This is a genomic window from Rahnella sp. CJA17(1/100) (assembly GCF_963881615.1).
In the GTDB taxonomy this organism is placed as follows: domain Bacteria; phylum Pseudomonadota; class Gammaproteobacteria; order Enterobacterales; family Enterobacteriaceae; genus Rahnella; species Rahnella aceris.
Window position 1 is genome coordinate 1 of sequence record NZ_CAWOJA010000007.1, and the last position, 115,343, is coordinate 115,343.

Consider the following 115,343-nt stretch of genomic DNA (forward strand, 5'->3'; position numbering starts at 1 on the left):
TCGCAAGGAATCTTATGCGGCGCGGGAGGCGTATATTACGTTTTCCCGCTGAAGAGTCAAGAGATTATTCATTCGAACATTCTTCTTTTTCTCTTCCCGTCCGGGCGACTTGTCAGTCGTTGTTCCCGGTCAGTGGAGGCGCATTATAGGGAGTTCTCAGAAGGCCGCAACCCCTAAAATACAAATAATTTACCGACCGCTGAATCTTTCATCAAATGATGTTTAAAGCGGCAATTCCTGGATACTTCTGAAGCCATATGCCTGTAAAACAGGCAGCAAACTTTGTGCCTCTGCAGTCATCGCCATGCAGTAGGCGACACACTCGATTTCCACATCGGCTTTTTTTTCAGGAATTGGCACATGAGAAGTTTCAATTAACCAATGCGCGCGCCTCGCAATCGCAGAACCCGAGTCGATCATACGCGTACCATCAGGCAAAACCTGTGACAGCTCTTGCGAAAGCAACGGGAAATGCGTGCAACCTAAGACCACCGTGTCTGGTGGTTCCCGTAAACGCAGCCACGGGTGCAAGATTTTCTTCAATGCAGCCAGTGAAACCTCTTCGCCATGCAGCTTCGCTTCTGCCAGTTCCACCAGCTCTGCGGAACCCAGCATCAGAATCTGACAATCCGTCGCAAAGCGTGCGACCAGATCATGCGTATAAGGACGCTGAACTGTCGCACGGGTCGCCAGCAATCCGACCACACCATTACGCGTTAATTTAGCTGCAGGTTTGATTGCCGGGACAACCCCGACAACAGGACAACTGAATTTGGCGCGTAATGCGGGGAGAGAAACGGTGCTCGCAGTGTTGCAGGCGATGACAATAATAGAAAGGGGATGGCGTTTCGCAACAGCGCTGACAATCTCAACCACACGCTCAACAATAAACTCTTCGGATTTCTCGCCGTAGGGGAAAGCCACATTGTCGAAGGCATATATATAGTGCAGGTCCGGCAACATCTGCCGGACCTCATCATAAACCGACAACCCGCCGACGCCGGAATCGAAAACCAGCACCGTCGGGCGGTCAGGAACTTGTGTTGTATCAGAAGGTATAGCTTCCAGTAAGGTTGTACTCACGTCCTGGTGTTTCGTAGCCATAAACCGTCTCGTAATCTTTATCAAAGAGGTTGGCAATTCTACCACGAACCGTCAGATGTGACGTTACCGGATATGACACAGCAAGATCCCAAAGACTCACACCACCCAGGCGTACATTTTCATTGGTGTTGTAATTCTTATCGTATCGTTCACCCAAATACTGATAACTGAGCGACCAGTCAAAATCAGCCACAGTCCAGTCGAGCTGATATTTCGCCTGTTGTTTAGCACGGCGTAATAAAATCTCGTTGGTCTCAGCATTGCGGGGATCTAAATATTCCAATGTGACCTGATGCCTGAACGGACCCGTATCGAAAGACCCGGTCCATTCAACACCCTTAATTGTTGCCTTATCGATATTGTAATAACCGAATTGCTGATTGTCGTAACTGATCATCTGATCGATGTCATTACGATAAGCAGACAAGCGCCAGTTCAATGGTCCGGTCAGGCCTTCCAGCCCACCTTCCCATTCTTTACTTTCTTCAGGCTTAAGATCGGCATTACCGCCAAAACTGCCATATAACTGTCCCAGATTAGGCGCTTTAAACGCTGTTCCGTAAGACGCAATCAAACGGTAGCCGTCAATAAACTCCCAGGCAGCACTACTTTGCCAGGTGCCATGCGAACCAAACTGTGAATTATCGTCATTACGCACTGCGCCTTCAAAAGTGAAATCGCTCACTTTTTGCTGAGCTGTCGCGTACACACCCGTGTTTCGTTGGGTATAGCCATCGGTAATATAGTTGGTGCCTGGCTGAGTACTGAGTTTCTGCCAGTCAGCGCCAGCGCTGAGAGTTCCCTGCCCTACCTGGAAGGTGTTTCCCCATTGCAGGTTGTATTGATCTGAATCGTCCAGCGTTGCAGAAGCGGAATAAGGACCGTATTTCGGGTCATAATTGTAGTCTTTAGTATTGCTATAGCTTCCGCTGATTTGCGTCGAATAGATCCCTTGCTGGAAGCGCAACCCGGTATCGTAAGTCCGGCTGTACAACTGGCGTGTGTCAGGCAGCGCATCACTGTGTGTCGGATCTGCGTAACTGTATGTTCCGTCATAGGCCGTGCGGTTATCAAAACCGTATGCGCGGGCAAAACCGCTGAACTGGTCGTTGAACTGATGCTCAAGACCTGCCCAGAGCGTCTTACTCATGAAGCCATCACGATCAGGTTGACGCGGATCACCGTAATTATCCGGCAGATTCGCCACCACATCGGTACCTTTTGTATAGGTATAGTTCCCCGCTACCGTCAGAACAGTATTCTCACCGAGTTTCTGCTGCGTTGAGCCGTCATAAGCCTGATAGCCGTTTGAACCGATACCGGCTGTCAATGTCGTGCCTAATTTATCACGCGTGGTAATGATGTTAACCACACCCCCAATGGCATCGGAGCCATAAACTGCCGAGCGTGGGCCACGAATAAACTCAATACGCTGAACCAGAGAAATGGGAATCTGGCTGATATCCACCGCGCCGGAAATACCTGCCTGGTTAAGACGCACACCATCCATCAGCACCAATGTGTGGCTGGCATTCGTTCCGCGAACAAATAATGAGGTCTGCTGGCCCATTCCACCGTTCTGGGCAATATCCACGCCCGGTAAACGACGCAAAACATCAGCCACAGATTTTGACTGCCACCGGTCGATATCTGCGCGCGTGACGATATCCGTCGGCGCGAGTACTGAGGAAACGGGCTGTGGAAAACGGTTCGCGGTAACAACCAGGTCATCACCACTGTTTGTGGAAGTGCTGTCTTGCGCCCACCCTGAAAAAGCCGTGACAGATAATGCCGTCAGCAGCACATGCTTTTTAATTGTCATGAATCGAGCATCCAAACTTAATTGGCGGATGCCGCAGAGGATCACCGACGGTATTTCGCGACGACGATGATTAATGCGACGTAACATCGGCAGGTCTTCGGACTTAGGATTTGCAGGCTAATTAATTACGTCGTAATTAATTAAAAAATACCCGCACCGGGCGATGACTTCCCATCTCCTCTTCTCTCTTGTCTTTATATAAAGAGGGAAAGAGAAAGAAGAAACAGTGTCTGCATAATAAAGAATGCTATCGCCGTGATTTCCCCATACCGCTGCGCGCCAGTTCCGGATTCACACCGGATTCCCTTTTAACTCAGTCAATGAGGCCGAAGCGCAATCCTACGATCAACCCATTTGGAAATCCAGACATCCGTAACGTCAGGTATGTTTTACTGGAAGAAATGCAACAAAGGTGGACATAGGAGTGACTTTCCCTACAATCCCCCGCAAAGTTTGTTCATTTACTTCCTGTTAGACGAGATAACCGATGACGCCTGAAAACCTGCCCATTGAACACTATGACGACCAGTTGGCGGAAAAGACCGCACGTCTCACGGCGATGATGTCGCCTTATAATGCGCCGCAGCCTGACGTTTTCCGTTCTCCTGTCAGCCATTATCGTATGCGCGCCGAATTCCGCGTCTGGCACGATGAAGGCGACCTGTACCACATCATGTTTGATCAGCAGACCAAAGCCCGTGTGCGTGTGGACCAGTTCCCGACCGCCAGCGAACTGATTAACCGCCTGATGCCTAAGCTTATTGCGGCCATCAAACAAGATCCGGCATTGCGCCGCAAGATCTTCCAGATCGACTATCTGTCGACCCGCAGTGGCAAAATCATTGCCTCGCTGCTTTACCATCGTAAGCTTGATGACGAATGGCAGCAGGCTGCTACCGCCTTGCGCGACCAGTTGCGCGCTGACGGGTTTGACATCCAGCTGATTGGCCGTGCAGCCAAAACTAAAATCATGCTCGACCAGGATTATGTCGACGAAGTCCTTCCGGTGGCGGGCCGCGATATGATTTACCGTCAGGTGGAAAACAGTTTCACCCAGCCAAACGCTGAGATGAACATTCAGATGCTGGAATGGGCGCTGAAGGCCACGGAAAACTCGACCGGCGATTTGCTGGAACTTTACTGTGGTAACGGCAACTTCTCGCTGGCTCTGGCACGCAACTTCCGCCGCGTTCTGGCGACAGAAATCGCCAAACCTTCCGTCGCAGCCGCGCAATTCAACATTGCGGCGAACCATATTGATAACGTGCAGATTATCCGCATGGCGGCCGAAGATTTCACACAGGCGCTGAATGGCGTACGCGAATTCCGCCGTTTGCAGGATATTGATTTAAGCGGGTATGAATGCAACACCATTTTTGTCGACCCGCCGCGCAGCGGACTGGATGACGAAACAGTGAAGATGGTGGCAGGCTACGACCGTATTCTTTATATCTCCTGCAATCCGGAAACACTGTGCGCGAATCTGGAAACACTGAGCAAGACGCACCGCGTGACACGTCTGGCGTTGTTTGATCAGTTCCCGTATACGCACCATATGGAATCTGGCGTACTGCTGGAAAAAATCTGACAGCGGATGAAAAAAAACGGGCACCTTTTGAGTGCCCGTTTTTATTTCAGTCCGTTATCCACGATACTACAAATAGACCCGCAGATATTCTGACAGACACAGGATCGCCATTGCCTGTCCGTAAGGCATCGAGGTCAGCGCGATTTCACGATAGAAATCGAGATCATTCCCCATCGCCGTTCCGAATGACGTTTGCGTCAGCTCCCCTGCCGGGTTGATGTGTTTGATCACCCCCTGAATGGCTTTCTCCGCCACCGGCGCATAAGACGCTTTGATATAGCGTTTACGCACGGCTTTCAAAATGCCATAGGCGAAACCGGCGGTCGCTGAGCTTTCAAGATAAGATTGCGGGTCATCAAGCAGCGTATGCCATAGACCGCTGTCATCCTGACATTTCGCCAGCGCACTGACCTGGCTTTCCAGCACCTGCAATAAATAACGGCGGGTTGCGTTGTTTTCCGGCAAATCCACCAGCTCGAGGAATTCCGGAATAGCAATCGTCAGCCAGCTGTTGCCGCGCGCCCAACGGGCCTGGGCAAAGTTATGATGGCCGTCAAATGTCCAGCCGTGGAACCACAGACCGGTCTCGCGATCCATCAGATATTGCACGTGCATCAGGAACTGATACGTCGCTTCTTCGACAAACTCCGGACGATCCAGCAATTTGCCGATTTTCGCCAGCGGCAGCACGCTCATCATCAGCGTGTCGTCCCACATTTGCTGATGATTTTCGTTGTTATAAACGATGTGCTGCATCGCACCTTTATCAGTGCGCGGCATTTCATACATTACCCATTCCGCCCAGCGCTCCAGATAAGGACGCCATGCCGCATTGCCGGTTTCCTCATAACGATAAGCCAGCGTCAGGAACGGGCTCATGGTATTGACGTTTTTGGTCGGCGTGCCTTCGGCCAGACGCGCGGTAAACCAGTCGTCGATCACCGCACGCATTTTTTCGTCACCAGTCTGCTGATAATACTGATAGATACCGTAAAGCCCGATGCCGTGCGTCCACTCCCAGCCAGCCCAGCCTTTGGTGTCAATCACGCGGCCATCGTCGAGGCGTAACAAGAATTCACCGGTTTTATCTTCGATATTCACCAGATTGTTGGTCACGTTGTGGATCAGCGATTTCAGTTCCCCGCGAGAAATGAAATGTTCCGGCTGTCGCAGCAAGGCACTGTGTTTAACTTCAAAAACTTTCATGGCGTTCTCCTGTGAATTCAAAATTTATAAACGTCCCTGGACCGGCATTTCAGCGGTATTTTCACGGGTCAGCTTTTCGGGAGGCGGGTTATTGCGATGCAGATAACCGATGTTGTTATTGCCCCACAGAGATTCGTATTTCATTCCTGTCAGCATTTCGACCGTAGCCCGGTCTTCCGGCGTAATTTGCTCCGGTACGATACGGTTAGCATCACGCATTTTCTGCGTTTCGCGGGTCAGCACACCGTGCGTTTTCTGATTAAGACGGAAGAACAGGGAGATGGTGAAACCGATACTGAGCATCAGTAATGACCCGATCACCAGTACACCAAGAATGGTATGACCGACTGCCGGAACCTGCTGACTTTGCCCGGAAACGAACCCGGCAAGTTGCAAGATAATCCCTACCAGCATCACCGCACCGGCCTGTGATGCTTTGCGGGTCAGCGTCATCACGCCGGCGAAAATCCCTTCGCGGCGCTGACCGGTAATGGTTTCATCAACGTCAGCGATATAGGTGTAGATATTCCACGGCACGTAGTTGATCCCGCCACGGCCAAGACCGGCCAGCGCGGAAATCAGCAGCAGTAATGACATCGAATCATTCATACCGGTGTAATACAGCACGCCGTACGAGATAGCGGCCAGCCCGAACAGGGAAACAGCCAGGCGATAGGATGGCGCAGGACCAAAGCGGATACACAGCGGGATCATGCCAATTACCGCCACGAATTGCAGGATGGCCATCATGCCCATCAGGTTGGAGGCAATTGCAGCACTTTGCATCAGCACGAACACGACGTAATAGGTGAAGACGGCATTAAACACGTCCTGCGCGATATACCCGCCAAGGTATAACCCCAGATGTTGACGGAATATCTTGATGCGCAGCGTCGAGGATAATTCCACTTTCAGACGTTTCAGGCTCTGCGCCAGCGTCAGTTGCTGACGTTCGCGCTCAATTTTCTTCGTGGCTTCAGATTTGAGCTCTTCCGGTCTTTCCCAGGTAAAGAAATACACCAGTGTCAGAACGAATGCGCAAATTACCGCAAAGACCAGGCTCGAATAGAAGAAGGAAATGGCATTATCTTTGCCGAAATGCTGCAACAGAATCCCCGGCAGGAAGGCCGCCAGAATCGCTGACAACTGTGCCAGAGCGATACGGGCGCCGGAAAATTTAGTTTTCTGTTTGAAATCATCGGTCATTTCCGGCACCAGTGTTTCATACGGCACCAGAATCATGGTGTAGACGATATCGAACAGCAGATAGGTCAGCAGATAATAGACATATCCCATGTCTCCCACCCACATGAAGCTGTAGCTGAACACACAAGGAATACCGAGCAGGATGAAGAACTTGCGGCGGCCAAAACGCTTGCCGAGCCAGGTGTTGCCGAAGTTATCAGTGAGATACCCCATCAGCGGGCTCAGCACCGCATCGGCTACGCGCGCGGTGGCAAAAATAAAGGTCGCTTCAATGGGCGAAAGACCGCAAAACGTGGTGTAAAAATAGAGTAGCCACGCCGCAGTCAGAGCTGTCGTACCCGCCCCGAGAAAATCGCCTGACCCGTAAGCGATGTAATTAAAGAATCCGATTTTACGTGTTTTCATTGCCGTGTTGCCTCTGTTAAATCACCTATAGGCGTAGGCTGAATGCGAACGAAAATACTTCGTCCGGCCATGATTCAAATTAACGAGGAGCAGGAATGAAAACCTTTTGGTTTTTGCCACTCAAACGGACTTTATGGCAAAGAAATGAAGAAGTGGGCGATCAATATCTAAATATTGAACATAGGTTTGATATTAATGAAATGACAGTTCATTAAATGGACTGGATATAAAAAAAGGCAATCCGCAGATTGCCTCTTTTACTTATGAGGAAGGACTACTGAGCGGAAGACTTACGTTTTTTCAGCTTCAGACCTATCCAGAAGATCAGTGCCACACAAATCAGCGACGGCAGGAAGTTCGAGCCCAGTTCGGGGTATTCCGCTCGCACGATGGTGCTGTACAGTAACAGACCCAGCAGGAAGCAGGCTGCAGCCAGAACCGGTAACCCTTTCGGCATTTCACCGCGGTGGTAACGAACGTGCAGGCAATACACCGCTAACACCAGAGAAATGATCGGGAAGATCGAAAACGTTACGACAGAACTGAATAACGCATCGAAAGTGCCATTAATTGACAGCCCGGCAATCAAAGCCAAAACCAGAGTGCCATTATCCTGGTTCGGTTGTTCGGTCATCTTCTTTACCTCGGGTCATATTAGTGAGGGGGGTCACAGCCGTCCGTTCCTGCTGACGGCGATACCAGTAATATGCGCCTTTGGAAATCATCCGCAGCTGCAACACCAGGCGTTCCTCCAGCTGGCGACGCTGTGCAATATCCACATCCAGCGCTTCCGCCCCGGCGTTGAAAACGATGATCACCATGGCCTCAGCCTGCGCTTCAGTAAAACTGCGCGGCATATGGTTTTCGAGTTGCAGATAGTCGGCAAGTTCCGCAATAAAATGCTGAATTTCACGGGCGACGGCGGCACGAAACGCCGATGACGTACCGGAGCGTTCACGTAACAACAGGCGGAATGCGTTGGGATTGTTACCGATGAATTCCATAAACGTGGAGACGGATGTGCGGATCACGCTGCCCCCTTTCGCAATGCGCTGGCGTGCCTGGCGCATCAGCTGACGCAGCATCAGACCACTTTCATCAACCATTGTCAGACCCAGTTCATCCACATCGCGAAAGTGCCGGTAAAAGGAGGTTGGCGCAATGCCTGCCTCGCGGGAAACCTCACGCAGACTCAGACTGGCAAAGCTACGCTCGGCACTAAGCTGGCTAAAAGCCGCCTCAATCAGTGAGCGGCGCGTGCGCTCTTTTTGTTGTGCTCTTACGCCCATAACCTTCATCCGGATAGTATTCTTCTTTTTGATTATTCGCCCGATATCGCTTCACTATACCAAAAATTTTAACGGTCGGAGCCAAAGATACAACAGCATAAAGTGGGTCAGAATGTTGCTGCATTACCATTAAATGACAACTGCATGTGGGGTAAATAGGTGTAATATGTTACTTTCTCGTTGTGATTTTGTATAAAAATAGGTTTCGAACCATGCCACAGCACTCACATTTTGATGCCATCATCATTGGCTCAGGCCCTGGCGGAGAAGGCGCCGCGATGGGACTGGTTAAACAAGGCGCCCGGGTTGCTGTCATCGAACGCTATAACAACGTCGGTGGCGGATGTACTCACTGGGGAACCATCCCTTCCAAAGCATTACGCCACGCCGTCAGCAGAATCATCGAATTTAACCAAAACCCGCTCTACAGTGATAACTCCCGCACTATGAGTTCGAGTTTCCCGGACATCCTGCGTCACGCCGATTCGGTTATTAATCAGCAAACACGTATGCGCCAGGGTTTCTATGAGAGAAACCAATGCCAGCTGTTTTCCGGAGATGCCAGTTTTGTGGATGCCAACACCATCAGCATCCGCTATGCCGATAACACACACGAACAAATTACCGCTGATAACATCGTGATTGCCTGCGGTTCGCGTCCTTACCGCCCTGCCAATGTCGATTTTGGTCATCCGCGCATTTACGACAGCGACCTGATCCTCGAACTGAGCCATGAGCCACGCCACGTGATTATCTACGGAGCGGGTGTAATCGGCTGCGAATATGCGTCGATCTTCCGCGGTCTTAACGTCAAAGTGGACTTAATCAACACCCGTGACCGCTTGCTGTCTTTCCTCGATCAGGAAATGTCAGACGCCCTGTCCTATCACTTCTGGAATAACGGTGTGGTTATCCGCCACAACGAAGAGTTCGAGATGATCGAAGGCGTGGAAGACGGTGTGATCATGCATCTTAAATCCGGTAAAAAAGTGAAAGCTGATGCACTGCTGTATGCCAACGGGCGCACAGGTAACACCGATAAACTGGGTCTGGAGAACATTGGTCTGGAAGCTGACAGCCGCGGGCTGCTGAAAGTGAACAGCATGTATCAGACTGCGCTGTCACATATTTATGCGGTCGGTGACGTCATTGGCTATCCAAGCCTGGCATCAGCGGCTTACGATCAGGGACGTATCGCCGCGCAGGCCATGATTCAGGGCGAAGCGAAAGTCCACCTTATAGAAAACATTCCGACGGGTATTTACACCATTCCTGAAATCAGTTCCGTGGGTAAAACCGAACAGGAACTGACAGCGATGAAAGTGCCCTACGAAGTGGGCCGCGCACAGTTTAAACATCTGGCACGCGCACAAATTGCAGGCATGAACGTGGGTAGTCTGAAGCTTCTGTTCCACCGTGAGACCAAAGAAATTCTGGGAATTCACTGCTTTGGTGAACGCGCCGCCGAGATTATTCACATCGGTCAGGCCATCATGGAACAGAAAGGTGAAGGGAATACTATCGAGTATTTCGTTAATACCACCTTCAACTATCCGACCATGGCAGAGGCCTATCGCGTTGCGGCACTGAACGGCTTAAACCGCCTGTTTTAAGACTGCGGTTCGGTCCATGTAAGGCTGCATGTGCTCTTTGATGGCTTCCGCCAGCTGCTCGTAACGCCCGCGCAGTGGCGAACCGGGACGATATACCAGCGCGATGGTGCGTCGTGGTTCCGGTTTGTCACACATCAGATACGTCACGCCGTCACGGCTGCGCTCATTGGGCACAGCCAGTGATGGCAGCAAGGTAATCCCGCTTCCCGCCGCCACCATATTGCGCAGCGTTTCCAGACTGGTTGCCCGGAAATGGGTATCTTCATCCGCGCCTGCCTGGAAGCAGAAACCGAGCGCCTGATCACGCAGGCAGTGCCCGTCTTCCAGCATCAGCAGTTTTTCACCGGCCAGATCGGCCATCGCCACACGATCGCGAGATGCCCATGGATGATCGTCGTAGATCGCCAGCCTCATCGGCTCATCAAACAGCGGCACTTCAATAAACGCTTCGCTCTCTTTCACCAGCGCCAGAATGGCACAGTCGAGTTTTCCGCTGTCCAGCTGAGCCAGTAACTGATGGGTTTGCGCTTCGTGCAGATACATTTCCAGCTTCGGGAAGGTTTTGTGCAGCGAAGGAATAATCTGGGGCAGCAAATAAGGCCCGACGGTCGGGATCAGCCCGATATGCATCGGCCCGGACATCGCTTCACCCTGTTGGCTCGCCATCTCTTTCAGAACTTTCACTTCACGTAACACCGTGCGCGCCTGATCCACCAGCAACAAACCGGCTTGTGTAAACAACACTTTGCGGCTGGTTCTTTCAAGCAACATAACGCCAAGTTCATCTTCCAGTTTACGAATCTGACCGCTTAACGTCGGCTGACTGACATGGCATGAATCTGCTGCGCGGCGAAAGTGACGGAACTCCGCCAGCGCCACCAGATACTCTAGATCGCGAATGTTCATTTTTCCTCCAGTCCCTAAAAGGCAATGAGATAGCTGTTAACGATAGATAAGATAGCAATCAACGATTATATCTATCAACCATTATTGTGAATAATGCCTCCCAGCGAAACGGCAATGCCGAAAATATTTTGTATTTTATTGATTAATTAAGAGGTTATTCATGTTTGCAAGCCAGGAAGGGAAACACGTACCGTACGTTACTTTTCACACCCGACAGGGCGACCAGTGGGTAGATCTCAGCAGCGAGCAGCTGTTTAAAAATAAAACAGTGATTGTGTTTTCATTACCGGGAGCCTTCACCCCGACCTGCTCTTCAAGCCATCTTCCACGTTACAACGAACTGGCTCCGGTCTTTAAAAACCACGGCGTCGACAGCATTCTGTGCGTTTCCGTGAATGACACCTTCGTGATGAACGCCTGGAAAGCCGAACAAAACGCGTCCAACATCACTTTCATTCCGGACGGTAACGGTGAATTCACCAAAGGCATGGACATGCTGGTTGAGAAAGCGGATTTAGGCTTCGGCCCGCGTTCATGGCGTTATTCCATGCTGGTGCGCAATGGTGTAGTCGAGAAAATGTTCGTTGAGCCAAACAAACCGGGCGACCCGTTTGAAGTGTCTGATGCAGACACCATGCTCAAATATCTGGCACCAGAATTTAAAGTACAAGAATCCGTGTCCGTATTCACCAAACCGGGCTGTCCGTTCTGTGCGAAAGCCAAACAAATGTTGCAGGAACGCGGCATTCAGTACGAAGAAATTGTATTAGGTAAAGACGCGACCACCGTCAGTCTGCGCGCCGTGACAGGGCGGGCGACAGTGCCGCAAGTCTTTATCGGTGGACGCCACATTGGGGGAAGTGACGACCTGGAGGTTTACCTCCATTCAGAAACAGAAGCGTTGTGCGAAGTCGCACAATAAGCGTCGGGAAACCAAACAGTAAAATCAGGCGGACTTCGGTCCGCCTTTTTTATTTTACGCTAAACGCGCTTTCGCATCGGCAATCGCCTGCGCGACCTGCTGCGGAGAAACGCCACCTTTGGCGGCACGTTTGTCGAGACAGGATTGCAGTTCAAGGATCGCGTAAACGTCATCGCCAATCACATTGCTGAATTTCTGCAAATCAGCCAGCGGCAATTCTTCCAGCGCCTTCCCCTGATTAATCGCTTCGACCACCGCTTCACCCACAATATGGTGTGCTTCGCGGAACGGCACGCCTTTGGCAACCAGATAGTCTGCCAGTTCGGTGGAATTGGCGTAGCCTTGCTGTGCAGCTTCTTTCGCACGCGGGCGTTTCACCTGAATGCCGTCCAGCACCAGCGACGCCATATTCAGGCAATCCATCCAGGTGTCGAGCGCATCGAACAGCCCTTCTTTGTCTTCCTGCATGTCTTTGTTGTACGCCAGCGGCAGGCCCTTCATGGTCATCATCATGCCAGTCAGTGCGCCTTGTACGCGGCCACATTTGCCGCGGATCAGCTCCAGCGCATCCGGGTTTTTCTTCTGCGGCATCAGGGAGGAACCTGACGTCACGCGATCGGACAAATCAATAAACGCCGCTTCGCCGGTGTTAAAGAAGATCAGGTCTTCGGCAAAACGGGAAAGGTGAACCATACTGATGGCCGCGTTGGACAGCAGTTCAAGAACATGGTCACGGTCAGAAACGCTGTCGAGGCTGTTACGGGTCGCAGAAGCAAAACCTAACCAGCCCGCCAGCTGTTCGCGATCCATCGGATATGCCGTACCGGCCAGTGCGCCACAGCCCAGCGGGCTGACGTCCAGACGGGTCAGGGTATCTTTCAGACGGCTTTCGTCACGCGCCAGCATTTCAACATACGCCATGCACCAGTGCGCAAAGGTCACCGGCTGAGCGCGTTGCAGATGGGTGTAACCCGGCATCACCGCGTCCTGATTGGCTTCGGCGGTGGCGACCAGCGCCTGCTGTAAATGATGCAATGCATCGCCCAGTTCAACCACCTGCGCTTTACACCACAGTTTGATGTCGGTCGCGACCTGATCGTTACGGCTGCGGCCGGTATGCAGTTTCTTGCCAAGATTACCGACTTTGTCGATCAGTTTACCTTCGACCCAGCTATGAATATCTTCGGCGTCGCTGGCTAAAATAGCGCGGGGATTGGCACGGACTTCTTCCAGCAGCACGGTCAGCGCCTCTTCCAGCTGGATTTGCTCGTCAGCGGTTAATACGTTGACGGTCACCAGCGCTTTGGACCAGGCTACTGAGCCCACGATGTCCTGCTCTGCCAGCCGGTAATCGAAACGCAGTGAGTCATTGAGTTCTTTAAACCGCTGATCCGCTGCCTGAGTAAAACGTCCGCCCCAAAGTGCCATTTTCCTGCTCCTGAATTTTTTATGCAAAAGGGCGCACTATGCTGCGCCCTTGAAAAGGGTATACCGAATGCGCCGCCGGTGCGTTACGCCAGAATACGTGTGCCGATGGCGACGCCGTTAAACAGTGCCGGTAATTGTTCGGCATGACGCCAGCTGGCAATATCAACCGGACGTCCCAGAGAACGGGCGGCGTCCAGCGCAGCGTGAACTTTGACGATCATGCCATCGGTGATAATACCCTGCGCGATAAGCTGCTCGGCTTTCTCTGCGCTCATTTCCGGGATACGCTGACCTTTGCCGTCAAGAATGCCACTGACATCAGACAGCAGGATCAGATCCGCGCCCAGCGTGGCCGCCAGTGCGGTCGCAGCCTGATCAGCGTTAACGTTCATCAGCTCGCCGTTTGCGGTGATGCCGATAGAACTGACAATCGGCAGGTAGCCTGCGCCGTGCAGCGTGTTAATCAGCGCCGGGTTACCCGCTTCGGCTTTACCGACGAAGCCCAGTGATTCATCCAGTTGTGTAACGCTGACAGTACCGCCGTCTGCCAGAGACAGGCCAACGGCGTTGATATGATTTTTAACCGCCCACGCCAGCAGGGTTTTGTTAGCGCTGCCAGCAAGTGCGCCGGTGATAATGTCAATCTGATCAGCCGGAGTCACACGCAGACCGGCTTTTTTCACCACCGGCAGATTCAGCTTTTTCATCAGCTCGTCAACCAGGCAGCCGCCACCGTGAACAATAACCAGCGGGCGGTGATATTCCTGACGATAAGCCACTACCGCCATGAACAGGCGCTCGAGCGCTTCTTCATTGTCCAGCAACACACCACCTAATTTTATGACTAACGGATTCATAGCTGTTCGCGCCCCGACCGGTTGAGAATGTTAATTAATAACAATACATTTAATTTAATCTAACACCCCTGCACGTCTGAATAAACGCTCAGGGGCGGTTGTTTTCTGTTTGCTGACAATCTGACGAAGTGTTAAAGCAGTGATTGTGTTTCCGGGAAGCCGAAACGGATATTCATGCACTGAACCGCCTGCGCGGACGCGCCTTTAAGCACATTATCCTCCGTCGCCACCACAATCAGATGTTCGCCTTTCACCGCAAAACCGATATCGCAAAACGGCAGGCCAACCACGTCTTTCAGCGCCGGAACGCCTTTGGTGTACAAACGCACCAGCGGTTTATCGTGATAAGCATTATGGAAGGCTTCCGCCACGTCCTGCTCCGTGACACCCGCGTTCAGACGGCAGGTGATAGTCGCCAGGATACCGCGCGGGAAGTTGCCCAGATGCGGTGTGAAAATCACCGGCACGCCAAGATGCTCGGCAATTTCTGGCTGATGACGGTGGCTGAAGAGCTTGTATGGCTGAAGGCTGACTTCGCAGAAGCTGTTGCCGAGCGTGGCTTTACGGCCTGCACCACTAACACCGCTGGTGGCGTTGATCACCGGCCACTGGCTGTCATTGAGCAAACCATTTTCGATAAGGGGTTTAAGCGCCAGCTGCGAAGCGGTCGGGTAACAGCCCGGAACGGCGATCAGCTGTGCATCTTTTAATTTGTCAGCCTGCCATTCGGCCAGGCCGTACACAGCTTGGTCGAGCAGGTCGAGATGCTGATGCTCAAAACCGTAGAATTCGGTATAAAACTCAGGTTTGCTGACGCGAAAAGCACCGGATAGATCAAACACTACGCAGCCCGCCGCCAGAAACTGTGGTGCTAAATCGTGGCTGACTTCATGCGCGGTCGCCAGAAATACCACATCGACACCTTTCGCGGCTTCCGCCACGTCAGTCAGTGGCGAAACAGGCAAATCGACGATGCCTTTTAATTGAGGATGCAAATCAGAAAGTAATTTTCCTGCATCTGCACTTTGCGCTGAAACCGTTAAACCGGTTATGTTCATATGTGGGTGGCGATTCAGGTAAGCAGCGAGTTCGGCTCCGGCATAACCTGTGGCACCAACAATCAGCGTATTTAACATAGGGCTTGTTCACCTTCTCAATTTTTGGGTAGGGGCCGGATGAATTTTTTTCCGGTTTCCTTACGCGCTGGCTTATTGTATTTTTATTCACAATTATTGCATGAATATGAATACTACCCTAACTAAAGGCTGTCAACAGTGAAGATGAAATTACCTCCTTTTATTGAGCTCTACCGGGCGTTAATCGCCACCCCTTCCATCAGCGCCACAGACGCTGCACTGGACCAGAGCAATGAGACGTTAATCAATCTACTGGCAGGCTGGTTCGGTGATTTAGGCTTCAAAGTCGAAGTGCAACCCGTGCCAGGAACACGCCATAAATTCAATATGTTAGCCAGTACCGGTGACGGTGCAGGCGGGTTGCTGCTGGCGGGTCATACCGATACCGTTCCGTTCGATGACGGCCGCTGGACACGTGATCCTTTCACCCTGACCGAGCATGAAAATAAGCTCTATGGTTTAGGGACTGCCGACATGAAAGGTTTCTTCGCGTTCATCCTCGATTCATTGCGTGATGTCGATCTGACCAAACTGACTAAACCGCTGTATATTTTGGCGACCGCCGATGAAGAAACCACGATGGCCGGTGCCAGCTATTTCTCTAAAAATGCCAAAATTCGCCCTGATTGCGCGATCATCGGTGAACCCACTTCGCTCAAGCCGGTTCGTGCGCATAAGGGGCATCTGTCGAATGCAATCCGCATCACCGGTCAGTCCGGCCATTCCAGTGATCCGTCCCGCGGCGTGAACGCTATTGAACTGATGCACGAATCGATTACCCATTTAATGACGCTGCGCAATACGCTGAAAAGCCGTTACAACCACAGTGGTTTCGTGATCCCGTACCCGACCATGAACTTTGGTTATATCAACGGCGGCGACGCACCAAACCGTATTTGTGCCTGTTGTGAAATGCACATGGATATCCGCCCGCTGCCGGGTCTGACGCTGACCGACATTGATGGTCTGTTGAACGAGGCACTGGCCCCCGTCAGCGAACGCTGGCCGGGACGTATTGTGATTGAAGAACTGCATCCACCGATCCCGGGCTATGAATGTCCGCCGGATCACCCGCTGGTGCAGGTGGTCGAGAAATTACTGGGCGTGGAAACGGAAATCGTTAACTACTGCACCGAAGCGCCGTTTATTCAGGAACTGTGCCCGACGCTGGTGCTCGGACCTGGTTCTATCGATCAGGCGCATCAGCCAGATGAATATATTGATACTGCGTTCATTAAACCGACTCGTGAGCTGATTTCTCAGGTTGTTCATCATTTCTGTTATCACTGATACTGAATGAAGGATTGATGAAGAAACAATCAGGGCGCTCACGGGCGCCCTTTGATACTGTACAAAAGGTGGATTAGCCAAACTGATATCGCCGCTGTTGTAATTAAATTTCAGCGACATCGCCAAAAAGACCATTTTTCACGTGAGTGTTCAGGGGTTTTTGGGTTAAAACATGTGCTGCATTTAAAAAGTATGGCCAGGTTGGCAGGGTGAACGGGGCAAGAATGCCTGACGGGTGAAAGTTATTTACAGAATATAAAAATTAAACGAGAGAACGGGTCAGAGGTAATATGAACGAACAATATTCCGCAATGCGAAGTAATGTCAGTACTTTAGGTAAATTGCTGGGCGACACGATCAAAGATACGTTGGGAGAGCATATCCTGGATCGTGTTGAGAAAATCCGTAAGCTGTCGAAATCCTCCCGTGCCGGAAATGACGCGGATCGACAGGAGTTACTGTCAACGTTGCAAAACCTCTCAAACGATGAGCTGTTGCCTGTTGCCCGTGCTTTTAGCCAGTTTCTGAATTTAGCCAACGTGGCTGAACAATATCACAGCATTTCGCCGCACGGCGAAGCGGCCAGCAATCCTGAAGCGCTGGCGCAATTGTTCGATCGTCTGAAATCCAAAAACCTCTCTGAGCAGCAGTTACGGGATGCCGTTGACCAGCTTTCTATCGAACTGGTGCTGACCGCGCACCCGACAGAAATCGCCCGTCGTACGTTGATCCACAAACTGGTGGAAGTGAATAACTGCCTCAAGCAGCTCGACCATAACGATCTGGCCGATTACGAGCGCAAACAAATCATGCGCCGCCTGCGTCAGTTAATCGCGCAATCATGGCATACCGATGAAATCCGCAAAAACCGCCCTTCTCCGGTGGATGAAGCCAAATGGGGTTTTGCGGTAGTCGAAAACAGCCTGTGGGAAGGCGTGCCGGCTTTTCTGCGCGAACTGAACGAACAGCTGGAAACCTCACTGGATTACAAAATGCCAGTGGAAGCCGTGCCGGTTCGCTTCACCTCCTGGATGGGTGGCGACCGCGACGGTAACCCGAACGTAACCGCCGATATCACCCGTCACGTGCTGTTGCTGAGCCGCTGGAAAGCGACTGATCTGTTCCTGCGTGATATCGCGGTGCTGGTGTCAGAACTGTCGATGACCGAATGCACACCGGAACTGCGTGAACTGGCTGGCGGTGCGGACATCATCGAACCTTACCGCGAAATCATGAAACAGCTCCGTTCGCAGCTGACCAATACTCAGGTGTATCTGGAAGCCCGTCTGAAAGGCGAGCGTGTTGCACGTCCTCACGATTTGCTGGTGAAAAATGACCAGCTGTGGGCGCCGCTTTACGCCTGCTACCAGTCATTGCAGGCCTGCAACATGGGCATTATTGCCAACGGCCAGTTGCTGGATACACTGCGCCGCGTGCGCTGCTTCGGCGTGCCGCTGGTGCGTATCGACGTGCGTCAGGAAAGCACCCGCCACACCGACGCTATCGCCGAAATTACCCGTTATCTGGGGCTTGGCGATTACGAAAGCTGGTCAGAATCCGACAAACAGGCTTTCCTGATCCGCGAACTGAACTCAAAACGTCCGCTGGTGCCACGTCACTGGGAACCGAGCGCCAACACCAAAGAAGTGCTCGATACCTGTCAGGTGATTGCCGAAGCGCCGGAAGGCTCGATTGCAGCGTATGTCATCTCGATGGCGCGCACGCCGTCTGATGTGCTGGCCGTACACCTGCTGCTCAAAGAAGCCGGTTGTCCGTTCCCGATGCCCGTTGCGCCGCTGTTCGAAACGCTCGACGACCTGAACAATGCCGACGATGTCATGAAGCAATTGCTGAGCATCGACTGGTATCGCGGTTTCATTCAGGGCAAACAGATGGTGATGATTGGCTATTCCGACTCCGCAAAAGACGCGGGCGTGATGGCCGCATCGTGGGCGCAATATCGTGCGCAGGATGCTCTGATCAAAACCTGCGAGAAAGCCGGAATTGCCCTGACACTGTTCCACGGACGTGGCGGTTCTATCGGCCGTGGCGGCGCACCGGCACAGGCAGCGTTATTGTCTCAGCCTCCGGGCAGCCTGAAAGGTGGCCTGCGCGTTACCGAACAAGGCGAGATGATCCGCTTCAAGTTCGGTCTGCCGGAAGTCACTATCAGCAGTCTGGCGCTGTACACCTCTGCAATTCTGGAAGCCAACCTGCTGCCACCGCCTGAGCCGAAACAAGCCTGGGTGGATATCATGGAACAACTGTCTGACGTGTCCTGCAAAATGTACCGTGGCTACGTTCGCGAAAATAAAGACTTCGTGCCTTACTTCCGCGCCGCAACGCCGGAACAGGAACTGGCCAAACTGCCTCTGGGTTCACGCCCGGCGAAACGTAAAGCCAGTGGTGGCGTCGAAAGCCTTCGTGCCATCCCGTGGATTTTCGCCTGGACGCAAAACCGCCTGATGCTGCCAGCCTGGCTGGGTGCCGGTGCCGGTTTGCAGGCTGTGGTTGATGACGGAAAACGCGACGAGCTGGAAACCATGTGCCGCGACTGGCCGTTCTTCTCCACGCGAATCGGTATGCTGGAGATGGTGTTTGCGAAAGCTGACCTGTGGCTGGCGGAATACTACGATCATCGTCTGGTTGGGAAAGAATTGTGGCCGCTCGGTCAGCAGTTGCGCGATCAGCTGGCAAGCGACATCAAAGTCATTCTGGCGATTTCTAACGACGATCATCTGATGGAAGATTTGCCGTGGATTGCAGAATCCATCGCACTGCGAAACGTCTACACTGACCCGCTGAACGTCTTGCAGGCTGAATTGCTGCACCGTTCCCGCGAGCTGGAAAAAGACGGCAAGCAGGATGCCAACGTCGAACAGGCGCTGATGGTGACGATTGCCGGTGTGGCAGCGGGTATGCGTAATACCGGCTAGTTTTCGCTGACATCAGCCCAAGAAAAACCCGCGAATTCGCGGGTTTTTTGTATTCAGTGTCGGGCAAAAAGATTAAGCGCGAACCGGCACGGCGATGTCTGGACGCACACCCAGCGTGTGGCAAATCGCGTAACTCATTTCTGCACGGTTCAGGGTGTAGAAATGGAAGTCCTTCACGCCTTCGCGGCTGAGGATTTTCACCATGTCCATCGCGATATTGGCACCGACCATTTTGCGGGTTTCGGCGTCGTCATCCAGCCCTTCAAACTGACTGTTCATCCAGTGCGGTACACGCACATTGGTCATCGTCGCAAAGCGGGTCAGCTGTTTGAAGTTAGACACCGGCAGGATGCCAGGCACGATTTCCACGTCAATCCCCTGACCGGCGCAGCGGTCGCGGAAACGCAGGTAACTTTCCACATCAAAGAAGAACTGCGTGATGGCGCGGTTCGCACCGGCATCGATTTTACGTTTCAGGTTAATCAGATCTGACTGCGCGCTTTTGGCCTCAGGATGCACTTCCGGATAGGCCGCGACGGAAATATCAAAGTCGCCCACTTCTTTCAGCAGATGCACCAAATCGGTGGCGTACATTTCCGGCTTGCCGCCGCCAGCCGGCAAATCGCCACGCAGAGCCACAATGTGGCGGATGCCACTGTCCCAGTAATCCCGTGCGATCTGACGCAGTTCATCGCGGCTGGCATCGATACAGGTCAGGTGAGGTGCCGCTTCCAGACCGGTACGTTCTTTAATGCCTTTGATGATGCTGTGCGTACGATCACGCTCGCCGGAGTTCGCGCCGTAAGTCACTGAGACAAACTTAGGCTTGAGGCTGCTGAGACGATCAATAGAGCTCCACAACGTATCTTCCATCTCGCTGGTACGAGGCGGGAAAAATTCGAAAGAAACGTTAATCTGACCCTGTAATTCAGCCAGATTCTGATTCAGCGCTTCGCGCTGGTTTGCGTGGAAAAAGCTCATAAACACTACCTCATGGATCACTGCGTTTTGATTATGGTTCGTTATAATGGACGTTTGGACGTCTAAACGTATAGATAGAAAATGACGGAAAGAGAACAAAGTGTCAACGTTAAAATGATGGCAGGGGATGATTAATCTTCACGCAAACTGAAAGAATTTCACGTTGCGAAAATGAGGCTGAGGGGAAGCTGAGGAAAGTTAGAGGTTTTTTACGCCTTCCCCTCATGGGAGAGGAAGGCGTAAGGAATTACAGAAGTTGCGTCAGACGATTAAGATCAGATTGCAACGCACCTGCGGTCACGTCACGCCCTGCACCCGGCCCGCGGATCACCAGCGGATTATCACGATACCAGCGACTTTCGATAGCGAACACGTTATCGCACGGCAGTAATGCGGCCAGAGGATGGTCGTCACGCACCGCTTCAACACCCACACGGGCTTTGCCATTGGCATCGAAACGGGCCACGTAGCGCAGCACCAGGCCCATTTCACGGGCGGCTTCCAGACGTTGCAGCATTTGCTGGTTCAGCGCCTCACCGTCTTCAAAAAACTGATCTACGGAACCGTTCGCGCAACTTTCCGGCACCAGCGATTCCACGCGAACCTGGGTCGGTTCGATGTCATAACCCGCTTCGCGCGCCAGGATCACCAGCTTGCGCATGACGTCCTGACCGGATAAATCATCGCGCGGATCCGGCTCAGTCAGCCCCTGCTGCCAGGCTAAATCCACCAGTTCGGTGAACGGCAGCGTGCCGTCAAATTGCAGGAACAGCCAGGACAATGTTCCCGAGAAAATGCCGCTGATGGCCAGAATGCTGTCGCCGCTGTCGCGTAAATCACGCACCGTATGATTAACCGGCAAACCAGCGCCGACAGTGGCGTTATACAACCAGTGGCTGTCAGTTTTGGAAAATGCATCGCGGATCTGACGGTATTTATTCGTGTCCGACGCGCCTGCCTGTTTGTTGGCACTGATGACATGGAAACCGTAGCTGGCGAAATCCAGATACTGATCGGCCAGTTCAGCGCTGGCGGTGACATCCAGAACCACTAAATCGTCATAAGGATGCGCGCGCATCCACAGGAACAGCGATTCTTCGTCATGCGCCTGCGATTCATCATCAAAGAAGGCCAGCGCACGGCTGGCATCCAGCCCTTCATAATTAAGCAGACTGCGCTTGCTGTCGACCACACCGGCCAGCACAAACTCGAAACCGCTGCGGGCAGAAATATTCTTTTGTTCACGGGCGAACAGTTCCAGCCAGCGTGAACCGATATTGCCTTTACCAAACAGCATCAGACCGATTTGCTTTTCAGCACGGAACAACGTTTTGTGCAGCCCCTGAATCAGGTGCGCGGTCGGGCCGATACGCAGTACAGCCACCAGACTGATACCGTCTTCGGCCTGCCAGATAAACTCCACTGGCTGATCTTTCATTTCCTGATAAAAACGGTGGCTGTGCAGCGGATTCTTGCACACGCCCGCCCCGACCAGCGCCACCAGCGCCAGCCCTTCACGCAGGGTCAGACGCGCCGGAAGGGCCGCCTCTTCGAGAATCTGCAACGCACTGCCCGCCACTTCAGAGGTGTAACAAAGTTGCAGCAGATTACGGTCAGGATGAATGCCGGTACACAGCGGTTTGATCTGCGCACGTTTAAGCAGCAGCTCAACATCTTTTTGTGCCAGACCAAAATCGTGGCCGGAAGGAATGACCATTTCGATCAGACAAATATCATCATGGCTGGTGACAATTTTCGCGCCGGTACCGGAAGCCAGCACGCGTTCAATACGCGTTGAGCCCTGCTCCGGCTGGTAACTGCAACGCAGTTGCAAATCAATATCGCTGCCGGAAACCGGCTGAAGGGTTCGGGTGTGCAGAACCGGTGCCGCCAGACGCGCCAGTTCACTGGCTTCATCGAGACGCAATAACGGCAGCAGGCAGGCATCTTTCACTTTGCGCGGGTCGGCGCTGTAGACACCGGCCACATCACTCCAGATGGTCACACGGCTGGCATTAGCCAGTGCGCCAATCTGGGTGGCGGAATAGTCACTGCCGTTACGGCCAAGCAGTACGGTTTCACCCGCGTCACTGCGGGCGATAAAGCCGGTCACCACCAGATATTGCTGAGGATGCTGCGCGAGAAGTTGTTGCAGCAGCGGATACGAACGGCCTTCATCAACCTGAGGTTGCGCAGCGCGTTCAGCCCGCAGGAATTCACGGGCATCCAGCCAGGCGGCCGGTAATTCCAGCTTACACAGCACTGCAGACATCAGACGTGCAGACCAGACTTCGCCGTGCCCGACGACTTCAGCATAAATTGCATCGGTCATTTTGCCGTCAAGCAAAACAGCCAGACGTTCGAGATCATGAATAAAAGAAGCAATAAGCGGTTCGGCCATTTCCGGCGGCAACAGACCAGTTATCAAATCACTCTGATAACGGCGCAAAGCCTGCTGAACCTGATGCGCAGAAATTCTGTCTGTCTGGCTGAGCTTCAGCCAGCTGATCAGCTGGTTGGTTGTGCTGCCAGCCGCCGACACCACCATCATGTCACCCGGCTTCGCATACTCGGCCATAATGCCAGCGACACGCAGATAACACTTCACGTCGGCCAGACTGCTACCACCAAATTTGTGCAACTGACGACTTCCCGCCGGCGCTGCAACCGCTATTGCATTCATACTTACCTCGTTGCCACTGACTGGAATGCATTTTCCAGATCAGCAATCAAATCTTCGCTGTCTTCAAGACCTACAGAAATACGGAGCAAGCTGTCAGAAATCCCGGCGGCTTTGCGCGCTTCCGGCGCCATGCCAGCATGTGTCATGGTCGCGGTATGAGAAATCAGGCTTTCGACGCCTCCCAGTGATTCTGCGAGGGTAAATAACTTCAATTCTTTCAGGAAATGGCGCAACTGAGCTTCATCTCCGTTAAATTCAAAACTGATCATGGCACCAAAGCCACGTTGCTGGCGGCAGGCAATTTCATGTCCCTGGTTTTCCGGCAGCGACGGATGATACAGCTTTTTGACCTGCAATTGTTTTTGTAAATAAGCAACAATTGCCAGTGCATTTTCCTGTTGCTGTTTCACGCGAACCGTTAACGTGCGCAAACCGCGCAATAACAGATAGCTGTCAAAGGCCGCAGCGGTAACGCCAATGTTGTTCGCCCACCAGGCGAGTTCTGTCGCATGTTCTGCGGTCTTAGATATTACCGTACCGGCGACCACATCAGAATGCCCGTTCAGATATTTAGTACATGAATGGACGACTAAATCCGCACCAAGCTGCAATGGATTTTGCAACGCCGGACTCAGGAAGGTGTTGTCCACCACTGTCAGGGCACCGGCGGCGCGGGACGCGTCGCAAATCGCCTGAATATCCACCACACGCAGCAAAGGATTGCTCGGCGTTTCAATCAGCACCAGCTTCGGTTTTTCTTTCAGCGCATCGGCCAGCGCCTGTGGATCACCCTGATCCACAAACAGCACGCGATACGCGCCACGTTTGCTCAGGCTGTCGAACAAACGGTAACTGCCGCCGTAGCAGTCGTGCGGCGCAACCAGTAAATCGCCAGGTTTCAGAAAGACCGTACACACCAGATGAATGGCTGACATACCGCTGCTGGTCAGAACCGCACCGGCGCCGCCTTCCAGATCAGCCAGCGCACGCTGGACAACATCCCGTGACGGATTGCCGCGACGTGAATAGTCATGGGCTCTTGGCTGGTTGAAATCTTCAAAGTTATAGGTACTGGAAAGGTAGATTGGCGGAACTACACAACCATATTGCTGATCATTGTTCAGGCCACTGCCCACGGCAATGGTGGCTTGCTTGTGCGTCATAATCGTTTCTTCCTGACGAATTGCGAAGGATGAGGATATAAAGAGTAACGTCCGGATTTATAGACGTCAATACATCTGGACATCTAAACTTCTTTGCGTATAGATTGAGCAACAGCGCAATACCCGCTAAAATTATGGCGTTAATGAAGATGTCAGGCAGATCTGTCGTGCCGGGAGACGTAAGCTCAAGGTAACAAAATGAACAGTGCCGCAGGGAAAAACGTGAAATGTCCCTGTTAAATTCCGACATTTACTTAGTGAGAACAGTGAAAATCGGGCATAATCACGCGGTTTTCAGAATTTTATTTTTTGATAAATTTAAGGTGTCCCATGGCTGAGTGGAACGGCGAATATGTCAGCCCTTACGCTGAACACGGTAAGAAAAGCGAACAAGTTAAGAAAATCACGGTATCCATTCCGCTGAAAGTCCTCAAAATTCTCACCGATGAACGCACCCGTCGCCAGGTAAACAACCTGCGTCACGCGACCAACAGTGAATTATTGTGTGAGGCTTTTCTGCACGCCTTCACCGGTCAGCCTTTGCCGAATGACGAAGACCTGCGTAAAGAACGCAGTGACGAAATACCGGAAGCGGCGAAGATCCTGATGCGTGAACTGGGTGTGGATCCTGATACCTGGGAATACTGATCGCAGCATCGCAAACAAAGATGTGCTGAAAGACCGTGCGGCTCCCGTCGCGCGTTTTTTCAGTATCTGCGCGAAGAAAGAGAGTGCGGGAACGGGCATTTTATCTGGCGGGACGTCAAACGACAGGTAACAAAAAAGGCGCCAAAGGCGCCTTTTTTTGCTCTCAAGCGAAGCTTATTTGCTGCTTGGAACGCTGAAACGCTTGTTGAAGCGGTCAACGCGACCACCGGTAGCCACTTCACGTTGCTTACCAGTGTAGAACGGGTGGCATTCGCCACAAACGTCCAGGTTCAGATCGTGACCCACAGTTGAGTGAGTTTTGATAACGTTACCGCATGAGCAAGTTGCAGTAACTTCTACATATTTAGGGTGAATACCTTGTTTCATGGAAAACCTCTTCTTAAGGCCGCGTCGCTATCCAACCCTGTTCTGTCAGACACCACGCGTAGTGGATGATAGGCTTTGAGTACGAAATGCACCAAAGGCGGCGAATCATACAGAATCTCTGACAACCGCGCAATCATGTTCATGCATTTCGAAGGACACAGTGTACACTATCTCGTCATTTTTTTATAGTCTGGACCCCCAATGCCTGTTGCCCACGTTGCTTTACCCGTCCCGCTCGCCCGTACTTTCGACTATCTGTTGCCGCCTGATATGCAGGTTTCAAAGGGTTGCCGGGTCAGTGTGCCTTTCGGAAAACGCGACGCCATTGGCATCGTCACTCAGGTCAGCGACTTCAGCGAATTTGGCCTGGAGAAACTGAAACCGGTGCGGGAAGTCCTCGACAGCTCCAGCCTGTTTACCCCTGATCTGTGGCGCATCCTGTTTTGGGCCGCCGACTATTACCATTACCCGATCGGCGAAGTGCTGTTCCATGCGCTGCCGGTGTTGTTACGTCAGGGGAAAGCCGCTGAGCTTACACCGCTGTGGCAATGGTTCGCCACCGAGGAGGGGCGCGCTACGCCGCTCGACAGTCTCAAACGTGCGCCAAAACAACAGCAGGCGATGGCAGCACTGATGCAAAAACCGTTGTATCGTCATCAGGTTGCCGATCTTGATCTTACCGATACGGCCCTGCAGGCATTACGAGCCAAAGGGCTGACGGATTTACGCAGTATTGCGCCCGCCACGCACGACTGGCGCCAGGATTTCTCGGTGATCGGCGAACGTTTACGACTCAATACCGAGCAGGCCACCGCCGTCGGCGCGATCCGCAGTGAAGATCAGCAATTTTCCGCCTGGTTGCTGGCCGGTGTAACCGGCTCAGGTAAAACCGAAGTGTATCTGAGCGTGCTGGAAAACATTCTGGCGCAGGGTCGGCAGGCGCTGGTGATGGTGCCGGAAATCGGCCTGACGCCGCAAACCATCGCACGTTTTCGCGAACGTTTCAGTGCGCCGGTGGATGTGCTGCACTCCGGCCTGAACGACAGCGAACGCCTCGCCGTCTGGCTGCGGGCGCGCAATGGCGAAGCGGGCATCGTCATTGGCACCCGTTCATCGCTGTTTACACCGTTTGCGCGCCTCGGCGTCATTATCATTGATGAAGAACACGACAGTTCTTATAAGCAGCAGGAAGGCTGGCGCTATCACGCCCGCGATCTGGCGGTGTACCGCGCTCACGCTGAAAATATCCCGATTATTATGGGCTCGGCAACCCCGGCGCTGGAAACGCTGCACAATGTTGAACTGGGGAAATATCGTCAGCTCAAACTGACCAAACGTGCCGGAAATGCCAAACTCGCCCGTCAGAATTTGCTGGATTTAAAAGGGTTGCAGCTGAAAGTCGGGCTGTCTCAACCGCTGATCCAGAAAATGCAGGAACATCTGAAAGCCGATAATCAGGTCATGCTGTTCCTCAACCGCCGCGGCTATGCGCCTGCCCTGCTTTGCCATGAGTGTGGCTGGATAGCCGAATGTCAGCGCTGTGACCACTATTACACTCTGCACCAGAATCAGCGTCAGTTACGCTGCCACCATTGTGACAGTCAGCGCGCCGTGCCGCATCAGTGTCCGCATTGCGGCTCAACACAACTGGTCTCGGTCGGCGTCGGTACAGAACAGCTGGAAAACGAACTGGCGCCGTTGTTCCCGGATACGCCAATCACGCGCATTGACCGCGATACCACCAGCCGGAAAGGTTCGCTGGAACAGCATCTGAATGAAGTCCATCGTGGCGGCGCACGTATTCTTATCGGCACACAAATGCTGGCAAAAGGGCACCACTTCCCTGACGTTACGCTGGTGTCATTGCTGGATGTCGACGGCGCGCTGTTCTCGGCAGATTTCCGTTCTGCCGAGCGCTTTGCCCAGCTTTATACGCAGGTTTCAGGCCGCGCCGGACGTGCAGGCAAACAGGGTGAAGTCGTATTGCAAACTCACCATCCCGAACATCCGCTATTACAGGTGCTGTTGCAGCAGGGCTACGACGAGTTCGCCAGACAGACCCTGGCGGAGCGCAAAAGCGTCTTCCTTCCTCCTTATACCAGCCACATTATGATCCGCTCGGAAGACCACGATAATCAGCAATCTGCGCTGTTCCTTCAGCAGTTACGTAATCTGCTCGAATCCAGTCCGCTGAAAGATGATTCGCTGTGGATCCTGGGGCCGGTTCCTGCCTTACAAGCCAAACGCAGCGGACGTTTCCGCTGGCAGCTTTTATTGCAGCATCCTTCACGACGCGTTTTGCAGCATCTGATCAAAAGCTCTCAGCCGCTGATTTCAAGTCTGCCGCAAGCCAAAAAAGTGAAATGGACACTGGATGTCGATCCGATTGACAGCTGATTCCAAAAGCGAATTTGCGTGAATAGTCAGGTTTTTTGCGTGATGCATCGAAAAAAGCATCTGGGTCACACTTTTAATGCAAATTAGGTAACAAATCCTACTCACATTCTGTTTAGAATGTGATGAGCTACACATCATGCGTAGCCAGGTGAGGAATGTTGATGTTGTTGTCTCAGTTTGATGCTGTTGCAAGGAGAGAGACGTTGGAGCACAAGAAAGAATTACCCGCCGCAACAATGAAAGATGTGGCTGAACAGGCAGGCGTTTCAACAGCAACCGTATCCCGTGCATTAATGAATCCGGAGAAAGTCTCCGCCGCGACTCGCCAGAAAGTTGATCAGGCCGTCATGGCCGTCGGTTATTCTCCTCATGCCCTGGCCCGCAACCTGAAGCGTAATGAATCACGCACTATTTTGGTGATCGTCCCCGACATCTGCGATCCGTTTTTCGCCGATCTGATCCAGGGGATCGAGCGCACGGCCGCCGAAAGCGGTTATCTGGTGTTGATCGGTGATTGTGCTCAGCAAAATCAGCAAGAGAAAACCTTTATCAATCTGATCATTACCAAGCAAATTGACGGAATGCTGCTGCTCGGCTCTGATTTACCTTTCGATGCCAGCAAAGAAGAACAACGCAATCTGCCGCCGATGGTGATGGCTAATGAATTTGCGCCGGAACTTGAACTGCCGACGGTCCACATTGATAACCTGACGGCCGCGTTCGAAGCTGTGCATTATCTTCTCAAGCTGGGGCATCAGCGTATTGCCTGCATCGCCGGGCCAAAGCATATGCCATTGTGCCAGTACCGTTCACAAGGTTATGTGCAGGCGCTGCGCCGCAACGGACTGAGCGTCGAGAGCAAGCTGACCATTCATGGTGATTTCAGCTATGAATCGGGGGCGCAAGCCGTCACCGAGTTGATGGCCCTGCCCGTGCCGCCGACGGCGATTTTCTGCCACAACGATGTGATGGCGATTGGTGCCATGTTTCAGGCCAAAAAAATGGGTCTGCGCATTCCGCAGGATTTGTCGGTTGTCGGCTTCGATGACATCAAGGCCAGCCAGTATACCGATCCTCCGCTGACGACCGTTGCGCAGCCGAGATTCCAGCTTGGCCGTCAGGCCATGTTATTATTACTTGAGCAGTTACAGGGAAATCCGGTACAAAACGGTTCGCTGCTGCTTGATAGCGAGCTGGTGGTGCGGGAAAGCACTGCGGCCCCAAAAGCGTGAGTCCGATTTTATGCTGTTCAACAGTTTTAATTTCAGTAAATGTTCAGGGTTGAGTAACATGACGCACTTCTTCATTCATCACGACACAGCGAAACGATAGTGGCACAAAGAGACTATGTAAGCCGTGGGCGCTCAGGAGCGCGGCGGAAAAGTACCAGCCGGAGTAAAAAACGCAGTTCCACAACGATCTCCAAAACCATGGTGGTGTTAGCCGTTGCGGTACTGGTGGTGTTTGTCGGTGGCCTCTATTTTATTGCGCACAATAAACATGAAGAAGCGACAGTGTTGCCGACGCACGCTGTCCGTCCGGGTAATGGATTGCCACCTAAGCCAGAAGAACGCTGGCGCTACATTAAAGAACTGGAAAACCGCCAGATGGGCGTCACCACGCCGACAGAACCGACGGCGGGCGGACAGGTCGAATCCAAAACACAACTGACGCCTGAACAGCGCCAGCTTCTCGAACAGATGCAGGCCGATATGCGCCAGACACCAACACAGTTGTCTGAAGTGCCGTATAACGACCCGAATCAGGCCACGCAGGCACCGGCGCATACTCAGCGTCAGGTTCAGCAACAGCAGCCGACGTACGCGCAGCAGCAACCGGTAACTCAGCCGCGCCAGGTTCAGCCACAGCCAACGTATACGCCGCAAACGCAGCCGGTACGTGCGCCTCAGGCCCAGGTGCAAACGCAACCCGTTCAGCCAAAACCGAAGCCGCAAGTGAAAGAGCCGGTGAAAGAAGCACCGAAACCGCAACAGCCAGCCACCATTACCCAGGCTGAGCCGGAAAAACCGAAAGCACAGGAAAAAACCCAGCGCTTTGTGGTTCAGTGCGGTTCGTTCAAAGGATCTGAGCAGGCGGAATCCCAGCGCGCCAAACTGGCATTCGAAGGTTTTGAAGGCCGGATCACTACCGGCGGTGGCTGGAGTCGCGTCGTCATCGGCCCGTACAACAGCCGTTCTGGTGCTGACAGCACACTATCGCGCCTCAAAGGCGCTGGCATCTCCGGTTGCATTCCCGTCGCAACCGGGGGTTGAAAACCCGTAATCCTTCCCCAATCTATACTTTCAATATGCCCCGTAAGTTTGTGAGACACGTTCAGTGTCCCGCAAACCTGCGGGGATCTTTTCCGTCTGCAACGAGGAACCGCTCGTGACAACAATTGTAAGTGTACGCCGCAACGGCAAGGTCGTTATCGGTGGTGATGGCCAGGCCACATTGGGAAATACCGTCATGAAGGGCAACGTCAAAAAAGTACGTCGCCTGTATAACGACAAAGTGATCGCGGGCTTTGCTGGCGGCACGGCTGATGCCTTCACGCTGTTTGAGCTGTTCGAACGCAAACTGGAAATGCACCAGGGTCATCTGGTGAAAGCCGCCGTTGAACTGGCAAAAGACTGGCGTACCGACCGTATGTTACGCCGTCTGGAAGCCCTTCTGGCCGTGGCCGATGAAAATGCCTCGCTTATCATCAGCGGTAACGGTGACGTTATCCAGCCTGAAAACGATCTGATTGCCATTGGTTCCGGTGGCCCGTATGCCCAGGCCGCTGCACGCGCATTGCTGGAAAACTCCGAGCTTGAAGCGCGTGACATCGTCGAGAAATCGCTGAGCATCGCCGGTGACATCTGCATCTACACCAACCAATTCCACACTATCGAAGAATTGTCTTCTAAAGCGTAAGGATCGAAAATTATGTCTGAGATGACCCCGCGCGAGATCGTCAGCGAGTTAGACAGTTACATCATTGGCCAGGATAAAGCGAAACGCGCCGTGGCTATTGCTTTGCGTAACCGCTGGCGCCGGATGCAGCTTGATGAAGCGCTGCGCCACGAAGTCACCCCGAAAAATATTCTGATGATCGGTCCGACCGGTGTCGGTAAAACCGAAATTGCCCGCCGTCTGGCGAAGCTGGCTAACGCGCCGTTCATCAAAGTAGAAGCGACTAAATTCACGGAAGTCGGTTACGTCGGTAAAGAAGTGGATTCCATTATCCGCGACCTGACCGATTCCGCCGTAAAAATGGTGCGCCTGCAATCTATTGAGAAAAACCGTTATCGTGCTGAAGAACTGGCCGAAGAACGTATTCTGGATGTGTTGATCCCGCCAGCGAAAAACAACTGGGGACAACCTGACGAAGCGCAGGAACCTTCTGCTGCACGCCAGAACTTCCGCAAAAAACTGCGTGAAGGCCAGCTCGACGACAAAGAGATTGAAATCAGCCTGGCATCCGGCCCGATGGGCGTGGAAATCATGTCCCCTCCGGGTATGGAAGAAATGACCAATCAGTTGCAGTCGATGTTCCAGAGCATGGGTGCTCAGAAACAGAAACCGCGCAAACTGAAAATCAAAGAAGCGCTGAAGCTGCTGATCGAAGAAGAAGCCGCGAAACTGGTGAACCCGGAAGATCTGAAAGAACAGGCGATCGAGGCCGTTGAGCAACACGGCATCGTGTTTATCGATGAGATCGACAAAATCTGTAAACGTGGCGGCCAGAGTTCAGGCCCGGACGTCTCCCGCGAAGGTGTTCAGCGTGACCTGCTGCCTCTGGTGGAAGGCTGTACGGTGTCTACCAAGCACGGCATGGTGAAAACCGATCACATTCTGTTTATCGCTTCCGGCGCATTCCAGACGGCCAGCCCGTCAGACCTGATCCCTGAGTTGCAGGGTCGTCTGCCTATTCGTGTGGAACTGCAGGCGCTGTCGACTGAAGACTTCGAACGCATACTGACCGAGCCAAGTGCTTCGCTGACTCATCAGTACAAAGCATTGATGGCGACCGAAGGCGTAACCATTGATTTCACCGCTGACGGTATCCGCCGTATTGCGGAAGCCGCATGGCAGGTGAACGAAACCACCGAGAACATAGGTGCGCGTCGTCTGCATACCGTTCTGGAGCGTCTGATGGAAGATATCTCTTACGATGCCAGCGAAAGCAACGGTATCTCCATAAACATTGATGCAGATTATGTTAGAAGCCACCTTGACCAGCTGGTAGCTGATGAAGATCTGAGCCGTTTTATCTTATAATTTGCTCATACGTTCCGAAAGTGATCTTCAGGGAGGCGTTTGCCTCCCTGATTTTTTTAGATTTCGGACTGATTCTTCACCTGAGAAATCACCTATGAGCACAATCACGCCTTTCACTCCGACAACACCCGCCCGCGCCTGGCTCGAAAGCCTGCGCCCGAAAACCTTGCCACTGGCGTTTGCTTCTATCGTTATGGGTTCTGCCATTGCCAGCCTGCAAGGCGTTTTCCATCCGCTCATTGCGCTACTGGCGCTGCTGACTGCGGGCTGTTTGCAAATTTTGTCAAATCTGGCGAATGACTATGGCGATGCAGAGAAAGGCAGTGACACGCCGGAACGCGTCGGGCCCTTACGCGGCATGCAAAAGGGCCTGATTACCGCCGGGCAGATGAAGCGCGCGATTATCCTGACCATCGCGCTGACCATTATCTGCGGTACTGCGCTTATTGCCGTGGCCTGTCATAAGCCCAGTGACGTGGTCGGGTTTCTGATCCTCGGCTTGCTGTCGATTGGCGCCGCCATTACCTATACCGTCGGCACACGGCCTTATGGCTACATGGGGCTTGGCGATATTTCCGTGCTGATCTTCTTCGGCTGGATCAGTGTCGCAGGGACGTTTTATTTACAGGCAGGCTATTTCGACTGGATCGTAATGCTTCCGGCGACAGCGACAGGTTTGCTGTCCACCGCGGTACTCAATATCAATAATTTGCGCGATATCGAAACCGACAGCGCCAACGGCAAGAATACCCTGGCGGTTCGCCTCGGGCCGGTTAACGCACGCCGCTATCACGCCATCATTCTGACCGCCGCCGTGCTGTGTCTGGTGATTTTCTCCGCCCTGCACCTGCCTCACTGGACCGGCTGGCTGTTTATCCTGGCGCTCCCAATGCTGGCAAAACATCTGATGCGGGTGATGAAATCGACAACATCCACTGAAGTCCGCCCGTTGCTGGAACATATGGTAAAAACCGCGTTGCTGACTAACGTCTTGTTTGCAGTGGGTCTGTTGCTCAATTGAGTAAAGTTGGCCTGATGTGCGTTTATCAGGTCACTTTTCACATTTAACAATTGATGATTTTGCCAACATCCGCCGGAAAGGGATATACTGAACACTCATGCAGCAACCAGATGAAATCCTATGAAATACGATACTTCCGAACTTTGCGACATCTACCATGAAGAAGTGAATGTCGTTGAACCCTTGTTCTCCAACTTTGGCGGCCGTACTTCATTTGGCGGGCAAATCACCACCGTGAAATGCTTCGAAGATAATGGCTTGCTTTATGACCTGCTGGAAGAAAATGGCCGTGGCCGTGTATTAGTGATCGATGGTGGCGGTTCTGTTCGTCGCGCACTGCTGGATGCCGGACTGGCACGCCTTGCATTGCAAAACGAATGGGAAGGCATCGTGATTTACGGTGCTGTCCGTCAGGTTGATGATCTCGAAGAGCTGGATCTGGGTATCCAGGCGATGGCGGCTATCCCGGCTGGCGCAGGCAGTGAAGGGATTGGCGAAAGCGACATTCGTGTCAATTTCGGCGGCGTCACCTTCTTCTCCGGCGACCATCTTTATGCCGATAATACCGGTATCGTGCTGTCCGAAGACCCGCTCGATATTGAGTGATTTCCTTCTGAGCACAACAAAAAAGGACGCCTTGGCGTCCTTTTTTATTTGGAATATGAAGTAATTAAACTTCTTCCATTTTTCCTAACAATGCACGCAGACGATCCTGCCATACGTGTTGTTCTTCTTTCAGCTGCGCATTTTCACGCACCAGAGACTCATGGTTGCCGCTGGCCTGCTGAACTTCCTGAGACAGGGTGTTGTTCTGCTCTTTCAGTTCTTCGATTTCCATCTGCAACAGAGTAATGGTATCAATCGCTTGCTGAACTTTAGCTTCTAATTTCTCAAATACTTCAAATGACATTTTTCGGTCCCCTTATGTTCGCAAGGCGCACATCTTATGTTCTGCCGCATCGTCCGGACACGGCTCAAAAATTCCTGCACTCCGTCGATTTTTATAACGAATTCATCAGAGAATTGCGCAAAACCAGCGTGTGTCTTAACGGGTGATTGTATGTAGCCAGCTTTGTTCTGTCTACCCGCAACCCCTTTATCCACGCAGTCTGTTGCAATTTAACAGCGCCGGGTATCAGGAAATGCTTAAAAAGCAGCGTCACACACCAGAAATACTGTTTAATGCCGAATAACCTTAGCCGCTGCGCGGGAAGGCATGTTGATGTTCGTTTGTCACAAATGGCGGCTGAAAATGTTAAATCATGGACTTTTTGCGCTGCATCAAGTTCCAGCAATACGCGAAATCGCTCATTTTTATGACGCGACACACAAAATTTGATTTCGCTATTTCTCGTTTATGCTCGTTAACGATAAATTCACATTACGTTCTCATTTAATGATGAACGCCCAAATCCGATTACGTTCACAAACGACATAACAGAAAAATTATAACTAACCATTAACATCATCCTTAGCAGGATCAAACTATGAGCCAAACCATGAGTTCCACATTAAAAGGTCAGTGCATCGCTGAGTTTCTGGGTACCGGGCTTATCATTTTCTTTGGTGCGGGCTGTGTCGCAGCAATGAAACTTGCCGGGGCAACCTTTGGCCAGTGGGAAATCAGTATTATCTGGGGTCTGGGTGTGGCAATGGCCATCTACCTGACTGCCGCCATCTCCGGCGCACACCTGAATCCGGCCGTGACCGTCGCACTTTGTTTGTTTGCAAACTTTGAAGGACGCAAAGTTCTGCCTTACATCATTGCGCAGGTCGCGGGAGCTTTCTGCGCCGCCGCACTGGTCTACGGCCTTTACTACAACCTGTTCTTCGATTTTGAGCAAAGCCACAACATGGTGCGCGGCAGCGTCGAAAGTCTGGATCTGGCCGGTATTTTCTCTACCTATCCAAACCCGCACATCAGCGTATTGCAGGCGTTTCTGGTAGAAACGGTGATTACGGCCATTCTGATGGCGCTGATCCTCGGCCTGACCGATGACGGCAACGGCATTCCACGTGGTCCGCTGGCGCCATTGCTGATCGGTATCCTGATCGCGGTTATCGGTGCCTCCATGGGGCCACTGACCGGATTCGCCCTGAACCCGGCACGTGACTTTGGTCCGAAAGTCTTCGCCTACTTCGCTGGCTGGGGCAAGGTTGCCTTCACCGGCGCGCGCGATATTCCTTATTTCCTGGTGCCGATTTTTGGCCCGCTGCTCGGTGCTTCTCTGGGTGCCATCGCGTATAAAGCGCTGATCGGCCGCCATTTGCCAAATCAGATTAATGAGCCGGCAGAAGAAAAAGCACCTCAGCCATCCAAACAGCGTAAGGCCTGATCGGCTAAACTGTTCCACAGCTTACTCATTCGCAGGATGAATATTATGTCAGCAGATACGACTCACGAAAAAAAATACATTGTTGCACTCGACCAGGGTACAACCAGTTCACGCGCGGTAGTGCTGGATCACGATGCCAATATCGTCAGCGTGTCACAACGCGAATTCACCCAGATCTACCCTAAGTCAGGCTGGGTTGAGCACGACCCGATGGAAATCTGGTCTTCGCAAAGCTCGGTGCTGGTGGAAGTGCTGGCGAAAGCCGACATTAACTCCGATCAGATTGCCGGTATCGGTATCACCAACCAGCGCGAAACCACCATCGTGTGGGAAAAAGAAACTGGCAAGCCAATCTATAACGCGATTGTCTGGCAATGTCGCCGAACTGCTGACATCTGCGAAAAACTGAAAAAAGACGGTCTGGAAGAATACATTCGCCATAACACCGGCCTGGTTATCGACCCTTACTTCTCCGGCACCAAACTGAAGTGGATCCTCGACAACGTTGAAGGCTCTCGCGAACGCGCTAAACGCGGCGAACTGCTGTTCGGCACCGTCGACACCTGGTTGGTCTGGAAAATGACGCAGGGACGTGTTCACGTGACGGATTACACCAACGCTTCGCGTACCATGCTGTTCAACATCCATGATCTGCAATGGGATGAGCGCATGCTGGAAGTGCTGGATATTCCACGTGAAATGCTGCCGGAAGTTCGCTCTTCTTCTGAGATTTACGGCCAGACCAACATTGGTGGTAAAGGCGGTACGCGTATTCCTATCGCTGGCATCGCAGGTGACCAGCAGGCGGCACTCTATGGTCAGCTGTGTGTACAACCTGGTATGGCGAAAAACACCTACGGCACTGGCTGCTTCCTGCTGATGAATACCGGTACTGAAGCGGTCGCCTCTAAAAATGGCCTGCTGACCACCATCGCCTGCGGCCCGCGCGGCGAAGTGAACTACGCACTGGAAGGGGCCGTATTTGTCGGCGGTGCGTCCATTCAGTGGCTGCGTGATGAACTGAAGCTGATCAGCGACGCAACTGACTCCGAATATTTCGCCATGAAAGTGAAAGACACGAACGGCGTTTACGTAGTGCCTGCCTTTACCGGCCTCGGCGCCCCTTACTGGGATCCGTATGCCCGCGGCGCAATCTTCGGTCTGAGCCGTGGTGCGAACAGCAACCACATCATCCGCGCGACGCTGGAATCTATCGCTTACCAGACCCGCGACGTACTGGATGCCATGCAGGCCGACTCGGGCGCTCGTCTGCAGGCACTGCGTGTGGACGGCGGTGCGGTGGCCAACAACTTCCTGATGCAATTCCAGTCAGACATTCTTGGCACCCGCGTTGAGCGCCCTGAAGTGCTGGAAGTCACCGCGCTGGGTTCTGCTTTCCTGGCAGGTCTGGCCGTCGGCTTCTGGAACGACCTGGAAGAAGTGCGCAGCAAAGCGACCATCGAACGTGAATTCCGCCCAAGCATTGAAACGACGGAACGTAATGTCCGCTATAAAGGCTGGCAAAAAGCGGTGGCACGCGTTCGTTCGTGGGAAGATCACGACGAGTAATCGCCAGATATTATCGCCAACACCCCTTTCTGAAACTCCCCATCCGGGGAGTTTTTTTATGCACCTTTCCCGTTGTGCTAAAATCTGCGCCACAGATGAGCCTCGCCTCACCGACCTCTTTTTTTCTTTCTACAGGCTTTCCAATGAAACGTGAATTAGCAATCGAGTTCTCCCGCGTGACCGAAGCTGCCGCGCTCGCCGGTTACAAATGGCTGGGTCGTGGCGATAAAAACCTTGCCGATAACGCTGCCGTTCAGTCCATGCGCATTATGCTCAATAAAGTCGATATCGACGGTACTATCGTGATTGGCGAAGGGGAAATTGATGAAGCGCCGATGCTGTATATCGGTGAAAAAGTCGGTACCGGCAACGGCGACGCGGTGGATATCGCGGTCGATCCCATTGAAGGTACACGCATGACCGCCATGGGCCAGTCCAATGCGCTGGCTGTGCTGGCAGTTGGCGACAAAGGTTCGTTCCTCAATGCACCCGACATGTACATGGAAAAGATCGCCGTCGGGCCGGGCGCCAAAGGCGCGATTAATCTCGAACTGACGCTGGCAGAGAATCTGGCCAATATTGCTAAAGCGCTGGATAAACCGCTGACCGAACTGACCGTCGCTGTTCTGGCAAAACCCCGTCACGACGACGCCATCCGCGAAATGCTGGCGTCAGGCGTGCGTGTGTTCGCATTCCCGGACGGCGATGTGGCGGCGACAATCCTGACCTGCATGCCGGAAAGTGAAGTGGATGTGCTGTATGGCATCGGCGGTGCGCCGGAAGGCGTGATTTCCGCTGCGGTGATCCGTGCGCTGGATGGCGATATGCAGGGCCGTTTGCTGGCGCGTCATGATGTGAAAGGCGATACACCGGAAAACCGTCGTATCGGCGAAGAAGAGCTGGCGCGCTGTAAAGCGATGGGGATCGAGGCCGGTAAAGTGCTGCTGCTGGATGATATGGCGCGTAACGATAACGTGATTTTCTCCGCGACCGGTATTACCAAAGGCGACCTGCTGGAAGGCATCAGCCGTCAGGGAAACATGGCGACCACCGAGACGCTGCTGATCCGCGGAAAATCCCGCACCATCCGCCGTATCCGCTCGACCCATTACCTCGACCGAAAAGACGCTGCGCTGCACGAATTTATTATCTGATCAACTTCCTTCCGGTCATCAAAAAGCAGGGCCATCAGCGCCCTGCTTTTGCACCATCAGGCAGTATGTCCTTCATGCTGGCTACGGTTCGACATCGGCCACCAGCACAGTAAAATCAGCAATGCCATCGCAAACATCAGTAACCCGAGGCTGAACTGACCGGTTTGCGGCAACATCGCCGACATCCATGCTACCAGCCCTGACCCCATATTCTGCAATCCGCCAACCAGCGCACCGGCCGCGCCCGCCAGATACGGGAAAGGCTCCATTGCACCGGTGGTCGCCAGCGGGAACAACATCCCAGCGCCAAAGAAAAACAGCGAAGCTGGCACTATCAGCGTCCAGATATTCATGATACCCAGCCAGCCCGGGATCCACATCGCCAGACCGGCCAGCAGACAACTGATGACCGAATGCCACATCAGTTGCTGGAAACTTTTCTCCGCCCGCCCGGCATACCAGGCACCAAAGAAGGCAGCAGGGATCGGCAGGATAAACAGTACGCTGACCATCACACCGCTCAGCCCGAGGACGCCGCCCATCAGCACACCGCAACTGGCTTCAAACACCGCCACACCGGCCAGTGCACCGACCAGCATCACCAGATAACGGCTGAAATTGGCGTCGGCCAGTAATAAACGCAGGCTACCCAGCATGTTGCGCGGCGGATGGTCGGCAGTGAATTCCGGACGAGTTTCCGGCAACCAGCGGTACATCGAAAACGCCACACCGGCGCACAGAATCAGCAGGAAACCAAAACTGGCCCGCCAGCCTAACCACGCTGACAGTGCGCCACCAATCACCGGCGCCAGCAGCGGGCTGATCAGAATGCCCATGTTCAGCAGGCTGTTGGCATGGCGTAACGCACCGCCACTGTAGAGATCACGCGGCATGGTTCGCGCCATTACGCCCGCCACACCGGTGCCCAGTCCCTGAATGGCCGCAAAGGCAATCAGCATCGTCAGACTGGTGGACATCATGGCGCCCGCCGCACCTATCAGGAAAATCATCAGGCCGGTCAGGATCACCGGTTTACGGCCAATATTATCGGAAAGCGGGCCGTAAACCAGCTGTGAGCCGCCGTATGTCAGCAGATAGGCTGCCATCACCCGCTGTACCGCGCCCGGTTTCACGGCCAGACTGGTAGCCATGTCCGCGATATTCGGCACATAAATGGTTTGTGCCATTTGCCCGACAGCCACCAGCAAAATGAGCATGATAAGCAGGTGGATATTTTCCAGATTTTTCATTTTTCAGTTCATTATCAAATAAGATTGGAAAAGTGCAGAACAAATAACCAGTAAATTCAGCCAGACTACAGCGGCGCATAAGTTAACAAATTAATATGAATAAGCGAGTGTTGTAGGAAACTCTTCTCAACCTGCACTGGCAGCAGCGGGAACCACATGTGTAACGCAAGGTGTACGAAAATCGATATTGGCTAACGGGTGATGAACAGGCTGATAACATTTAACCGATACGGGATTCGGAAAATTTGAAATAAAATCAGGACATAATTTTGCAATTCATATTTCGCACGACATGAAGAAATCAGAAACCACGGGAGTTTTTTATGGCTGATTGGGTGACAGGAAAAGTCAAAAAAGTTGAGCACTGGACAGACAATTTGTTCAGCATCACGGTCAATGCGCCCATCGATCCTTTTACCGCTGGCCAGTTCGCCAAACTTTCGCTGGATATTGACGGCGAGCGGGTGCAGCGCGCGTATTCCTATGTAAACCCACCCTCCAGCGGCGAACTGGAGTTTTATCTGGTGAATGTGCCGGAAGGAAAACTCAGCCCGCGGCTTCACGTGATGCAGCCCGGTGACGAAATCAACATCACCAAAGAAGCCGCCGGATTTTTCGTCATTGAAGAAGTGCCGGAGTGTGACACGTTGTGGATGCTGGCAACCGGTACCGCTATCGGGCCGTATCTGTCGATTTTGCAGGAAGGCATCGGACTGGAGCGGTTCAAGAATATTGTTCTGGTTCACGCGGCACGCTTTGCAGCAGATCTCAGCTATCTGCCATTAATGCAGCAACTGCAACGCCGTTATGAGGGCAAACTCCATATCCAGACCGTGGTCAGTCGCGAGGAGATTTCCGGTTCGCTGACCGGTCGCGTGCCTGCGTTGATTGAAAGCGGCGCACTGGAAGCGGCTGTCGGCCTTAAGATGCTGGCAGAGGACAGCCACGTGATGTTGTGCGGCAATCCACAGATGGTTCGCGATACCCAGCAAGTACTGAAAGACACGCGGGGTATGCGCAAACATCTCAAACGCAAGCCGGGCCATATGACCAGCGAGCATTACTGGTAAATCTGTTAGCGCAAAACTAGCGGAATTTAACGTCGTCCGGTTCCGGGCCAAAGCGATTTGCGCCCGGTGTGCCGGTAAAAGCGCCGCAGTCGATCAGCAACATAATGAAAATCACCGATGGCGCGAGCCGGCCCAGAGCCCAGCTCCACGTCTGCGGCATCGCCGCTGCCCAGTTACCCGCTACCAGCATCCACGCCAGCACAAACAGCAGCGCCCACCAGGCCGATTTATTGCGGTCATGCAATCTTTTCACCAACACTGCGGCAGTCGGCCACAGTAAAACCACCAGCGCGAATCCGGCGGACTGATAGGTAATCCATTCCTGTGCGGCAAAAAAGAAATCAACCACCATCAGAATCAACCAGCTAACCATCCAGAGCCAGAAATCGCGGCGGCCCAGGCGGCCGTTAAAAGAAAACAGTGCATGCTGTAACGTCATTGGCAGTCCGTTCCGTAAAGTACAAGGGGAGTAAAATATTAAAACAGGCGGAGTGTAACTCACGGGCAGCGATGACGAGAATCTTTACGCACTCCTTTTGACATTACCCCCCGTTCCCCGCTTTAATCGGACTGTTGAAACAAAATAAGAAACGCCCTATGACTGTTGCTCAATCCTTATTACGACTGGCGCTGCCCGCGCTGCTTATGCTCGCTTGCCAGAATAGTGCACTCGCCGATCCGCCGGTCGATCACTCTGGCGCAGAGGAGATGCCAAAAGCCCCTTACCTGCTTGCTGGCGCACCCACCTTTGAAACGACGCTGATCAATTTTCGCGCCAAATACAATGAAGCCAATCCGACCCAGCAGATTGGCGAGTTCCGGTCGATCAGTGATAAATCTCCAAACAGTTCCCTGACCCGAGCCGCCAGCAAGATTAATGAAAACCTGTATGCCTCGACCGCACTGGAAAAAGGCACCGGTAAAATCAAAACACTGCAAATCACCTATCTGCCGATTCAGGGGGCTGAAGAAAAGGCCGCACGCACGCTGGCGATAAGCTATATGGCTAATCTGATGCGTCAGTTCGACGCCACATTATCCACCGAGCAAAGCGTGGCGAGAGTCGCTTCTCTGATCGAAAAAGGAAAAGGTCAGCAGTTTTATAAGCAGGAGGTAGGCGCGGTGCGTTTTGTCATTTCAGACAATGGCGAAAAAGGACTGACATTCGCCGTTGAGCCGGTCAAGCTGGCGCTTGCTGAGCCGTGAGATGACGGTTTTTAATGACAAAAAGCAAAGCCTTTATGACCAATGATCTCTATACTGTTGCACAGGTAATCTGCTTATTTGGCAGAAATTTTAATCGACACTCGCGTCCCCTTTTGGAGGAAAAAACATGCGACATCCATTAGTGATGGGTAACTGGAAGCTTAACGGCAGCACCCACATGGTTAACGAACTGATTGCTGCTCTGCGTACTGAACTGAGCACAGTTGTAGGTTGTGGCGTTGCAATTGCTCCACCAGAAGTTTACCTGTCACAGGCTAAACACGCTCTGGCTGGCAGCCGTATTGCGCTGGGTGCTCAGAACGTTGATGCTAACCTGTCTGGCGCATTCACCGGTGAAATCTCTGCCGACATGCTGAAAGACATCGGTGCGCAATACATCATCATCGGTCACTCAGAACGCCGCACTTACCACAAAGAAAGCGATGAGTTCATCGCGAAAAAATTCGGCGTGCTGAAAGAAGCGGGCCTGACTCCTGTTCTGTGCATCGGTGAAACCGAAGCAGAAAACGAAGCTGGCAAAACTGAAGCCGTTTGCGCTAAACAACTGGACGCGGTTCTGAGCACTCTGGGTGCGAAAGCATTCGAAGGCGCAGTCATCGCTTACGAACCTGTTTGGGCGATCGGTACCGGCAAATCTGCCACCCCGGCTCAGGCTCAGGCTGTTCACAAATTCATCCGTGACCACATTGCGAAACAAGATGCTGCGGTTGCTGAACAAGTTATCATCCAGTACGGCGGTTCTGTTAACGCTGCAAATGCTGCTGAACTGTTCACCCAGCCAGACATCGATGGCGCACTGGTTGGCGGCGCATCACTGAAAGCAGACGCTTTCGCTGTGATCGTGAAAGCCGCTGCTGAAGCTAAACAAGCGTAAGCCTGTTTCTTCTGCGCATAAAAAAACCCCGGCATGCCGGGGTTTTTTATTGCCTGTAACATGGCGATTAACGCCTGGAGATTTGGTCGAAAATTCCGTCTGTCGCAAAATGGTCTTTCTGCGCCTGAGCCCAGGTACCTGCAACCTGATCAATGGTGAACAGTTTCAGTTTCGGGAATTCAGCCGCGAATTTCTTCTCCACTTCCGGATCACGCGGACGGTAATAATTTTCTGCCGCGATAGTCTGGCCTTCCGGCGAGTACAGGTATTTCAGGTAAGCATCCGCCACTGTACGGGTATCACGCTTATCCACGACTTTATCAACCACAGAAACCGTTGGCTCCGCCAGAATCGATTCGCTTGGCGTGACGATTTCGAACTTATCTTTGCCGACTTCTTTTGTTGCCAGCAACGCTTCGTTTTCCCAGGCAATCAGCACATCACCGATACCACGTTCAACGAAAGTATTAGTTGCGCCACGTGCACCGGAGTCCAACACTTCGACGTTTTTATACAATGCTTTCACGAAATCCTGAGCCTTCGCTTTGTCATTGTTGTTGTGATGCAACGCGTAACCCCAGGCTGCCAGATAGTTCCAGCGTGCGCCGCCAGACGTTTTAGGGTTCGGCGTAATTACCGATACACCCGGTTTGATCAAATCATTCCAGTCATGAATTTGTTTCGGGTTGCCTTTGCGCACCAGGAACACAATGGTGGACGTGTAAGGCGCAGAGTTGTCCGGCAGGCGGGTGATCCAGTTTTTATCGATACGGCCGCGTTCTGCAATAGCATCAACGTCATAAGCCAGCGCCAGTGTTACCACATCGGCTTCAATGCCATTAATTACTGACGTAGCCTGTTTGCCTGAGCCACCATGCGACTGGCGTACGGTGACGGTATCACCGGTTTTGCCCTGCCAGTATTTACTGAATGCCTTGTTATATTGTTCATAGAATTCGCGGGTTGGATCGTATGACACGTTCAGAATCTGAATATCTTTGGCAATTGCTCCGGTTGCCACCAACAGCAATCCCAAACCTGCAGCCCATTTACGCATCGTACTCTCCCGAAATAGTTTCTATGGATTTCATTTATTTGTTCGTTAAAGAGAGCGTGCCAGATAAAAACGAAACACATAAAGAATAAAAGGTTTTTTTCTATTACTTTATGGAATAAACAAAAAGAGTGGCGAAAAAAAACCTCCCGCAAAGGAGGTTCGTTTAAACACGCAATAAGCTGAATCAGAAAAGTTTTTTCGCCGTGTCGTACCAGTCTTCTTTAAATTTGCTTTTCTTGTTCTCTGGCGCGATACAAATCGAGATGAGTTCGTGAACCATTTTCTCGTTTTCAACACCCACGCAGAAACCGCCCTGAGAATAGTCACGATCTTCTTCCAGCAACAGGTCAACAGCATACGCACCCATGCGGGAAGCCAGGATGCGGTCATAAGCGACAGGTGCGCCGCCACGCTGAATATGACCTAATACCGTGCCACGCGTTTCACGACAGGTTTCTTTCTCGATGTATTTAGCCAGTTCTTCAATGTCATCTAACTTCTCGGTGATGGCAACGATGGCATGTTTTTTGCCTTTCGCGATACCGGCTTTGATTTCAGCAACCAGATCATCACGTTTGAATTCAACTTCAGGGATAGCGATAAATTCGCAACCCCCGGCAATCGCTGCTGCTAAGGTCAAATCACCGCAATAACGGCCCATCACCTCAACAATAGAGATACGCTGGTGTGAAGAGGAGGTATCACGTAAACGGTCAATGGCTTCAACCACTGTACCCAGCGCCGTGAAGAAACCGATAGTGTAGTCAGTGCCCGCAACGTCGTTATCGATTGTGCCTGGCAGGCCGATGCAACGGATGCCACCTTCTTTGGTCAGCAGGTCTGCACCGGCATATGAACCGTCACCGCCGATAACCACAAGGCCATCGATACCACGGTCTTTCATATTCTGCAGCGCAACTTTACGCATTTCTGGATCACGGAATTCCGGGAAACGTGCTGAACCCAGGAAAGTACCGCCACGGTTGATCATATCGGAGACGCTGTAGCGATCCAGTTTGCGCATGCGGTTTTCATACATGCCGAGGTAGCCATCTTCAATACCGTAGACTTCCAAATCTGCAGATAAAGCGGCGCGGACAACGCCACGGATCGCAGCATTCATGCCTGGGGCATCGCCACCACTTGTCAGTACACCAATTTTTTTGATCATGACTACCTCTGAACTTGTAGATGCAATTTCTTAAGAATCTTGAGCCAGCCTGTTGGGCGAATTTTTTTATGCAGCCAAAAGGGCTTATTAGCGTTTGAGCCTATAGTATAACAAAACACCGGTGCTGAATTGATTCAAGTCAGCAAGAATACGCATACACCGCTCGGTACATCGCAATTTACTGATTCATACGGCTTTTACAAGATATTTCCAGTTCGTTACGGTCACATTTCCACCTTGTTAATTTCCTGTTCTGCAAATCCAACCCAAATTGAGGACAAAAAAAACCCCACCTTTCGATGGGGGAAGACAGGGATGGTGTCTATGGCAAGGAAAAACAGGGATCTTACTCGGTCGTGCTGGTACTACTCGTCTTCTGGGCAGAAGAGGGCTGTAATCCAGATAACTGCAATTGCATCTGTTTCATGCGCTGCTCATGTTTCTGGTTCAATACATCTTTTTGCTCAGGGGTCAGCAGATTAAACATCTGGTTGCGGATGCGGGCCATTTCGACCTGACGATCCACCTGCTCCTGAGCCATTAATTCAGCTTGTGCTCGCACGGCGGCCTGATCAAACTTTTCGGCGGTAACCAGCCTGTGCATCGTTTCTATCTGTTCTACATTTACATGGGGTAGATCTTTACGAGCCTGGTGCATCAGGTCACGCATTTGCTGGCGCTGTTGCTCAGTAAGATTTACACCATCAAACATGGTGTTGCGTTCCTGAGGCTTATCCAACATCGTGCTATCATGTTCTGCTGGCATCGCCGACACTGGTTTCGCACCATCTGCTAAAACGACACCTGAACTCAGCGTCAGAAGCGTGGCCAAACCGAATGAAGCTGCCTTAAACATCACATACTCCTAAAGTCTTTATCGCTTCATCGCGAATCATTGAAAAGCAGTCTAAACCTGCTGCTGCAAACAAGCGTCAGTGCTTGTAAAAGTACGTAAAGTCATGGAATAGCGGCAATTGATGACGTATTTTGCGTCTAGAGGTAAATACAATGAATAAAATTTTGTTAGTTGATGACGACCGTGAACTGACTTCACTTTTGAAAGAATTGCTCGAAATGGAAGGCTTTAATGTTGTAGTGGCTTACGACGGTGAGCAGGCATTAGAGAAAATCGATAATACCATCGATCTTCTGTTACTTGACGTGATGATGCCGAAGAAAAACGGCATTGAAACCCTTAAAGAATTACGCCAGCGCCATCAGACGCCAGTGATTATGTTAACTGCGCGTGGCAGTGAATTAGACCGTGTCCTCGGCCTCGAACTGGGTGCCGATGACTATCTGCCAAAACCGTTTAACGACCGCGAGCTCGTGGCACGTATCCGGGCCATGTTGCGTCGTTCTAACTGGAGCGAACAGCAGCAAACCAATGAGAACAACGGTTCACCGACGCTTGAAGTCGATGGCTTACAACTGAACCCCGGCCGTCAGGAAGCCAGCTTTAACGGTGAAGCGCTGGATTTAACCGGCACTGAATTCACCCTGTTGTACTTACTGGCAAAACATCTCGGACAGGTCGTTTCCCGCGAACATCTGAGTCAGGAAGTGCTGGGTAAACGTCTGACGCCGTTTGACCGTGCTATTGATATGCACATCTCCAATTTACGCCGTAAATTACCCGATCGTCAGGACGGACATCCATGGTTTAAAACCCTGCGTGGGCGCGGTTATCTGATGGTTTCTGCTTCATGATAAACAGTCTTACGGCACGTATTTTTGCCATTTTCTGGTTCACATTAGCCTTAGTGCTGATGCTGGTATTAATGGTGCCGAAACTCGATTCACGCCAGATTACGCCGTTGCTTGATAACGAGCAGCGGCAAGGCCTGATGATTGAACAACACGTTGAAGCTGAACTGGCGACCGATCCTGCCAATGACCTGATGTGGTGGCGCCGGTTGTTCCGTGCCATCGACAAATGGGCACCGCCGGGTCAACGCTTGTTGCTGGTGACCAGCGAAGGGCGCGTTATTGGCGCTCAGCGCAATGAAATGCAGATCGTACGTAACTTTATCGGCCAGTCGGATAACTCAGATCGTCCAAAGAAGAAAAAATATGGTCGCGTCGAAATGGTGGGGCCTTTCTCCGTTCGTGATGGCGAAGACAACTACCAGCTTTACCTGATGCGCCCCGCCAGCAGTTCTCAGTCTGATTTTATCAACCTGATGTTCGACCGTCCGCTATTGCTGCTAATCGTCACCATGCTGATCAGCGCCCCGCTGTTGCTCTGGCTGGCGTGGAGCCTGGCAAAACCTGCACGTAAGCTGAAAAACGCCGCAGACGACGTTGCACGCGGCAATCTCAAGCAGCATCCGGAACTCGAAGCCGGACCACAGGAATTCCTTGCGACAGGTGCCAGTTTCAACCAGATGGTCAGCGCACTCGAACGAATGGTAACAGCACAGCAACGGCTGATTTCGGATATCTCACACGAGCTACGTACCCCACTGACGCGCCTGCAACTGGCCACCGCGTTGATGAGACGTCGTCATGGTGAGGGTAAAGAGCTGCAACGTATCGAAAATGAGGCTCAGCGCCTTGATGGCATGATCAATGACCTGCTGGTGTTATCACGCAGCCAGCACAAAAATGAATTATCGCGCGAAACCCTGAAGGCCAGCGAATTGTGGGCGGGTGTGATTGACGATGCACAGTTTGAAGCCGAACAGATGGGTAAAACCCTTGAGGTCACGTCGCCACCTGGCCCGTGGAAACTGATCGGTAATGCTGCGGCTCTCGACAGTGCGCTGGAAAACATCGTCCGTAACGCCCTGCGTTATTCGCATCATCACATTGTCCTGAACTTCGCCCACGACAGTGAAGGGATCACTATCACCGTTGATGACGATGGCCCTGGTGTGAGTGAAGAAGATCGTGAACAGATTTTCCGTCCGTTCTACCGCACTGATGAAGCGCGTGATCGGGAATCCGGCGGCACCGGCCTTGGGCTGGCGATCGTGGATACCGCGGTTCAGCAACACAGAGGCAAGGTAAAAGCCGAAGACAGCCCGCTGGGCGGCCTTCGTTTGATTATCTGGCTGCCGCTGCACCAGCGTTAAGATTCTGCTATTCTGCGTCCCTCTATCAGGGGGACGCATGCTTAACATTGTTTTATTTGAACCAGAAATCCCGCCCAACACCGGCAACATTATCCGCCTGTGTGCCAACACCGGATGTCAGCTTCACCTCATCGAACCTTTGGGCTTTGGCTGGGACGATAAACGTCTGCGCCGTGCCGGGCTCGATTACCATGAATTCGCCCATATAAAGCATCACGCCAATTATGACGCTTTCCTCAGCAGCGAAAATCCACAACGTCTTTTTGCCCTGACAACCAAAGGCACGCCAGCGCACAGCGCCGTGAGCTATCAGGATAATGATTTCCTGCTGTTTGGCCCTGAAACTCGCGGCTTACCGGCGTCTATTCTGGATAATCTGCCCGCACAGCAGAAAATTCGCATTCCTATGCGCGCAGAAAGTCGCAGCATGAACTTGTCGAATGCTGTTTCTGTGGTGGTTTATGAAGCCTGGCGTCAACTGGGATATCCGGGCGCATTGCTGAAAGAATAGCGGAATGGAAGTGAAGAAGATGGCATGCAAATTCATGCCATCTGAAAGCCCGTCAGATACCGTCGCCGAATTCAAAACCCTGCGCAATACCGTTGAAATGCTGATCCATATCCATGGAAGGACGCTCGCTTTCCGGACGCCCGACAATTCGCGCCGGAACGCCTGCAGCCGTGGTGTGCGGAGGAACTGATTGCAACACGACTGAGCCCGCACCGATTTTCGCACCAGCACCCACTTCAATATTGCCGAGGATTTTCGCACCGGCACCAATCATGACGCCTTCACGGATTTTAGGGTGGCGGTCACCGCAGGTTTTTCCTGTACCACCAAGCGTCACAGATTGCAGAATCGATACGTCATTCTCAACCACGGCCGTTTCACCGATGACAATCCCGGTGGCGTGGTCAAACATGATGCCGCAGCCAATACGCGCCGCCGGGTGAATATCTACGCCGAATGACACTGAAATCTGATTTTGGAAATAAATCGCCAGCGCTTTACGATCCTGCTTCCACAGCCAGTTACCGATACGGTATGCCTGCAGCGCGTGGAATCCTTTCAGATAGAGTAACGGGGTGGAATATTTGTCGACTGCCGCATCACGCTGATGCACAGCCAGAATGTCACGGGCAGCAGAGAGGATCATTTGTTCGTCGTTGCGATAGGCTTCTTCGACAACTTCACGGATCGCCATCGCAGGCATAATCGGATTGCCCAACTTGTTGGCCAGAATGTAGCTCAACGCGCCGCCCAGCGTTTCATGTTTTAGCAACGTCGCATGGAAAAAACTGGCCAGCATCGGTTCACACTCAGCCAGCGCTCTCGCCTCTGATTTAATGTTATTCCAGACCAGTTCTAATTCTTCTAGCGACATCACTTTTCCTTACGACTTTGCAAGTTCGGGTAATAAAAAGCCGCCCTGTCGGGAATACCAACAAGGTGGCTATTCTGCAGATGCCTTTCAGTGGCTGTGTTTTTCATCCTTGCTCGCACGGGCAAGCAAACTGATCGCCGCTTCACGCGCATCTTTACCGCAGTACAAGACCTGGTAAATCTGTTCAGTGATTGGCATTTCAACGTTATTACGCTGCGCCAGAGCCCGTACTTCTTTCGTATTGCGATAGCCTTCAACAACCTGACCGATGGTGTCCTGAGCAGTCTGAACATCCTTGCCTTGCCCCAGCATAATGCCAAAGCGACGGTTACGGGACTGGTTATCTGTGCAGGTTAACACCAAATCACCCAAGCCTGCCATGCCCATAAATGTGGCCGGATCAGCGCCTAAAGCGGAACCCAGGCGGGTCATTTCAGCCAGACCACGGGTAATCAGCGCGGTTCTTGCATTAGCCCCAAAGCCGATACCATCGGACATTCCGGCACCAATCGCGATAACGTTTTTAATCGCACCGCCCAACTGAACCCCGATAAAATCGGGATTGCTGTAAACACGGAAGCTTTTGCCACAGTGCAGCAATTGCTGCAGATCTTCGGCAAAACTGGCATCAGTGGCAGCCAGTGAGATTGCTGTTGGCATGCCTGCCGCCAGTTCTTTGGCGAATGTCGGCCCGGAAACCACCGCTAACGGAATGGCATCACCGAGTTCTTCGCGTGCGACATCCTGCAACAGACGGCCGGTTTCTGCTTCCAGCCCTTTCGTCGCCCATACCACGCGCGCATCAGGGCGCAAATGGGGTTTCAGCTGACGCAAAACGTCACCAAATACATGGCTGGGTACCACAACCAGCACATTACGGCTGGCCGCTAACGCGACAGACAGATTGGTTTCGAGCAACAGATTATCGGGGAACGGAACATCAGGAAGGAATTCCTGATTACAACGGGCACGTTGTAATGCGTTGATGTGGTCGGGATTATGTCCCCACAGCACAACGGGATGGCCATTTCTGGCAAGAGTAATCGCTAAAGCGGTGCCGTACGAGCCGGCACCGATCACTGTCATTGACGCATTGACGGTTTTCATCAGGCATCCTGATGCGGTTCAGCACCTTCGCCTTCAGCTTGCTGTTGCAGATAGTTCATGAACAGAGCGTCAAAGTTAACAGGTGCAAGGTTCAGTTGCGGGAAGGTACCGCGGGAAACCAGGCTGGTGATGCACTCACGGGCATACGGGAACAGAATGTTCGGGCAATATGCACCCAGGCAGTGCGCCATCTGGTTGCCATCAATACCGGAGATAGTGAAGATACCACCCTGCTGAACTTCGCACAGGAACGCAGTTTCGTCGCCCAGTGAAGAAGTTACCGTCACACGCAAGACGACTTCATATACGCCTTCAGCCAGCTGGCTGGAAGCGGTATCAAGATCCAGTTTAACTTCTGGCTGCCAGTCTTGCTGGAAAACCTGAGGCGCATTTGGCGCTTCAAAAGAGATGTCTTTGGTGTAGATACGTTGGATCTGGAAAGCCATCTCGGTGTTATTTTGTTCTGACATGTGAGTAGTACCCTCGGGTTAATAGTCCTTTTAAACACTTAATGAAAAACAGCCGCCGCCTTTATTAACCCAGCATTGGGTCAAGGCCACCGCGTGCATCAAGTGCATGTAAATCATCACAACCGCCTACATGCTGCCCGTCGATAAAAATCTGAGGAACGGTTGAACGACCGCTGCGGGCGATCATTTTTTCACGTTTATCTGCATCGCCGTCGATAGCGATTTCATCGAATGAAGCTCCTTTGCTATTAAGCAGAGCTTTCGCACGATGGCAATAAGGGCAGGTTGCCTTGGTGTAGATTTCAATTTTTGCCATGGGTTCCACCTCAGAGTCGTAAAATTGAGTGCCGTAGCAGTTGGCTTAATGTCTTATTTACCGCGCACTAAAGGCAGGTTTTCACTGCTCCAGCCGCTGATACCTTCTTTGAGTGTAAACACGCGCTCAAAACCAGCAGCAATAAGGCCTTCAGCCGCAGTGCGGGAAGTTTGTCCTGTGGCACAAACCACGATAACAGGCTGTGCTTTATGTTTGGTCAGCTCACCCAGGTTGTTGTTCTTGATGTCAGCAGACAAAACATTCTGTGATTCAGCGATGTGGCCTTTGCGGAATTCTTCACGCGCGCGAACATCGACAACGATGGCATCTTCTTTGTTAATCAGGCGGGTTGCTTCGCCACGGGTGATCTCTTTAACTTTAGAAAAACGTGTTTTAAAGGTGGTCACAATTACTGCAATCAGTAACGCAACCCACGCCAGGCTGAGAACCGGATGCGCACTGATGAATGGCATAATATCTTGCATGGGGTGTAGCAACTCCCGTCAGTTGGGGGAAAATTCAAGGCTTCAGAGTATACCTGCGCGTCGGAGCAAATACAGCCAGTAAGCGCGGGTGAATGCCACAATCTGCGGCACATCCTGGAAAATTAACACGGCTTTATGCCGAAAGTTAACCCTCACCCCGCCTCATCTTTGATCTCCTCGGGCTATTCACACACGGCGCTGGGGTAAAATCAGCCCGCCTGAGTGCATTTAGCCGCGCCTGTTCATGCCGTTGCAACTGGCGAGCCTATTGAGCATTTCATCTTTTAAACTGAGGTCAATTGACATGTCGAGCAACAAAAAACCGATGGTTCTGGTGATTCTGGATGGCTACGGGCATCGTGAAGAACAACAAGATAACGCAATTCTGAATGCCAAAACCCCCGTCATGGATAATCTGTGGGCCACTCACACGCATACCCTTATCGCCGCATCCGGGCTGGACGTCGGTCTGCCTGATGGTCAGATGGGAAACTCCGAAGTAGGCCATGTCAATTTAGGTGCCGGCCGCATCGTGTATCAGGATCTCACCCGTCTGGACAAAGAAATTAAAGAAGGCGACTTCTTTAATAATAGCGTACTGACTGGCGCTGTTGATCGCGCAATCGCCGCAGGTAAAGCGGTTCACATTATGGGTCTGTTGTCTGCGGGCGGCGTTCACAGCCACGAAGACCACATCATGGCGATGGTCGAACTGGCACAACGCCGTGGCGCGAAAGCCATTTATCTGCATGCCTTCCTGGATGGTCGCGATACACCACCACGCAGCGCTGAAGCGGCGCTGAAACGCTTCTCAGAGAAATTCGCACAAATCGGTACGGGTCGTATTGCGTCAATCGTGGGCCGTTATTACGCCATGGATCGCGATAACCGCTGGGATCGCGTGCAACTGGCCTATGATTTGATGTCACAGGCAAAAGGCGCATTTACTGCCGATAATGCACTGGCGGGTCTGCAGGCCGCTTATGCCCGTGATGAAAATGATGAATTCGTGAAGCCAACCGTATTGCAGGCAGCAGGTGAAGAATCCGCGGCCATCAATGACGGCGATGCACTGATCTTCATGAACTTCCGCGCAGACCGGGCCCGCGAAATCACCCGCGCCTTTATCAGTCCGGACTTCGATGGTTTTGCCCGCGAAAAAGTCATCAACTTCGGCGATTTCATCATGCTGACCGAATATGCTGCAGACATCAACGCAGCTTGCGCCTATCCACCGGCATCACTGAAAAATACGCTGGGTGAATGGCTGATGGCGCACGGCAAAACGCAGTTGCGTATTTCCGAAACTGAGAAATATGCCCATGTCACCTTCTTCTTTAACGGGGGCATGGAAGATTCGTTTGAAGGCGAAGACCGTATTCTGGTGAAATCACCAAACGTGGCGACTTATGACCTGCAACCGGAAATGAGCTCTGCTGAACTGACGGAAAAGCTGCTCGGCGCAATCAGCAGTGGTAAGTACGACACCATCATTTGTAACTATCCGAATGGCGACATGGTCGGTCATACCGGCGTTTACGACGCAGCAGTGAGTGCCGTTGAAGCACTCGATAAATGTGTTGCTCAGGTTGTGGACGCAGTGAAAGCCGTGGGTGGTCAGTTGCTGATTACCGCCGACCACGGTAATGCAGAACAAATGCGTGACCCGGCGACCGGTCAGGCACACACTGCACACACCAGCCTGCCGGTTCCGCTGATTTATATCGGCGGAAATGCACAAGCGGTTGAAGGCGGTAAATTATCTGATATCGCGCCAACCATGCTTTCACTGATGGGCATGGAAATTCCGCCGGAAATGAGCGGCAAGCCGCTGTTTATCGCGCGTTAATTTCTGTTAAAAACCGTCAAAAAAGGCGTACTGACACCCGTTGGTACGCCTTTTTTGTTTGTGCATCAGCGGGTTGATTAGTGTTACGATACGAAAAGGGACAGCCATATTGTCTATCATCCACGGTCGACAAGCGGAAAAAAGTTTGAGCAAATTCAATCATTTCAGCCTGATGAGAACCCGCCTTTCCGCTCAGGACAAGGCCGTATCTGCCTTCCCATCTCCAGCCTTACTACTTTGCGTTTCCCTGCTGTCTCTTTCTGTGAGTGTGCATGCTGACGACAATAAAGATCAGCTCAAAACCATTCAGCAAAACATCGCGGAAAAAGAGAAAAGCGTAAAACAGCAGAAACAGCAACGCGGCACGTTATTGCAGCAATTGCAGGCGCAGGAAAAAACCATCGCCTCAGCCAGCAGTCAGTTACGCAGCACTCAGTCAACCCTCGCCACGTTGGGAAAAGACATTTCCGGGCTGAATGCGTCCATCGATAAATTGCAAAAACAGCAAAAGACGCAGGAAGCTATTCTGGCAAAGCAGCTCGATGCCGCATTCCGGATCGGGCAGCATAAAGGCCTGCAATTACTGCTGAGCAGCGAAGAGAGCGCACGCAGCGAGAGGATCCTGGCTTATTTTGGTTATCTGAATGAAGCGCGACAGAAAACCATTGAGGACCTGAAACAGACCCGAGCCACGCTGGCTGAACAGCGTGTTTCTTTGCAATCGAAACAAACCCAACAAAAAAGCCTGCTGAGTGAACAACAAACCCAGCAGCAGAAACTCGAACAGGCTCGTGCCGCCCGTAAGCAAACGCTCACGGCACTGGAGTCTTCATTGCAAAAAGATGAGCAGAGCCTGACCGAACTGCGCGCTAACGAATCCAGCCTGCAAAACAAAATTGCCGCTGCCGAACGTGCTGCCAAAGCACGCGCAGAAAAAGAAGCGCGTGAAGCTGCGGCAGTCAGAGCGAAAGAACAGCAGGCGAAGAAATCCGGTTCCACCTACAAACCGACCCAAAGCGAGCAATCTCTGATGGCCCGTACCGGCGGTCTGGGCAGACCATCAGGTCAAAATATGTGGCCTGTTAATGGTTCGTTGATACATCGCTTCGGCGAACAGCTGCAGGGTGAACTACGCTGGAAAGGGATGGTGATCTCAGCAAGAGAAGGCAGTGATGTCCGGGCGATTGCTGACGGACGCGTCATTCTGGCGGACTGGTTACAGGGATACGGTTTGGTTGTGGTTATCGATCACGGCAAAGGCGATATGAGTCTGTACGGTTACAACCAGGATGCACTGGTCAGCGTAGGCGACCAGGTCAGAACGGGCCAGGCCATTGCTAAAGTTGGGAACAGCGGCGGACAAGGCCAGCCATCGCTGTATTTTGAAATTCGTCGTCAGGGCCAGGCCGTTAATCCACAGCCGTGGTTGGGAAGATAGCATTGCGATATAACAAGTCCGTTTTAGCTGCCCTTTGTGGTACTGCGTTTTTTGCTTGTCAGGTTCAGGCAGCGAAATTATCCATCCTGATCGATGACTTTGGTTATCGCCAGCATGAGGAAAACCAGGTACTTCAGATGCCAAAAGCGGTATCGGTCGCGATTTTTCCCAACGCACCCGATTCGCAGATGATGATGAACAAGGCTCACCAGCAGGGGCGTGAAATTCTGATCCATCTGCCGATGGCGCCACTTAGTAAGCAACCGCTGGAAAAAGACACGCTGACACCCTCCATGAGCGCCGCAGAAGTGAAACGTATTGTCGATCAGGCGATCATCAATATCCCTTACGCGATTGGCATCAATAACCATATGGGTAGTGCTATGACCTCCAGCCTGACCGGGATGGAAAATGTCATGCAGGCAATGAATGCCCACAACCTGTTTTTCCTCGACAGCATGACCATTGGTAACACTCAGTCAGTCAAAGCGGCTCAGGGCACCCGGGTGAAAGTCATTAAGCGCAATGTCTTTTTAGATGATGTGCAGAATGAAGCGGAAATCCGCCGTCAGTTTGAACGCGCAATTCAGCTCGCACGCAAGAATGGATATGCCATCGCGATAGGACACCCGCATCCGACGACGGTGAAAGTGCTGCAGCAAATGTTGCCTAATCTACCTTCCGATATCGTTCTGGTCAGGCCAAGTGATCTGCTGAACGAACCCCAGCGCAGCATACCCGCCGGTAAGGTCACGATTGCGCCCGTAAAATCATCACGTAAAGGCATCAGCGTCTGCCGCCTCAGGCAACCTCTCCCGCAGATTTATGCCGACAGCATGTTTAAAATTCTGGGGGAAAGCCTGAAATCTTCACCCGCTGCGGCATTTGTTGAACGGCAGTATTCTGTGATAACAACTTTTACTAAAAAGTAGAAATCGCACTCATTGGCGGTTTCCTGATTATATTGGTGGTACGCATATATTTGGCATCACCAACTAACTTATTGATATCAATTGATTTCATAGCCAAACTAAAAAGTAGAGCTTCTGGGTTTTGCCTCATATAATGGGCGCTGTATATTTTTTTGACCGGACTGAGCAAGGGCGCTAACCGATGGGACAAGATCGATCTAAAATTCTGCTACTGGATAGTGGCAAGGAATGGGGAGGCGGGACTAACAGCATGTTAGAACTGCTGAAAAGAATCGATCGTGAAAAATATGAAATCAGCTGCTGCTTTTACAACGATTACGCCCGGGACAACGGCGAAACTATCAGTCAGATTTTAAACTCACTGAATGTACCGGTATTTTTTATTCCGCAGGTTAAGCAACCTGCCTGGGCGAAAATAGCTAAAGAAGTATTAAGAACGCTGTTTTTCTTTAGCAGTAATTTGCGTCAGAAAGCCATTTACTCTATCGACAAAATCTGGCGTATTAATCCCAATATCCGCAAAATTCACTCCCTGCTTGAACTCGGTCAGTTTGACATTCTCTATATGAATAATCAGCCCAGCTCTAACGTCGAAGGCTATTATTCTACTGCCGGTTTACCCACAGAAATCGTACAGCATTGTCGCATTGAACCGGTGCTCAACCGGGAGGTTGTGCGCATCGTTAACCGGTTCTGCCACAGCATTATCTCTGTTTCTCAAGGCGTTCAGGAACAGCTGCTCAAACGTGGTGTACGCAAAGAGTTATGTTTTACCGTTTTTAATGGCATTGATATTCATCAGCCATTGCCCGAAGGCACAAAAATCCGGGAAGAATTAGCCGCCGACAACGACACGTTCATCTTTGGCAGTATAGGTTCTCTGATTAACCGCAAAGCTCATCACTTCACATTACTGGCACTAGACAAATTTAATCGCGCATTTCCGGAAGCTAAATGGAAAATGGTGTTTGTGGGTGAAGGCCCGAATTTACGCCGTCTCATTCAGCAAACTTCGGCTCTGAATATGATGGATAAAGTGGTATTTACAGGCTTCCAGAGCAATGCGCTGGAATATCTGTCCGCGTTTGATGCCTTTATATTAGGCTCAAAAAGTGAAGGGCTTCCGCGGGTCGTGTTGGAATCCATGCTGCTGAAAACGCCGGTGATTGGTTCGAATGTCACCGGTACAGCCGAACTGATTAAAAATGCAGAAACCGGCATGTTATTTGAGTATGGCGATATTGATATGCTCTTTAATCATATGAAAACACTGTATCTCAATGCCCATCTGAGAAATGAAATTGCAGAGCAGGCAAATCTGACTGTTCGCGAAAAATTTGCAATTGAAAAATATGTCTCAGGCGTTGAAACCGTTTTAAGCAGTGTGAAAAAGAAACAAGGCTGAATATGTTCAAATTTCTAAATCCAAAATATCGTCACATTCTTTCACGCCATAATTTGCCGTATGACGGGACCGTCATGGCAGGAAAACCAAAGAACAGCGTGACGTCTGTGGTGATCCCTTCCGCGGGGGCTGACTATATTGAAGAAGCTTGTCTGTGTGCAGAGTTTGCCGATAAATTTGCGACCGCATTACAGGAAATCGTGATTGTTACCGATCAGGCTGCCAGCCAGTTTCGCCCGTTACCGGAGAAAGTCCGGATCGTCACGCTTCACCCTGAAACCAAATCCGGTGATTATCGTTATAAACAAATTTATCTCAGCCGCCTGATCAAACTGATGGCGCCTTTGCAGGCCAGAACTGACGGTATTTTGATGATCGATTCCGATCTTAATTTGCTTAAAATGCCGGAAATTCAGTTACATGAAAATCATATTTATTCAAGTTTCCGTCAGGGCAAGATGATTGCCAAACTGGACGGTTGTGATCCTGAGATCATCCCGGCGTATTACAAAAACAGCGTGCGTCCTTATATTGTCGATCACGTGAACGGCGCTTTCTTAGCCGCCACGCGTAAAACCTGGGAGCGTTTGTGCCCGCTGTGGATTATGTTTTTCATCGATACATGGAACATTCTGCCAGACAACCAGCCCCCGACAGATCAACTGCCTCTGGCGGCCATGCTGGATACGCTGGACATCAAAAGCGTCAATCTGGGCGACTGGATGAACTGGCCGGTATCGAAAAAAATTGGCGGCACACCGTCGGTTATCCCTAAAGAAGTGATCGGCGCTCATGGCGGCTTCCCGCTGACAGAATGGCAAAAGTATCTGGCTTCACCGGATAATGAACTGTTATTCAAAGGTCAGGATTACACCCGTAAAGTGCGCTATCTGACGGATGACGAGAAACAAATGGCCGGTCCTGCGGCGTAAAGACTGCGCCCGCTATCAGCAAAAGCCCGCTATTTTCAGCGGGCTTTTGCATTTTCAGAGCGCCAGATTACCAGTTAAGTATCACTTTGCCGGAATGCCCGGAGCGCATCGCATCAAACCCTTTCTGGAATTCATCAATCGGAAAATGGTGCGTAATCAGAGGTGTAAGATCTAATCCTGACTGGATCAGGGCGGCCATTTTGTACCAGGTTTCGAACATTTCCCTTCCGTAAATCCCTTTAATAAACAGTCCTTTGAAAATCACCTGATTCCAGTCGATTGCCATCTCGGTCGATGGAATGCCCAGCATCGCAATCCGGCCGCCATGGTTCATGGCGTTAAGCATGCTGCGAAATGCCGCAGGTGCACCTGACATTTCCAGCCCGACGTCAAACCCTTCCGTCATGCCCAGCTCATCCATCACATTCTGCAAGCTTTGCTGGCTGACATTCACCGCCCGCGTCACACCCATTTTGCGCGCGAGTTCCAGACGGTATTCGTTCATATCCGTGATCACCACATGGCGGGCACCGACATGTTTGCAAATGGCTGCCGCCATGATGCCAATCGGCCCGGCACCGCTGATCAGAACATCCTCGCCGACCAGATCAAACGACAATGCGGTATGCACAGCATTACCAAAGGGATCAAAAATGGCAGCCAGATCATCAGAAATATTGTTCGGAATTTTAAACGCATTAAAAGCAGGCAATACCAGATACTCCGCAAAAGCGCCCGGACGGTTTACCCCCACGCCCTGTGCGTTGCGGCACAAATGCGTACGTCCTCCCCGGCAATTACGGCAGTGTCCGCAGGTAATATGCCCCTCGCCCGACACCCGGTCACCGATACTGAAACCTTTAACTTCCTGCCCGATGCCCACCACTTCGCCGACATATTCGTGTCCGACCACCATCGGTACGGGAATGGTTTTTTGTGACCATTCGTCCCAGTTGTAGATGTGCACATCGGTTCCGCAGATGGCAGTTTTACGGATTTTGATCAGCAAATCGTTGTGCCCTAATTCCGGCACGGCCACATCCGTCATCCAGATGCCTTCTTCACGTTTGAGTTTTGCTAAAGCTTTCATCGACATTCCTCAGGCGATCACGCCAAGTTTTTTGCCAATACGGGTGAAGGCTTCAACGGCCTTTTCGATTTGTTCCGTGCTGTGCGCTGCTGACATTTGAGTACGGATGCGCGCCTGCCCCTGAGGCACCACCGGGTAAAAGAAGCCGGTGACGTAAATCCCTTCCTGCTGCAAAAGCGACGCAAACTCCTGAGCCAGACGAGCCTCGCCAAGCATCACCGGGATAATGGCGTGATCAGCCCCCGCCAGCGTGAAACCCGCGGCGGTCATTTTCTCGCGGAACAATTTTGAATTGCTGAGCAAACGCTCACGCAGTTCGCTGCCTTCTTCGAGCATGGAAAGCACTTTCAGGGAGGCAGAAACAATCGACGGTGCCAGGGAATTAGAGAAGAGATAGGGCCGCGAACGCTGACGCAACCAGTCGATCACTTCCTGACGCGCAGCGGTATAACCGCCGGAAGCCCCGCCCAGCGCTTTGCCAAGCGTGCCAGTGATGATGTCCACGCGCCCCATCACATCGCAATGTTCGTGCGTTCCCCGCCCTTCGGCACCGACAAAACCTACCGCATGGGAATCATCGACCATCACCAGCGCGTCGAACCGTTCGGCCAGGTCGCACACGCCCTTCAGGTTGGCTATCACGCCATCCATTGAAAATACGCCGTCAGTTGCCACCAGAATATGACGGGCACCCTCATCTTTTGCCTGCTGCAAACGGGTTTCCAGTTCAGACATATCGTTGTTGGCATACCGATAGCGTTTCGCTTTGCATAAGCGAACACCATCGATTATTGAGGCATGATTCAGCGCATCCGAAATGATGGCGTCTTCTTCACCCAGCAGTGTTTCAAATAACCCACCGTTGGCATCAAAGCAGGAGGAATAGAGGATCGCATCGTCCATACCGAGAAAGTCAGCCAGACGGTGTTCAAGTTCTTTGTGCGTATCTTGTGTGCCGCAGATAAAGCGAACCGAAGCCATGCCGAAACCGTGGCTGTCGAGACCGGCTTTTGCAGCACGGATCAGTTCGGGATGATTCGCCAGGCCAAGGTAGTTGTTGGCGCAAAAATTGATGACCGGACGGCCGCCAGCGACGGAGACTTCAGCCTGCTGGGGCGTGGTGAGAATGCGTTCTTCTTTAAACAGCCCTTCAACCCGGGCCTGCTCCAGCTGATCTTCCAGCTGGCGATAAAACGAAACAGACATACAGTATTCTCCTGAAATGACTCATTCACGGAATACCTTACTAATCTGCATATAAAATAACGATGGAAGTGCTCACAATATCTTTGTTTTGCAGCATAGTTCACGCCTTACGCTCTGAAACATAAGAATCCCTGTTATCGGACACCTTCCCAATGTGAGCTTCATAATGAAGTGTTATGATATTACCCAATATACAGGCTGTGCATGGTGCGCAGTTCTTCAAATGATTAAAGGTGAATCCCATGATAATCGTCACTGGCGGCGCTGGTTTTATCGGCAGCAATATTATTAAATCGCTCAATGATATGGGATACCGCGATATTCTGGTGGTGGATAATCTGAAAGATGGCACCAAGTTCGTCAATCTGGTGGATCTGGATATTGCGGATTATTGCGACAAAGAAGATTTTATCGCCAGTATCGTGGCCGGCGACGATCTGGGTGATATCGACGCCATTTTCCACGAAGGCGCATGCTCTTCCACTACCGAGTGGGACGGCAAGTACATGATGGATAACAACTATCAGTACTCTAAAGATGTCCTGCATTATTGTTTAGATCGCAGCATTCCCTTCCTTTATGCGTCTTCCGCAGCCACTTATGGTAGCCAGAGCACCAGCTTTGTTGAAGAGCGTAAATACGAGCAACCGCTGAACGTCTATGGTTACTCTAAGTTCCTGTTTGACCAGTATGTTCGCGAAATTCTGCCGCACGCTGAATCTCAAATTTGTGGTTTCCGTTATTTCAACGTTTACGGACCGCGTGAAGGCCATAAAGGCAGCATGGCGAGCGTAGCGTTCCATCTGAATAATCAGATCAAGGCCGGGGAGAACCCAAAACTGTTCTCGGGCAGCGAAGGCTTCAAACGCGATTTTATCTACGTGGGTGATGTGGCAGCCGTGAACCTGTGGTTCTGGCAAAACGGTGTTTCGGGCATTTTTAACTGCGGTACCGGACGTTCGGAATCCTTCCAGGCCGTGGCAGATGCTGTCGTGGCATACCACAAGTCTGGCGATATCGAATACATTCCATTCCCGGAAAAACTCAAAGGCCGTTACCAGTCCTTCACACAGGCCGACATGACAGCCCTGCGTAACGCCGGTTACGACAAACCGTTCAAAACGGTTGCCGAAGGTGTTACGGAATACATGAGCTGGCTTAACCGCACAGTTTAAGCCCTGCACATTGAGGAATGGATTAACGGTATGAAAATACTGGTAATTGGGCCGTCATGGGTCGGTGACATGATGATGTCACAAAGTCTTTATCGCACCCTGAAAGCTGCGCACCCCGACGCTCAAATTGACGTGATGGCACCTGCATGGTGCCGTCCTTTACTTGATCGCATGCCGGAAGTACATCAGGCGCTGGCCATGCCGCTGGGCCACGGTGCGCTGGAATTGGGCGAACGTCGTCGTCTGGGTATTTCATTGCGCAATGAGAAATATCAGCGTGCATTCGTTCTGCCTAACTCGTTTAAATCGGCGCTGGTTCCTTTCTTTGCCCGTATTCCGCAACGCACCGGCTGGCGTGGCGAAATGCGCTATGGTCTGCTCAATGATTTGCGGGTGCTGGATAAACCCGCTTTTCCACTGATGGTTCAGCGTTATGCTGCTCTGGGCTACGATGCCCGGCAAATCAAAACTGCCGCTGATCTTCCACAACCCATTCTCTGGCCGAAATTAGAGGTCGGCGACGCTGAAGTCACCGCAGTTAAAACCTCATTCTCTGTGGATAACACCCGGCCGCTGATTGGTTTCTGCCCTGGCGCAGAGTTTGGTCCGGCAAAGCGCTGGCCTCATTATCACTACGCGGTGTTGGCTGAAAAACTGATCAGCGAAGGCTATCAGGTGGTGCTCTTTGGCTCTGCAAAAGATAACGCAGCAGGTGAACAAATCCGCCTGGCACTGACAGAAAGCGCGCAACCTTTCTGTCTCAATCTGGCGGGGAAAACCTCATTGGATCAGGCGGTGGTGATGATTGCCGCCTGTCATGCGGTCGTCAGTAATGATTCAGGCCTGATGCACGTTGCTGCCGCGCTGGATAAACCGCTGATAGCACTTTACGGGCCCAGCAGCCCGGACTTCACACCGCCCCTCAGCCATCAGGCAAAAGTTATACGTCTGATCACTGGCTACCATAAAGTCCGTAAAGGCGATGCTGAAGAAGGCTATCACCAAAGTTTAATTGATATTCAACCCGGACAAGTTTATCAGGAACTCACCCAGTTGCTGAGCGCAAGGAAGGAGCTTTAATGCGGGTTCTCATCGTCAAAACGTCGTCCATGGGCGACGTTCTGCATACCCTTCCGGCGTTGACGGATGCTATGCAGGCCATTGCCGGGATCCGCTTTGACTGGGTCGTGGAAGAAGGATTTAGCCAGATCCCCGGCTGGCATCCTGCCGTTGATCGCGTGATACCTGTCGCCATCCGCCGCTGGCGTAAAAACTGGTTCGGCTCTGAAACCCGTCAGCAACGCTGCGACTTCAAACGCGAAGTTCAGTCTCAAACCTATGATGCGATCATTGATGCTCAGGGTCTGATTAAAAGCGCGGCACTGATCACCCGTGTCGCCAAAGGTGAAAAACACGGTCAGGATTGTAAAAGTGCCCGTGAACCATTCGCCAGCTGGTTCTACAATCAGCGTCATGAAATCGATAAAAAGCAGCACGCGGTAGAACGTACCCGGGAATTGTTTGCGAAAAGCCTGGGCTATGAAAAGCCATCAGGCCAGGGAGATTATGCTATTGCAGCACGTTTCCTCTCCCATCTTCCTGCCGACGCGGGCCGGTATCTGGTGTTTCTTCATGCCACCACCCGCGCCGATAAACATTGGCCGGAAGAACACTGGCGTGAGCTGATCAGCATGTTCGGCGGGCAAGATATCCGCATCAAACTTCCGTGGGGGGCAGACCATGAACATCAGCGCGCATTGCGTCTGGCGGAAGGTTTCCCTTATGTCGAGGTGTTGCCCAAGTTGAGTCTGGAAAAAGTTGCTGAGGTTTTAGCCGGTGCGAAAGCGGTCATTTCTGTTGATACGGGGCTGAGCCATCTGACTGCCGCGCTGGATCGTCCAAATATCACGCTTTACGGACCGACCGATCCGGGATTGATTGGCGGGTATGGAAAGAATCAGTTTATCCTCAAAGCCGAGAACAATTCACTGGAAAACTTACCAGCCAAAACCGTCTTTGAGCGTCTGAGTGATCTGACCGCTGCGAAAGAGGAAGTGAACTGACCATGAGCTACGTGATTATTTTCATCTTGCTGTGGCCGTTCAAAATGCTGATGAAGCCTTTTCATCAGGGCAAAGGACGAAATCTGGTCATACAAACCGCCAAAATTGGTGATTTCGTCAATATCACGCCTTTACTGAAGCATTTAAAAAAATCAGATGTCTTGATCAGTAAAACGGTTTTGCCTTTGGCTGCACACGATTCGACGATCGACTCTATTTATCTCATTGAAGATTACAAAAAATCTTTAGTCAGTAAAATTGGTCTCGCCTTTCGCCTGCTCAACCGCTACGACAATATTTATCTGCTGCAACCTAACAGCGTTAACGGTTTCTATGCCGCCTTCTGTAATGCGAAGCATAAAGCCTTTCTGATCGCTTATACCCGCAAGTGGTATCACGGGATTTTTTATCAGACGGCCGACGTTGTTCGTTTGCATCAGAAAACCGATTTTACGCTGGAAAGTTATCTTAAGCTGGCAGACCCCAGCCTCAGTGCAGAAAGCTATACTAAACATGCCACCCTTCCCTTGTGGATACCTGAAAAAACCTTGCCGGAGCTGGCGGCAAGCAAGCAGGTCAAAATTGGTATCAGCATTTCGGCAGGCAATAAAGCTAAAACAATTCCGACAGCGGTATGGATTAAAATCCTTAATACCCTGGCTGGCCTTCCTTGTCAGTTTTATGTTTTTGGCCCGGAGAATGAGCAGAAATACCTTGATCAGTTGCTGGAAAAACTCAGTGCTCGCGAAAACATCATTAACCTGATCGGTAAGCTAAAATTGCATGAAGTCCCACATGCTATTTCTCAGATGGATATGTATATCGCCTCAGATTCTGGCAACGTGTATATCGCAGATGCGGTGAATATCCCAGTGGTATGTTTAGCGGGTCCTTGTGACTTAACCGAGCAGCATCCAACCTATGCGCCACTCATCCTGACGCCGGAAGATAAAAAACTCGCGCCTGAATCTTTTATTTTCTCAGCACCTTATCAATTCCGGCACAGTGCTGAAGAACTTTTTTCACTCAGTGATGCTCAACTGGAGAAAATACGTTCATTTGTTATAAGCAAAACAAGTCAGGTACAACACTATGTCTGACCATGAATATATGAGCTATCTCGAGCATAAAGAAGAGCTCGTGAACAATTTAGGGGATTCATCACTCCCGGTGGTCCATATCGCATTCGGAATAAATAATGCCTATGCCCGTGGTATGGGGGTCACTGTCTTTTCTGTTCTGAAAAACAACCCTGACTTAGCTTTTCATATTCATATATTTGGCAGTGCGCTCGATGAAATATCAAAATCCCGACTGCTTGAGCTGGCGGCAAAACATCCGCTGGCCATCACCTGTTACGTTTTTAAAGAATCTGCGTTCACTGATTTACCGCTGATGGGGCGCTATCCTCAGGCTATTTATTATCGTTTATTCACTCCCTACATCCTTTCTGGCGTCACATCAAAATTACTCTACCTTGACGCGGACACATTATGTTTAGGCAGTTATAAAGAACTGAGCGAGATGGATATCAGCCCTTATACGCTGGCAGCCGTCAATGATACGCAACGGGCAAGAAATAAACTTTGCTCACAGTTAAGTCTGACAAAGGGAAATTATTTCAACTCAGGATTCTTATACATCAATATCCCTCAATGGCTTGAGAAAAATACAACTGAGCGGATCATCCGGACACTTAGCCTTCAGGAAAGAGAATTTAAATTCCCTGACCAGGACGCACTTAATATTGTCCTGGAACATGAAGTTCTGCTGCTTCCTAAAAGATATAATTTTGTCTGTGACATCATTTTAAATAAAGTGGGAAAGAGAGTTGATATCCCGAAAGATACCATCCTGATTCATTATACGGGTAAATGTAAACCCTGGCACCTTTGGGGAATGGGAGAACTGGCCGATATTTATGATCAATATTATGCGCAATCCCCATGGCACGCAGTCCCACATGACGTGCCGGTTTCCTATAAAGAGATGAAACGCTATGCCCAGGCACTCTGGCATAAGGGTCGCTATTTGACCAGTTTGCGCTGGATGACCAAATATATGAATAATAAGATTTTCAGGAAAAGCTCTTTATGAAAAGTAATCTGATGGCACAGATAAAAAAATCGTCTTTTGACGATAAACTTGCATCTTTACTATTCTTATTGATTACCATTTCCATTTCTTTCTTTATGTACTCTGGTGAAATAACCCGGAATTTCTTTTATATCGCAACGTATATTTCTGTCCTGTATTTCATCTACGTCACCCTGCGTGTTGATAAGAAAATTAAATTCTACCCGGTTGCCTGCACAATTCTACTTCTGGGTATCAGCAAGTTGCTTTGGGTTATGCTCACCGTAAACCATCAATATCCGCTCATTGCCTATCATTACCAAATTAGCGGTAAGAGACTCATATTAGCTTCATTTATTCTGTATGCCATTGAGCATAACATTCAAAAATGGAAAATCCCCACACTGACAGTGCGCACGGGGATAGCTATTATGACGATTCTTTTTATTGTTATATCCGTCATACGAATCATTGTTTATTTAAAGACAGGCGAAAGAATGAAAATAAATTCTGACGCCCCGACTTCCGGCGCCTATACATTTACTATTTTTTCTTTGCTGGTGATGTACAGTCTTAAATATCATGCGTTAAAGCATTACAGGCTCATTTGTCTGATTGTGATGACGCTGACTTTTGCGGTTCTCGCTGCCACAGAAACCCGCTCTGCAATAATACTCTTTATACTTATTAGTGCAGGCAGCATTATTTACGATTTTACCAAAAGCTCGCATACGTCTAAAATTATCTACGGTTTTGCCATTGCGGTCTTAATTATTGCCGCCGTGACTTCTGGTCATCCTTATTACAATAAAGTCCTCACCCGCTTCGATAATCTCCAAAACGAGGTTACCTCTTACAATGACGGGGAGCGTAATACTTCAGTCGGTGCGCGTTTCTCAATGTGGCGAGCCGGAGTGGATGCTTTCAAACATCACCCGTTTGGTCAGTCCGCCGACAGCCGCAATGCACTTGCCACCACGTTCATCGATGAGCATGAAGGCGGAAACCCGGAAGCGTTACGCAATCTTCAGTTCCATTTGCACAATGATATTATCGATACAATGTCATTACAGGGAATTTTTGGCGCATTGATTATGGTACTTTTCTTCGCCGTATTATTGCTCTATCCCTTCAGGCTGGTGCCCAAGGGTTACGAATTTTTATTACTGTCGGTCCCGGTAATTTACTTCAGCATGGGTGATACCCAGTTTTACAATCGCGAATCACCGTATTTTATTGTGCTGGTATTTGCCTACCTGATGATGCTCAGGATGAGGCCGCATCCCCCGATAGAAAAACAATGATTTTTTCCGGGCTGCGAAACTTACACCGGCCCGGTTGATTGCCCTCCTTATCAGTGGAAATTGTGTGATATGCCCCTTACAACGACATCCGACAACATTAAGCTCAGCGCGATTATCCCTCTGTATAACGCAGGGGAAATGTTCCGAAACTTTATGGATTCGCTCGTCGCCCAGACGCTGACAAACTTCGAGATCATTATCGTCAATGATGGTTCGACAGACGGTTCCGAGTGCGTTGCGCAAGAATATGCTGAGAAATACCCGCATATTCGCGTCATTCATCAGGCTAACGGCGGCGTATCGCGTGCGCGTAATGCTGGCCTGGATATCGCCAAAGGTCAGTACGTCACTTTTCCGGATGCCGATGACATACTCTATCCGAACATGTACCAAACGCTGATTGAACTGTGTGAACAGGATGATCTGGATGTCGCACAATGCAATGGTGAACGTTATTTTGTCGGCTCAGAAAAAGTTAAACCCATCATCCCCACCGATCGTTTAACGTCGACTGCCGTGCTGGATGGCCCGCACTGGCTTAAAATGGCGCTGGCAACAAACCGTTATTTGCACGTAGTGTGGTTAGGTGTCTATCGTCTGGAACTTATTAAAAAGCATCATCTGTATTTTGAACCCGGCCTGCATCATCAGGATATTCCCTGGACAACCGAATTCATGTTCAACGCACGCCGCGTGAAATACACCCAAGAGGTGCTTTATCGCTATTACATTCATGGTCAGTCAATCAGTAACCAAAAAAGAACCGGAATGAAAAACGTTGAATATCAACGGCATTACCTGAAAATCGCCAAAATGCTTGATGAATTAAATAAGCGATATAAAGACCGGGTAAAAATCTATGCGGAGTTTCCGAGACAGGTCACCCGGGAAGCCCTGACGGTTTGTCATTCTGTTCGCCGCGAGCCTGTTCAGGCCGCTCAGAAAGCCATGATCGACGATATTTACACCTCCGGCACACGCAGGATAATGCTGCGTAACGCACGCGGACCGAAACAATGGTGGCAACTGTTACTGTGGCTGTATCGTCTCCATAACCTGCGTAAAAAACTCGGTTAAGTTGTTTCAGAAAGAGACGATTCCTTTATTCGTTTAAGTGGAATCTAACCATTTCATAAATGAAGTTATTTATCTTTCTATATCAGGAAGATAAATAACTTCACAGCATGCGATTCTTCACCTAAAATCAACTCACTATATTCTACTATCAGATAATAGAATGCCTAATTCAGAAGCCAAATACGCAGCGTTCAGACCCCAAAGAATTCTTCTGGTGAAACTCCGTCATCATGGAGATATGGTGCTGACCACGCCGGTGATAAACAGGCTACGCGAGCATTACCCCGATGCTGAAATTGATGTGCTTCTGTATAAAGAAACTCGCCCTATTCTCAGTGAACATCCAGCGCTATCTCATATCCATGTCATTGACAGAACATGGAAAAAACAAGGTGTCCGCTATCAGTTACAACAGGAATATCAGTTACTCAAAGCTGTCCGCGACCGACATTATGATCTGGTGATTAATCTTGCCGATCAATGGCGCAGTGCTTTGATTTCCCGATTTAGTGGCGCGAAAGTTCGTTTAGGATTCGACTATAAAAAACGACGTTCTGCTTTCTGGCGGGCAGGTCATACGCAGTTAGTGACGACCGAAAATCACAGCATTTTGCATACTGTTGAACAGAATATGTCGATTTTGTCACCGCTTGGTATTTCCACCGATAACGCTCTGACATCAATGCATTATTCAGAAAGTGACAAGTCATTTTGTCAGCAATTACTTCTGAAAAATCAGGTGTCCGGCGAATATATTGTGATTCAGCCAACGTCCCGCTGGACGTTCAAATGCTGGGATGATGACAAATTCGCCAATGTGATTGATGGACTTGCTGAAACCGGCCTGACGATCGTGATGACCTCCGGCCCGGATAAGAAAGAGCTGGATATGGTGAGCAAAATCCAGGATCTCACGCACAATCCGCAGGTGATCTCTGTCGCCGGTCAGTTATCACTGACCCAGCTGGCTGCAATGATTGACGGTGCAAAACTCTTTATTGGGGTGGATTCTGCGCCGATGCATATGGCCGCCGCGCTTAATACGCCTTGCGTCGCCTTATTCGGGCCGACGAAAATGCAGCACTGGCGTCCATGGGGCAAAAATAATACCACTCTCTGGGCGGGGGACTACGCGCCGCTACCCGCACCCGATTCGATCGATACAAAAACTCAACAACGTTATCTGCATGCAATCCCTGTCAGTGATGTGATTGATGCAGCCAGGAGTTATCTGCATGACTAATGCCGCCAGTGGGAAAAACATCCGTTTAGCGATTGTCAGACAAAAATATCGCCCGGATGGCGGCGCGGAACGTTTTATTTCCCGCGCTCTGGAGGCACTGGATGACCAAAATATTGATCTGAATATTATTACCCGCCAGTGGGAAGGCAAGCCAAATCCGCAATGGAAAATTCACCTGTGTAATCCGGCAAAGTATGGCCGTGTTTCACGTGAGAAGGGTTTTGCCGCTGCTGCGCAACAATGTTGGAAACAGGAACATTTCGACATAGTGCAAAGCCACGAACGTATTCCGGGTTGCGACATTTTCCGGGCCGGCGATGGTGCACATCGTGTCTGGCTGGAACAACGGGCGCGTGTCATTTCCCCTCTTCAGCGTTTTCTTACAAAAATCAGCCCCTACCACCGCTATGTCCTGCAAGCCGAAGAAGAGATGTTCCACTCCCCGGCATTGAAAAAAATCATCTGCAATTCTGAGATGGTAAAACGCGACATCATCCGCTGTTACGGAGTTGATGAGAGCCGTTTTGAAGTGATCTATAACGCCATTGATTCCCAAAAATTCGTACCGGCGACAGATGCACAGCGCCTCGCTGCGCGTGAAATGCTTTCAATTCCTGCGCAGGCCGTGGCACTGATTTACGTAGGTTCAGGTTTTGAACGCAAAGGGCTGAAGCCTGCCATTGAAGCGATCGCTTGTGGCGATCGCTACCTCATTGTCGTCGGACAAGATAAAGACCAGAAGAAGTATGAATCTCTGGCGAAGCAATCAGGGTGCGCTGACCGGGTCCGCTTTGTCGGGGTACAAAACAATGTACTCCCTTATTACCATGCGGCCGATGGCATGATTCTGCCGACATTATACGACCCGTTCCCGAACGTGATTCTTGAAGCCATGGCCTGCGGATTGCCCGTTATCACCAGCGAAACCTGTGGTGGCGCAGAGTTTATTATGCAGGGGCGCGAAGGCTTCGTTTGCGATGCGCTGGATGTGATAAGACTTAGCGAATACGTTAATAAAATTCCTTCCCGTCAGGAAAATGACCAGATGGGAAATGCGGCAAGAGAGCGGATTTTACCTTACAGCCCTAAAAACCTTTCAAAACAGTTAGTTAAACTTTATCACTCGTTACTGGTCTGAGGACGCAGGCGCTGACATGATGAGTCGATCACACTTATCTGATAACATGTGCCCATCTATCCGCCGGGACTATTTTCGCTCTATGAAATTGACTTTCCCTTATGCAACGCCTGATAAAAGATGAATATTTTTTATAATATAATCATATATTTAATTCAGCCATTGATTTGGATCCGTTTACTTTTGCGCAGCCGCAAGTCGCCCGCCTATCGTAAACGCTGGGCTGAACGTTATGGCTTCTGCAAAGGAAAGGTTGTCTCCGGCGGCATTATGCTGCATTCCGTTTCCGTTGGAGAAACGCTGGCAGCGATCCCTTTAGTCCGCGCATTACGTCATCGTTATCCTTCCTTGCCAATTACCGTCACCACCATGACACCGACAGGCTCAGAGCGTGTTCAGTCCGCTTTTGGCAAGGGTGTGCACCACGTCTATCTGCCTTATGATCTGGCCGGATCCGTAAATCGTTTCCTGGATGAGGTTAACCCCAAGCTGGTCATCATTATGGAAACCGAGCTTTGGCCGAACCTTATCAGTGCATTGCATCGTCGCAAAATTCCACTGGTTATCGCCAATGCCCGTCTTTCTGCCCGTTCAGCGAAGGGATACCAGAAGCTAGGCAAATTCATTCGCACCATTTTGCAACGCATTACACTGATCGCCGCACAGAATCAGGAAGATGGTGAACGCTTCTTGTCTTTAGGACTCAAACGCAACCAGCTTGCGGTGACCGGTAGCCTGAAATTCGATATCTCGGTCACGCCGGAACTGGCTGCAAAAGCCATTGCACTGCGCAGCCAGTGGGCATCACGCCGTCAGGTGTGGATCGCTACCAGTACGCATGAAGGCGAAGAAACTTTACTGCTGGAGGCGCACAAAGAGCTGCTGAAAGCGCATCCGAACTTGCTGCTGATTCTGGTACCGCGCCACCCTGAACGTTTCCCGGTAGCTTGTGAGCTGACGCGCAAAGCTGGCCTCTCTTTCATTCAGCGCAGCTCAGGGGAAGTTCCTTCTTCTGCCACTCAGGTCGTGATCGGCGATACGATGGGCGAATTAATGTTGCTGTATGGCATTGCTGACCTGGCGTTTGTTGGCGGCAGTCTGGTCGATCGCGGAGGCCATAATCCCCTGGAAGCGGCAGCCCACGCAATTCCGGTGCTGATGGGACCCCATACCTTCAATTTCAAAGACATCTGCGCCAAGCTCGCTCAGGACGACGGTCTGATCACGGTCACTGATACTGCATCGCTGGTGAAAGAAATTTCTACACTGTTGACCGATGAAGACTACCGTTTGTATTACGGTCGCCACGCCGTTGAAGTTCTGCATCAAAATCAGGGGGCGTTACAGCGCCTGCTGCATTTACTGGAGCCTTATCTGCCCATCCGGAGTCATTAATGGCTGATAAAAAACGTTTATCCGTCGTGCTGATTGCCCGTAATGAGGCGGATTTATTGCCGGAATGCCTTAAGTCAGTAGACTGGGCAGATGAAATAATTCTGCTCGATTCCGGCAGCAACGATGCGACGCAGGATGTTGCCCGCCACTTCGGCGCTAAAGTATTCCAGAACACAGAGTGGCCGGGTTTTGGCAAACAGCGCCAGCTGGCGCAAAGTCATGCCACCGGTGACTACATTTTGATGATCGATGCCGACGAGCGTGTCACCCCTGAATTACGCCAGTCGATTGAAACCGTGCTGAATTGCCCGCAGGAAAATACCGTTTATAGCCTCGGACGCAGTAATCTGTTCCTCGGAAAATTCATGCGCCACAGCGGCTGGTATCCTGATCGGGTCAACCGCCTGTACCCTGCTACATTCTGCTACAACGACGATCTGGTGCATGAATCACTGAACACAGGCAATGCGACTGTCGTTGCTTTGCAAGGTGACCTGCTGCATCTCACCTGTCGCGACCTTTTCGCTTTCCAGCGTAAACAACTCAGCTATGCGCAGGCGTGGGCAGAGCAACGCCATCAGCAAGGCCGCCGTTGCAGTTTTTCCTCAATTCTTTCGCATACGCTGGGCGCATTCGTCAAAACCTGGATCCTGCGGGCCGGTTTTATGGATGGAAAGCAGGGGTTGATCCTGGCAGGCGTCAATGCACAATATACGTTCAATAAATATGCCGCCCTGTGGGCACTCAGCCACCAACTGCAAAAGTGAGCCGTCATGAGCACTAAGGCAATTTATCCCGGCACTTTCGACCCGATGACCAACGGGCATCTCGATATCGTCACCCGTGCGGCGCTGATGTTCGACCAGGTCATTCTTGCGATTGCGGCCAGCCCGAGCAAAAAACCGATGTTTTCGCTGGATGAACGCGTGGCGCTGGCGACCCAGGTCACATCCCATCTGGATAATGTTGAAGTCATTGGTTTCAGCGATTTGATGGCGAATTTCGCCAAAAATCAGGGCGCAAATGTGCTGGTACGGGGATTACGTGCGGTGTCTGATTTTGAATATGAGATGCAACTGGCGAACATGAACCGACATTTGCTGCCAACGCTGGAAAGCGTGTTCATGATGCCCTCAAAAGAATGGTCGTTTATTTCCTCTTCGCTGGTCAAAGAAGTCGCCCGCCACGGTGGGGATATCACGCCTTTCCTGCCGCAAATCATTACTCAGGCACTGATGGAAAAAATCAGCGCCTGAATCATGCGTTAGCGCTGACAGCGCGGGCAGAAAAACGTGGTGCGCTGAGCGTGTTTCTTACTCTCAATGGGCGTACCACATGCGCGGCAAGGCTCGCCCGTTCTGCCGTATACCTGCAGTTCCTGTGCAAAATATCCTGGCTTCCCATCTGACTGTAGAAAGTCTTTCAGCGTCGTCCCGCCCTGTTCAATAGAGCGCAGCAATACCGCTTTGATGGTTCTCACCAGCAATTCCGTCTCATCACGTTTGAGCGAATGTGCAGGTCTGTCAGGTGAAATACCGGCAACAAACAGGGATTCGCTGGCATAGATATTCCCGACGCCGACCACCAGTTTGTTATCCATCAGCCAGGGTTTGATTGGCGATTTCTTCGCACGGGATTTCTCAAACAGATAATCTGCGTTGAAATCCTCGCTCAGCGGTTCCGGCCCCAGATGGGCTAAGACATTACTGGCCGCCAGATCAGAAGACCATAACCAGGCACCAAAACGTCGCGGATCGGTATAACGCAGCACATGGCCGCTATCCATCACCAGATCAACGTGGTCATGCTTACCTGCTTCAGTTTCTTCCGGCAATACCCGCAAACTGCCGGACATGCCCAGATGAATGATAATCCATCCGGTTCGCAGCTCAACCAGCAGATATTTTGCCCGACGCTGCACACTCAGAACCGGCTGATCGCTTAACGCTAAGATCTCCGCCGAGACAGGCCAGCGCAGGCGCGGATTACGCACAATGGCATGCAGTATCGTGTGACCTTTCAGATAGGGTTCAATCCCTCTGCGGCTGGTTTCAACCTCAGGTAATTCCGGCATAATTTCCCCTTGAGCAAAATCGTGTTCAGAGTGTGTCGCAGACACCGACATCAGGCAAATAAAAGTCGCACTAAATGGAAATCACGAAATTCAGGCAATAAAAAACCCGGCCGGAGCCGGGTTTTTGCAATCCACTAAAATTATTTAATTTTAGCTTCTTTATAGATCACGTGTTGACGGACAACTGGATCGAATTTCTTCAGTTCCAATTTTTCCGGCTTAGTACGCTTGTTCTTCGTGGTGGTATAGAAGTGACCAGTACCAGCAGAAGAAACCAGCTTGATCTTCTCGCGAACACCTTTAGCCATGATGCAGTTCCTTAATACTTCTCACCGCGGGCACGCAGATCGGCCAAGACCGTCTCAATACCCTTCTTATCAATAACACGCATACCTTTAGCAGATACACGCAGAGTTACAAAGCGCTTCTCAGCCTCAACCCAAAAACGGTGGGAGTGCAGGTTCGGCAGAAAACGGCGTTTGGTCGCGTTCATTGCGTGGGAACGGTTGTTACCGCTCACCGGGCGCTTGCCAGTAACTTGGCAGACTCGGGACATGTCTATTCTCCAAAAATCAAATCAGCTCGAGCTTCGTATAGGGTATGGCCGCCTCGTCAGGCTTTTAGAGCCCATCTCAGCAAACTCCACTGAGAACCGACTCACTGTCGTCGGGTAAAAAACCAATTCATCAGGTCAGAAACCTGCTGAGATAGGCTCTTAACGCCAAACCCAAGATTCTCAAAGGTGGCGTAGTATACGCTCTGTAGCGTAAGTGCTCAAGTCCCGAACAGCTAAAGATCCCTAAGGATCTTCAAAAAACAAGGCTAAATCCAGCCGCGTTCGGCAAAAGATACCGTTTCTCCGTGGCCTACAACCAAATGGTCAAGGACACGAATTTCCAGCAACTGGCACGCTCGAATAATCTGTTCAGTCACTTTTCTGTCCATCAGACTGGGCTCAGCCCGACCGGATGGGTGATTATGCGCCAGAATTAGGGCTGCCGCATTAACCTTCATCGCACCACGAACAATTTCGCGGGGATACACTTCTACGTGCCCAATAGTACCAGCAAACATCTCCTCATGGCGAATAACGCGATGCTGGTTGTCGAGAAAAAGTACCAGGAACACCTCTCTTTCCCGAAAAACGAGTAAATTCTGCAAATATTCACGGATAACCTTGGGGCTGAGCATCGCATTTTCGGCACTCAGGTGGCGCAGATAGGCGCGGCGGGATAATTCGGACACCGCCACAAGTTGCGAAAACTTGGCAACCCCCATTCCTTTCGTGCGCGCCATGGCGTCAAAATCCGCCATCAGTAACTGATGCAATGAACCGAACTCTTCCAGCAGATTCTTTGCCAGGTCCATCACATGCAATCCCCGGCATCCTGTACGCAGGTAAATCGCCAGCAATTCCTGATCCGTCAGCTCTTTCGCCCCTTGCTGCAATAATTTTTCGCGCGGTGGCATCACTCCCGGCCACTGGTTTTGCTGTTTCGTCATCCTGACTCCTTTTTTGCGGCGATTGTGTCACAGCATTCTCCCAGTCATAACGTCCGGTATGTCGGCTTGCGAGATGTTACGCAGAATTTTTATTCCTCAACTTTCGACGCATCGCCAATAGCTGTCATCATTCCCCGTTATGCTAAAATGTCGCTTCTTTCAGCTTTCAACCAATCGGACAATGATGATGACGGGACTTTCCGGCAAACATATTGTGCTCGGTATCAGCGGTGGTATCGCTGCCTATAAAGCACCAGAACTGGTACGTCGCTTACGTGAAAGAGGCGCTGAAGTTCGCGTCGTCATGACAGAAGCGGCGAAATCTTTCGTGACTCCGCTGAGCCTGCAGGCTGTTTCTGGCTATCCGGTTTCTGACGACCTGCTTGATCCGGCGGCCGAAGCGGCAATGGGACATATCGAGTTAGGGAAATGGGCAGATTTAGTCATTATCGCGCCTGCCACCGCGGATTTGCTGGCTCGCATGAATGCTGGCATGGCAAATGATCTGCTGACGACGGTGTGTCTGGCGACAGCGGCACCGGTCGCGGTACTTCCTGCGATGAACCAGCAAATGTATCGTGCGGCCATCACGCAAGAAAACCTGCAAAGCCTGGCAGCACGGGGCACATTGTTGTGGGGGCCGGACAGCGGCAGTCAGGCCTGCGGCGATGTTGGCCCGGGACGTATGCTGGACCCGCTGGTGATTGTGGATATGGCCAATGCGCATTTCTCTTCGCGCAAGGATCTGGCGCATCTGAATATTATGGTGACCGCAGGCCCCACCCGTGAGCCGCTGGATCCTGTCCGCTTCATCAGTAATCACAGTTCCGGCAAAATGGGTTTTGCCATTGCCAAAGCCGCCGCTGAACGTGGTGCCAAAGTGACGCTGATAGCCGGGCCGGTGACGCAACCAACGCCTGCCCGTGTTCACCGTATTGATGTGGAAAGTGCGCTGGAGATGGAGCAAGCCGTCCAGCTTTCGGCAGCTTCTCAGCATATTTTTATTTCCTGCGCTGCCGTGGCAGATTATCGCGCAGAACGTATTGCTGATGAGAAGATCAAAAAGCAAGGCGATGAAATCACTGTAAAAATGATTAAAAACCCTGACATCGTCGCTGGCGTCGCGGCCATGACAGAAAACCGGCCTTACGTCGTGGGGTTTGCCGCTGAAACCCAGAATGTGGAAGAATACGCGCGGCAAAAAAGGATCCGTAAGAATCTGGATCTGATCTGCGCCAACGATGTTTCACTTGCCGGGCAAGGTTTCAACAGCGATTCCAATGCCTTGCATCTTTTTTGGCAGGACGGGGATAAAATCTTACCACTCAGCGATAAGTCCCTGCTTGGCCAACGTTTATTAGAAGAGATTGTCAGCCGTTATGATGAAAAAAATCGACATTAAAATTCTCGACCCGCGCATCGGTTCGACTTTCCCTTTACCGGCTTACGCGACACCGGGGTCTGCGGGTCTGGATTTACGCGCCTGTCTGGATGCTTCTGTAGAACTGAAACCGGGTGAAACCACTCTGCTGCCAACAGGTCTGGCTATCCATATTGGTGATGCTAATCTGGCGGCGGTGATTTTGCCGCGCTCCGGTCTGGGTCATAAACACGGCGTTGTACTGGGCAATCTGGTCGGCCTTATCGATTCAGATTATCAGGGCCAACTTATGGTGTCCGTCTGGAACCGTGGTCAGACAACATTTGTTATCGAACCGGGCGAGCGCATTGCTCAGATGGTGTTTGTGCCTGTCGTTCAGGCAGAATTCAATCTGGTGGAAGATTTTGACGCCAGTGAACGCGGCGAAGGGGGCTTTGGCCACTCAGGTCGCCAATAAGAACCTGTTCAGCACCGCTGATTTTGACGCGATATTGAACAGATCCTTATCACTATCAGACCGTAACAACACGAAGGGAACGAAATAAGGCGCAGGATCACAGCGATTCATGCGGCAGTTGTGCGGTTTCTCCATGATTTTAGCCGTTTTTTAGCAAGGGTCTATTCAGACATGGCAGAGAAAGAAACGACAAAAAGGAACAGGCGCGAAGAGATTTTGCAGGCATTAGCGCAAATGCTTCAGTCCAGCGACGGCAGCCAGCGGATCACGACTGCAAAGCTCGCCGCCAGCGTGGGTGTTTCAGAAGCAGCTCTTTATCGTCATTTTCCCAGTAAAACGCGGATGTTTGACAGCTTAATTGAGTTTATCGAAGACAGTCTGATCACCCGTATCAATCTCATCCTGCAGGATGAAAAGGATACGCTAAACAGAATACGTCTGATTTTACTGCTGATTTTAGGGTTTGCCGAGCGTAATCCGGGATTGACCCGTATTATGACCGGCCATGCCCTGATGTTTGAACAGGACCGTTTGCAGGGCCGCATCAACCAACTTTTCGAGCGGATTGAAGCGCAACTGCGTCAGGTACTGCGGGAAAAGAAAATGCGTGAAGGCAGCGGATTCATCAGCGATGAAACTCTACTCGCCAGCCAGTTACTGGCATTTTGCGAAGGGATGCTGTCACGTTTTGTACGCTCTGAATTCAAGTACAAACCGACTCAGGACTTCGATACCCGCTGGCCACTTATCTCTGCTCAGCTGCAATAAACGCGCAGGGACAAACGTCAAATCTAAAAAGGGCCGAAAGGCCCTTTTTTCATATTATGGCTGAATCATTTTCCCATTTTCATCCAGCATCGCGGTCAATAACGCTGTGCCGTCATCACCTACCCGAAATGCACCATAACGTGCACGGGCGAAACGTTCACCTTGTCCTTCCTGGAAAAAATACGCATTAGTTCCCACCATCAGTGTTCCGGCATTCATATGATAGTTAACCCGTAATTCATCGGGCTTCAGCGGGTCACCGCTATCAAACCGCGCCTGAGTGACCTGCCGGTGTTCATTAACTGCCACAATAATTTTGCCACTAACAGGAAAACAAGGCGTCTGTGGAAGAGAATTACAACCCTGACGTTGCTGGTATAACTCCTCTTGCAAAGATCGCGTGATGGCATAATTGAGAGCCATGTAATCCCCCTGCATCAAAGAACGCGGATCAACCGGCGCAAGCTGCAATATCATTACCGCGCCCTGTTTAAGCACCTGCTCTTTTTGCCAGATACCCGCATTCACTGCGATCAGTGCCAGCAGTATCACTACTCCTGACAGCCATTTCCTCAGATTACGGGTTTGCATAAGCTTCCTCCTTACACACGGGGATCAGTTTTTTGGCTGCAAAGGCCAGCGCCAGCAACACCACGCCTGTGACAAACATCAGAAGGGATTTCTGTAATAAGCTGACGCCGAGGAAGTAATACCAGTCGATAACATACAGCGCGAGGAAACAGCCGCTCGCGGCTAAAATCCCCTGATTTCCCTGATAACGCGCCATCAGTAATAGCCACAGCCCCAGGCCAATTCCCGGCGCATAAAAGGCTGCGGCGCCACACACAACCGCCGCCACCAGATACAGCATTGCTGATGGCGTCTTTTTCACCACAGTCTGATACAAACACACCAGTACTAAACCTGCGGCAATGCCTGCGCCAGTTCCTCCCGAAAGAGGAAAATACTCCGCTGGCCGCCAGAAAACATCGAAGAGAAGCGAGGTGTTAATGGCGGAAAAACACTGCAATATCAGGCCGGAAGGAATACCCCAGAGGAGAGGAAAAACAGCCTCAGCCCATGATGTGGCTTTTAAGTTAATTTGTTCTCTGATAATCCACAGCCAGAAAATCACAATGACAGCAACCAGCGCGGAAACCGCCCAAAAACGGGTGACCGGCGGTAAATACATCCCTGTAAGCAAATTGCCGGAAAGGATCAGCAAAAATGTCAGCGCCGTTATCGCCATAAAGCGGAAAGTACGATCGCGCATTGCCAGCGCCATCAACGCAAGCACCGGTAATGAACAGAGCGAGCCCACCAGGAAAGACATTTCCCAGTCAGGTTCAAAGAGAAGATAGAAACCAAAACAAAGACCACAGGTTGCGGCTATCGCCCACGCCAGCCCGATATGGTGCTTACTCACGCCCTGCATACGCAAAAGCCCACCCGCAACAATTGCAAGGAGCAGAGAAGGGATAATCACCGTGGCTGCATTGGGGTCATTGAGCAGGTCGACAACATACAGCACCAGAATCAGCAGAAATAAAATAATCATCGCGGCAACCCAGCCACCGATACCCAGTGTCAGTCGCAGGTACCAGGGGAGATGAGAGGAGTGATCGTATTGCTGAATCTCTTCAATTTGCGCCTGACTAAGCAAATCATTTCGGCGTAGTTGTTCCGTCAGCACTGCCATTTCCGTGGAAGAAACCTCGACCGGCTGGCTCTCATAGAGTTTACGCCGCCAGTAGAGCATCAGGGCGCCACATCCCGCCAGCCATAAAGCCATCAGACAGCCCAGCATAAACAAGCCACCCACATCGTAAGAACTGTCGAACATCTGCACGATCAGCACACATCCCACTGCCGCTGCGCTGGCGGTTCCCAGAGTCAGCATGCAGAGATCAGGATAGCGATAACGATAAAAGAAGTAACTCACCACTAAGACTGCCAGCCATAAAGCGGTGACGAAGGGGTGAGGGGTATCGTATCCCCAACCGGATATATTTTCGGCAACAATGCAAGTCAGCACTAATAGCAGGAAGCCAGCCATCACACGGGAAAACCAGCGGCTGGCAAGCCAGGCGTGGGGATTGTGCTTAATGACCCGTATGGCCAGAACTTCGCGAATGATCAGGCACAACGTCTGCGCAATCAGATAGCTGTAGAGCGCAGTTGTGGGGAAATAGTCGAGACCGTCGAATACGGCGCTGTCCATCAGGGACATAGACACCGTGGCGTAATAGAGCTGAAACGTTAGATTGGCAAGTAACCAGGAGCAGAACCACAGACTGTTCTGTCGGGCGATTAAGGCTAAAGGCAGGAAAACAAACAGCCAGGCCCTGAACAGCTCCCAGCTGTCGGCCCCCGTCTGATAAATCTGGCCATAAAGGGCAAACAGCGCACCAAAGCCGAGACCCGCAGCCAGCAAGGCACTGCGTGCAAGCCCGTCATACCAGCGCCACCAGACGACGACGGCAAGCGCAACGATCAGTAACTCGGCCAGCGCAAATTTTGCCATCTTTGGCATATCAGCCCAGTTCCAGGCGACAAAGAATACGGCACCGGCCACCAGTGATAACAGACCAAGCAGGGAGAGTAAGGGAACCAGAAATTTCCGCCATTCGGGATAACCCGGCCGGACGCCACAAAAGTCATAAATACGCTGACATGCGGCCGGCGTCAGGCTACCGCTTTTGACCAGACGCTCAGTCTGGCGACAGAGAAACTCTGCCGCCCGCGAAGGCATCCATTCTTTGCTGCCGGCTTCAGTTTGTGTCATGACATCCCTGCCTTTGAGGTTTTACCCGATATTAAACACCATACTCCTGCCGGTAAGCCCGCACAGCAGCCAGATGGTCAGCCATTTCCGCCTTTTCTTCCAGATATTCAATCAGGTCGGCCAGCGTAATAATTGAAATCACTTTGCAATGATAGTCGCACTCAACCTCCTGAATAGCGGAGATATCTGCGCGTCCACGTTCCTGACGGTCCAGAGAAATCAATACGCCAGCCAGAGTGGCTTTGTTCGCGTTGATGATTTCCATCGATTCACGGATGGCGGTACCGGCGGTGATCACATCATCGACCAGCATGACACGCCCCTGCAAAGGGCTGCCGACCAGCAAGCCGCCTTCACCATGGTCTTTGGCTTCTTTGCGGTTAAAGCAGTATGGCACATCGCGCTCATGATGCTCAGCCAGTGCAACCGCAGTGGTCGTCGCGATTGGAATACCTTTGTAAGCCGGGCCAAACACTAAATCGAAATCAATTTTGGAATCCACCAATGCTTCGGCATAAAAACGTCCCAGTAACGCCAGATCACGGCCAGTATTAAATAGACCAGCATTGAAGAAGTAAGGGCTGATGCGCCCGGACTTCAGGGTAAATTCACCGAATTTCAAAACCTGTTTGTTCAGTGCGAACTCAATAAACTGGCGCTGATAGGCTTTCATTGATGGTCTCCTCTATAACGTCTTATTTCTTATTGTCAGCCCGCAGGCCATAAAAAAGGCGACTTCTCAGTCGCCTTAAAAAATTATTCCGCCAGCGCCGCTTTCTGCGCCTGGAAGATAGTGTCGATGCCCCCTCTGGCGAGAGCAAGTAAACCGAGTAACTCTTCGTGACTGAATGGCTCACCTTCTGCGGTGCCCTGAACCTCAATCATGCGGCCATCTTCCATCATCACCACGTTCATGTCGGTTTCTGCCGCTGAGTCTTCGACATACTCGAGATCACACAGCGCTTCGCCTTTCACGATGCCTACGGAAACCGCTGCAACCATGCCTTTCATCGGATTAGCTTTCAGTTTACCTGCAGCTACCAGCGCATTCAGTGCATCCGCCAGAGCAACGCAAGCACCAGAAATGGACGCAGTGCGCGTGCCGCCGTCCGCCTGCAACACATCACAGTCGAGCGTAATGGTGAATTCACCCAGCTTTTTCAGATCCACCGCAGCACGCAGGGAACGGGCAATCAGACGCTGAATTTCCAGAGTACGACCGCCTTGCTTACCTTTTGCGGCTTCACGCGCATTACGCGTATGGGTAGAACGCGGCAACATGCCGTACTCTGCGGTGATCCAACCTTGTCCCTGACCTTTCAGAAAACGCGGAACACCTTCCTCCACCGTCGCGGTACATAGCACTTTAGTATCACCAAACTCCACCAGCACGGAACCTTCAGCGTGTTTAGTGTAATGGCGGGTCAGTGTTACGGGGCGCACTTGTTGTGCATTTCGGCCTGCTGGACGCATGGATACTTCTCCGGGTCACGAATCATGTTTGGCTGCGCATTATACCCAAAAACATTCAGGTTGCATCAAGGCGGCAAGTGAATGAACTCCGCGAGCTTACTCAGGTAAGCGACCGGAATGAGTAAACGACACCAACGCAGAGGCAACCTGAAGGGTGACGGGGATACGGACTTCAGGAGGTTATACCTATCATGACTGGCATGGCACGGCTATAATCGCTGCATCTTTACATTAACAGGTACGCATACATGATCAGAAGTATGACCGCTTATGCCCGACGCGAAATTAAGGGTGACTGGGGCAGCGCAGCGTGGGAACTCCGCTCGGTAAACCAACGTTATCTCGAAACCTACATCCGTCTGCCCGAGCAATTCCGCAGCCTGGAGCCGGTTGTCCGTGAGCGCATTCGCGCCCGGCTTACCCGCGGTAAAGTCGAATGTAATCTGCGTTTTGATCTCGATCCGGGCGCACAAAGCACGTTGCAGCTCAATGAAAAACTGGCGAAACAGCTGGTTGAAGCCGCGCAATGGGTGAAAATGCAAAGTGATGAAGGCGAAATTAATCCGCTGGAAGTCCTGCGCTGGCCGGGCGTGATGCTGGCTGAAGAACAGGATCTGGATGCCATCAGCACCGAGTTGCTGCTGGCACTGGAAACAGCACTGGACGATTTCATCAGCGCACGCGAAAGCGAAGGTGCCGCACTGAAAACGATGATCGAACAGCGTCTCGACGGTGTGAGTGCAGAAGTGGTAAAAGTCCGCGCCCAGATGCCAAATATTCTGCAATGGCAGCGCGAGCGCCTGGTCAGCAAACTGGAAGATGCGCAGGTTCAGCTGGAAAATACCCGTCTGGAGCAGGAACTGGTTCTAATGGCGCAGCGTGTCGATGTAGCTGAAGAGCTGGATCGACTTGAAGCACACGTCAAAGAAACACATAAAATCATGAAGAAAGAAGAAGCCGTGGGCCGTCGTCTTGATTTTATGATGCAGGAATTTAACCGCGAATCGAACACACTGGCATCTAAATCTATCAATGCTGATGTCACGACGTCAGCCATCGAGCTGAAAGTGTTGATCGAACAAATGCGCGAGCAGATTCAGAACATCGAGTAAATCCTCTCCCCCCGCATAATAAAAACGCCTCCGGTCATAAAACCCGAGGCGTTTTTTTATGCGTCAGCGAAGAAAGAAATTAGTCTTCCCAGCGTTTCAACAATACACAGGCATTAACGCCACCGAAGCCGAAACCGTTTGATAAGGCATAGGTGATGTCATGTTTCTGCGCAGTATTACCGACGATGTTCAGACCGGCAGCCGCTTCGTCTTTGTTTTCCAGATTCAGCGTCGGAGGAACGATTTGGTCACGTACGGCAAGAATGGTGAAGATCGTCTCCAGCCCGCCAGCCGCGCCCAACAAGTGTCCGGTCGCAGATTTGGTAGACGTAACAGCCAGTTTGCCGTCAGTGCCAAACAGGGTTTTAATCGCATTGATTTCACCCAGATCACCCACCGGCGTAGACGTGGCATGAGCATTCAGATGTTGCACGTCTGATGGCTGAATACCCGCCTGACGTAGGGCGATTTTCATCGCGCGGCCCGCACCGTTGCCATCTTCCGCACCGGACGTCATGTGGTAGGCGTCACCGCTGGTGCCGTAACCGACAATCTCAGCCAGAATTTTGGCGCCACGTGCCTTCGCATGTTCCAGCTCTTCGATCACCAGCATGCCTGCGCCTTCGCCCATGATGAAACCATCACGCGCGCTGTCAAACGGACGGGAGGCTTTTTCCGGATGATCTTCATGACCGGTAGACATGGCCTTCGCTGCAGCAAAACCGCCCAGGCTCACGGTATCAATCGCCGCTTCTGCGCCGCCACAAAGCGCAACATCGGCTTCGTCATTGCGAATCAAACGCACTGCATCACCAATCGCCTGAACACCTGCCGCGCAAGCCGTTACCGGTGCGCCAATCGGGCCTTTGAACTGATGTTTAATTGAAACCTGGCCTGACGCCAGATTCACCAGGAATGAAGGTATAGTGAAAGGCGACAAACGCTTAGCGCCACGGCTGTCATTGGTGCGCACGGCATGGGCAATAGCCGGGAAGCCGCCGATACCAGAACCGATGATAGTTGCGGTACGTTCCTGCTGTTCCTGCGTTTCTGCTTTCCAGTCAGCGTCAGCAATAGCCATATCCGCAGCAGCCATCGCAAACAGAATGAAACGGTCCATTTTTTTCTGGTCTTTCGGTACCACGAACATATCCGGATCGAATCCTGACTCAGGGTCCTGTTCTTTAGTTTGTACCTGACCACCAATTTTCACAGTCAACGTTTCAACAATCTCTTCCGGCAAAACTCGGATACCAGACTGGCCGGCCAGCAGACGCTTCCAGATAGTTTCGATATCACAGCCCAGAGGACTCACAGCCCCCATGCCGGTAATAACCACTCGACGATGAGTCATAAAACATTCCTCTCTGTCTGTATAAGACGTAAGTTTCTGCAGGCGATTACATGAACCGGCCAGAAACGGGTTTCTGGATAATAAAGCCTGACAGTATGTGACGAATTACGTTTTTGTAAACCCGTAACCCAAAATTTTATTGTGCCTACTTTGCGAGGCTACGCAACACCAGGCTGGTGATTGCCTGAACGCGTTCTTCCAGTTGTTCAGGTGTTTTTTGTTCCAGCAATAACGGATGCGAGAAGGGGGTTGTCACCGTGGTGATCGCCATACAAACCTCATCCAGCGGCGTTTTACGCTCAAATTCACCGGATTCCCGGCCGTCGGCAACCACTTTCTCAACAATGCTGTATATCATAGCACGATGATTTAATGTGGATTTCCATCGCTGAGCTGAGGCTATCGCGGCCAGATCATGTAATTTCCTGTCCAGGAAAAAGAGATCCAGACTACGTGTCAGCAGCGTTTTAAAAATAGATCTCAGGCGCAGAGTCGCACTTTGGTCACTTTGCGCAATCACCATGAGCGCTTCATCTATCTGCCCCACCCGCTGCGAGCAAATGGCTTCGCCAATAGCCTGTTTAGACTCAAAAAACTTATAAATATAAGCACTTGAAACGCCAATCGATTTGGCAAGATCCGCCACCGACGTTTTGGCATAGCCATAAAGACGAAAGTGCTCGAATGCCGCATCTATAATTTGTTCACGCCGTTCGTGCTCGGCAGGTCCACGCTGTGTTAACGCAACCGGAATATCGGGCTTCATACACTCCTCCGGGCAGATTAAACAATTAAGCCGTGCGTCAATGAGTGACGATTTTAATTAATCGTAACCTATAAGCGAAGAAAATTCACCTCTGATAAAAAACGGCGTCATGGATAAATGGAAAAGCACCGTCAAAACAAACGAGTAATCACCAATTTTCTAATCTAAAATAATACAACATTTTCTCTTACCCTTTAGTAATGGCTGACACGAGGGAAATCAGCATTAGATAAAGTAATGTTAAAAGCCATGTAAAAGAAAAACTCAGTCGCCAGCTAATGGGAAACTCATTACTCTACGCGGCTACCGTTTCCTCACTGACTGATTTGTCTGGCGCACATCCATGTTACTCACCGTTCTTTATATTATTGGGATCACCGCAGAAGCCATGACCGGTGCTCTGGCTGCCGGACGTCGGAAAATGGATTCCTTTGGCGTCATTATTATTGCTGCAGCGACGGCCATTGGCGGCGGTTCTGTTCGCGACATGCTTTTAGGGCATTACCCATTGGGATGGGTTAAGCATCCGGAGTACATCGTGATTGTGGCTGTGGCCGCGCTAATGACCACCTGGCTGGCTCCTTTAATGCAACATCTGCGAAAGCTCTTTTTAGTGCTTGATGCCGTGGGGCTGGTGGTGTTTTCCATTATCGGGACACAAGTGGCCCTCGATATGGGACATGGCGCTATCATTGCTTCGGTTTGTGCGGTCATTACCGGTGTTTTTGGCGGCGTGCTGCGGGACATGATGTGTAATCAGATCCCGCTGGTCTTTCAGAAAGAAATTTATGCCGGCGTGTCATTTGCCTCCGCCTGGGTTTACATCGGGCTACAATATTTCTCACTGCCCCACAATCTGGTGGTTATTATCACGTTACTGATCGGCTTTACCGCGCGTCTTATTGCGCTGCGTTTTCGCCTTGGATTGCCTGTGTTTAATTACCCGCATTCGGACCACTAATGCGTCCTTCCTGTAGCCCGTTAGCGGAATGCAGGCAATTGCGCCTGCCTCAGAGCTTCGGTCAAAATCTCAACGTCCGGATGATGAATAAAATCAAAAACCTGAGCGGCCCGTTTTCTCCCGATCCCCTCAGTCATTTCCCAGTCGCGAGACGTCAGCTGTGTCAGCCTGTTCCAGCTTTGCTGGCGTTCTGCAAATCCCAGGGCAAAAGAAGGAAATCCTATTGCTGACAGCCAGCGCCGGAAGCTCTTTTCGCGTGCAAGATGAATTTGCGCCATCAGTTTTTGCGCCTGTTTAACACCGATACCCGGAACCGCAGCCAGCTCTTTCACGTTAAAGCTTAACCAGCTGATCAGAGAATCCGCCGGGGAAGCATCCAGTAACTTTTGCCATGTGGCCCCGCCGAACCCCGCCATATCTAACGCTTCCGGCCCGCTAAGCCAGATCAGACGTGAGAGAAACTGCTGCATGCAGCCCGGTTCAGGCGTAAAGCAGGAAAGTGCGTTATAGCGCGTTGGTTCAGGCAAAGGCATTTCCGTACGCTTACTTACCCGCCATGTCACTTCATCAAGGCGCGGGATCCCCTGTCCGGCCAGCGCGACAGCGACCTGATCGCCAGGAAGAACATCCCATTGTCTGAACCGGCTAACCGATCCCACACTCACCTTACTGACTAACTTATCGTCCAGCCTCAGGGGCTTCAGGTTGAGGATAACGGTCACTTTCCCGCTTCGTCCTGTGGTGGTGGTGATACCCGTGACATCGGTGAGCTGTCTGGCGGGCGGATATTTCCAGGCAACCGCCCAGACTGCAGGTTTATTTTGCCAGTATTTCCCGGCAGGCTCTTCTTGCTGACGAACAACCACACCATCCGTCGCAAAAGGCAGAGGCTGGTAAAACCAGTCTTCACGCCATTTTTCCACATCTTCGACAGCGCTCACCGCATGCGTGAACTGAGCCACAACCGGAAAACCGAACTGGCTCAGCTTCTCCAGGTGGTCAGCCATAAGCGTGGGTCCATCCGGCCATGACCAGATAAAAATACCCGTCTGCTTCAGCAGGTCAGAAGCAGAAGCACGCATCATTGCACCCGCAACTTTTGATCTTGCATTCATCCCGCCATCAGCACTTTGTTGATGACCGGTCATCAACAGATAAAGCTCGCCCTGTAATATCAACTCAGGGCTCATGTCCGGGATATGCAGCGGGATCGCCGGAATTGACGCGGCTTTTACCGTCCAGTTTTGTCCTTTCTCACCATCGCCACGGCTAACCAGTGCGGCCAACTGCCCATAACGGTAAATCAGCGACACCGCCACGCCATCGATTTTGGGCTGCACCCACAGATTCTTTCGCCCCTGCATCCAGTTTGCGACAGCATGTTTATCTTTCATTTTATGCAGGCCGGTATGAGCCACCGGATGCGTAAATTCAGCATCATCACTCGCTGGCACTGTTAGTTCAGGCACCGGCTGGCTGGCACACTGTAGCCAGAGACGTTGTTTCTGACGCAAATGATCATAGACCGAATCTTCTATCGGGCTGCTGCCAGACTGATGGTAGGCTGCATCCCACTGGGTCAGCTGAGCGGTGAGATGGTGGGTTTCCTGTGTCAGGCGTTCTGATGGCCAGACAGGGCAGTCTGGCGACGGCATATTCTTACCGTAAGCAGAGAAAGCAAAAGGGAACAGGCAGATAAGAAAAATAAACTGGCGCATTGGCACCTCCTTGTGAAGGCCAGTAAACGCCGGTGTAATTTTTCCTGCCAGTGGCATAAACCCTTCTTGCGAGATACCTTCCTGGTTATTTCATCTGTTGCTGCAACGAAGAAAAAATTTGGAATGCGGCACGTAAATCTGTCAGGAAAGGCTATTTTCTCTGGCAAAGTTGCGATGAAATACGTCTGGGCGCTGCACCGAATGCAGCGAGCGTGTATACTGTGCGAGAGATCACTCTTCGCATACTTCCTATCAACCCATTCAGTTGAAACGTCATCATGGTTCAAGGCACGCTATATATTGTCTCCGCCCCTAGTGGAGCAGGCAAATCAAGTCTGATTCAGGCTTTACTTAAAACACAACCGCTCTACGACACACAGGTTTCTATTTCTCATACGACCCGAGCTATACGTCCGGGCGAGAAAGATGGCGAGCATTACTTCTTTGTCGACAAAGAAGCGTTTCGCGAGATGATTGAACGTGATGCCTTTTTAGAACACGCAGAAGTTTTTGGTAATTATTACGGGACTTCGCGTGAAACCATTGAGCAGGTTTTAGCGTCGGGTGTGGATGTTTTTCTGGATATCGACTGGCAAGGCGCGCAGCAAATTCGGAAAAAAATGCCGCAGGCACGCAGTATTTTTGTCTTACCGCCATCGAAAGATGAGCTAGACCGTCGCCTGCGTGGCCGCGGGCAAGACAGCGAAGCCGTTATCGCAAAACGTATGGCACAAGCCGTAGCTGAAATGACACACTTTGCCGAATACGACTATTTAATTGTGAATGATGATTTTGATCTGGCTTTATCGGATTTAAAAACCATTATTCGCGCTGAACGTCTGCGTCTGAGCCGTCAGCGGCTCCGTCATGACGGATTAATCACCAAACTATTGGCAGACTGAAGTCACTTTCAGTATTATGCCCAGTCTTTCGTCACCCTGTGGAGTAGCACATATATGGCACGCGTAACTGTTCAAGACGCTGTTGAAAAAATTGGTAACCGTTTTGACCTGGTGTTGGTGGCTGCTCGTCGCGCACGCCAGCTGCAATCTGGTGGTAAAGATCCACTGGTCGCTGAAGAAAACGATAAAGTCACTGTAATTGCCCTGCGCGAAATCGAAGAAGGCCTGATCACCAATCAGATCCTCGACGTTCGTGACCGTCAGGAGCAACAGGAGCAGGAAGCCGCAGAGATTCAGGCAGTGACTGCCATCGCTGAAGGCCGTCGTTAATTAACGAAACGGATCTCACTTGTATATCTTTGAAAGCCTGAATCAACTGATTCAAAAATACCTGCCGGAGGAGCAAATTAAGCGCCTCGTGCAGGCTTACCTCGTGGCGCGGGACGCGCACGAGGGGCAAACACGTTCCAGCGGTGAGCCGTATATTACTCACCCGGTGGCCGTGGCATGTATTTTGGCTGAAATGAGGCTCGATCATGAGACTCTGATGGCGGCGTTATTACACGACGTTATCGAAGACACGCCTGCAACTTACCAGGACATGGAACAACTGTTTGGCAAAAGCGTTGCTGAGCTGGTTGAAGGCGTTTCAAAGTTAGACAAGCTGAAATTCCGTGATAAGAAAGAAGCGCAAGCGGAAAACTTCCGCAAAATGGTCATGGCGATGGTGCAAGATATCCGCGTCATTTTGATCAAACTCGCTGACCGTACTCATAACATGCGCACGCTGGGCTCTTTACGCCCGGACAAACGTCGCCGCATTGCCCGTGAAACGCTGGAAATTTACAGCCCGCTGGCACACCGTTTGGGTATTCATCACCTGAAAACCGAGCTCGAAGAGCTGGGCTTCGAAGCCCTTTATCCAAACCGTTATCGCGTCATCAAAGAAGTGGTGAAAGCTGCGCGTGGTAACCGTAAAGAGATGATCCAGAAAATCCTCTCTGAGATTGAAGGCCGTTTAACCGAAGCCGGCATTCAGTGCCGTGTCAGTGGTCGCGAAAAACACCTGTATTCTATCTATTGCAAAATGCACCTGAAGGAACAGCGTTTCCATTCTATTATGGATATCTACGCCTTCCGGGTGATCGTTAAAGAACTCGATACCTGTTATCGCGTGTTAGGACAGGCACATAGCCTGTACAAACCGCGTCCGGGTCGGGTTAAAGATTACATCGCCATCCCAAAAGCCAACGGCTATCAATCTTTGCATACATCACTAATCGGTCCGCATGGTGTGCCGGTTGAAGTACAGATCCGTACGGAAGATATGGATCAGATGGCGGAGATGGGGGTTGCGGCTCACTGGGCTTATAAAGAGAACAGTGAAACCAGTACCACCGCACAGATCCGTGCTCAGCGTTGGTTACAGAGTCTGCTTGAGCTGCAACAAAGTGCAGGCAACTCCTTTGAATTTATTGAGAGCGTGAAATCGGATCTGTTCCCGGACGAGATTTACGTCTTTACGCCGGAAGGTCGTATCGTCGAATTGCCTGCGGGCGCGACACCGGTCGACTTTGCTTATGCTGTGCATACCGATATCGGCCATGCCTGCGTTGGCGCGCGCGTTGACCGCCAGCCGTATCCGCTCTCGCAGCCGCTGACCAGCGGACAAACTATCGAAATCATTACCGCACCGGGCGCCCGCCCGAATGCAGCCTGGCTGAACTTTGTCGTCAGCTCACGTGCACGCGCCAAAATTCGCCAGATGCTGAAGAACCTGAAACGTGATGATTCGGTTTCACTTGGCCGTCGCCTGCTGAATCATGCGCTGGGTGCCGGTAAAAAACTGTCAGACATTCCGCCGGAAAACATCAAAAACGAGCTGGATCGTATGAAGCTCGCCGCGATGGATGACATGCTGGCGGAAATCGGTCTCGGCAATGCCATGAGCGTTGTGGTTGCCAAAAACCTGATGGGTGACCAGTCTTCAATGGCATCGTCAGGTACCCGTAATCTGCCGATTAAAGGCGCAGATGGCGTGCTGATCACCTTTGCGAAATGTTGCCGTCCGATTCCGGGTGACCCGATTATTGCCCACGTCAGTCCGGGCAAAGGGCTGGTGATCCATCATGAATCCTGCCGTAATATTCGCGGTTATCAGAAAGAACCTGAGAAATTCATGGCCGTTGACTGGGATAACCACCAGGAAACTGATCAGGAATTTATCGCTGAAATCAAAGTTGATATGTTCAACCATCAGGGCGCACTGGCGAACCTGACCGCTGCAATTAATGCCGCGCAGTCGAACATTCAGAATCTGAGCACCGAAGAAAAAGACGGTCGCGTCTACAGCGCCTTTATCCGCCTGACGACCCGCGATCGCGTTCATCTGGCGAATATTATGCGTAAAATCCGTATCATGCCGGACGTCATCAAAGTTACCCGCAACCGAAACTGATTGTTATGACCCCAGAACGTTATGCCCGCATCCGCGAAATGCTTGCGGCCCGACAGCCAGACCTGACGGTCTGTATGGAACAGGTGCATAAACCACATAACGTTTCTGCCGTCATCCGTACGGCAGACGCCGTCGGCGTTCACGAAATCCACGCTGTCTGGCCTACGACCCGAATGAAGACACTGGTCTCTTCGGCGGCAGGCAGCAACAGCTGGGTTCAGGTCAAAACACACAAAACCATTCAGGATGCCGTCGCCAAAATGAAGGCGAAGGGCATGCAAATCCTGGCAACCAACTTGTCAGAGAAAGCCGTCGACTTCCGCGCGATTGATTACACCCGCCCGACCTGCATATTGCTGGGTCAGGAGAAAACCGGTATCACACCTGAAGCGTTAGCGCTGGCTGACAGCGATATCATCATTCCGATGATCGGTATGGTGCAATCTCTGAACGTCTCCGTTGCCTCGGCGCTTATCCTGTACGAAGCACAGCGCCAGCGCGAAAACGCCGGTATGTATCGCCGCGACAGCAGTCTGCTGAGCGAGAAGGAACAGCAGCGACTGCTGTTTGAAGGCGGCTATCCCGTTCTGTCCAATGTGGCGAAGCGAAAGAAGCTTCCCCGCCCTTTCATTGACGATCACGGGCAAATCATTGCCGATGATGAATGGTGGTCGGCGATGCAAATGACGGTCAAAAAAAGATGAAAGGCCGCCTGCTCGACGCCATCCCGCTGACGTCGCTTTCCGGCGTCGGAGCCAGTCAGGCAGACAAGCTCGCCAAACTCGGCCTTGAAACTATTCAAGATTTACTGCTTCATCTTCCTTTACGCTATGAAGATCGTACCCGCCTTTACACCATCAATGATTTACAGCCCGGCATTTTCGCCACCATAGAAGGCGAAGTGTTGCGTAGTGATATCAGTTTTGGCCGCCGCAGAATGCTGACCTGTCAGATAAGTGACGGCACTGGCATGGCGACGTTGCGCTTCTTCAACTTTAACGCCGCGATGAAAAACAGCCTGGCAACAGGTCGCCGTGTTACCGCTTATGGTGAAATCAAACGCGGCACGATCGGTGCTGAAATCATCCATCCGGAATACCGCATTCAGGGTGAAAACAGCGAAGTCGTTCTGCAGGAATCACTGACGCCGGTTTATCCGACAACGGAAGGTATCCGCCAGGCGACCTTGCGTAAACTGACGGATCAGGCACTTGAACTGCTCGACACCGTACCTGTCGCCGAACTGTTGCCAGAGGAACTGAGTCGTTCGCTGATCCCGCTTCCTCAGGCGCTGCATTTGCTGCACCGCCCGCCGCCAGATATCCAGCTTGCAGACCTTGAAAAAGGTCATCATCCGGCTCAACGCCGCCTGATTATGGAAGAACTTCTGGCACATAATCTCAGTATGCTGGCTGTCCGCGCCGGTACACAGAGTTATAAAGCGCTGCCGTTGCATCATGACGACCGCCTGAAAAATCAGTTCCTCGCGTCGCTTCCTTTCAGCCCGACCGGTGCGCAAGCACGGGTTGTGGCAGAAATTGAACAGGACCTGGCAAAAAGTTATCCTATGATGCGTCTGGTGCAGGGCGACGTGGGATCAGGTAAAACGCTGGTAGCCGCCCTCGCCGCACTTTGCGCTATTGCTCAGGGCCAACAGGTCGGATTAATGGCGCCGACAGAATTGCTGGCCGAACAGCATGCCAATAATTTCCGTCAGTGGTTTGAGCCACTGGGTATTCAGGTCGGCTGGCTGGCGGGCAAACAAAAGGGTAAAGCCCGGCAGGCACAGCAGGATGCGATCGCCAGCGGACAGGTGTCGATGGTGGTGGGAACGCACGCTATCTTCCAGGAACAGGTTTTGTTCTCGTCACTTTCGCTGGTCATTATCGATGAACAGCACCGTTTCGGTGTGCATCAGCGTCTGGCGTTGTGGGAAAAAGGTCTGCAACAGGGCTTCCATCCACATCAGTTGATCATGACCGCCACGCCGATCCCACGCACACTGGCAATGACGGCTTACGCTGATCTTGATACCTCTGTGATCGACGAACTCCCGCCAGGCCGCACGCCGGTGACTACCGTCGCCATTCCGGACACCCGCCGCAGTGACATTATCAGCCGTGTCAAAAGTGCCTGCGAGCAGGAAAATCGTCAGGCTTATTGGGTGTGTACGCTGATTGAAGAATCGGAAATGCTGGAAGCGCAGGCCGCTGAAGCCACATGGGAAGGCCTGAAAGAAGCACTTCCGGCGCTGAATATCGGACTGGTTCACGGTCGTATGAAAGCCCAGGAAAAGCAGGCCGTTATGCAGGCATTCAAACAGGGTGAAGTGCAGCTTCTGGTGGCAACGACTGTCATTGAAGTCGGCGTTGACGTACCGAATGCCAGCCTGATGATTATCGAAAACCCGGAGCGTTTAGGGCTGGCGCAGTTGCACCAGTTACGTGGGCGCGTTGGACGTGGTGCCGTTGCTTCTCACTGTGTACTGCTCTACAAAACGCCGCTCAGCAAAACGGCGCAGAAACGTTTGCAGGTTTTACGCGACAGCAACGATGGCTTTGTTATCGCACAGCAGGATTTGGAAATCCGCGGGCCGGGTGAACTACTGGGCACGCGTCAGACCGGCAGCGCTGAATTTAAAGTCGCTGATTTATTACGTGATCAGGCGATGATCCCGGATGTACAGCGCATTGCGCGTTATCTGCAGCAACAATTCCCTGATCATGCCAAAGCTCTGATTGAGCGCTGGCTGCCAGAAAGAGTCCGTTACACCAACGCCTGATCTCTCTTTTCGCTCATTCACTTCATCAAATCATTATTAAAAATGATGTTTTGTTTCCAACATATTCTCTTCTCTTTTCCCTATTGCGCCCCCAAAACCACTCTCCGCACTGGTTATTTGATAACCTTCACAGAGTGGGGAAAAGCCGGTAACCGGTTTCACCTCCCGTCACTACACTGATGATAATTAAGGCAACCCTGTCTGATGTCCTCAACATAAGGCCAAATCATCATGAGTATCAGCCAATCCCTCTTCACTTTTATAGAACAGAAAATCAGCCCCTTCGCCGCACGATTATCCTCACAGCGACATGTCATGGCAGTGCGTGATGGCTTCATCTCAGCAATGCCCTTTATGATTGTTGGTTCGTTTTTACTGGTTTTTGTTCACCCGCCATTTTCGCCCGAATCTTCATGGGGCTTCGCCAGAAGCTGGCTGGCGCTCTCGGCAAAATATGAAGTGCAGATCCTGACGCCGTTCAATATGACGATGGGCATTATGTCCATCTACATCTCGGCATCGATTGCCTACAATCTGGCAAGAAGTTACAAGCTAGACCCGTTCATGACCGCAATGCTGGCGCTGATGTCTTTCCTGCTGGTCGCAGCACCGCAGATTGATGAAAAGATGTCGACGGCGGCGCTGGGCGGCGTGGGGATCTTTACGGCTATTCTGGTGGCGATTTATGTCACCGAACTGACGCGGTTATTGAAAAAATACAATATCGGTATCCGTTTACCCGAACAGGTACCTTCAAACATTAAGCATTCGTTTGATTTGCTGATCCCGATTGTGGCCGTGGTGATTACACTTTTCCCGCTGAGCTTACTGGTCCAGTCAGGGTTTGATATGTTGCTGCCACAGGCGATTATGGCGCTGTTCGAACCCCTGATTTCTGCCGCAGACTCGCTGCCTGCCGTACTTCTCGCCGTGCTGATTTGCCACCTGTTGTGGTTCGCCGGCATTCATGGCTCGGCCATTGTATCTGGCATGTTGCAGGCTTTTTGGTTAACCAATCTCGGGCTGAATCAGACAGATCTCGCTGCCGGTTTACCCATGACGCACATCATGACCGAGGCATTCTGGAATTTCCTGATCGTGATTGGCGGGTCCGGCGCGACAATGGGACTGGTGCTGCTGTTTTGTCGCAGTAAGTCAGCGCATCTGCGCACAATGGGGAAACTCAGTCTGGTGCCAAGCTGTTTCAATATCAATGAGCCGGTGATTTTTGGCACACCTATCGTCATGAATCCGGTATTTTTCATCCCCTTCCTGCTGGCACCGATGGTCAATGCCGTTATCGCCTATCTGGCCGTATCGACGGATCTGCTCCCGCATATGATTTCACTGGTCCCCTGGACATCGCCGGCACCGATCGGGGCGGCCTGGGCGATGGGCTGGGATTTCAAAGTGTCGGTTCTGGTTATCCTGCTGATGGCACTGTCGATGGTAATTTATTATCCATTCTTCAAAGTCTACGAGAAGCAGTTACTGACGCAGGAAAAAGCCGCTGAGGCCGAACAGGTGTTCACTGAGAAGGCGGACGCGGCACAATAAACCCGACGGGAAGGAATAGTCAGGCACAGAAGCGATGTTTCTGTGCCTGTTTTTTTAGCTGATAGCCGGGAATACAGGCAGCATCAGATAGAGTTTAATCACAATCGCATTGGCGATATCGATGAAGAATGCGCCCACCATCGGCACCACCAGAAACGCCAGATGCGAAGGGCCAAACTGGTTGGTGATCGCCTGCATATTGGCAATGGCCGTCGGGGTGGCACCCAGCCCGAAACCACAGTGTCCTGCCGCCAACACCGCCGCATCGTAGTTTTTCCCCATCACGCGATAAGTCACGAAAATCGCATAAAGTGCCATTGCGAGGGCTTGAACGATAAGAATTGCCATCATCGGCAAGGCGAGTGCCGCCATCTCCCACAACTTAAGGCTCATCAATGCCATGGCAAGGAACAGTGACAAACTGACGTTACCCAGCACGGATACCGCACGGTCGAAGACACGATAAAAACCGAGCCATGCCAGCATATTACTCAGGATCACACCAACGAAGAGCACGCAGACAAAGGTTGGGATTTCAAATGCCGAGCCTTGCAACAGACTGGCGGCATATGTCCCTGCCATCAGGCAAATCGCGATCAGGGCAATGGTTTCAACCATCACCAGTGGCGTGATCATCCTGCCGATCGACGGTTTCTCAAATGCGCTCGGATCGACCATATCCTCGGGGTTTCCGTTGGGGGTGGAAGAATGGCTGACCAGATAGCGCGCTACCGGCCCCCCAATAATACCGCCGAGCACCAGACCAAAAGTTGCGCAAGCCATCGCGACTTCCGTCGCATTTTCAAAGCCATAACGCTCGATAAACAGCTTGCTCCATGCCGCGCCGGTGCCGTGGCCACCTGAAAGGGTAATCGACCCCGCCAGCAACCCCATCAGCGGATCCAGCCCGAGCATTTTCGCCATTCCGATACCGATGGCATTTTGCAAAAGCAGTAAGCCCACGACGACAAACACCAGCAGAAACAGCGATTTGCCGCCTGCCCGCAGACTTGCCAGATTGGCGTTAAGACCGATCGTGGCAAAAAATGCCAGCATCAGTGGCTCTTTTAAAGACATGTCGAAACCGACTTCCCAGCCGAATATCTGGTTGGCGATCAGTAACAATAAAGCGACCAGCAAACCACCGGCAACGGGTTCAGGAATGGTGTATTTTTTGAGAAATTTGACCGACTGGACGCATTTCCGTCCTAAAAGGAGTACCAACGTGGCGGCAACCAGGGTGCCGTAGGTGTCGAGTTGAATCATTGACGAACTCCATTTTAAAATAAATCCAATAAAATTATCGAGTTATAAAAACTTCACTGACATGTTTTTTCCCAGAAGCTGAATTAGAAGTCATTCAAGCTGCGTCAGGCAAGAAAAACAGGCCATAAATCCCGTCCAATCCAAAACCAGTCGAGGAATATTGCCATTAGCAAACGATTGCTTTTGTCGTTAATTTCAATAAAAATGCCCGCTTTGCCGCTTATTGGAATGCCACAGCATGAGTTCGCAAACCGCAGAACAAGAAACACAGCAACCCGATCTCTCCCGTCAGCAAAAAAGTGAACTGATTTACCGGCTCGAGGACCGCCCGCCATTACCTCAAACGTTATTCGCCGCCTGTCAGCATTTGCTGGCGATGTTTGTTGCGGTAATCACACCAGCACTACTGATTTGCCAGGCGCTGGGTTTGCCCGCGCAGGACACGCAGCACATCATCAGCATGTCGCTGTTCGCCTCCGGCCTGGCTTCTATTTTGCAGATTAAAACCTGGGGACCGGTCGGCTCGGGTTTACTCTCGATTCAGGGCACCAGCTTTAACTTTGTTGCGCCGCTGATCATGGGCGGAATGGCGCTGAAAAATGGCGGTGCGGATGTGCCGACCATGATGGCGGCGCTGTTCGGCACCCTGATGCTGGCTTCCTGCACTGAAATCATTCTTTCCCGTTTCCTGCATCTCGCACGCCGCATCATTACGCCGCTGGTTTCCGGCATCGTGGTGATGATTATCGGGCTTTCACTCATTCAGGTCGGACTGACGTCTATCGGCGGCGGTTATGCGGCCATGAGCGATCACACATTCGGGGCACCGAAAAATCTGCTGCTGGCTGCCGTCGTGCTGGTAGTGATTGTTCTGCTGAACCGTCAGCGCAACCCTTACCTGCGTGTCGCCTCTCTGGTTATCGCCATGGCCGTGGGTTATCTGGTGGCCTGGATGACGGGCATGTTGCCAACCGTTGCGCCAGCCGTGCAAAGCAACTGGATAACATTACCAACGCCGCTGTATTACGGACTGGGTTTTGACTGGAATTTGCTGATCCCGCTGATGCTGATTTTCATGGTGACATCGCTGGAAACCATCGGTGATATTACCGCAACCTCGGACGTTTCTGAGCAACCGGTCAGCGGCCCGCTGTACATGAAGCGCATCAAAGGCGGCGTTCTGGCCAATGGCCTGAACTCGATGCTTTCTGCTGTATTTAACACCTTCCCGAATTCCTGCTTCGGGCAGAATAACGGCGTCATTCAACTGACCGGCGTTGCCAGCCGCTATGTCGGTTTTGTGGTCGCGCTGATGCTGATCATCCTCGGGCTGTTCCCGGCTGTTGCGGGATTTGTGCAGCATATTCCTGAACCGGTACTGGGCGGCGCGACCATCGTGATGTTCGGTACCATTGCCGCTTCGGGTGTGCGCATTGTTTCCCGCGAGCGTCTGAATCGCCGGGCGATTATGATCATGGCGCTTTCTCTCGCCGTCGGTATGGGTGTTTCTCAGCAGCCGCTGATCCTGCAATTCGCACCGGACTGGCTGAAAACTCTTCTCTCTTCTGGCATTGCAGCGGGCGGCATTACTGCGATTGTTCTGAATCTGGTTTTCCCTCACGAGAAGTAAACGCAGGATGTAATCCGCGTGCAACAGCGGCAGAGGGTCTGGAACCTCTGCCGCTTTTTATTGCCTCCATTTGGCTAACCTGTTGAGAAAATTCGCTGTTTGCGGCATAAACAAAGAATCTTTTTCCATTTTCCCGTTACAGGGCTCCAGACGATGAGATTTATCGGTAAAATTTTGCTGACGTTCGCCTTACTTCTGGTGCTGGCGATCGTGCTGGTGTACGTCCTATTACAAACCCGCTGGGCTGCTGGCTGGGTCAGCCGCTGGGTCAGCAATAACAGCGAGTACCGTCTTTCCGTGGAGAAACTCGACCATAACTGGTCGTCGCCGGGTCGGGTGGCGTTAACCAATGTCATCTTCGGGCAGAAGAATCAGCCGGAAGTGCTGAATGCCGGTGAAGTTGATCTGGATTTAAGCTGGCGTCAGATCACCGAACCACGCTTTTTCGATCGCGTCGTGCTGGTCAGCGGACGCCTCAATGTCAGTCCTTCGTCAATGAATTTGCCATTGCAGGCCAATACCCTGCAACTGAGTAAAATGGCGCTCACCGGCAATACCGCTGGCTTAGACATTCAGGGTCAGCAGATTAACGCCGGTATTTCGCCGTGGCAGCCAAAACCCAATCAGCTTTTAGGCGATAAAGCTGACTTCCAGCTGAGCGCCGCCAGCCTGACGGTCAACGGACTGCCGGCCGAAAATGTGCTGATTCAGGGCAACATCAATAATAAGAATCTGACGCTGAGTAATTTTGGCGGCGATCTGGCTCGCGGTCAGTTAACGGGTAAAGCGACGCAGGCCGCCGATGGCAGCTGGAACATAGAAAACCTGCGGCTGAGCAATGTGCGTCTGCAAACCTCCAAACCGCTTTCTGCTTTCTTCGACGACTTCCAGACCCTGCCAAAAGTGACTATTCAGCGACTTGATCTGATCGACGCGCGTTTGCAGGGAACAGACTGGGCATTCAGCGACGTTGATTTGTCCGTGCAGGATCTGACGCTCGAAAAAGGCGACTGGCAAAGTGATGACGGCGAAATCACCCTGAATGCGACGGATATGATTGATGGAAACCTGCATATTCAGGATCCGATCATCAGCCTCGACCTTTCGCCGCAGGGCATTGCGATCAAACAAGCTACGGCGCGCTGGGAGCGCAGTTTATTGCGCACGACCGGCAACTGGCTGCGCGCCAACAAACGCCTTCAGCTTGATGAAGTGTCTGTTGCGGGGCTGGAATACACCTTGCCGGAAAACTGGAAACAACTCTGGAATCAGGCACTGCCGGATTCGCTGTCTGAAGTCTTTATCAGCCGGTTCATTGCTAACCGGAACCTGATTATTGATATCAATCCGCAGTTCCCCTTCCAGCTGACTGCACTTGATGGCCTCGGCAATAACCTGTTGCTGGCGCGTAATCATCAGTGGGGGATCTGGAGCGGTAAGCTGAATCTGAATGCAAGTGAAGCCACATTTAACCGCAATGATGTGCGCCGTCCTTCCATCACCCTGGAGGCGAACGACCGTCAGGTGAATATTTCTGAGCTGAGCGCCTTTACCAAAGAAGGATTGCTGGAAGCCAGTGCGACGGTTGATCAGCAGCCGCAGCGTCATTTCTCTGTGAAGATGACCGCCCGCTCAGTACCGGCGAATCAGCTGGAAAACTGGGGATGGCCACATGTGGCGCTGGAAGGTAACGCTAATATGCAGCTGAATCTGCAAGGACAGATGCCGGCAAACGTGGATTACAAACCCACGCTCAGCGGGACATTGCAGATAAACGGCAGCCAGGCAATTGACCAGAGAATGGTAAACGGGTTGGTTTCCGGTACGCCAGCATCTGCTACTCCTTAATCCAGGCATCACCAAAAATGCAAAAGGCACCGCAATGGCGGTGCCTTTTATTTTGGGTAGAAACCAATCAGTTAATTTCAGGCTCCAGCGGTGCGCCGGGCGCGGCGGGCAATACCAGATAGGTGCCTTCAAACACCGCGCCGTCTGTCTCATCGCCGTATAAATTCACTTCAAGTTGCACGCGTGCTTTCCGCCCGCGAGCCAGACGGTCGAGATCACCGCGGACAGAGCCCAGGTCGGCAACGGCACGCGGCCTGCCGGTCACCGGCATGCTGTAACGGATATGCGCATCCGCCAGCACAATGGTGCCGCCCAGATGGCGCTCACGCAGCAGCAGCCAGATCAGCCCCCAGCCGGTCAGCGTTGCCAGCGAAAACAAACTGCCAGCGAACAATGTATGGTGCGGATTCTGGTTGCCCGTTTCCGGCATCGTGGTGACAAATCGCTGGCCGGTGTACTGACTGATACGTACGCCCATTTTTTCGCTGAGCGGGATGTGGTCATACCAGGCCTGCTGAAGCTGACCGCACCAGTCAGGGCGATGCAGAATATCATCCAGCGTTTCGATGGGTTTTATCATCAGGAAGTGGCGAACCGGGGTTGTTTGCGGCGTAGTGATTTCGCCCTGATTCACAAAGCCCAGTTTGGCAAAGAAATCCACGGCATCTTCGCGGGCGCTACAGACCACTCGTTTCACCCCTTCCTGACGCGCCACAGACTCCAGGGTCATCGCGACCAGCGTTCCCAGCCCTTTGTCTTGTACATTTGGATCAACCGCCAGAAAGCGGATAGAGGCTTCATTATCGGCATTGATATATAAACGGCCAACCGCTACCGGTTCGCCCTCCTCATCAACCACCATCTGGTGATGTGCGATGGAATCGTAGGCATCACGCTCTGAACCCTCCGGCTGATGCAACGGTTTACGCAGCATTTCCCAACGGAATCGGTAATAGGCAGCCAGTTCTTTTTCGGTCGTCGGTACTCTCAGATGATACATAGATGCTTTCTCTCCGGCGTTATGCCTTATGGATCAGACTTGTAGCCAGAAGGTCACCGGCCCGTCGTTCACCAGTGCCACTTTCATATCCGCTGCAAAGCGTCCGGTTTCGGTAGCAATGCCCTTTTCCCGGCACTGCCCGCAAAAATACTGATATAACCGATCCGCTTCCTGTGGCTCAGCCCCGCGCGAGAACCCAGGACGCATGCCTTTTTGTGTGTCCGCCGCCAGCGTGAACTGCGACACCACCAGCAGGCTGCCACCGGCCTGCTGCACGTTCAGATTCATCTTGTCATTTTCGTCACCGAAGATTCGGTACCCGATCACCCGTTCACAAAGGCGTTTGGCTTTTTGTTCGTCATCGCCCTGTTCAACGCCCAGTAAAACCAGTAACCCCGGTCCTATCTGGCCACAGATTTCGCCATCGATCGTAACGCTGGCATTCAATACCCGCTGAATTAACGCAATCATACAAATCCTTCGGACTGATTATTCTTCTGCCCTATGTTGAGCAGACTGCAATTTTCTTAGAGAACGGTACTCGCCCAGCGTGACGGTAATTTCCGCCCCAAGAAGAACGATACACCAGCTGACATAGACCCAGAGAAATAAAATGGGGATCACCGCCAGTACACCGTAAATCAACTGATATGACGGGAAAAGCTGAATGTATAAGGTGAAGATTTTTTTACTCAACTCGAATAATACGCCGGAGACCAGCGCGCCGATCAGGGCATCTTTTGCCGGCACTCTGACCGTCGGGACTACCTGATAGAGCAGCCAGAATGTCACCCAGGAGATCAGCAAGGGCAGAATGCGCAGCGCGTGGTCGATCACCGAATGCACACCGCTGATGTTCAGCCAGTTCAGGGAGAGCAGATATGAGCTGACAGCCACGCTGGCCACCAGCAGAATTGGCCCGAGCGTTAACACCATCCAGTACACAGCGAAAGAAAACACAATCGGACGCGTGGTTTTGCTGTCCCAGATTTTGTTCAGCACGCTGTCTACCGAGGCTATCAGAAGTAGCGCGGTGACGATTAATCCACAGGTGCCCACGGCCGTCATTTTGCTGGAGTTGGCAACAAACTGTTCCAGATAGCGCTGGATAGTATTACCGGTCGCGGGCATGAAGTTGGAAAAAATGAATGTTTTCAGCTGCATGCTGATTTCTGAAAAAACAGGAAATAATGCAAAAAGTGAAAATACCACGGCGATCAGCGGCACGAGCGATAGCAAAGAGACATAGGCCAGATGGCCCGCCAGAAGCGTCAGGCCATCTTTATCCGAACGCTTTAAAAGCAGGCGCGTAAATTTCCACAACGATTTTAGGTAGTGGCTCAGTGCCCTTTTCTGCATCCTTACATCCTTCAGGAAAAGTATTTCGGTACCGTCTGGTTATCTTCTACCCATACAGCCTCAATGCCAGCATTCCGGGCGGCTTCGATATTTTCAGCAACATCATCAAAGAACACGGCCTGATCGGCGGTGAATCCTTCTTTCTCCAGAACATGCCGGAAAATTTCGGGCTCCGGTTTGCGCATACCCAAATTTTGCGAGAGGTACATCGCGTCGGTATTGGCTTCGATTTCAGGATAATGATGAGGCCAGAAATCCAGATGTAAGCGGTTGGTATTAGAAAGCACGACGACACGATGACCTTCTTCGCGCAGTTTCTGAAACAGGGCAATGACCTCAGGACGCAGACCAACAAACACCGCATGCCAGCCCGCACTGAATTGTTCAAAGCTTAGTGCGATACCCATTTCATGACATAAATCGGCAGCAAACTGTTCGTCGCTGATTTCACCACGCTCGTGTTTCTGGAACACCTCACCCATTGAAAACCGCTCGGTCAGCGTCGCCAGCGGGGTGCCACTCAGATGGCTCCACACCCCAAGCACTCGTTTGAAATCAATATCAATAATGACGTTTCCCATATCAAAAATGTACAGCATTGCACGCTCCTGATTTCAAAGATGACAGTTAACTTTAGCGGTAAAACGTACAAGTGAACAGGGGCAACGCGACGGGGCGTAACGAACGGAGGAGAAAAAAACATAAAAAAAACAGGGTACCCGAAGGCACCCTGTTTCTGTGTAACGGCAAACGTTAAAGAAGATTAACCTTCTTTAGGACCACGCATTGCACGTTTACGATCGTTCTCGGTCAGGTGACGTTTACGGATACGCACAGACAGAGGAGTCACTTCGACCAGTTCGTCATCATCGATGAATTCCAGAGCTTGCTCCAGAGACATTTTGATAGCAGGAACCAGAGTCGTTGCTTCGTCAGTACCGGACGCACGCATGTTAGTCAGTTTCTTACCGGTCAGGCAGTTCACGGTCAGGTCGTTAGAACGTGAGTGAATACCGATGATCTGGCCTTCATACACTTCTGCGCCGTGGCCCAGGAACAATTTACCGCGGTCTTGCAGGCTGAACAGTGCGAACGCAACAGCTTTACCCTGACCGTTGGAGATCAGCACGCCGTTCTGACGCTGGCCGATTTCGCCCGGACGAACGTCATCGTAGTGGCTGAACGTGGAGTACAGCAGACCGGTACCGGAAGTCATGGTCATGAATTCGGTACGGAAGCCGATCAGGCCACGTGCTGGGATCAGGTAATCAAGACGGATACGACCTTTACCGTCTGGGATCATGTCTTTGACATCGCCTTTACGCTCACCCATGGCCTGCATAACAGAACCCTGGTGTTGCTCTTCGATATCCAGTGTCACGTTCTCGAATGGCTCTTGCATGCGGCCATCGATTTTACGGTTGATTACTTTAGGACGGGAAACCGCCAGCTCGAAACCTTCACGACGCATGTTTTCGATCAGAACCGACAGGTGAAGTTCACCACGGCCTGAAACACGGAATGCATCAGCATCTTCAGTTTCTTCAACACGCAATGCAACGTTGTGCACCAGCTCTTTGTTCAGACGGTCAAGGATCTGACGTGAAGTCACATACTTACCTTCTTTACCACAGAACGGAGAGGTGTTTACGTTGAAGTACATGGTTACTGTTGGTTCATCAACGCTCAGCGCAGGCAGAGCTTCAACATTCGCCGGATCACAGATTGTGTCGGAAATGTTCAGTTCGCCCAGGCCGGTGATTGCGATGATGTCGCCCGCTTCAGCAACGGTGGCTTCGATACGCTCAAGACCCATGTGGGTCAGAACTTTACCGACTTTACCGTTGCGGGTTTTGCCTTCGCTGTCGATGACAGTGATTTGTTGGTTAGGCTTAACGGTACCGCGTTTGATGCGGCCGATGCCGATGACGCCAACATAGTTGTTGTAGTCCAGCTGAGAGATTTGCATCTGGAACGGTGCTTCCATCTCAACTTGTGGCGGAGATACGTGGTCAACGATCGCCTGGTACAGCGGGGTCATGTCTTCGGCCATATCGTTATGGTCGTTACCCGCGATACCCATCAGTGCTGATGCATAGATGATTGGGAAATCGAGTTGTTCGTCGGTTGCGTCCAGGTTTACAAACAGGTCGAAGACCTGATCGACAACCCAGTCAGGACGCGCGCCAGGGCGGTCAACCTTGTTGATTACCACGATCGGTTTCAGACCATTAGCGAAGGCTTTTTTGGTCACGAAACGGGTTTGCGGCATTGGGCCATCCATTGCATCCACAACCAGCAGCACCGAGTCGACCATTGACATCACACGCTCTACCTCACCGCCGAAGTCGGCGTGTCCTGGGGTATCCACGATGTTGATGCGGTAGTCTTTCCAATTAATGGCGGTGTTTTTTGCGAGGATGGTAATCCCACGCTCTTTCTCCAAATCGTTGGAGTCCATTACGCGTTCAGTGGCTTCTACACGCTCTCCGAAAGTACCGGATTGTTGCAGCAGCTTGTCGACCAGGGTGGTTTTACCATGGTCAACGTGGGCAATAATGGCGATGTTACGCAAATTTTCGATCACAGCTTTGCCTCAGGCATTAGAAATAGCGCGCTATTGTACACGTATTAAGCGAGGTTCTAAACAAGATCACAAGGATCTTGTTGAAACAACTTATGGATGGCTACTTTGTGATCCCTTTCACGGTGCAAAAAGACCACTGAACCATTATGACGCACCATTATAGTGCTTTCACTCTCACAGTTAGCACCATTTTAGTGCGAGAATTCCGTTATGGTGCATACTTGTCGAGTGCAAAAGCCCTGTAAAATGGCGTTGTTTGCATTTTCTCAAAGTTGGCACAGTTTTCGCTAATAGTTTTTAGAGTAAAAGTTTTTTAGGGTAAAAAATTTTTTACAGGGTGAAGAGCCTGACCAGACAAATAATAGCGCTGTTCAGTCTACACGCCAGTTCCAGTAAGGCTGTTATTTCCAACTAAAGACCAAAAATGGTTATTCGTTCCACGACGATAATGAGAAATTCGGGAGAACTAGTATGTCCGCTGAACACGTTTTGACGATGCTGAATGAGCATGAAGTGAAATTCGTAGATTTACGCTTCACTGATACCAAAGGCAAAGAACAGCACGTCACCATTCCTGCGCACCAGGTTAGCGCTGACTTCTTCGAAGAAGGCAAAATGTTTGACGGCTCTTCAATCGGTGGCTGGAAAGGCATTAACGAATCTGACATGGTCTTGATGCCAGATGCGAGCACTGCTGTTCTTGACCCATTCTACGAAGAAACTACCCTGATCATTCGTTGCGACATCCTTGAGCCAACCACGCTGCAAGGTTATGACCGCGACCCACGTTCTACCGCAAAACGTGCAGAAGATTTCCTGCGCTCTTCCGGTATCGCGGACACCGTTCTGTTCGGGCCAGAGCCAGAGTTCTTCCTGTTTGATGATGTGCGCTTCGGCAGCAGCATCTCCGGTTCTCACGTCGCTATCGATGATATCGAAGGCGCATGGAACTCAAGCACCAAATACGAAGGCGGCAACAAAGGCCACCGTCCTGCAGTAAAAGGCGGTTACTTCCCGGTTCCTCCGGTCGATTCTTCCCAGGATCTGCGTTCTACCATGTGTCTGACCATGGAAGAAATGGGTCTGGTTGTTGAAGCTCACCACCACGAAGTGGCAACCGCTGGTCAGAACGAAGTGGCAACCCGCTTCAACACCCTGACTAAAAAAGCTGACGAAATCCAAATCTACAAATACGTGGTTCACAACGTGGCTCACGCATTTGGCAAAACTGCGACCTTCATGCCAAAACCAATGTTTGGCGATAACGGTTCAGGTATGCACTGCCACATGTCTCTGTCCAAGAACGGTAACAACCTGTTCGCTGGCGACAAATACGGCGGCCTGTCTGAAATGGCACTGTTCTACATCGGCGGTATCATTAAGCACGCTAAAGCAATCAACGCCTACGCTAACCCGACCACCAACTCCTACAAGCGTCTGGTCCCGGGCTATGAAGCGCCAGTAATGCTGGCTTACTCTGCGCGTAACCGTTCTGCATCCATCCGTATTCCACACGTATCAACGCCTAAAGCGATGCGTATCGAAGCACGTTTCCCTGATCCAGCGGCTAACCCATACCTGGCGTTTGCTGCACTGATGATGGCTGGCCTGGACGGTATCATCAACAAGATCCACCCTGGCGATGCGATGGACAAAAACCTGTATGACCTGCCACCGGAAGAAGAAGCAGAAATTCCAAAAGTTGCAGGTTCACTGGAAGAAGCCCTGAACGCACTGAACGAAGACCGCGAGTTCCTGACCCGTGGTGGCGTGTTCACTGACGACGCTATCGATGCTTATATCGGTCTGCGTAAAGAAGAAATGGACCGCGTGCGCATGACTCCGCATCCGGTTGAGTTCGAACTGTACTACAGCGTTTAATTTTTCGATTAAACCGAACTCAGCGCTCGTCTTCGGGCTGGCGCTGAGGGTAATACCCGACTGAAGGCCTGTGTTCACAAACCCTTCAGCGTCAAAATTAAGTAAGACGATTTATATTTGTTGCCGTGGAAACTTTCAGCCCATCTCCGGATGGGCTTTTTTCTCCACACTCTTTCCTGCTCAACCCCTCTGACCCGTGATTTCACCGGGTAGCGAGATAAAATGCACCAATCAGGTGCGGGAGACTGCGGTATGGCAACTGGCAAACTGCCCGATGCTGGGCAGATCCTGAATTCCTTAATCAACAGCGTTCTGCTGTTAGACGACGAATTGGCTGTGCATTATGCCAATCCGGCAGCTCAGCAGTTACTGGCGCAAAGTTCCCGAAAGCTTTTTGGCACCCCTTTGCCAGAACTGGTGGGATATTTTTCGCTGAACATCGAATTAATGCGTGAAAGTCTGACAGCCGGACAGGGCTTTACAGACAGTGAAGTGACGCTGGTCGTAGACGGCCGCGCGCATGTGTTGTCGCTGACCGCACAGATGCTGCCAGAAGGTTTCATTCTGGTGGAACTGGCGCCGATGGATAATCAGCGCCGCCTGAGCCAGGAACAATTACAGCACGCTCAACAGGTTGCTGCGCGTGATTTGATCCGCGGTCTGGCACATGAAATCAAAAATCCGCTCGGCGGGTTGCGTGGCGCAGCACAATTATTATCCAGAGCGCTGCCCGATCCGGCCTTGCTGGAATATACGAAAGTCATTATTGAGCAGGCTGACCGTCTGCGTAATCTGGTCGACAGATTGCTGGGCCCGCAACGTCCGAGCCAGCATGTGACACAAAGTATTCACCAGGTTGCGGAACGGGTTTGCCAACTGGTCTCGATGGAGAAGCCGGATAACGTTCAGCTGGTGCGGGACTATGATCCGAGCCTGCCGGAACTGGCGCACGACCCCGATCAGATAGAACAGATTTTGTTAAACATCACCCGCAACGCATTACAGGCGCTGGGGGAGGAAGGCGGCACAATTACATTACGCACGCGTACTGCTTTCCAGATTACGTTACACGGCGTGCGTTATCGTCTGGTGGCCCGTATCGATATTGAAGATGATGGCCCCGGCGTACCGGCGCATTTGCAGGACACCCTTTTTTACCCCATGGTCAGTGGCCGCGAAGGGGGCACCGGTTTGGGCCTGTCCATCGCGCGCAGTTTGATTGATCAGCATTCGGGTAAAGTTGAATTTAACAGTTGGCCAGGACATACCGAATTCTCGGTATTCCTGCCTATTCGCCAGTGAGGTTCTTATGCAACGAGGGATAGTCTGGATCGTCGATGACGATAGCTCCATCCGCTGGGTACTTGAACGTGCGCTCACTGGAGCCGGTTTGACCTGCACCACGTTTGACAGCGGCAATGAAGTGCTTGATGCCATTGCGACTCAAACCCCTGACGTTTTGTTATCAGATATCCGTATGCCCGGGATGGACGGTTTAGCGCTGTTAAAGCAGATTAAACAACGTCACCCGATGCTTCCGGTCATCATAATGACAGCGCACTCCGATCTGGATGCTGCAGTCAGCGCCTATCAGCAAGGTGCGTTTGATTATCTGCCAAAACCGTTCGACATTGATGAAGCCGTGGCACTGGTTGAACGAGCCATCAGTCATTATCAGGAACAACAGCAACCGGCACGCAGCCAGCCTGCGAGTGGCCCGACCGCAGACATTATCGGTGAAGCGCCCGCTATGCAGGACGTATTTCGCATCATCGGCCGTTTGTCCCGTTCTTCAATCAGCGTGCTGATTAATGGGGAATCCGGTACCGGTAAAGAGCTGGTCGCTCACGCCTTACACCGCCACAGCCCGCGCGCCAAAGCGCCCTTTATCGCGCTGAATATGGCTGCTATCCCGAAAGACCTGATTGAGTCCGAATTATTCGGCCACGAGAAAGGGGCGTTTACCGGCGCCAACACCGTCCGTCAGGGACGTTTTGAACAAGCCGATAACGGCACGCTGTTCCTCGATGAAATCGGGGATATGCCGCTTGATGTGCAAACCCGTCTGCTTCGCGTGCTGGCAGATGGCCAGTTCTATCGTGTTGGCGGTTATGCGCCGGTAAAAGTGGACGTGCGTATTATCGCTGCGACTCACCAGAATCTGGAGCTACGGGTTCAGGAAGGGAAATTCCGCGAGGATTTATTCCACCGCCTGAACGTTATCCGCGTCCATCTGCCGCCGCTGCGTGAACGTCGTGAAGACATCCCGCGTCTGGCGCGTTACTTCCTGCAAGTCGCGGCTAAAGAGCTGGGTGTGGAAGCAAAAAACCTGCATCCGGAAACAGAAACGGCACTGACGCGATTGCCATGGCAGGGCAACGTGCGCCAGCTGGAAAACACCTGCCGCTGGCTCACCGTCATGGCGGCGGGTCAGGAAGTGCTGATTCAGGATTTACCCAGCGAACTGTTTGAGACCTCGGCCCCTGAAACCGGTGGTCAGAGTCTGCCAGACAGTTGGGCGACATTGCTGGCACAATGGGCAGACCGTGCGCTGCGTTCCGGTCATCAAAACCTGCTGTCAGAAGCGCAACCTGAAATGGAACGTACATTACTGACCACGGCGCTACGCCATACACAGGGACATAAACAGGAAGCGGCACGGTTGCTGGGCTGGGGGCGAAATACCCTGACCCGAAAACTGAAAGAACTGGGCATGGAATAAAAGTCCTCGCACCAGACAGCAAAACAGCCGCTTATGCGGCTGTTTTTATTTGCAGAGCAGACTGTCAGATAACGCGGGAGAATTGTTGCTGGCGCACCTGACGTCGCAGATAAATATCAAAGCACATACAGATATTACGGATCAGCAAACGCCCGCGCGGTGTCACCTGAATATGTGTGCCACTCACCTCAACCAGCCCGTCTTCAGCCAGCGGCTTCAGCAGTGCCAGATCATCAGCAAAATAATCGGTAAAACGAATGTCGTAACGCTGTTCGATATCAGCAAAATTCAACTCAAAATGGCAGATCAGAGATTTAATGACATCGCGACGAAGGCAGTCATCATTCGTCATTTCCAGACCCCGCCATAAGGCATGTCCCTGCTCTTCCACATGAGCGTAATAGGTTTTGATATCTTTTTCGTTCTGCGCGTAGGTATCGCCGAGCATGCTGATGGCCGAAACGCCCATTCCCAGCAAATCACTGTCGCCCTGTGTGGTGTAGCCCTGGAAATTACGGTGCAATTTGCCTTCGCGCTGGGCAATCGCCAGTTCGTCTTCAGGGCGAGCAAAGTGATCCATCCCGATAAAGCGATAGCCGAAACCGGTCAGTGAAGCGATGGTTTCCTGCAAAATTTTCAATTTCTCTTCCGCGCCAGGCAAATCAGCATCTTTGATTTTGCGCTGAGCGGCGAACAATTTTGGCATGTGCGCATAATTGAACACACTCAGACGATCAGGGTTGAGCTCTGCCACACGCTGCAGCGTGTAAGCAAAACTTTCTGCCGTTTGTTTCGGCAGACCGTAAATCAGATCGATATTAGTCGAGTTGAAACCCAGCGCCCGGGCGCGTGCAATGAGGGCAAAGATGAAATCTTCATCCTGCTCACGGTTAACCAGAAGCTGCACTTCTTTGTTGAAATCCTGGACCCCCATACTCAGGCGGTTAAAGCCTTCGCTGCGCAGATGGTCAAGCACATCAAGCTCAATTTCACGTGGATCTACCTCCAGTGACATTTCTGCGTCGGGCAGGATATCAAAGTGTGCCCGCAGAAGGCCCATCAGACGGCTTATCTGCGCTTTATCGAGGTAAGTCGGAGTACCACCGCCCCAATGCAGCTGACTGACCTGACGACCTTTAAAGAGCGGTGCACGGTGACTGATCTCTTTTTCAAGCACGTTGAGATATTCTTCGGCTTTATGCTGCTGGCGGGTCACCAGTTTATTGCAGCCGCAGAAGTAGCAGAGCTTATGGCAGAAAGGAATGTGCACGTACAATGAGAGCGAGCGTGCCGGATAACGGGCAGCCGCATTTTCGAAAGCGGTATTATCGTAGCGTTCACTGAACTCAAGTGCTGTTGGATAGGATGTGTATCGCGGACCCGAATAATTGTATTTCTGGATCAGCGCTAAATCCCAGACGGTAGTCTGTTCTGACATGGGGTACTCACTCCTTCCGGCGTCGGATGCGACCGGTTCGCTTTACAGGCAGGCTTTGAGCCTGCCGTGCAAAGGTCGCTCTGCGCAAACGTGCTTTGGTTTTCGATAACCGGCGTAGTTTACCGAATAACCAAAGCAGATAACATGCAAAGAGTAAGGCTATTGCCGGGATGACCCAGCGCATAGCTTAGAAACCCTCTTTTGGATTTCCGCGCTTGAGCAACTGCATCATGTCTTCGTTTTTCACTTCTTCTTCGTCATCTTCATCTTCGCCGAGTTCGATGCCGAGGATTTCCATCAGAACATCGATGCGATCAAGTGTCTGATCAACATAAGCCTGATCTTCTGCGCTTAATGCTTTGCCATCGTCGATGAGATCCAGCAAAGAATCCAGACGCTCATCATTTTCGAGTAACGTCAGTTCTTCTTCCGGTGTCATCTTAGGTTTTGCATCTTGCTTCGGCTGTGCGGCTTTTTTAGCTTTCGCTGCATTGTTCGTAACGGTCTCAACGATCAAAGGCACGGCTTTTTTGCTACCGATACGCGGATCGGCTTTTTTCGTGCCCGCGCCGCTTTGGTTCTGAGCCGCATCCGGATTGGCGCGTGAGCCTGCTTTATGGCCACGGCGCTTGTTGTCACGCTTGCGTTCGCGCGCTTCGATATCAAGCTCGACACGACTTTTCTTCTTCGTTTTAGCTGTCGCGGTATTGGCGCGCGGTGCTTTCGCTGGCTGTTTCATGGCATCTGCTCTTAGGTGTGTACATTTAGTATAGATTTGCGCCGGAATCTAGCAGAAAGCGGGCAAAGAAAAAAGGCAGCAAGGTAACCTTGCTGCCTTTTTCTTTCCTTCCTCAGAAGGATATTCATCAAATACTTTCCCTGTATAGCATCAACGTCCCGGTTTTTCCTTTGCCTTTCAGAGCCTCCGGCTCCGTTCATCCTTAAATCGCGATGCATTTCCCGTGATCCGTGAATGCAATTTTCGTCCTTGTTTCCCTGCTCGCCTTCACCGCGTAAGAAATACTTTACCCGACTGGCACAAAGGCTCAAGATACCCGCCAGCCGTCTTGTCGATTTCATAACGACATCAATTTTATCTTATTGAAATTGAATAACATTAAAAAATTCGGCGACAAAACAAGCGAAATAACCCGCATCATGAATAGCAAATGTCTTACATCATGAAGGCAATTTCCCCCGCCTTCATCTCTGTGGTCCCTTCGCCTCATCATTCGGATTTTAAAAACACGAACGCATCTCGGCTCTGTTGCAGTTATAATCGCCAGCCAGATACTCATGCCTCACGGAGACGCACGCTTTGACCAGCCAAACTTACAACTATCATATGACCCATTTCGTCATGAGCGCCCCGGATATCCGGCATTTGCCATCTGACGCAGGCATTGAAGTCGCATTTGCTGGTCGTTCAAACGCCGGCAAATCCAGTGCGCTGAATACCCTGACACAGCAGAAAAGCCTCGCACGTACCAGTAAAACGCCTGGCCGTACTCAGCTCATCAACCTGTTCGAAGTGAAGCCGGGCATCCGCCTGGTCGACTTGCCGGGTTATGGCTACGCGGAAGTACCGGAAGAAATGAAGCGTAAATGGCAGCGCGCGCTGGGCGAATATCTGCAAATGCGTAACTCCCTCAAAGGTCTGGTTGTGTTGATGGATATCCGCCATCCGCTTAAAGATCTCGATCAACAAATGATTCAGTGGGCAGTTGATGTGGGTACGCCGGTCATGTTGCTGCTGACTAAAGCCGACAAACTGGCTTCAGGCGCACGTCAGGCGCAGATAAAAATGGTCCGTGAAGCGGTGAAAGAATTCATGGGTGATATTCAGGTAGAAGCATTTTCCTCACCGAAGAAAATGGGCGTGGATAAACTGAGTGACAAACTGAACACCTGGTTCAGCGAAATCCCGCCGGAAGTGCAGGAAGAAGAGCTTTCTAACGAAGGCGAATAGTAGCGCCCCGGGAACGGGGAAATGTAAGTAAAGAACAGAAAGGGGTGACCGCAAGGTTGCCCTTTTTTATGGGTATAACGCTATGAAAAATCCAATAAAAAACGCCCCAGACATAAATGCCTGGGGCGGCTAAAATATTCAGCCAAATCCGATTACGTGAAGTAAAAGGTCTGAAAGATAGAACATCTTACCTCTGTACCCTACGAGAGAAACTTTACCCTATTTTCTGACGGGGAAAAAGAACTTTTTGTAGTTTACTTACACAAAAATCGCGGATTATGCGATCACTCTCATGGTATGAGCACATAATCCTGTAGCTTAATTACAAAAAAAGCTTAATAACTATTCACTTAGTGAGCCTGATCCCAGTTTTCGCCAGTGCCCACATCTACTTTCAGTGGAACGGCCAGCGTCATGCTTGCTTCCATAAGATTACGGATTTTTTCGCTTGCCACTTCCACATCATCTTTATGCACTTCAAACACCAGTTCATCGTGTACTTGCATGATAATGCGAGCACGCGGCGCATCCGGTTGTTTCAGCCAGTCAGCGACGCTTATCATCGCACGCTTGATAATATCCGCAGCCGTTCCTTGCATCGGGGCGTTGATCGCTGCACGCTCCGCACCTTTACGGCGCATGGCGTTACTGGACTTAATGTCTGGCAGATACAGACGGCGACCATCCAGCGTTTCAACGTAACCCTGCTCAGACGCCTGAGTGCGGGTGCGTTCCATGTATTCCAGCACGCCCGGATAGCGCTCAAAGTACAAATCCATATAACGCTGGGATTCTTTGCGCGGAATATTTAGCTGGCGCGACAGACCAAATGCGCTCATGCCATAAATCAGACCGAAGTTAATCGCTTTCGCACTGCGGCGTTGCTCACCGGATACTTTCTCCAGCGGCGTACCGAAGACTTCTGCGGCAGTCGCGCGGTGGATATCTTTCCCCTCGGCGAATGCTTTCAGCAAACCTTCATCCTTAGATAAATGCGCCATGATACGCAGTTCAATCTGCGAGTAGTCGGCAGCCAGAATGATGTAGTCTTTCGGCGCGATAAACGCCTGACGGATGCGGCGACCTTCGTCATTACGCACCGGAATGTTTTGCAGGTTTGGATCACTGGAAGATAGACGCCCGGTGGCAGTCACAGCCTGATGATAAGACGTGTGCACACGTCCGGACTGCGGATTGATCATCAATGGCAGTTTATCGGTATAGGTCGATTTCAGTTTTGCCAGACCACGATATTCAAGAATGACTTTTGGCAGCGGGTAATCCAGAGCCAGCTCAGCCAGAACTTCTTCATTAGTCGATGGCGCGCCACCCGGCGTTTTCTTCAGAATCGGTAATTTCTGTTTTTCATACAGAATGGCCTGCAATTGTTTGGTCGAAGACAGGTTGAAAGGTTCTTCTGCCAGTTCATGTGCCTTGTTTTCCAGCTCATTCAGACGGATAGCCAGT

At 51.5% G+C, this 115,343-nt stretch carries 104 protein-coding genes and 1 riboswitch (1 of these 105 running past the window's edge); of the genes, 56 read left to right on the forward strand and 48 right to left on the reverse strand.

Features of this window, described 5'->3' with window-relative positions; genetic code table 11:
- Positions 1-222: 222 nt before the first annotated feature.
- Positions 223-1,104 carry a glutamate racemase gene (murI, locus tag AACU55_RS04350; protein ID WP_134706742.1) on the reverse strand — a complete coding sequence of 294 codons (882 nt, stop codon included), beginning with the start codon at positions 1,102-1,104 and terminating at the stop codon, positions 223-225.
- On the reverse strand, positions 1,049-2,926 hold the full coding sequence (gene btuB, locus AACU55_RS04355) for a TonB-dependent vitamin B12 receptor BtuB (RefSeq protein WP_134706743.1): 1,878 nt from the start codon (positions 2,924-2,926) through the stop codon (positions 1,049-1,051). Before btuB ends, murI begins: the two co-directional genes overlap by 56 nt.
- A 71-nt stretch (positions 2,927-2,997) precedes the next feature.
- Positions 2,998-3,272, reverse strand: a riboswitch (cobalamin riboswitch).
- Between the two features lie 141 nt (positions 3,273-3,413).
- Between btuB and trmA the strand changes: the two genes are divergently transcribed.
- Positions 3,414-4,514, forward strand: coding sequence for a tRNA (uridine(54)-C5)-methyltransferase TrmA (gene trmA, locus AACU55_RS04360; protein ID WP_112152603.1), 1,101 nt, complete (start codon positions 3,414-3,416; stop codon positions 4,512-4,514).
- Between the two features lie 66 nt (positions 4,515-4,580).
- Here trmA and bglB read toward each other — a convergent pair whose 3' ends face one another.
- From bglB to fabR, 4 genes are all read right to left on the reverse strand, one after another.
- Positions 4,581-5,720, reverse strand: a complete 1,140-nt coding sequence (gene bglB, locus AACU55_RS04365; protein ID WP_134706744.1) for a beta-galactosidase BglB — start codon at positions 5,718-5,720, stop codon at positions 4,581-4,583.
- A gap of 24 nt (positions 5,721-5,744) precedes the next feature.
- Positions 5,745-7,331, reverse strand: coding sequence for an MFS transporter (locus AACU55_RS04370; RefSeq protein WP_013577562.1), 1,587 nt, complete (start codon positions 7,329-7,331; stop codon positions 5,745-5,747).
- 274 nt (positions 7,332-7,605) lie between these two features.
- A complete protein-coding gene (locus tag AACU55_RS04375) occupies positions 7,606-7,965 on the reverse strand; it encodes a YijD family membrane protein (protein ID WP_013577564.1) in 360 nt (119 codons plus the stop codon).
- Positions 7,940-8,620 carry an HTH-type transcriptional repressor FabR gene (gene fabR, locus AACU55_RS04380; protein ID WP_013577565.1) on the reverse strand — a complete coding sequence of 227 codons (681 nt, stop codon included), beginning with the start codon at positions 8,618-8,620 and terminating at the stop codon, positions 7,940-7,942. Before fabR ends, AACU55_RS04375 begins: the two co-directional genes overlap by 26 nt.
- A gap of 212 nt (positions 8,621-8,832) precedes the next feature.
- Here fabR and sthA point away from each other — a divergent pair, with 212 nt between their 5' ends.
- Positions 8,833-10,233, forward strand: coding sequence for a Si-specific NAD(P)(+) transhydrogenase (sthA, locus tag AACU55_RS04385; protein WP_013577566.1), 1,401 nt, complete (start codon positions 8,833-8,835; stop codon positions 10,231-10,233).
- On the opposite strand, the gene oxyR is transcribed toward sthA, so the two are convergent.
- On the reverse strand, positions 10,216-11,139 hold the full coding sequence (gene oxyR, locus AACU55_RS04390) for a DNA-binding transcriptional regulator OxyR (protein ID WP_013577567.1): 924 nt from the start codon (positions 11,137-11,139) through the stop codon (positions 10,216-10,218). The two genes, sthA and oxyR, sit on opposite strands and share 18 nt — an antisense overlap.
- A gap of 160 nt (positions 11,140-11,299) precedes the next feature.
- On the opposite strand from oxyR, the gene AACU55_RS04395 reads away from it, so the two are divergent.
- On the forward strand, positions 11,300-12,061 hold the full coding sequence (locus AACU55_RS04395) for a glutathione peroxidase (RefSeq protein ID WP_134706745.1): 762 nt from the start codon (positions 11,300-11,302) through the stop codon (positions 12,059-12,061).
- Positions 12,062-12,115: 54 nt separating this feature from the next.
- On the opposite strand, the gene argH is transcribed toward AACU55_RS04395, so the two are convergent.
- The 3 genes from argH to argC all read right to left on the reverse strand — a co-directional run bounded on the left by argH (position 12,116) and on the right by argC (position 15,482).
- Entirely contained in the window at positions 12,116-13,489 is a 1,374-nt protein-coding gene (argH, locus tag AACU55_RS04400; RefSeq protein WP_013577569.1) for an argininosuccinate lyase, read from the reverse strand.
- An 83-nt stretch (positions 13,490-13,572) separates the two neighbouring features.
- Positions 13,573-14,346, reverse strand: coding sequence for an acetylglutamate kinase (gene argB, locus AACU55_RS04405; protein WP_013577570.1), 774 nt, complete (start codon positions 14,344-14,346; stop codon positions 13,573-13,575).
- Positions 14,347-14,477: 131 nt separating this feature from the next.
- Positions 14,478-15,482 (reverse strand): N-acetyl-gamma-glutamyl-phosphate reductase, encoded by a 1,005-nt coding sequence (gene argC, locus AACU55_RS04410; protein ID WP_015690596.1) that lies wholly within the window; start codon positions 15,480-15,482, stop codon positions 14,478-14,480.
- Between the two features lie 138 nt (positions 15,483-15,620).
- Between argC and argE the strand changes: the two genes are divergently transcribed.
- Together argE and ppc are read left to right on the forward strand one after the other, a co-directional pair.
- Positions 15,621-16,772 carry an acetylornithine deacetylase gene (argE, locus tag AACU55_RS04415; protein WP_134706746.1) on the forward strand — a complete coding sequence of 384 codons (1,152 nt, stop codon included), beginning with the start codon at positions 15,621-15,623 and terminating at the stop codon, positions 16,770-16,772.
- 290 nt (positions 16,773-17,062) lie between these two features.
- Complete coding sequence (ppc, locus tag AACU55_RS04420) at positions 17,063-19,708, forward strand: phosphoenolpyruvate carboxylase (RefSeq protein WP_013577573.1); 2,646 nt, start codon at positions 17,063-17,065, stop codon at positions 19,706-19,708.
- Between the two features lie 72 nt (positions 19,709-19,780).
- On the opposite strand, the gene metF is transcribed toward ppc, so the two are convergent.
- From metF to metB, 3 genes are all read right to left on the reverse strand, one after another.
- A complete protein-coding gene (metF, locus tag AACU55_RS04425; protein ID WP_013577574.1) occupies positions 19,781-20,689 on the reverse strand; it encodes a methylenetetrahydrofolate reductase in 909 nt (302 codons plus the stop codon).
- 247 nt (positions 20,690-20,936) lie between these two features.
- Positions 20,937-23,372 (reverse strand): bifunctional aspartate kinase/homoserine dehydrogenase II, encoded by a 2,436-nt coding sequence (locus AACU55_RS04430; protein ID WP_037035316.1) that lies wholly within the window; start codon positions 23,370-23,372, stop codon positions 20,937-20,939.
- A gap of 2 nt (positions 23,373-23,374) precedes the next feature.
- On the reverse strand, positions 23,375-24,535 hold the full coding sequence (gene metB, locus AACU55_RS04435) for a cystathionine gamma-synthase (RefSeq protein ID WP_013577576.1): 1,161 nt from the start codon (positions 24,533-24,535) through the stop codon (positions 23,375-23,377).
- 330 nt (positions 24,536-24,865) lie between these two features.
- Here metB and metJ point away from each other — a divergent pair, with 330 nt between their 5' ends.
- Entirely contained in the window at positions 24,866-25,183 is a 318-nt protein-coding gene (gene metJ / locus AACU55_RS04440; RefSeq protein WP_004392248.1) for a met regulon transcriptional regulator MetJ, read from the forward strand.
- A 174-nt stretch (positions 25,184-25,357) separates the two neighbouring features.
- Here the strand turns inward: metJ and rpmE are convergent, their stop codons facing one another.
- Complete coding sequence (gene rpmE, locus AACU55_RS04445; protein ID WP_101079884.1) at positions 25,358-25,570, reverse strand: 50S ribosomal protein L31; 213 nt, start codon at positions 25,568-25,570, stop codon at positions 25,358-25,360.
- 201 nt (positions 25,571-25,771) lie between these two features.
- Here rpmE and priA point away from each other — a divergent pair, with 201 nt between their 5' ends.
- The 7 genes from priA (at position 25,772) to rraA (ending at position 33,860) form a co-directional block, all read left to right on the forward strand.
- Positions 25,772-27,967: a primosomal protein N' gene (gene priA, locus AACU55_RS04450; RefSeq protein WP_015690597.1), complete on the forward strand. Its 2,196-nt coding sequence runs from the start codon at positions 25,772-25,774 to the stop codon at positions 27,965-27,967.
- A gap of 203 nt (positions 27,968-28,170) precedes the next feature.
- Positions 28,171-29,199 carry a DNA-binding transcriptional regulator CytR gene (gene cytR, locus AACU55_RS04455; protein ID WP_015690598.1) on the forward strand — a complete coding sequence of 343 codons (1,029 nt, stop codon included), beginning with the start codon at positions 28,171-28,173 and terminating at the stop codon, positions 29,197-29,199.
- A gap of 99 nt (positions 29,200-29,298) precedes the next feature.
- Positions 29,299-30,240, forward strand: coding sequence for a cell division protein FtsN (ftsN, locus tag AACU55_RS04460; RefSeq protein ID WP_071823634.1), 942 nt, complete (start codon positions 29,299-29,301; stop codon positions 30,238-30,240).
- A gap of 115 nt (positions 30,241-30,355) precedes the next feature.
- Entirely contained in the window at positions 30,356-30,886 is a 531-nt protein-coding gene (gene hslV / locus AACU55_RS04465) for an ATP-dependent protease subunit HslV (protein WP_015690599.1), read from the forward strand.
- Positions 30,887-30,898: 12 nt separating this feature from the next.
- A complete protein-coding gene (gene hslU, locus AACU55_RS04470) occupies positions 30,899-32,233 on the forward strand; it encodes an HslU--HslV peptidase ATPase subunit (protein ID WP_013577582.1) in 1,335 nt (444 codons plus the stop codon).
- 94 nt (positions 32,234-32,327) lie between these two features.
- On the forward strand, positions 32,328-33,254 hold the full coding sequence (locus AACU55_RS04475; protein ID WP_134706747.1) for a 1,4-dihydroxy-2-naphthoate polyprenyltransferase: 927 nt from the start codon (positions 32,328-32,330) through the stop codon (positions 33,252-33,254).
- Between the two features lie 120 nt (positions 33,255-33,374).
- Complete coding sequence (rraA, locus tag AACU55_RS04480; RefSeq protein ID WP_013577584.1) at positions 33,375-33,860, forward strand: ribonuclease E activity regulator RraA; 486 nt, start codon at positions 33,375-33,377, stop codon at positions 33,858-33,860.
- 64 nt (positions 33,861-33,924) lie between these two features.
- Here the strand turns inward: rraA and zapB are convergent, their stop codons facing one another.
- Positions 33,925-34,164, reverse strand: coding sequence for a septal ring assembly protein ZapB (gene zapB, locus AACU55_RS04485; protein ID WP_013577585.1), 240 nt, complete (start codon positions 34,162-34,164; stop codon positions 33,925-33,927).
- A gap of 577 nt (positions 34,165-34,741) precedes the next feature.
- Here zapB and AACU55_RS04490 point away from each other — a divergent pair.
- The 3 genes from AACU55_RS04490 (at position 34,742) to glpX (ending at position 38,313) form a co-directional block, all read left to right on the forward strand.
- Positions 34,742-35,590 carry an MIP/aquaporin family protein gene (locus AACU55_RS04490; RefSeq protein ID WP_013577586.1) on the forward strand — a complete coding sequence of 283 codons (849 nt, stop codon included), beginning with the start codon at positions 34,742-34,744 and terminating at the stop codon, positions 35,588-35,590.
- Positions 35,591-35,635: 45 nt separating this feature from the next.
- Positions 35,636-37,159, forward strand: coding sequence for a glycerol kinase GlpK (gene glpK, locus AACU55_RS04495; protein WP_013577587.1), 1,524 nt, complete (start codon positions 35,636-35,638; stop codon positions 37,157-37,159).
- A gap of 143 nt (positions 37,160-37,302) precedes the next feature.
- Entirely contained in the window at positions 37,303-38,313 is a 1,011-nt protein-coding gene (gene glpX / locus AACU55_RS04500; protein WP_013577588.1) for a class II fructose-bisphosphatase, read from the forward strand.
- A gap of 56 nt (positions 38,314-38,369) precedes the next feature.
- Here glpX and emrD read toward each other — a convergent pair whose 3' ends face one another.
- Positions 38,370-39,563, reverse strand: a complete 1,194-nt coding sequence (gene emrD / locus AACU55_RS04505; RefSeq protein ID WP_134706748.1) for a multidrug efflux MFS transporter EmrD — start codon at positions 39,561-39,563, stop codon at positions 38,370-38,372.
- A gap of 323 nt (positions 39,564-39,886) precedes the next feature.
- On the opposite strand from emrD, the gene fpr reads away from it, so the two are divergent.
- Positions 39,887-40,633, forward strand: a complete 747-nt coding sequence (fpr, locus tag AACU55_RS04510; RefSeq protein ID WP_134706749.1) for a ferredoxin--NADP(+) reductase — start codon at positions 39,887-39,889, stop codon at positions 40,631-40,633.
- Positions 40,634-40,649: 16 nt separating this feature from the next.
- On the opposite strand, the gene AACU55_RS04515 is transcribed toward fpr, so the two are convergent.
- Positions 40,650-41,072 carry a DUF805 domain-containing protein gene (locus tag AACU55_RS04515; protein WP_134706750.1) on the reverse strand — a complete coding sequence of 141 codons (423 nt, stop codon included), beginning with the start codon at positions 41,070-41,072 and terminating at the stop codon, positions 40,650-40,652.
- 158 nt (positions 41,073-41,230) lie between these two features.
- Here AACU55_RS04515 and AACU55_RS04520 point away from each other — a divergent pair, with 158 nt between their 5' ends.
- Together AACU55_RS04520 and tpiA are read left to right on the forward strand one after the other, a co-directional pair.
- Positions 41,231-41,839 (forward strand): DUF1454 family protein, encoded by a 609-nt coding sequence (locus AACU55_RS04520; RefSeq protein WP_013577592.1) that lies wholly within the window; start codon positions 41,231-41,233, stop codon positions 41,837-41,839.
- Positions 41,840-41,966: 127 nt separating this feature from the next.
- The gene (gene tpiA, locus AACU55_RS04525) at positions 41,967-42,734 is read left to right on the forward strand and encodes a triose-phosphate isomerase (RefSeq protein ID WP_037035323.1); all 768 of its coding nucleotides are present in this window, start codon (positions 41,967-41,969) and stop codon (positions 42,732-42,734) included.
- Positions 42,735-42,801: 67 nt separating this feature from the next.
- On the opposite strand, the gene AACU55_RS04530 is transcribed toward tpiA, so the two are convergent.
- From AACU55_RS04530 to cpxP, 3 genes are all read right to left on the reverse strand, one after another.
- Complete coding sequence (locus AACU55_RS04530; protein WP_013577594.1) at positions 42,802-43,791, reverse strand: sulfate ABC transporter substrate-binding protein; 990 nt, start codon at positions 43,789-43,791, stop codon at positions 42,802-42,804.
- A gap of 184 nt (positions 43,792-43,975) precedes the next feature.
- Positions 43,976-44,962 (reverse strand): 6-phosphofructokinase, encoded by a 987-nt coding sequence (gene pfkA, locus AACU55_RS04535; protein ID WP_013577595.1) that lies wholly within the window; start codon positions 44,960-44,962, stop codon positions 43,976-43,978.
- Between the two features lie 346 nt (positions 44,963-45,308).
- Positions 45,309-45,818 (reverse strand): cell-envelope stress modulator CpxP, encoded by a 510-nt coding sequence (cpxP, locus tag AACU55_RS04540; RefSeq protein WP_037035326.1) that lies wholly within the window; start codon positions 45,816-45,818, stop codon positions 45,309-45,311.
- A 152-nt stretch (positions 45,819-45,970) separates the two neighbouring features.
- Between cpxP and cpxR the strand changes: the two genes are divergently transcribed.
- From cpxR to trmL, 3 genes are read left to right on the forward strand one after another with little or no spacing between them, the layout of a single operon-like run.
- Complete coding sequence (gene cpxR / locus AACU55_RS04545) at positions 45,971-46,672, forward strand: envelope stress response regulator transcription factor CpxR (RefSeq protein ID WP_013577597.1); 702 nt, start codon at positions 45,971-45,973, stop codon at positions 46,670-46,672.
- Positions 46,669-48,039 (forward strand): envelope stress sensor histidine kinase CpxA, encoded by a 1,371-nt coding sequence (gene cpxA, locus AACU55_RS04550; protein ID WP_037035328.1) that lies wholly within the window; start codon positions 46,669-46,671, stop codon positions 48,037-48,039. The genes cpxR and cpxA overlap by 4 nt, the downstream gene beginning before the upstream one ends.
- Positions 48,040-48,076: 37 nt before the next feature.
- Positions 48,077-48,550, forward strand: a complete 474-nt coding sequence (gene trmL / locus AACU55_RS04555) for a tRNA (uridine(34)/cytosine(34)/5-carboxymethylaminomethyluridine(34)-2'-O)-methyltransferase TrmL (protein WP_013577599.1) — start codon at positions 48,077-48,079, stop codon at positions 48,548-48,550.
- Between the two features lie 52 nt (positions 48,551-48,602).
- On the opposite strand, the gene cysE is transcribed toward trmL, so the two are convergent.
- From cysE to AACU55_RS04580, 5 genes are all read right to left on the reverse strand, one after another.
- The gene (cysE, locus tag AACU55_RS04560; protein ID WP_013577600.1) at positions 48,603-49,424 is read right to left on the reverse strand and encodes a serine O-acetyltransferase; all 822 of its coding nucleotides are present in this window, start codon (positions 49,422-49,424) and stop codon (positions 48,603-48,605) included.
- Positions 49,425-49,511: 87 nt separating this feature from the next.
- The gene (gpsA, locus tag AACU55_RS04565) at positions 49,512-50,531 is read right to left on the reverse strand and encodes an NAD(P)H-dependent glycerol-3-phosphate dehydrogenase (RefSeq protein ID WP_013577601.1); all 1,020 of its coding nucleotides are present in this window, start codon (positions 50,529-50,531) and stop codon (positions 49,512-49,514) included.
- Positions 50,531-51,001, reverse strand: coding sequence for a protein-export chaperone SecB (gene secB / locus AACU55_RS04570; RefSeq protein ID WP_013577602.1), 471 nt, complete (start codon positions 50,999-51,001; stop codon positions 50,531-50,533). The genes gpsA and secB overlap by 1 nt, the downstream gene beginning before the upstream one ends.
- Before the next feature lie 64 nt (positions 51,002-51,065).
- Positions 51,066-51,317 (reverse strand): glutaredoxin 3, encoded by a 252-nt coding sequence (grxC, locus tag AACU55_RS04575; RefSeq protein WP_013577603.1) that lies wholly within the window; start codon positions 51,315-51,317, stop codon positions 51,066-51,068.
- A gap of 53 nt (positions 51,318-51,370) precedes the next feature.
- On the reverse strand, positions 51,371-51,802 hold the full coding sequence (locus AACU55_RS04580; RefSeq protein WP_013577604.1) for a rhodanese-like domain-containing protein: 432 nt from the start codon (positions 51,800-51,802) through the stop codon (positions 51,371-51,373).
- A 304-nt stretch (positions 51,803-52,106) separates the two neighbouring features.
- Here AACU55_RS04580 and gpmM point away from each other — a divergent pair, with 304 nt between their 5' ends.
- The 5 genes from gpmM to AACU55_RS04605 all read left to right on the forward strand — a co-directional run bounded on the left by gpmM (position 52,107) and on the right by AACU55_RS04605 (position 58,358).
- Positions 52,107-53,651, forward strand: a complete 1,545-nt coding sequence (gene gpmM, locus AACU55_RS04585; RefSeq protein ID WP_134706751.1) for a 2,3-bisphosphoglycerate-independent phosphoglycerate mutase — start codon at positions 52,107-52,109, stop codon at positions 53,649-53,651.
- Between the two features lie 145 nt (positions 53,652-53,796).
- The gene (gene envC / locus AACU55_RS04590) at positions 53,797-55,089 is read left to right on the forward strand and encodes a murein hydrolase activator EnvC (RefSeq protein ID WP_134706752.1); all 1,293 of its coding nucleotides are present in this window, start codon (positions 53,797-53,799) and stop codon (positions 55,087-55,089) included.
- A gap of 2 nt (positions 55,090-55,091) precedes the next feature.
- The gene (locus tag AACU55_RS04595; RefSeq protein WP_134706753.1) at positions 55,092-56,021 is read left to right on the forward strand and encodes a divergent polysaccharide deacetylase family protein; all 930 of its coding nucleotides are present in this window, start codon (positions 55,092-55,094) and stop codon (positions 56,019-56,021) included.
- Between the two features lie 181 nt (positions 56,022-56,202).
- Positions 56,203-57,426, forward strand: coding sequence for a glycosyltransferase (locus AACU55_RS04600; protein WP_013577608.1), 1,224 nt, complete (start codon positions 56,203-56,205; stop codon positions 57,424-57,426).
- A gap of 2 nt (positions 57,427-57,428) precedes the next feature.
- Positions 57,429-58,358, forward strand: coding sequence for a hypothetical protein (locus AACU55_RS04605; protein ID WP_013577609.1), 930 nt, complete (start codon positions 57,429-57,431; stop codon positions 58,356-58,358).
- Positions 58,359-58,425: 67 nt separating this feature from the next.
- On the opposite strand, the gene tdh is transcribed toward AACU55_RS04605, so the two are convergent.
- Both tdh and kbl read right to left on the reverse strand, forming a co-directional pair.
- Entirely contained in the window at positions 58,426-59,448 is a 1,023-nt protein-coding gene (gene tdh, locus AACU55_RS04610; RefSeq protein ID WP_134706754.1) for an L-threonine 3-dehydrogenase, read from the reverse strand.
- A 9-nt stretch (positions 59,449-59,457) separates the two neighbouring features.
- Positions 59,458-60,654, reverse strand: a complete 1,197-nt coding sequence (kbl, locus tag AACU55_RS04615; protein ID WP_134706755.1) for a glycine C-acetyltransferase — start codon at positions 60,652-60,654, stop codon at positions 59,458-59,460.
- 242 nt (positions 60,655-60,896) lie between these two features.
- On the opposite strand from kbl, the gene rfaD reads away from it, so the two are divergent.
- The 12 genes from rfaD (at position 60,897) to coaD (ending at position 73,381) form a co-directional block, all read left to right on the forward strand.
- Positions 60,897-61,829, forward strand: a complete 933-nt coding sequence (rfaD, locus tag AACU55_RS04620) for an ADP-glyceromanno-heptose 6-epimerase (protein ID WP_013577612.1) — start codon at positions 60,897-60,899, stop codon at positions 61,827-61,829.
- 30 nt (positions 61,830-61,859) lie between these two features.
- Positions 61,860-62,909 (forward strand): ADP-heptose--LPS heptosyltransferase RfaF, encoded by a 1,050-nt coding sequence (gene rfaF / locus AACU55_RS04625; protein WP_037035337.1) that lies wholly within the window; start codon positions 61,860-61,862, stop codon positions 62,907-62,909.
- Positions 62,909-63,892 carry a lipopolysaccharide heptosyltransferase RfaC gene (gene rfaC / locus AACU55_RS04630; RefSeq protein WP_037035338.1) on the forward strand — a complete coding sequence of 328 codons (984 nt, stop codon included), beginning with the start codon at positions 62,909-62,911 and terminating at the stop codon, positions 63,890-63,892. The genes rfaF and rfaC overlap by 1 nt, the downstream gene beginning before the upstream one ends.
- A 2-nt stretch (positions 63,893-63,894) precedes the next feature.
- The gene (locus AACU55_RS04635; protein WP_037035340.1) at positions 63,895-64,992 is read left to right on the forward strand and encodes a glycosyltransferase family 9 protein; all 1,098 of its coding nucleotides are present in this window, start codon (positions 63,895-63,897) and stop codon (positions 64,990-64,992) included.
- Positions 64,985-65,989, forward strand: a complete 1,005-nt coding sequence (locus AACU55_RS04640) for a glycosyltransferase family 8 protein (protein ID WP_134706756.1) — start codon at positions 64,985-64,987, stop codon at positions 65,987-65,989. The genes AACU55_RS04635 and AACU55_RS04640 overlap by 8 nt, the downstream gene beginning before the upstream one ends.
- Positions 65,986-67,272 (forward strand): O-antigen ligase family protein, encoded by a 1,287-nt coding sequence (locus AACU55_RS04645; RefSeq protein ID WP_134706757.1) that lies wholly within the window; start codon positions 65,986-65,988, stop codon positions 67,270-67,272. Before AACU55_RS04640 ends, AACU55_RS04645 begins: the two co-directional genes overlap by 4 nt.
- Before the next feature lie 69 nt (positions 67,273-67,341).
- Complete coding sequence (locus AACU55_RS04650) at positions 67,342-68,349, forward strand: glycosyltransferase (protein WP_013577618.1); 1,008 nt, start codon at positions 67,342-67,344, stop codon at positions 68,347-68,349.
- A gap of 160 nt (positions 68,350-68,509) precedes the next feature.
- Positions 68,510-69,592, forward strand: a complete 1,083-nt coding sequence (gene rfaQ, locus AACU55_RS04655) for a putative lipopolysaccharide heptosyltransferase III (RefSeq protein ID WP_013577619.1) — start codon at positions 68,510-68,512, stop codon at positions 69,590-69,592.
- Positions 69,585-70,730 (forward strand): glycosyltransferase family 4 protein, encoded by a 1,146-nt coding sequence (locus tag AACU55_RS04660; RefSeq protein ID WP_134706758.1) that lies wholly within the window; start codon positions 69,585-69,587, stop codon positions 70,728-70,730. The genes rfaQ and AACU55_RS04660 overlap by 8 nt, the downstream gene beginning before the upstream one ends.
- 120 nt (positions 70,731-70,850) lie before the next feature.
- Positions 70,851-72,125, forward strand: a complete 1,275-nt coding sequence (waaA, locus tag AACU55_RS04665) for a lipid IV(A) 3-deoxy-D-manno-octulosonic acid transferase (RefSeq protein WP_013577621.1) — start codon at positions 70,851-70,853, stop codon at positions 72,123-72,125.
- Entirely contained in the window at positions 72,125-72,892 is a 768-nt protein-coding gene (locus AACU55_RS04670; protein WP_037035350.1) for a glycosyltransferase family 2 protein, read from the forward strand. Before waaA ends, AACU55_RS04670 begins: the two co-directional genes overlap by 1 nt.
- A 6-nt stretch (positions 72,893-72,898) precedes the next feature.
- Entirely contained in the window at positions 72,899-73,381 is a 483-nt protein-coding gene (gene coaD / locus AACU55_RS04675) for a pantetheine-phosphate adenylyltransferase (protein WP_013577623.1), read from the forward strand.
- Positions 73,382-73,389: 8 nt separating this feature from the next.
- Here the strand turns inward: coaD and mutM are convergent, their stop codons facing one another.
- The 4 genes from mutM to radC all read right to left on the reverse strand — a co-directional run bounded on the left by mutM (position 73,390) and on the right by radC (position 75,702).
- Positions 73,390-74,199 (reverse strand): bifunctional DNA-formamidopyrimidine glycosylase/DNA-(apurinic or apyrimidinic site) lyase, encoded by an 810-nt coding sequence (mutM, locus tag AACU55_RS04680; protein WP_134706759.1) that lies wholly within the window; start codon positions 74,197-74,199, stop codon positions 73,390-73,392.
- 140 nt (positions 74,200-74,339) lie between these two features.
- Positions 74,340-74,507 carry a 50S ribosomal protein L33 gene (gene rpmG / locus AACU55_RS04685; RefSeq protein WP_004392084.1) on the reverse strand — a complete coding sequence of 56 codons (168 nt, stop codon included), beginning with the start codon at positions 74,505-74,507 and terminating at the stop codon, positions 74,340-74,342.
- A gap of 11 nt (positions 74,508-74,518) precedes the next feature.
- Positions 74,519-74,755 carry a 50S ribosomal protein L28 gene (gene rpmB, locus AACU55_RS04690; RefSeq protein WP_004931195.1) on the reverse strand — a complete coding sequence of 79 codons (237 nt, stop codon included), beginning with the start codon at positions 74,753-74,755 and terminating at the stop codon, positions 74,519-74,521.
- Positions 74,756-75,021: 266 nt separating this feature from the next.
- Positions 75,022-75,702 carry a RadC family protein gene (gene radC, locus AACU55_RS04695; RefSeq protein WP_013577625.1) on the reverse strand — a complete coding sequence of 227 codons (681 nt, stop codon included), beginning with the start codon at positions 75,700-75,702 and terminating at the stop codon, positions 75,022-75,024.
- Between the two features lie 184 nt (positions 75,703-75,886).
- On the opposite strand from radC, the gene coaBC reads away from it, so the two are divergent.
- The 3 genes from coaBC to slmA all read left to right on the forward strand — a co-directional run bounded on the left by coaBC (position 75,887) and on the right by slmA (position 78,308).
- A complete protein-coding gene (gene coaBC, locus AACU55_RS04700; protein ID WP_013577626.1) occupies positions 75,887-77,104 on the forward strand; it encodes a bifunctional phosphopantothenoylcysteine decarboxylase/phosphopantothenate--cysteine ligase CoaBC in 1,218 nt (405 codons plus the stop codon).
- Positions 77,082-77,540 carry a dUTP diphosphatase gene (gene dut / locus AACU55_RS04705; RefSeq protein ID WP_013577627.1) on the forward strand — a complete coding sequence of 153 codons (459 nt, stop codon included), beginning with the start codon at positions 77,082-77,084 and terminating at the stop codon, positions 77,538-77,540. The genes coaBC and dut overlap by 23 nt, the downstream gene beginning before the upstream one ends.
- Before the next feature lie 171 nt (positions 77,541-77,711).
- The gene (slmA, locus tag AACU55_RS04710) at positions 77,712-78,308 is read left to right on the forward strand and encodes a nucleoid occlusion factor SlmA (RefSeq protein ID WP_013577628.1); all 597 of its coding nucleotides are present in this window, start codon (positions 77,712-77,714) and stop codon (positions 78,306-78,308) included.
- Between the two features lie 54 nt (positions 78,309-78,362).
- Here the strand turns inward: slmA and AACU55_RS04715 are convergent, their stop codons facing one another.
- The 4 genes from AACU55_RS04715 to rph form a co-directional block, all read right to left on the reverse strand.
- Entirely contained in the window at positions 78,363-78,899 is a 537-nt protein-coding gene (locus tag AACU55_RS04715; RefSeq protein ID WP_013577629.1) for a GDYXXLXY domain-containing protein, read from the reverse strand.
- A complete protein-coding gene (locus AACU55_RS04720) occupies positions 78,886-81,093 on the reverse strand; it encodes a DUF2157 domain-containing protein (protein ID WP_134706760.1) in 2,208 nt (735 codons plus the stop codon). Before AACU55_RS04720 ends, AACU55_RS04715 begins: the two co-directional genes overlap by 14 nt.
- Before the next feature lie 31 nt (positions 81,094-81,124).
- Positions 81,125-81,766 carry an orotate phosphoribosyltransferase gene (pyrE, locus tag AACU55_RS04725; protein WP_134706761.1) on the reverse strand — a complete coding sequence of 214 codons (642 nt, stop codon included), beginning with the start codon at positions 81,764-81,766 and terminating at the stop codon, positions 81,125-81,127.
- Positions 81,767-81,849: 83 nt separating this feature from the next.
- Positions 81,850-82,566, reverse strand: a complete 717-nt coding sequence (gene rph / locus AACU55_RS04730) for a ribonuclease PH (RefSeq protein ID WP_013577632.1) — start codon at positions 82,564-82,566, stop codon at positions 81,850-81,852.
- Positions 82,567-82,814: 248 nt separating this feature from the next.
- Here rph and AACU55_RS04735 point away from each other — a divergent pair, with 248 nt between their 5' ends.
- The gene (locus AACU55_RS04735; protein WP_013577633.1) at positions 82,815-83,678 is read left to right on the forward strand and encodes a YicC/YloC family endoribonuclease; all 864 of its coding nucleotides are present in this window, start codon (positions 82,815-82,817) and stop codon (positions 83,676-83,678) included.
- Between the two features lie 79 nt (positions 83,679-83,757).
- On the opposite strand, the gene fabF is transcribed toward AACU55_RS04735, so the two are convergent.
- Positions 83,758-85,032 carry a beta-ketoacyl-ACP synthase II gene (gene fabF / locus AACU55_RS04740; RefSeq protein ID WP_134706762.1) on the reverse strand — a complete coding sequence of 425 codons (1,275 nt, stop codon included), beginning with the start codon at positions 85,030-85,032 and terminating at the stop codon, positions 83,758-83,760.
- Positions 85,033-85,177: 145 nt separating this feature from the next.
- The gene (locus tag AACU55_RS04745; RefSeq protein ID WP_013577635.1) at positions 85,178-85,798 is read right to left on the reverse strand and encodes a TetR/AcrR family transcriptional regulator; all 621 of its coding nucleotides are present in this window, start codon (positions 85,796-85,798) and stop codon (positions 85,178-85,180) included.
- A gap of 343 nt (positions 85,799-86,141) precedes the next feature.
- On the opposite strand from AACU55_RS04745, the gene AACU55_RS04750 reads away from it, so the two are divergent.
- Complete coding sequence (locus AACU55_RS04750; protein WP_013577636.1) at positions 86,142-86,759, forward strand: trimeric intracellular cation channel family protein; 618 nt, start codon at positions 86,142-86,144, stop codon at positions 86,757-86,759.
- A gap of 20 nt (positions 86,760-86,779) precedes the next feature.
- Here AACU55_RS04750 and ligB read toward each other — a convergent pair whose 3' ends face one another.
- Positions 86,780-88,477, reverse strand: coding sequence for an NAD-dependent DNA ligase LigB (ligB, locus tag AACU55_RS04755; protein ID WP_134706763.1), 1,698 nt, complete (start codon positions 88,475-88,477; stop codon positions 86,780-86,782).
- A gap of 278 nt (positions 88,478-88,755) precedes the next feature.
- Here ligB and gmk point away from each other — a divergent pair, with 278 nt between their 5' ends.
- The 6 genes from gmk (at position 88,756) to AACU55_RS04785 (ending at position 96,176) form a co-directional block, all read left to right on the forward strand.
- On the forward strand, positions 88,756-89,379 hold the full coding sequence (gmk, locus tag AACU55_RS04760; RefSeq protein WP_013577638.1) for a guanylate kinase: 624 nt from the start codon (positions 88,756-88,758) through the stop codon (positions 89,377-89,379).
- A gap of 54 nt (positions 89,380-89,433) precedes the next feature.
- On the forward strand, positions 89,434-89,709 hold the full coding sequence (rpoZ, locus tag AACU55_RS04765) for a DNA-directed RNA polymerase subunit omega (protein WP_013577639.1): 276 nt from the start codon (positions 89,434-89,436) through the stop codon (positions 89,707-89,709).
- Between the two features lie 19 nt (positions 89,710-89,728).
- Positions 89,729-91,837, forward strand: coding sequence for a bifunctional GTP diphosphokinase/guanosine-3',5'-bis pyrophosphate 3'-pyrophosphohydrolase (spoT, locus tag AACU55_RS04770; protein WP_134706764.1), 2,109 nt, complete (start codon positions 89,729-89,731; stop codon positions 91,835-91,837).
- A gap of 5 nt (positions 91,838-91,842) precedes the next feature.
- Positions 91,843-92,541 carry a tRNA (guanosine(18)-2'-O)-methyltransferase TrmH gene (trmH, locus tag AACU55_RS04775; RefSeq protein ID WP_013577641.1) on the forward strand — a complete coding sequence of 233 codons (699 nt, stop codon included), beginning with the start codon at positions 91,843-91,845 and terminating at the stop codon, positions 92,539-92,541.
- Positions 92,538-94,619, forward strand: coding sequence for an ATP-dependent DNA helicase RecG (recG, locus tag AACU55_RS04780; RefSeq protein ID WP_013577642.1), 2,082 nt, complete (start codon positions 92,538-92,540; stop codon positions 94,617-94,619). Before trmH ends, recG begins: the two co-directional genes overlap by 4 nt.
- 231 nt (positions 94,620-94,850) lie before the next feature.
- A complete protein-coding gene (locus AACU55_RS04785; protein WP_037035566.1) occupies positions 94,851-96,176 on the forward strand; it encodes a PTS sugar transporter subunit IIC in 1,326 nt (441 codons plus the stop codon).
- A 54-nt stretch (positions 96,177-96,230) separates the two neighbouring features.
- Here the strand turns inward: AACU55_RS04785 and gltS are convergent, their stop codons facing one another.
- Positions 96,231-97,442 (reverse strand): sodium/glutamate symporter, encoded by a 1,212-nt coding sequence (gltS, locus tag AACU55_RS04790; protein ID WP_013577644.1) that lies wholly within the window; start codon positions 97,440-97,442, stop codon positions 96,231-96,233.
- A 238-nt stretch (positions 97,443-97,680) separates the two neighbouring features.
- On the opposite strand from gltS, the gene AACU55_RS04795 reads away from it, so the two are divergent.
- Both AACU55_RS04795 and AACU55_RS04800 read left to right on the forward strand, forming a co-directional pair.
- Complete coding sequence (locus tag AACU55_RS04795) at positions 97,681-99,072, forward strand: nucleobase:cation symporter-2 family protein (RefSeq protein WP_112152584.1); 1,392 nt, start codon at positions 97,681-97,683, stop codon at positions 99,070-99,072.
- A gap of 153 nt (positions 99,073-99,225) precedes the next feature.
- On the forward strand, positions 99,226-100,920 hold the full coding sequence (locus AACU55_RS04800; protein WP_037035569.1) for an AsmA family protein: 1,695 nt from the start codon (positions 99,226-99,228) through the stop codon (positions 100,918-100,920).
- Positions 100,921-100,987: 67 nt separating this feature from the next.
- On the opposite strand, the gene fabY is transcribed toward AACU55_RS04800, so the two are convergent.
- The 5 genes from fabY to typA form a co-directional block, all read right to left on the reverse strand.
- Complete coding sequence (gene fabY, locus AACU55_RS04805; protein ID WP_013577647.1) at positions 100,988-101,920, reverse strand: fatty acid biosynthesis protein FabY; 933 nt, start codon at positions 101,918-101,920, stop codon at positions 100,988-100,990.
- A gap of 33 nt (positions 101,921-101,953) precedes the next feature.
- Complete coding sequence (gene dtd, locus AACU55_RS04810; protein WP_015699247.1) at positions 101,954-102,391, reverse strand: D-aminoacyl-tRNA deacylase; 438 nt, start codon at positions 102,389-102,391, stop codon at positions 101,954-101,956.
- 18 nt (positions 102,392-102,409) lie between these two features.
- Entirely contained in the window at positions 102,410-103,279 is an 870-nt protein-coding gene (locus tag AACU55_RS04815) for a virulence factor BrkB family protein (RefSeq protein ID WP_013577649.1), read from the reverse strand.
- A gap of 11 nt (positions 103,280-103,290) precedes the next feature.
- On the reverse strand, positions 103,291-103,878 hold the full coding sequence (gene yihX, locus AACU55_RS04820; protein WP_013577650.1) for a glucose-1-phosphatase: 588 nt from the start codon (positions 103,876-103,878) through the stop codon (positions 103,291-103,293).
- Between the two features lie 164 nt (positions 103,879-104,042).
- Positions 104,043-105,866: a ribosome-dependent GTPase TypA gene (gene typA / locus AACU55_RS04825; protein WP_013577651.1), complete on the reverse strand. Its 1,824-nt coding sequence runs from the start codon at positions 105,864-105,866 to the stop codon at positions 104,043-104,045.
- Between the two features lie 471 nt (positions 105,867-106,337).
- Between typA and glnA the strand changes: the two genes are divergently transcribed.
- From glnA to glnG, 3 genes are all read left to right on the forward strand, one after another.
- On the forward strand, positions 106,338-107,747 hold the full coding sequence (gene glnA, locus AACU55_RS04830; RefSeq protein ID WP_013577652.1) for a glutamate--ammonia ligase: 1,410 nt from the start codon (positions 106,338-106,340) through the stop codon (positions 107,745-107,747).
- A gap of 252 nt (positions 107,748-107,999) precedes the next feature.
- Positions 108,000-109,049: a nitrogen regulation protein NR(II) gene (glnL, locus tag AACU55_RS04835; protein WP_013577653.1), complete on the forward strand. Its 1,050-nt coding sequence runs from the start codon at positions 108,000-108,002 to the stop codon at positions 109,047-109,049.
- A 7-nt stretch (positions 109,050-109,056) separates the two neighbouring features.
- Complete coding sequence (glnG, locus tag AACU55_RS04840; RefSeq protein WP_013577654.1) at positions 109,057-110,469, forward strand: nitrogen regulation protein NR(I); 1,413 nt, start codon at positions 109,057-109,059, stop codon at positions 110,467-110,469.
- A 64-nt stretch (positions 110,470-110,533) separates the two neighbouring features.
- On the opposite strand, the gene hemN is transcribed toward glnG, so the two are convergent.
- Positions 110,534-111,907 carry an oxygen-independent coproporphyrinogen III oxidase gene (hemN, locus tag AACU55_RS04845; protein WP_037035571.1) on the reverse strand — a complete coding sequence of 458 codons (1,374 nt, stop codon included), beginning with the start codon at positions 111,905-111,907 and terminating at the stop codon, positions 110,534-110,536.
- Between the two features lie 187 nt (positions 111,908-112,094).
- Positions 112,095-112,646 (reverse strand): Der GTPase-activating protein YihI, encoded by a 552-nt coding sequence (yihI, locus tag AACU55_RS04850; protein WP_013577656.1) that lies wholly within the window; start codon positions 112,644-112,646, stop codon positions 112,095-112,097.
- Between the two features lie 579 nt (positions 112,647-113,225).
- On the opposite strand from yihI, the gene yihA reads away from it, so the two are divergent.
- The gene (yihA, locus tag AACU55_RS04855) at positions 113,226-113,876 is read left to right on the forward strand and encodes a ribosome biogenesis GTP-binding protein YihA/YsxC (protein ID WP_013577657.1); all 651 of its coding nucleotides are present in this window, start codon (positions 113,226-113,228) and stop codon (positions 113,874-113,876) included.
- A gap of 138 nt (positions 113,877-114,014) precedes the next feature.
- Here yihA and AACU55_RS25725 read toward each other — a convergent pair whose 3' ends face one another.
- Together AACU55_RS25725 and polA are read right to left on the reverse strand one after the other, a co-directional pair.
- On the reverse strand, positions 114,015-114,062 hold the full coding sequence (locus tag AACU55_RS25725; RefSeq protein WP_071892919.1) for a spot 42 RNA, inhibition of DNA synthesis: 48 nt from the start codon (positions 114,060-114,062) through the stop codon (positions 114,015-114,017).
- A 164-nt stretch (positions 114,063-114,226) separates the two neighbouring features.
- Positions 114,227-115,343, reverse strand: the 3' end of a protein-coding gene (gene polA / locus AACU55_RS04860; RefSeq protein ID WP_013577658.1) for a DNA polymerase I. The gene runs 1,688 nt beyond the window's last position; the window shows 1,117 of its 2,805 coding nt (coding positions 1,689-2,805); the start codon falls outside the window, past its right edge — the gene reads right to left on this strand; the stop codon is at positions 114,227-114,229.

Coding starts and splice junctions, on each gene's coding strand:
- glpK (WP_013577587.1), top strand. CDS start 35,636: ATGTCAGCAGATACGACTCACGAAAAAAAATACATTGTTGCACTCGAC.
- priA (WP_015690597.1), top strand. CDS start 25,772: ATGCCTGTTGCCCACGTTGCTTTACCCGTCCCGCTCGCCCGTACTTTC.
- AACU55_RS04605 (WP_013577609.1), top strand. CDS start 57,429: ATGTTCAAATTTCTAAATCCAAAATATCGTCACATTCTTTCACGCCAT.
- oxyR (WP_013577567.1), bottom strand. CDS start 11,139: ATGAACATTCGCGATCTAGAGTATCTGGTGGCGCTGGCGGAGTTCCGT.
- metB (WP_013577576.1), bottom strand. CDS start 24,535: ATGACGCACAAGCAAGCCACCATTGCCGTGGGCAGTGGCCTGAACAAT.
- mutM (WP_134706759.1), bottom strand. CDS start 74,199: ATGCCGGAATTACCTGAGGTTGAAACCAGCCGCAGAGGGATTGAACCC.
- dut (WP_013577627.1), top strand. CDS start 77,082: ATGATGAAAAAAATCGACATTAAAATTCTCGACCCGCGCATCGGTTCG.
- zapB (WP_013577585.1), bottom strand. CDS start 34,164: ATGTCATTTGAAGTATTTGAGAAATTAGAAGCTAAAGTTCAGCAAGCG.
- AACU55_RS04715 (WP_013577629.1), bottom strand. CDS start 78,899: ATGCAAACCCGTAATCTGAGGAAATGGCTGTCAGGAGTAGTGATACTG.
- radC (WP_013577625.1), bottom strand. CDS start 75,702: ATGACGAAACAGCAAAACCAGTGGCCGGGAGTGATGCCACCGCGCGAA.
- trmA (WP_112152603.1), top strand. CDS start 3,414: ATGACGCCTGAAAACCTGCCCATTGAACACTATGACGACCAGTTGGCG.
- AACU55_RS04815 (WP_013577649.1), bottom strand. CDS start 103,279: ATGCAGAAAAGGGCACTGAGCCACTACCTAAAATCGTTGTGGAAATTT.
- pfkA (WP_013577595.1), bottom strand. CDS start 44,962: ATGATCAAAAAAATTGGTGTACTGACAAGTGGTGGCGATGCCCCAGGC.
- AACU55_RS04530 (WP_013577594.1), bottom strand. CDS start 43,791: ATGCGTAAATGGGCTGCAGGTTTGGGATTGCTGTTGGTGGCAACCGGA.
- ppc (WP_013577573.1), top strand. CDS start 17,063: ATGAACGAACAATATTCCGCAATGCGAAGTAATGTCAGTACTTTAGGT.
- hslU (WP_013577582.1), top strand. CDS start 30,899: ATGTCTGAGATGACCCCGCGCGAGATCGTCAGCGAGTTAGACAGTTAC.
- slmA (WP_013577628.1), top strand. CDS start 77,712: ATGGCAGAGAAAGAAACGACAAAAAGGAACAGGCGCGAAGAGATTTTG.
- AACU55_RS04635 (WP_037035340.1), top strand. CDS start 63,895: ATGAGCTACGTGATTATTTTCATCTTGCTGTGGCCGTTCAAAATGCTG.
- gmk (WP_013577638.1), top strand. CDS start 88,756: ATGGTTCAAGGCACGCTATATATTGTCTCCGCCCCTAGTGGAGCAGGC.
- AACU55_RS04520 (WP_013577592.1), top strand. CDS start 41,231: ATGACTGTTGCTCAATCCTTATTACGACTGGCGCTGCCCGCGCTGCTT.
- argH (WP_013577569.1), bottom strand. CDS start 13,489: ATGGCACTTTGGGGCGGACGTTTTACTCAGGCAGCGGATCAGCGGTTT.
- cpxA (WP_037035328.1), top strand. CDS start 46,669: ATGATAAACAGTCTTACGGCACGTATTTTTGCCATTTTCTGGTTCACA.
- hemN (WP_037035571.1), bottom strand. CDS start 111,907: ATGTCAGAACAGACTACCGTCTGGGATTTAGCGCTGATCCAGAAATAC.
- rfaC (WP_037035338.1), top strand. CDS start 62,909: ATGCGGGTTCTCATCGTCAAAACGTCGTCCATGGGCGACGTTCTGCAT.
- metJ (WP_004392248.1), top strand. CDS start 24,866: ATGGCTGAGTGGAACGGCGAATATGTCAGCCCTTACGCTGAACACGGT.
- AACU55_RS04515 (WP_134706750.1), bottom strand. CDS start 41,072: ATGACGTTACAGCATGCACTGTTTTCTTTTAACGGCCGCCTGGGCCGC.
- btuB (WP_134706743.1), bottom strand. CDS start 2,926: ATGACAATTAAAAAGCATGTGCTGCTGACGGCATTATCTGTCACGGCT.
- AACU55_RS04645 (WP_134706757.1), top strand. CDS start 65,986: ATGAAAAGTAATCTGATGGCACAGATAAAAAAATCGTCTTTTGACGAT.
- AACU55_RS04745 (WP_013577635.1), bottom strand. CDS start 85,798: ATGAAGCCCGATATTCCGGTTGCGTTAACACAGCGTGGACCTGCCGAG.
- recG (WP_013577642.1), top strand. CDS start 92,538: ATGAAAGGCCGCCTGCTCGACGCCATCCCGCTGACGTCGCTTTCCGGC.
- rfaF (WP_037035337.1), top strand. CDS start 61,860: ATGAAAATACTGGTAATTGGGCCGTCATGGGTCGGTGACATGATGATG.
- AACU55_RS04660 (WP_134706758.1), top strand. CDS start 69,585: ATGACTAATGCCGCCAGTGGGAAAAACATCCGTTTAGCGATTGTCAGA.
- AACU55_RS04475 (WP_134706747.1), top strand. CDS start 32,328: ATGAGCACAATCACGCCTTTCACTCCGACAACACCCGCCCGCGCCTGG.
- AACU55_RS04640 (WP_134706756.1), top strand. CDS start 64,985: ATGTCTGACCATGAATATATGAGCTATCTCGAGCATAAAGAAGAGCTC.
- cysE (WP_013577600.1), bottom strand. CDS start 49,424: ATGTCGCTAGAAGAATTAGAACTGGTCTGGAATAACATTAAATCAGAG.
- AACU55_RS04650 (WP_013577618.1), top strand. CDS start 67,342: ATGCCCCTTACAACGACATCCGACAACATTAAGCTCAGCGCGATTATC.
- coaBC (WP_013577626.1), top strand. CDS start 75,887: ATGATGACGGGACTTTCCGGCAAACATATTGTGCTCGGTATCAGCGGT.
- pyrE (WP_134706761.1), bottom strand. CDS start 81,766: ATGAAAGCCTATCAGCGCCAGTTTATTGAGTTCGCACTGAACAAACAG.
- AACU55_RS04375 (WP_013577564.1), bottom strand. CDS start 7,965: ATGACCGAACAACCGAACCAGGATAATGGCACTCTGGTTTTGGCTTTG.
- rfaD (WP_013577612.1), top strand. CDS start 60,897: ATGATAATCGTCACTGGCGGCGCTGGTTTTATCGGCAGCAATATTATT.
- rraA (WP_013577584.1), top strand. CDS start 33,375: ATGAAATACGATACTTCCGAACTTTGCGACATCTACCATGAAGAAGTG.
- rpmB (WP_004931195.1), bottom strand. CDS start 74,755: ATGTCCCGAGTCTGCCAAGTTACTGGCAAGCGCCCGGTGAGCGGTAAC.
- cpxP (WP_037035326.1), bottom strand. CDS start 45,818: ATGTTTAAGGCAGCTTCATTCGGTTTGGCCACGCTTCTGACGCTGAGT.
- rpoZ (WP_013577639.1), top strand. CDS start 89,434: ATGGCACGCGTAACTGTTCAAGACGCTGTTGAAAAAATTGGTAACCGT.
- fabY (WP_013577647.1), bottom strand. CDS start 101,920: ATGTATCATCTGAGAGTACCGACGACCGAAAAAGAACTGGCTGCCTAT.
- ligB (WP_134706763.1), bottom strand. CDS start 88,477: ATGCGCCAGTTTATTTTTCTTATCTGCCTGTTCCCTTTTGCTTTCTCT.
- fpr (WP_134706749.1), top strand. CDS start 39,887: ATGGCTGATTGGGTGACAGGAAAAGTCAAAAAAGTTGAGCACTGGACA.
- AACU55_RS04670 (WP_037035350.1), top strand. CDS start 72,125: ATGGCTGATAAAAAACGTTTATCCGTCGTGCTGATTGCCCGTAATGAG.
- AACU55_RS04430 (WP_037035316.1), bottom strand. CDS start 23,372: ATGAATGCAATAGCGGTTGCAGCGCCGGCGGGAAGTCGTCAGTTGCAC.
- AACU55_RS04370 (WP_013577562.1), bottom strand. CDS start 7,331: ATGAAAACACGTAAAATCGGATTCTTTAATTACATCGCTTACGGGTCA.
- emrD (WP_134706748.1), bottom strand. CDS start 39,563: ATGAAAAATCTGGAAAATATCCACCTGCTTATCATGCTCATTTTGCTG.
- AACU55_RS04800 (WP_037035569.1), top strand. CDS start 99,226: ATGAGATTTATCGGTAAAATTTTGCTGACGTTCGCCTTACTTCTGGTG.
- argC (WP_015690596.1), bottom strand. CDS start 15,482: ATGTTAAATACGCTGATTGTTGGTGCCACAGGTTATGCCGGAGCCGAA.
- secB (WP_013577602.1), bottom strand. CDS start 51,001: ATGTCAGAACAAAATAACACCGAGATGGCTTTCCAGATCCAACGTATC.
- rph (WP_013577632.1), bottom strand. CDS start 82,566: ATGCGTCCAGCAGGCCGAAATGCACAACAAGTGCGCCCCGTAACACTG.
- AACU55_RS04395 (WP_134706745.1), top strand. CDS start 11,300: ATGTTTGCAAGCCAGGAAGGGAAACACGTACCGTACGTTACTTTTCAC.
- glnG (WP_013577654.1), top strand. CDS start 109,057: ATGCAACGAGGGATAGTCTGGATCGTCGATGACGATAGCTCCATCCGC.
- cpxR (WP_013577597.1), top strand. CDS start 45,971: ATGAATAAAATTTTGTTAGTTGATGACGACCGTGAACTGACTTCACTT.
- fabR (WP_013577565.1), bottom strand. CDS start 8,620: ATGGGCGTAAGAGCACAACAAAAAGAGCGCACGCGCCGCTCACTGATT.
- tpiA (WP_037035323.1), top strand. CDS start 41,967: ATGCGACATCCATTAGTGATGGGTAACTGGAAGCTTAACGGCAGCACC.
- murI (WP_134706742.1), bottom strand. CDS start 1,104: ATGGCTACGAAACACCAGGACGTGAGTACAACCTTACTGGAAGCTATA.
- AACU55_RS04750 (WP_013577636.1), top strand. CDS start 86,142: ATGTTACTCACCGTTCTTTATATTATTGGGATCACCGCAGAAGCCATG.
- sthA (WP_013577566.1), top strand. CDS start 8,833: ATGCCACAGCACTCACATTTTGATGCCATCATCATTGGCTCAGGCCCT.
- glnA (WP_013577652.1), top strand. CDS start 106,338: ATGTCCGCTGAACACGTTTTGACGATGCTGAATGAGCATGAAGTGAAA.
- glpX (WP_013577588.1), top strand. CDS start 37,303: ATGAAACGTGAATTAGCAATCGAGTTCTCCCGCGTGACCGAAGCTGCC.
- rfaQ (WP_013577619.1), top strand. CDS start 68,510: ATGCCTAATTCAGAAGCCAAATACGCAGCGTTCAGACCCCAAAGAATT.
- glnL (WP_013577653.1), top strand. CDS start 108,000: ATGGCAACTGGCAAACTGCCCGATGCTGGGCAGATCCTGAATTCCTTA.
- dtd (WP_015699247.1), bottom strand. CDS start 102,391: ATGATTGCGTTAATTCAGCGGGTATTGAATGCCAGCGTTACGATCGAT.
- AACU55_RS04735 (WP_013577633.1), top strand. CDS start 82,815: ATGATCAGAAGTATGACCGCTTATGCCCGACGCGAAATTAAGGGTGAC.
- tdh (WP_134706754.1), bottom strand. CDS start 59,448: ATGAAAGCTTTAGCAAAACTCAAACGTGAAGAAGGCATCTGGATGACG.
- waaA (WP_013577621.1), top strand. CDS start 70,851: ATGAATATTTTTTATAATATAATCATATATTTAATTCAGCCATTGATT.
- trmL (WP_013577599.1), top strand. CDS start 48,077: ATGCTTAACATTGTTTTATTTGAACCAGAAATCCCGCCCAACACCGGC.
- rpmE (WP_101079884.1), bottom strand. CDS start 25,570: ATGAAACAAGGTATTCACCCTAAATATGTAGAAGTTACTGCAACTTGC.
- bglB (WP_134706744.1), bottom strand. CDS start 5,720: ATGAAAGTTTTTGAAGTTAAACACAGTGCCTTGCTGCGACAGCCGGAA.
- trmH (WP_013577641.1), top strand. CDS start 91,843: ATGACCCCAGAACGTTATGCCCGCATCCGCGAAATGCTTGCGGCCCGA.
- gpmM (WP_134706751.1), top strand. CDS start 52,107: ATGTCGAGCAACAAAAAACCGATGGTTCTGGTGATTCTGGATGGCTAC.
- argB (WP_013577570.1), bottom strand. CDS start 14,346: ATGAATCCGTTAGTCATAAAATTAGGTGGTGTGTTGCTGGACAATGAA.
- AACU55_RS04785 (WP_037035566.1), top strand. CDS start 94,851: ATGAGTATCAGCCAATCCCTCTTCACTTTTATAGAACAGAAAATCAGC.
- AACU55_RS04720 (WP_134706760.1), bottom strand. CDS start 81,093: ATGACACAAACTGAAGCCGGCAGCAAAGAATGGATGCCTTCGCGGGCG.
- rpmG (WP_004392084.1), bottom strand. CDS start 74,507: ATGGCTAAAGGTGTTCGCGAGAAGATCAAGCTGGTTTCTTCTGCTGGT.
- fabF (WP_134706762.1), bottom strand. CDS start 85,032: ATGACTCATCGTCGAGTGGTTATTACCGGCATGGGGGCTGTGAGTCCT.
- yihX (WP_013577650.1), bottom strand. CDS start 103,878: ATGCTGTACATTTTTGATATGGGAAACGTCATTATTGATATTGATTTC.
- AACU55_RS04580 (WP_013577604.1), bottom strand. CDS start 51,802: ATGCAAGATATTATGCCATTCATCAGTGCGCATCCGGTTCTCAGCCTG.
- AACU55_RS04795 (WP_112152584.1), top strand. CDS start 97,681: ATGAGTTCGCAAACCGCAGAACAAGAAACACAGCAACCCGATCTCTCC.
- metF (WP_013577574.1), bottom strand. CDS start 20,689: ATGAGCTTTTTCCACGCAAACCAGCGCGAAGCGCTGAATCAGAATCTG.
- AACU55_RS04600 (WP_013577608.1), top strand. CDS start 56,203: ATGGGACAAGATCGATCTAAAATTCTGCTACTGGATAGTGGCAAGGAA.
- kbl (WP_134706755.1), bottom strand. CDS start 60,654: ATGTCTGTTTCGTTTTATCGCCAGCTGGAAGATCAGCTGGAGCAGGCC.
- gpsA (WP_013577601.1), bottom strand. CDS start 50,531: ATGAAAACCGTCAATGCGTCAATGACAGTGATCGGTGCCGGCTCGTAC.
- coaD (WP_013577623.1), top strand. CDS start 72,899: ATGAGCACTAAGGCAATTTATCCCGGCACTTTCGACCCGATGACCAAC.
- yihI (WP_013577656.1), bottom strand. CDS start 112,646: ATGAAACAGCCAGCGAAAGCACCGCGCGCCAATACCGCGACAGCTAAA.
- gltS (WP_013577644.1), bottom strand. CDS start 97,442: ATGATTCAACTCGACACCTACGGCACCCTGGTTGCCGCCACGTTGGTA.
- AACU55_RS04490 (WP_013577586.1), top strand. CDS start 34,742: ATGAGCCAAACCATGAGTTCCACATTAAAAGGTCAGTGCATCGCTGAG.
- grxC (WP_013577603.1), bottom strand. CDS start 51,317: ATGGCAAAAATTGAAATCTACACCAAGGCAACCTGCCCTTATTGCCAT.